Below are 87525 nucleotides of genomic sequence, written 5' to 3'. Positions count from 1 at the left end.
TCACGCAGGTCCGGCGGAGCAGTCATCCGGCGGATCCGCATCCGCGCCCCGGCCTCGTCGATCAGGTCGATCGCCTTGTCCGGCAGATACCGATCGGAGATGTACCGGTCAGCCAGATTCGCCGCCGCCACCAGCGCCGCATCCGTGATCGTCACCCGGTGGTGCGCCTCGTAACGATCCCGCAGACCCTTCAACATCTGTATTGCCACGTCGAGCGACGGTTCGTCGACGCGTACGGGTTGGAAGCGGCGTTCCAGAGCACCGTCCTTCTCGAACGACTTGCGATACTCGTCCAGCGTGGTCGCGCCGATGACCTGCAGTTGCCCGCCGGTCAGCATCGGCTTGAGAATGTTGGCCGCGTCGATCGCGCCCTCGGCCGCGCCCGCCCCGACCAGAGTGTGGATCTCGTCGATGAACAGGATGATGTCGCCGCGCGTGCCGACCTCTTTGACCACCTTCTTCAGGCGCTCCTCGAAGTCACCGCGGTAGCGGGAACCGGCCACCAGAGCACCCAGGTCCAGCGTGTAGAGCTGCTTGTCCTTGAGCGTCTCCGGCACCTCGCCCTTGACGATCTTCTGCGCCAGGCCCTCGACCACGGTCGTCTTGCCGACGCCCGGCTCACCGATCAGCACCGGGTTGTTCTTCGTCCGGCGGGACAACACCTGCATGACCCGCTCGATCTCCCGGTCGCGTCCGATCACCGGATCGAGCTTGCCCGCGCGCGCCGACTGGGTGAGACTGCGGCCGAACTGATCCAGCACGAGGCTGCTCGCCGGACCGGCGTCGGCCGTCCCCGCCGGATGCGTCCCCTCTTCGTAGCCGGACAACAGCTGGATCACCTGCTGGCGTACGCGATTGTGCTCGGCGCCCAGCCGGGCGAGGATCCGCGCGGCGACCCCTTCGCTGTCGCGTACGAGTCCCAGCAGGATGTGCTCGGGGCCGATGTAGGTGTGGCCGAGCTGCAGTGCTTCCCGCAGGCTCAGCTCCAGCACCTTCTTGGCGCGGGGGGTGAACGGGATCTGCCCGCCGACGGCCGGCCGGCCCGGGCCGACGATCTCCTCCACCTGGCGGCGTACTTCGTCCAGCGAGATGCCCAGCTTCTCCAGCGCCTTGGCGCCGACGCTCTCCCCTTCACGCATCAGGCCCAGCAGGACGTGCTCGGTCCCGACGGTGGTGTGGTCGAGCGTCCTGGCCTCTTCCTGGGCCAGCACCATCACCCGACGCGCCCCGTCGGTGAACCTCTCGAACATGCTCATCAACGCCTTTCTGTCGGCTGATCGGACCGGCGCTGAGTCGGAGCCTCTTGGCCCCGCCGAGCGGGGCACGGGCAGGCGCTCTGCCCGAGGTCTAGGTGTCGGTGGTTACTCGGTGCCCTGGCCGGCCAGCACCAACAGCTCGTGTGGCGGGACGACCAGATCCGAGCCCACCAAGCCGTGCGGGCGGACGGCGTACGCGATCGGCGGCCCGGCCAGTCCCCACATCGCCCCGACGATGGTCGCGGGCCGCCCGGACGTCATCGCCACCCGGGTGCCGGGGACATGACCGTCCTCGCTGACGACGAGCAGGGCGTCCATGATCTGCCGGGCGCCGTCGGTCCGGACCTCCACCAGGTGCGGCGACGAGGGCGTGGCGGTGGCGATCCGCTCCCAGCCCTCGTCGAGCAGCAGGCGTACGGCCCGGTCCAGCTGTGCGCACGCGGTGTCGAGCGCCGTCTCCTCGCCGGACTCCGCTTGCCAGGCCAGATCGATCGCGCTGGGTTCGAGGTCGGGCCGCTCGTCGATGACCACCGCGTACGCCAGCCTGAGCAGCTCCTGCCGGGAAGTGCCGCCGTAGAGGGTTCCGACGCCGGGGCCGCCGTCGCGGGGCGGGAAACGCCGGGTCAGGTGGGCGGCCCGGCCATGGGGGAGGTCGGCGGCCAGCCTGGCGTCCGCGACTCGTTCGGCGAGCGTACGCCCAGCGCGGAGCGCGTCGGCCGGGTAGAGGGTGCGACCCAGATCGGCGCTGGTCGTCCCGGCGGCGAGCCGTCGCGCGGCGACGGTGTAGGAGACTCCGGTGCACGCCGCGTGCAACCGGATGGCACGTTTGCGGGCTCGACCGGGGACGGACTGCCGACGGCGCTGATCCCCGCTCGAACGTGAATCGTCCGAATACGAAGCGGTCGTCTCCGAGTCGTCCGAATGCGGGCCGTTCGCCTGCGAGTCATTCGGATGTGGGCCGTTGGGGTGCGGGCCATTCGGGTGCCGGTCGTCGTTACCGGGCTGAGTGTCATCCATGGCAACCTCCGGCGAGGCCTCACGCTCCTCGCCGAACAGCGACGCGGGCAGCATCGACGGCATTCGGCGCGCTGAGTCGGAGCCTCTTGGCCTCGGGTGACGGACGGCGTGAGCATCCCGTCAGGCTCGGGCAGGCGCACTGCCCAAGGCGAGCATAACCCGTGGTCACCATGGCGCCCTCCGGAGTTACGCGCAGGGCGTACAAAGAGTGCCCATAGTATTGTCATTGCCATATGTCAATATGACGATGCTCACCGAACCTGTCACGGTTTGATGGGAACCCGCTGATCGGGCACGCGGTTCTAATCGCCATGAAGTCAAGATTGTCAATGGCCGAGCTCCAGCCCCACGCAGTGGCACTGTTCCGGGTCGTGGTCAGTCTGTTGTTCACGATGCACGGAGCGGCGTCGTTGTTCGGAATCCTCGGCGGCAATCGTGGCACCGGTGCCACGATTCCTGCCGGGCAGTGGCCTGGTTGGTGGGCGGCGGTCATTCAGCTGGCCGGCGGAGTGCTCGTCCTCCTCGGGCTGGGTACGCGGTGGTCCGCCCTGCTGTGCTCCGGCTCGATGGCGTACGCGTACTTCGTCGTGCATCAGCCGACGGCGCTGGTGCCGCTCAAGAACGGCGGCGAATTGGCCGCGCTGTTCTGCTGGTGCTTCTTCCTCGTCGCGGTGCTTGGTCCGGGGGCCTGGTCGCTCGACTCGCTGCTCGGGGTGCTCCGACGCCGGAGCCGTCCGCTGGTGGCGTAGTCGCCTTCCGGCGCTGAGTGGGGTGCCAATGAAGCCGCCCCACCGGCACATCACCGGTGATTCATGGATTGACATGCGAAGCGGTAACCTGGCAACATTCGCGAAATGCTGGGAGCGCTCCCAGCTACTTTGCAGGAAGGACCGCCCCATGTCCCATGCCTTCCGGCGGATCGGCGGTGCGCTCGGCGCCGCTCTGCTCGCCATCACCTCTGCGACGACCTCGGCGGTGCCCGCCCACGCGGCGCCGGTCGAGCACATCACGAACGGCTCGTTCGACACCGGCACCGACCCGTGGTGGGCGACGGCCAACACCGCGCTCACCGTCGACTCTGGACGGATGTGTGCCGACATCCCCTCGGGCAGCGCCAATCCCTGGGACGTCAGCGTCGGCCACAACGGCGTACCCCTGATCGACGGAGCCGACTACACGCTGCGCTTCTCCGCCTCGGCCAGCGTGGCGACCACGGTCAAGGCCAACGTCCAGCTGAACGAGGCGCCGTACACCGCGGCGCTGTCCCGGGACGTCGCGCTCACGCCCACGGCCCAGACGTTCACCTACACCTTCACCGCCGGAATCGACTCGGCCAACGGCACCCTGACCTTCCAGCTCGGCGCCGCCACGGCGTACACCTTCTGCCTGGACGACGTCTCGCTGTCCAGCGAGGACTCCGGTACCGGCGGCGACGGGCCCGAGCAGGTCGACAACGGCGACTTCGGCGACGGAACCTCCGGCTGGTACACCTACGGCACCACGGGGACCGGCGTGGTCGCCGGACGCCTGTGCACGAGCGTGCCGGGTGGGCTGGCCAACCCGTGGGACGCCGGTGTCGGCCAGAACGACGTGGCACTGCTGGCCGGACACGAATACGCGTTCTCCTTCGACGCCGCCGCCGACCCCGGCGCGACCGTGCGGGTCGTCGTCCAGCTCGGCGCCACGCCGTACACCTCCTACTTCGCCCGCGACATCCCGATGACGGCGGCGGGTGGGCACTTCGCGTACACCTTCACCGCGACCGAGGACACCGACGCCGCGCAGGTCGCGTTCCAGGTGGGCGGCAACACCGCCGCGTACAGCCTGTGCATCGACAACGTCTCCCTGCTCGGCGGCGAGGAGGAGCCGCCCTACGTGCCGGACACCGGCCCGCGGGTCCGCGTCAACCAGGTGGGTTACCTGCCGACCGGTCCCAAGCACGCGACGCTGGTCACCGAGGCGACCACCGCGCTGCCGTGGGAACTCCACAACGGCGCCGGCTCCGTCGTCGCCACCGGCCAGACGACGCCACGCGGCATCGACGCCGCCTCCGGGCAGAACGTCCACACCATCGACTTCAGTGGGTACGCCACGGCAGGAACCGGGTACACGCTGGTGGCCGACGGGCAGACCAGTCACCCGTTCGACATCGGCGCGGTGTATCAGCAGCTGCGCTCCGATTCCCTGCAGTTCTTCTACACCCAGCGCAGCGGCATCGCCATCGACGGTTCGCTCGTCGGCGACCAGTACGCCCGCCCGGCCGGGCATCTGGGCGTGGCCCCGAACCAGGGCGACACGGATGTGCCGTGCCAGGCCGGCGTCTGCGACTACCGGCTGGACGTCCGCGGCGGCTGGTACGACGCGGGTGACCACGGCAAGTACGTCGTCAACGGCGGGATCGCGACGGCGCAGCTGCTCGGCGCGTACGAGCGGACGAAGACGGCGGTGACCGGCCGGTTCGGCGCCGGGCTCGGCGACTCGACGCTGCGCGTGCCCGAACGGGGCAACAGCGTGCCGGACGTGCTCGACGAGGCGCGCTGGGAGCTGGAGTTCCTGCTGCGCATGCAGGTCCCCGACGGTCAGGCGCTGGCCGGTATGGCGCACCACAAGGTGCACGACCGCAATTGGACCGGCCTGCCGTTGCAGCCCCAGGACGATCCGCAGCCGCGCGAGCTGCACCCGCCGTCCACGGCGGCCACCCTCAACCTCGCGGCCGTCGCCGCGCAGGGCGCCCGCTTGTTCGCCCCCTACGACAAGGCGTTCGCCGATCGTGCGCTGGCGGCGGCGAAGAAGGCGTACACGGCGGCGAAGGCCCACCCGGCGATCTACGCCGATCCCAATGACGGCAACGGTGGTGGCTCCTACAGCGACAACGACGTCAGCGACGAGTTCTACTGGGCGGCGGCGGAGCTGTACCTGACCACCGGTGCGGCCGCCTACCTCGCCGACGTCACCGCCTCGCGTCACCACACCGGCGACGTGTTCAGCGCGACCGGCTTCAGCTGGGGCAGCACCGCCGCCCTCGGCCGGCTCGACCTGGCCACCGTCCCGAGCGCGTTGCCGGCGGCGGACAAGTCCCGCGTACGCCAGTCGGTGCTGACGGCGGCCGACGCCTACCTCGCCACGCAGGCCGGTCAGCCGTACGGGCTGCCCATGCCCGGCACGGCGGGTGCGTACTTCTGGGGCGGCAACAGCAACATCATCAACAACGCGATCGTCCTCGCGACGGCGTACGACCTGTCCGGCGTGGCCGCGTACCGAGACGGTGCGGTTCAGGCGATGGACTACATCCTCGGCCGCAACGCGCTCAACCAGTCCTATGTGACCGGTTGGGGCGAGCACGCGTCGGAGAACCAGCACACTCGCATCTACAGCCACCAGCTCGACGCGTCGCTGCCGCACCCGCCCGCGGGCTCGCTCGCCGGCGGTGCGAACGCGGGACTGGACGACCCGTTCGCCCAGCAGTTGCTGGCCGGCTGCAAGCCGATGTTCTGCTACGTCGACGACATCAACTCATACGCGACCAACGAGGTGGCGATCAACTGGAACTCGTCGCTGGCGTGGCTGTCGTCCTTCCTCGCCGATCAGGGCACCGCTCAGCCGACGGGGACCCCGACCTGCCGGGTGACCTACGACAACTACGGTCCCTGGGCCGACGGTGCGGGGTTCACCGCACAGCTGGCGGTCACCAACACGGGAACGAGCACGGTCGACGGCTGGACGATCCGGTTCGCCTTCACCGGTGACCAGAAGATCCGTGAGGCGTGGATGGGCCGGGTGACTCAGTCGGGCGCCGTGGTCTCGGCGGTCAACGAGTCCTACAACGCTCGGCTCCAGCCCGGCGCCACCGCGTACGTGGGCTTCAACGCCACGGTCGGTGGTGCGTACGCGAATCCGAAGCCGTCGTTGGTGACCCTCAACGGGACGCCCTGCGCGGGTCCGTGACCGATTGCCCGGTCGCCGCGTGCGGGCGGCGACCGGGCTCCGCACCGGTCAGGTGTTGTTGGCGAGCGCGACCAGGCGGTCGTAGGCGCCGTTGAAGACGGAGCCGTCGGCGCAGCCGGTGATGCCGGAGGTCGTCCGGCAGTTGGTCGACTGCCAGAAGGTGTAGACGCTCCAGCCCGCCGGGAGGGTGCCCGGGCCGGTGTCCCAGCGGATGATCGACAGCGGGCTCTTCGTGGCGAAGCCGGCGTAGTCGCCGGTGCAGATCTTCCAGAAGGACAAGGTGGTGTGGATGACCGCCCACCGGGTCGTGCGGGCCCGGTACTCGGTGAGGAAGGCGTTGATCCAGTTCACCATGGCGGTCTGGGTCAGCCCGTAGCAGTATCCGCCGGAGAACGGATTGGGTTCGATGTCGAGGGCGGCCGGGAGGGTCTTGCCGTCGGCGGACCAGGCGCCGCCGTTCGCGGCCAGGAAGTCGGCCTGCACGGTCCCGGTGGACAGGTTGGGCCGGGCGAGGTGGTACGCGCCGCGGATGACCCCGGCGTAGTAGGCGGCCGGGTAGTTCGAGTTGAAGGCCGAGTCTTTGACACTGGTGCCTTCGGTCGCCTTGATGTACGCCCACTGGACCCCGGAGTTGTGCACGTTGGTCCAGTCGATGGTGCCGTTCCAGCTGTTCACATCGATCCCCGGAGTGCCGGCGACGGCAGCGGCCTGGGCGGCCGGCGGTGCGTCGACCTCGGCGGCGTCGACGGCGGGCCCAGCGACCAGGGCGCACAGGAGGGCGGCGGCGACGGCCAACGGGATGCTGCGTTTCATGCTCTCCTCCCTCAGGCGCTCAGCAGCGCGGCGGTGCGGTCACGGAGTTCGGGCAGCCGCCCGTACAACACGTCGCCGGGGCATTGCGTGGTCGTGACGTAGTCGCGGTGGCCGACGATCGCGGCGTACGGGTCGAGGCCGTAGGCGGAGCACAGCCACGCGCAGGTCTGGACCAGCGAGCTGAACAGCATCGTCGTGGTGTTCTGGGTGACGTACGTGCCCTCGTTCTCGATGCCGATGGTGTGGCTGTTCTGGTTCGCGGTCTGGGCGCCCACGGCGAGCCGGCCGTTGGCGATCGCGGTGAGGCTCTTGTCGCGTCCCTCCAGGACGTAGCCGCCGCGGCTGATGGTCAGCTGCTGACCGGCGTCGGCCCAGCCGTTGGTGTCCATGTGCAGGTCCTGGATCCAGTGGGACAGCCGCCCGGCCTGCAGCAGCGAGTAGTCGGTCGTGTTCCCGCTGGCGGTGTGGTGCACGACGATGTGGTCGGGCGGTGTGGCGAGCACGGTGATCGGCGAGGAGGGCGGCCGGGCGCTCCACTCGGCGCGGGTGTAGACCCGCGGCGGGGTGACCGCGGCGTAGGAGCGGCGCGCGGGCACCAGCCCGGCCGAGCCGCCGAGGAGCAGCCCGCCGCCGGCCAGCACGAGGGCTCGTCGGCTCAGCCGCACGTGGTTCATCGTTCCTCCCGTTGTCTCGGTGGTGACCGTCTTGTCTTGGTGACGACTGTCGCTCCGGCTGTGCGACGCCGCGGCCCGGAAACGAGACCGGGCCGCGGCATCGGTGCGGGTCAGGCGGTGTTGTTGGCCAGAGCGATCAGTCGCGTGCGGTCGCCGTTCCAGTAGTCGCGGTCGACTGCGCCGCTGATGCCGGAGACGCTGCCGCTGCTGGTGTACTGCCAGAAGCTCCACACCGGAGCGCCCGCGGGCAGGGTGCCGGCCGACGACGCCCATCGGGCGACCCAGAGCGGGTGGTTGGCCCACGGTGCCGTCCAGCTGCCGGTGCAGGTGTTCCACCAGCTCGTCGTGGTGTAGATGACGGCGTACCGGGTGGTCCGGGACTTGTACGTGTTGAGGAAGTCCTGGATCCAGCTGCGCATCCCGGAGGTGCTCAGGCCGTAGCAGTAGCCGCCGCTGTAGGGGTTGGCCTCCAGGTCCAAGGCGGCCGGCAGGGTGCGGCTGTCGGCTGACCATGCGCCGCCGTTGCTGGCCAGGTAGTTGGCCTGCGTCGCGCCGGAGGAGATGTTCGGCCGGGCGAAGTGGTACGCCCCGCGGATGACGCCCGCGTAGTAGGCGTTGGTGTAGTTGGCGTTGAAGGCGGAGTCCTTGTAGCTGGTGCCCTCGGTCGCCTTGATGTACGCGAACTGGATGCCGGCGTTGCGGACGCTCGTCCAGTTGATCGTTCCCTGGTAGTGGGAGACGTCGACGCCGGCGACGGTGGCCGCGGCGGCGGGGTTGGCGCTGAGGATCAGCGTGGTGGCGGTCGTCGCGATCGCGGTGAGGGCCGCGACGGCCAGTCGGCGAATGTTGATCGGATGGGACATGTAGACCTCCCCAGGTCACGCGATAGACACACACCAATGTTGGCGATTGTCGCCTCCTTTTGCAAGGCGGCCAAAGAAAATTTTCATTGAAGATTCGGAGTGCATCGATTAAGTGTGGTGAATGAGCAGCTCGGATGTCGAGGATGGAATGACGTCGGCCCGCGACGGCGCGTCGTCAGCGGCCGTCAGTGCCTTGCCTGGCAGTCAAGATGATCTATTGACTGGGGCAAGATCTTCCGATAGTTTTCCGGTAATGCCCAGACCGTGTGTGAAGCCGGGCCGTTGCACACGCGGTCGATCCAGCCATCGCTGATGGAGGAGACATGGTGTTCATGGCCCGGCGAAACTTTCGTGACCGGTGGGCGGTAGCTGATCCGGTCGAAACGATCCCGTGGTGGCGTCTGGGCCTTCTCGCCCAACCGAGTTCCGCCTGCTGATCAATCTCTCGCTGTGCCGAGTTCCGGGCGCTCGGCTCAGTCCCGTTCGTCCAGATAGGAGGACAATTCCGCATGCCCGCGAAACCCAGGCGGCTGCTCGCGCTCAGCGTGGCCGCCTTACTGATTCCGCTGATCACCGGCGGTGCGCCCGCTCAGGCCGCCCCGGTCACCTTCAGCAGCACTCTCGTCAACCAGAACAGCCGCACGTGCGCCGATCTCCCCAACGGCTCGGCGACCAACGGCACCCAGCTGATCCTCTGGACCTGCTGGGGCGGCAGCAACCAGAACTTCACGTTCACGCCGGTCACGGGAACCACCGACCAGTACGCCATCCACACCGTCACCAACGGCAGTTGCGTCGATGTCAACGGCGCCTCCACCGCGGACAACGCGGCCGTCATCCAATGGACCTGCCACACGGCCACCAACCAGCGATTCCGGCTCCAGGCAGTCTCGGGCGGATTCAACGTCGTGGCCGTGCACTCCGGCAAGTGCATCGTGCCCAGCGGCGACGCGACAGCGAACAACACCGGCCTGGTACAGCTGCCCTGCACCTCCGCGACCAGCCGGACCTGGCAGATCCCGGGATACGACCCAGGGAGCAGCGGTTCGATGTACAGCAACCCGGTGGTCTGGCAGGACTTCGCCGACGGCGACATCATCCGTGTCGGCGACACCTACTACTACACCGCGTCCACGATGCACTACTCGCCGGGCGCACCCATTCTGCGCTCCTACGACCTCGTGCACTGGGAGTACGCCGGGCATGCGGTGCCGTCGCTGGACTTCGGTTCCACCGCCTACAACCTCGTCGGCAGCCGGGCATACGTCAAAGGCATCTGGGCGTCGGCGTTCAACTACCGCCGAAGCAACAGCACCTACTACTGGATCGGATGCGTCGAGTTCAACCGTTCCTACGTCTACACCGCGTCGGCGGTGGACGGCACGTGGACCAAGCGTGCCCAGATCAACAATTGCTATTACGACGCCGGGCTGCTCGTCGACGACAACGACACCATGTATGTGGCGTACGGCAGCAGCACGATCAACGTGGCGCAATTGTCGGCCGACGGTCTCAGCCAGGTGCGTTCGCAGGCGGTCTACACCTCGCCGTCCAGCATCGGCTACATCGAGGGATCGCGCTTCTACAAGCGCAACGGCTCCTACTACATCTTCGTGACCAAGCCGGCCAACGGTCAGTACATCCTCAAGTCCAGCAGCCCCTGGGGGCCCTACGAGATTCGCCAAGTCCTGCTGAACATGCCCGGCCCGGTCTCCGGCGGAGGTGTGCCTCACCAAGGCGGGCTGGTTCAGACGCAGAACGGCGACTGGTACTACACGGCGTTCGTCGACGCGTACCCCGGCGGGCGGATTCCGGTGATGGCGCCGATCACGTGGACCTCCGACGGATGGCCGGTCATCACGACCGTGAACGGCACCTGGGGCAGTTCCTACCCGTCGCCGAACCTGCCCGCGCCGCCGCGTGCGGTCACTCCGATGATCGGCAGCGACACGTTCGCAGCGGCCACCCTGGGACCGCAGTACGAGTGGAACCACAACCCCGACAACACGAAGTGGTCCACCGGCAGCGGTCTTCACCTGTCGACCGCCACCGTCACGAACGACTTGTACGCGGCCCGCAACACGCTGACGCATCGCATTCAAGGGCCGACGTCTACCGCCACGGTCGTGCTCAACTACGGGAGTATGCGTGACGGCGATCGAGCCGGGCTGGCCATGCTCAGGGACTCCTCAGCCTGGATCGGCGTGCGGCGGGACAACGGCGCCACCAGGGTCGTCATGACCAGCGGGCTGAGCATGGACGGCAATTGGAACACCACAAGCACGGGGACCGAAGTGGCGGGAGCCGCTGTCTCCGGTGGCCGGATCTGGCTTCGCGTCAGCGCTGACGTCAATCCCGGATCCGGTCGGCAGGCTCGCTTCGCGTACAGCACCGACGGCGTCACCTTCCAGCCGCTCGGCACGGGCTTCACGTTGAACAACGCCTGGCAGTTCTTCATGGGCTACCGCTACGGCGTCTTCAACTACGCCACCCAGGCGCTCGGCGGCGCCGTCACGGTCGAGCGTCTCGACATCACCACTCCCTGACAGGAGATCTCCATGACACGCCTCTTGGGGCGGCTTCGGCCTGCCCGCACATCGATCCGGCTGCTCGTCGCGGCCGCGGCGACGCTGGCGACGGTGGTCGCCGGAATGGCCGCCAGCTCTGTTCTCGGCTCCGCTTCGGCAGCGGAGACACCGGCTCTCGCGGCGGCGACCGCCGGTTGTGGGCGTAACCCGACCCTCGTGAACGGAACCAACACCATCTCCAGCGGCGGCGTCAACCGCAGCTTCATCCTGCGCATCCCAGCCGGCTACAACAACGCCAACCCGTATCGGCTGATCTTCGCCTACCACTGGCGTGGCGGCACCATGAACGACGTCGCCTCCGGTGGATCCAGCGGCTCCGCGTGGGCGTACTACGGCATGCAGGAGCAGTCGAACAACTCGGCGATCCTCGTGGCCCCACAGGGCTTCAACAACGGCTGGGCCAACAACAACGGCGAGGATCTCGCCTTCACCGACGCCATGATCAGCCGCATCGAGGCTGACCTGTGCGTGGACACGACTCAGCTGTACGCCATGGGATTCAGTTACGGCGGCGGCATGAGTTACGCGATCGCCTGCGCGCGGGCGAACGTCTTCCGTGCCGTCGTCGTCTACTCCGGCGCCCAGCTGAGCGGCTGCAACGGCGGTACGCAGCCGATCGCGTACTTCGGCATCCACGGCATCTCCGACAACGTGCTCAACATCTCGCTCGGCCGAGGTCTCCGCGACACGTTCCTGCGGAACAACGGATGTGCTGCACAGAACGCACCTGAGCCGACGGCCGGCAGTGGACGGCACATCACCACGACCTACTCCTGCCGGGCCGGCTACCCGGTGCAGTGGGCAGCCTTCGACGGTGGTCACGGTCCTGGCCCGGTGGACGGCTGCTCCGGTTGCGAGGACGGCGTCCGGACCTGGACCAAGGGCGAGGCCTGGCGGTTCATCTCACAGTTCGGCAGCACGTCGAGCCCGTCGCCGTCGGTGTCGCCTTCGGTGTCGCCGTCGGGCAGTCGGCAGAACGTGATGGTCGTCGGTGGGGCTTCGGGGCGGTGTGTCGATGTGCCGGGTTCGAGCACGGCGAACGGCACGCAGCTGCAGTTGTGGGACTGCCATGGCGGCACGAATCAGCGGTGGACGTATACGGCGGGCCGGCAGTTGACGGTGTACGGCAACAAGTGTCTGGACGCCAACGGTCAAGGGACGTCGAACGGCACGACGGCGATCATCTGGGACTGCAACGGCCAGGCCAATCAGCAGTGGAATCTCAACGTCAACGGCACGATCACCGGCGTGCAGTCCGGGTTGTGCCTGGACGCGGCCGGAACGGCGACCGCCAACGGCACCAAGATCCAACTGTGGGCCTGCACGGGTGGCGGCAACCAGCAGTGGAGCACACGGAGCTGACACCCCTCGCCGGGGACAGGCGGCCTGGGCGGGCCGCCTGTCCCCGAACCCTCACGAAAGGCAACAAAGTGCGACGTAGTATCCGACTGCGACTGGCCGCGAGCTTCTCGGCGGCCCTGGTAGCCGCCGCGGCGACGGTGGCATTCCTGTCTGTGCCAAGCGCACAGGCGCTCGAGAACGGCGTCGGCCGTACCCCGCCGATGGGGTGGAACAGTTGGAACACCTTCGGCTGCAACATCAACGAGTCCCTCATCCATCAAGTCGTCGACGCCATGGCGAGCAACGGCATGCGCGACGCGGGTTACCAATACGTCGTCATCGACGACTGCTGGTTCAACCCGAACCGGGACGGCAGCGGCAACCTGCATGGCGACCCGAACCGGTTCCCGAGCGGCATGAAGGCCCTGGGCGACTACATTCACGGCAAGGGCTTGAAGTTCGGCATCTACGAAGGCCCATTGGCGAAGACCTGTGCGCAGTACTTCAACTCCTGGCCCGGATCGACCGGAAGTCTCGGGCATGAAGCTCAGGACGCCCGGCAGTTCGCCGCCTGGGGCGTCGACTACCTCAAGTACGACTGGTGCTCGCCGACCGGAACGATCGATGACCAGGTGCGAACCTTCTCGATCATGCGGGACGCGCTGGCGGCCGCCGGCCGGCCGATCCTGTACAGCATCAACTCCAACAGCATCCACTCGAAGACCGGCCCGCAGCGCAACTGGGGCGACGTCGCGAACATCTGGCGTACGACCGAGGACATCACGAACGCTTGGGACACGGGCCAGACCAACGGCTACCCCATGGGCATCCAGAACATCATCAACGTCAACGCTCCACTGGCCGGGTACGCCGGACCGGGGCACTTCAACGATCCGGACATGATGGAGGTCGGCCGGGGCGGCATGTCCGACACGGAGATGCGTACGCATTTCGCGATGTGGTCGATGATGGCGTCACCGCTGATCGCGGGGAACGACGTGCGGTCCATGGACGCGGCCACCCGCACCATCCTGCTGAACCAGAACCTCATCGCGATCAATCAGGACACCCTGGGCCAGCAGGCGACCCAGGTCTCCTTCGACGGCACCCGGCGAGTGTTCGCCAAGCGGCTGTCCAACGGTGACGTCGCAGTGGCCCTGCTCAATCAGGGCAGTAGCACGACGACGATCTCCACCAGCGCTGCGGCGGTCGGCAAGTCCGGCAGCTCGTTCACGCTGCGCGACGCCTGGTCGAACTCGACGAGCACGACCACTGGTGCGATCTCGGCGAGCGTGCCGGGACACGGCGCGGTCGTCTACCGGGTCAGCGGTGGCGGCACCTCGTCGCCTTCGCCGAGCGGGACCGTCACCGTGGTCAGCGCGGCTTCCGGACGATGCCTCGACCTTCCCAACGGCACCACGGCCAACGGCACCCAGCCGGTCATCTGGGACTGCAACGGCCAGACGAACCAGCAGTGGACGTTCGACGGGCTGACGATCCGAGGGCTGGGCAAGTGCCTCGACGCCCCGCTCAATGCGACCGCCGGCGCCAAAGCGCAGATCTGGGACTGCAACGGCCAGACGAACCAGCAGTGGAACGTCAACGCCAACGGAACGATCAGCGGCGTCCAGTCCGGACTCTGCCTCGACGTCAACGGCGGCAACACCGGCAACGGGACGACCGTGATCCTTTGGACCTGCCACGGCGGCACGAACCAGATCTGGACCCGCCGGTAGCCCGGACAGGAGCAGTGCATGGGAACCAAGAAGACATGGCGGTCCGCGACCGCCGCATTAGCACTCGCGACAGCGTTCATAGCGATGCCGGCAGGCGCGGCACACGCGGAGTCCAACGGCGGCGTACGCGTCATGCCGCTCGGTGACTCGATCACCGAAGGCACCCAAGTGCCGGGCGGGTACCGGATCGGACTGTGGCAACGGCTCGCCACCGGCCGATACACCGTGGACCTGGTCGGCTCGCAGTACAACGGCCCGTCGAGTCTCGGCGACCACGACCACGAAGGCCATCCGGGCTGGCGGATCGACCAGATCGACGCGAGCATCACCGGCTGGCTGGCCAGCTACCAGCCGCATACGGTGCTGCTGCACATCGGCACCAACGACGTGCTGCAGAACTACAACGTCAGCACTGCGCCGAATCGGCTGTCGACGCTGATCGACCACATCACCACCGCCGCGCCGAGTGCCGAAGTGTTCGTCGCGCAGCTCATCCCGCTGGCCAACAGCGGGCAGGAGGCGGCGGTACGCACCTTCAACGCCGCGATTCCCGGCATCGTCCAGAGCAAGGTCAACGCGGGTAAGCACGTGCACCTGGTGGACATGCACAGCGCGCTGACCACGGCCGATCTCATCGACGGCGTCCACCCGACGGCCACGGGGTACGACAAGATGGCCGCGGTCTGGTACCAGGCGCTGCTTTCGGTGCCCGGAAGCATCGGCACGCCGGGTAGCGGAGACGGCTGGACGAACGTGGAGATCGTCGGTGCGCAGTCCGGCCGGTGCATTGACGTGCCCGGCTACAGCACCACGAACGGTACGCAGGTGCAGCTGTGGGACTGCCACGGCGGCACGAACCAGCGCTATACGTACACGTCAAGCAAGCAATTGACGGTCTATGGCAACAAGTGCTTGGACGCGTCCGGGCGCGGAACGACTAACGGTACCGCTGTCGTGATCTGGGACTGCAACGGTCAGACGAACCAGCAGTGGAACCTCAACGCCAACGGCACGATCACCGGCGTGCAGTCCGGCCTGTGCCTGGACGCGGCCGGTACCGCCACCGCCAACGGCACCAAGATCCAGCTCTGGAGTTGCCACGGCGGCACGAACCAGCAGTGGAGCACTCGCGCCTGATCCGGGGGCGTGATCGGCAACGGGGGGCGTGCCCGGCACGCCCCCCGTTTCATCAGTCGTTCAGCTCACCGGTAATTCAGCGAGGTGTGAAGTCCTGGTTCGTGCCCGGTGCGTTCTTACACTGCCATTGATCGAGCTGCTGACCGAGCGTGCTGTTGGCGCCGTAGACGTCCAAGCACAGTCCGCTGTTCTGATTCTTGAACGAGTACGAACCGTCGGACTGCTGCACGGGCAGCCACAGGCTGTTCGGCGAGCTGGTCGGCGCCTGCTGGACGATGTTCGGCACTCCGGCCGCCGTCGAGCTGTTGGCGACGGCTACGTCGTAGCCCGAGTGCTGCGCCTGCAAGCGGCCATACCCGCCGGACACAGACACGAACTGGAACTGCTGGTTGGCCTGCCCGCCGCACGTCCACTGGGTGACCGCCGCCCCGGCGGCCGTCGATGCCCCGCTGACGTCGAGGCATAGGCCGTTGTTGCCGATCACGAGCGGGTGGTAGCCCGTCGGATACGCTCCGCCGGACGAGCCGGTGGCGAACTGCCACCAGTTCAGGTTGAACAGGTAACCACTGCCGCCCGTGAACCGCAGGTAGAGGTCGTGCGTACCGGTTGCCCCGTTGGTGGCGCAGGTGACCGTGGACCACGTCTGCCAGCCGCCCGTACCGGGGACGGCGCAGGTCCCCGCGATCGTGCCGGTGGCGCTGTCCAGCCGCAGCTCGATGGAGCCACCGCTGGTTCCGGACGCGACGCGAGCGGTGAAGGAGGACGCGCCGGACCCGAACCCGACGCCCTTCACCTTGATCCAGTCACCGTTCTGAATCCACCCGACGTTCATCCCGCCCTCGCTCGCGGGTTCGGTCTCGACACCGGACTCCCACGCGATCGTCTCGGCCTCCTGCCGCACGTACGGGTTCAGCACGCCGACTTGGGGCGCGCCGGTGGTCGTCATGGTGATCGTCGGGATCGTGCCGTCGGCGTTGTAGCTGAACTTCTCCACGGCGACGGAGCGGGTGTATCCGCCGCCGCTTGGTAGCGCGCCATTGTGATAGAAGAAGTACGAACCCCCGTTGAAGTCGACGAGTCCGGGATGGTTGGTGAAGCTGGCGCCCTGCGTCGGCATGATCGTTCCCCGGTAGGTCCACGGCCCGGTCGGGCCCGGCGCGGTGGAGTACGCGATGAACTCCGAGCAGCACTTGGCGGCGAACACCATGTAGTAGAGCCCATTGCGCTTGTAGAACCAGGGGCCTTCTTCATAGAGCGTCGGCCGGTTCGCGTCGCCCGTACGGGTGCCGAAGCCCGCTGTCGTGAGCGGAATCTGCGTCGGGCTGCCCGAGTAGGAGATCATGTCGGCGTTGAGCCGCACGTACCACAAATGCGGGTTGCCGTAGTAGAGGTAGGCCTGGCCGTCATCGTCGATGTAGACCGTCGGATCGATCTCCGCGTTCTGGATCAGCGGGCGGCCGAGGGCGTCCCGGAAGGGTCCGGTGGGGGAGTCGGCGACGCCCACGCCGATGGCCTGCGATCCGTTGGACATCCGTACGGGGACATACCAGTAGAACTTGCCGTTGCGGTAGACCGCCTGACCCGCCCAGGCGTCGGAGCTCGCCCAGCTGAAGGTGGCCAGGCTCATCGGCGAGCCGTGATCGGTCCAGTTCACCATGTCGGCCGACGACCAGACCCGCCATTCGCGCATGGTGAAGTAGGTGGAGTTGTCTTCGTCGTGGCCGGTGTAGAGGTAAACCCGGCCGTTGTAGACCAGCGGCGCCGGGTCTGCCGTGTAGATGGTCTGGACGATGGGATTGTCGGCCCGGGCCGGGCCGGGGAGTAGGGCGATCGCGGCGAGCAGGGCAACCGCGACGGTGAAGAGTTTTCGCATGGAAGCCGCCTTCGGTAGGCCGGAGTGTAGGGGCGAGGGCACGGTGCGCCCCTACACTCGCGGGTCTTTGGGGGAGGGGTCAGTTACGCAGGGTCCATTGCTGGTTGGTGCCACCGGTGCAGGACCAGAGCTGGATCTTCGTGCCGTTCGCGGTGCCGGCCCCGGCCGCGTCCAGGCACAACCCGGACTGCACGCCGGTGATCGTGCCGTTGGCATTGAGGTTCCACTGCTGGTTCGTGCCGCCGTTGCAATCCCAGATGATCGCCGTCGTGCCGTTCGACGTCCCTTGACCGTTGGCGTCCAGACACTTGTTGCCGTACACCGTCAACTGCCGGCTCGACGTGTACGTCCATCGCTGGTTCGTGCCGCCGTTGCAGTCCCACAGCTGCACCTGGGTGCCGTTGGTCGTGCTGGCGCTCGGAACGTCCACACACCGGCTGGACTGCGTACCGACGAGTGTTCCGGCCCGGCTGCCGTCGCTGCCCGGTGGCGGCGGCGTGACCAGGGCGGGTGCGGCCGAGACCACGATTGCCCGGTCGAGCGCGACCGCGCCGTCTCCCACAACACGTACGCGGAGGGTGTGCGTACCTTGTGGAAGGGTTCCGCTGGTGAAAAGTGCGACGTCGGTCCGGCGTGCCGACGCCCGGAAACTCACCGTCTGCTCCGGTCCGGAGTCGACCGATATCGCGGCTGAACCGTGAGCGGGATCCTGAATGCCGTACAGGACGACCCGGTTTCCGGTGAAGGACAGGGTCGCCGTGTTACCGGCGGTGCTGCTCCAGGTGTTGTCCTTGCTGAAGGCCTGGTTGTCCGTGCCGGTCTGCCAAGTGCCGCTGTAACTGAAGCGCTGCCGCTCGTTGACGTCGGTCGGGAAGCCGAAGGCGTAGGAGCCTCCACCTGGGACGACCGGGTCGGTGAACGCGGCGATGTTCACGTTCACATTCGCGGCGGTCAGGCCCGGCGCCGACGCGGTCAGCGTCATCGTGCCGGTTTGTCCGAGCGCGCTCTTGAGGTACACCGCGCCGGTGCCGGCCTCCAGAGTGAGTGGGCTCTCGCCGACGACTGCGCCCGGCCCGGTGAGGGCGAACGTGACGGCGGCGCTGTTCGTGGGTACGACCTGGTTGTTGCTGTCCAGGGCCTTGACCACGACCCGGGTCATGTCGGAGCCGTCGGCCTTGATCGCCGTGTCGTCGGCGGTCAACGTGAGGCGCGTGGCCGCTCCGGGGGTGTAGCGGGTGTCGGTGGCCACGATCTGACCGCCGATCCAGCAGTCCGCCCGCAGCTGTCCTGCCGCGACCGTCAGACCGGTGAACTGGAACAGCGGATGCGGGAGGTTCGTGTATGCGTTGGGGTTGATCCGCCCTCGGGAAACTCCGTTGGCGAACAGCTCCACCTGCTGGCAGTTGCCTGCCACCTGGATGGTGCTGCTGGACACGCCTGGAGTCCAGTAGCTGAGGATCGAGACGTACGGCCCGTACAGCGCCGGATCGCGCTGGGAGGCGAATGCCGCGGCGTCGAGTTTCGGGATCCGATAGATGTCCGAGACGCCGTGGTAACAGGTGTAGTTCTCGCACGACGGGGGTGTGACGAAGGTCGTGTTGTAGTCGAAGGCCGCCCAGCCCATCGCGCCGGAGATGTTCGCCTTGCCGGCCGCGGTGTTCTGCACGTTGAGGTGTACGCGCATGGTCCCCAGCAGCGCCGACTCCGAATCCCAGGAGCGGACCGGGGCAGTGTGCCCGACCGATTCGGTGATCAGCCAGGGTAGGACGGTCGGGTTGTCGGCGGTTCCCGAGAAGTCGTTGTAGGTGTAGACGTCCTCGAGGAACTCGCTGCCCTTGAAGTTGCGTACGCCGCCGGTCGGCCGCGAGGGGTCGAGCTGCCGGGCCAGATCGTTCGTACGCGTATAGAACCCGTGGTTGTCGCCGGATTCGTTGATGCGTACGCCCCACAGCACGATCGACGGGTGATGCCGATCCCGGGTCACCATCTCGCGGACGTTCTCGACCGCGATGTCCTGCCAGGCGGTGTTGCCGATGTACTGCCAGCCCGGGATCTCCTCCATGACGAGCAGACCGATCTCGTCGGCCCGATCGAGGAATTCCGGATCCTGCGGGTAGTGCGACGTACGCACGATGTTGACGCCGAGTTCGTTCTTCAGGATGTCGGCGTCCTTGACCTGCAGACGGTTCGGCGCTGCGCGCCCGATGTACGGGTACGACTCGTGCCGGTCGAGTCCGCGGAGCTTCAACGCCTGCCCGTTGAGGTAGAACTTGCCGTCGCTGCGGCTGAACTGGATCGTACGGATGCCGAGCCGGGTCTTGTGCTCGTCGACGTACGCCGACCCGTCGCGTACCTGGGTGTAGGCCGTGTACAGGTACGGATGATCCGGGTGCCAGGTGTTCGGATTGGCGATGCTGCTCGTGTTGTAGGTGAACTCGGCCGCCGACTGCCCGGCGATGGTCTGGGTCGCGGTGCCGGTCGCGACGACGTTGTTGCCGGCGTCGACGATCTGCGTGACCACGGTGATCGACTTGGCCGTGGAGCTGTCGTTGCGTACGCGGGTGCGGGCGTTGACGGTGTTGAGGGTCGGCGTGGTGAGGAACGCCCAGTCGACGTGCACCGGATCGGTGACGATCATGTTGACGTCCCGGACGATGCCGCCCCACACGTAGTAGTCGATCGCTCCGCCTTCCGGCGGAATGTCGTTGCGGGTCATGGAGTCGACCTTCACCGCGATCACGTTGTCGGCGCCGCCGATGCTCACGTACGGCGTGATGTCGTAGGTGAAGGAGGTGTACGCGCCCTTGTGCTGACCGACGAGGGTGCCGTTGACGTAGACGTCGGCGACCTTGGAGACACCCTGGAACTCGACCGCGATCCGGCGGCCGGCGTACTGGCTGGGCAGCGTGAAGTGGCGCCGGTACCAGGAGGCCGGCACCTCGAAGTCGCCCTTGGGGAAGCCCTTGTGCGGGTGGGTTCGGAAGTAGGGCAGGCTGACTGGGACGAACGTGCTCTCGTCCAGGCTCACGCCCTGGCCGGCGCCGTTGGGCATGTCCCCGGCGAACAGCCATTGGGTGTTGAAGTTCAGCACGGAACGGTTCGAGTTCTGCGGTACGTAGACGGCGGCGGCGGCCGGTCGCGGCATTGCGGCCAGTCCCACCACGACGATGCACAGCGCTGTCAGGGCAGCGGCAAGCCTTCGCATGGTGTCTCCCAATGGAGTGGATCGCGAGGAACGGGGGTGCTCAGCTCCGCAGAGCCCACTTCTGGTTGCTGCCGCCGGTGCACGACCACAGCTGGATCTTCGTGCCGTTGGCGGTGGCGTTTGCGCTGGCGTCAAGGCACTTGCCCGATTGGACGCCGGTGATCGTGCCGTCGGCGTTGACGTTCCACTGCTGATTGGTCTGCCCGTTGCAGTCCCAGATGATGACCGCGGTGCCGTCGGCGGTCCCTTGCCCGTTGGCATCGAGGCACTTGGTGCCGTAGACCGTCAGCTGCTTGCCCGAGGTGTAGGTCCAGCGCTGGTTGGTCCCGCCATGGCAGTCCCACAACGTCACCTGCGTGCCGTTGGTCGTGGAGGAACCAGGCACGTCGACGCACCGGGACGACGCGGTTCCGACGATCATCACGTTCTGCTGACTGCCGCCGCCGTCGGACTGGGCTCCGGCCGAGGTCATGACCGTCCGAGCGGCGGTCGGCCAGGCGCCGTTGGTGACCTGGACGTTACCGGAGACGGTGTTGGCGTGACCGGGGTCGGTGAGGTTGGTGCTGCCGCCGTCATACCAGTTGTTGGTCAGCGTGACGGTGCCGGTGTTGCTGTTGCAGCAGTAGTTCATGGTGGCCCAGTGGTAGCCGACGTTGGTGGAGAAGACGTTGGAGGTGGCCGTGAAATAGCGCGAGCCCTCGTCGAAGTACACCCCGAAGTAGCCGTGCAGACGCAGGCAATAGTTGTCGCGGATCACTCCGTTCGGATTCGCCGACAACGTGTAGATGCAGCCGCCGTCGTTCATCGACTGCATGATGTCGTGAATGTAGTTGCCGGTGACCTGGTAGTTCGACGCTGTGGTGGCGGTGCTGTAGCGGGGCTGGTAGTTGTACAGGCCGCGGTTGGCGTAGTCGTTGCTGCCCCCGGCGTCGTTGGCGCCCCAGCCGTAGCCGACGGTCAGCCCGGAGTAGGGCATGTTGTAGATCTCGTTGTGGGTGATGGTCGCGTTGGTGACGTAGGTGGGCAGGAACGAGGAGATGCCGCGGTAGTCCAGCCCCATGTCGTGCACGACGTTGTTGCTGAAGGTGAGGTCGCGGTTGATCATGCGTGAGTCGCTCGGGTGGTGGGCGTTGGCCTGGACCCCGCCGGCGACGACGCCACCAGCCGCGCCACCGGCGAAGGTCGATCGGGTGACCGAGATCGAAGCCGCTCCGAGACCGACCCCACTGGCATGCGCGTTGGGGTCGTTGCCGATGCCGAGGGCGGTCTGCCCCAGGTTGACGAACTGGTCCTGGCTGAAGGTGATGTTGTTGGCCGCGGACACCTGCACCGCTGCCGGCATCTGCCGCCAGGCCGGCCGGGTCGCCTCGAACTGCGTACAACCTGATGTGCAGGATCCGAAGCCCGGCCAGGCCCAGTTCCCGGCGATGTAAGAGCCGGTCTGCTGGTCGGCATACCCCTGGTTGCTGCTGGCCCCCAGCCAGCTCGTGCCGGTGAAGGTGATGCCCGAGAAGGCGAGGTGGTGGGCCGGCGCGTCGTAGGCGCCGCTCACCTGGATCAGCGAGTCCAAGGTCGGCAGCTCGACGTTTGCACTGCTCATGGTCTCGCCGGGCCGTGGGATGTAGGAGAGGGTGCCGGCGCTGGGGTCGAGGTACCACTCGCCGGCCGTGTCGAGGAACTCGTACGCGTTCTCGATGTAGAGCGGTCCGGCGCGGAACGGGCTCCAGAAGGTGTCGTAGCCGAAGTTGTTGTTGTTCCAGGCCGGTTGCTGCATCGTGATGAAGTTGCCGGTGATGTTCTGCACGGGCACGTATCGGTCGGTGAACGATCCGATGCTTTCCAGCTCGACGCGGCTCTTGTTGGCCAGGTTGTTGAGGTAGGTCAGCGCGCTGCTGCTGAAGCCGAGTCCGCTGCCGTTGGCGGTGAAGTCGGAGCGGTTGAGCGTCGTACGCGCCCGCACTGCGGCGGAGCCGTTCACATAGAGGTGGCGGCTGTCGATGCCGGCGCCGACGTTGGCGCGCCAGATGTTGCGGCCGGAGTCGGCCAACGTCCATCCGGTGACGGCACGCGCGCCGGTGATCACCGGGCGCGCTGACGGTGCGGCCTGCCATTTGACGGTGTGGCCGTTGGTTCCCGAGTCTGCCGCGCTGAACCGTAGGGGAGTGGTCAGCCGGTATACCCCGTCGGCCAGCTGGACGACGATGTCGTCGGCCATGGCGCTGTTCATCGATCTGACCGCCGCTTGCGCGGCTGTCAGCGAACACGGCTGCGCCGACGAGCAACTGCTGCCCGAGCCGGAGGGAGCCACGTAGATGGTGGTGACGGCGGCGGATGCCGGGGCGGCGCCGGCGACTGCGGCGATGATTCCAGCCGCGGTGGCCATGGAGAGGGTGAGGATTCTGGCGATGGAGCGTGCGGGTAGGGACATCTGAAGCTCCTCGATCGCATGGGCGTGCGTCAAGCGACGCGCCCGAGGAGCCGGGCAGAACCCCGGGCACGTCGATGCCCGAAAACATAAGTCGTATGACGTATGCTGTCAATTCAAAGATGTAAAAAGGTATCTTTACCGATGGAAGCGGCTAGCGCTGGATGCGCACGGGGTCGCCAGACGCCGCCCGGCGGACCAGCCACGCTTCGGTGATGTGCCGGAAGACCGCATCGGCGGCTCCGGCCGGGTCATGCGCGGCGATGCGTTCGTAGATGCGGCGATGCCCTTGATTCGACGCCACACACAGCTCGCGTGCGGTCCGGCCGGTGTAGCGGGCGGTGTTGATGACCTGGCTCTCCAGTGACCGCACGACCGCGCGGGCGATCCGGTTGCCCGACGTCTGCATGACCACGTCGTGGAACGCGCGATCGTAGTCGGCGTAGGCGACGGGGTCGTCGACGAGTTCGTCCATCTGATCCACGAGGACGCGCAGCCGCTCGACCGCGTCGGCGTCCGCTAGCTTGGCCGCCACATGGGCCATGTCCGACTCCAGGAGGCGGCGGGTCACCACGACGTCGTCAAGGATCGCCAAGGTGTCGTCGACCGCGATCGTCGCGGCCAGCACCAGCTCGTCGAGCATGTTCCAGCTGGTCTGCGCGGTGATGACGGTGCCGGCGCCCTGGCGGACCTGAACCAGCCCTTTCTCCTGCAGCATCTTGACGGCTTCACGGACGACCGTGCGGCTGACGCCGAACGCCTCGCACAGGGCGGGCTCGGGGGGCAGCGGTGAGCCCGAGGGGTGGCGGCCCTGGACGATGCGTTCCACGAGCTCGGCCGCCAGCGCGTGAGCGAGGTTGGCGGGCCGTTGCACCCAGGTCGGCGGCTGTGGTGTGCTGGCGGTCGGTCGCACTGTCCCCATGCTCTCCTCCGGTCCGGCGCTTCGAGCCGTGCCCAAAGTCGTCGGTAGTCTACTCGCTCTCGCGAGTTGACATCATACATCATACGACTTACGTTTGGGCATCCATCTATGGGGCCGCGATGGCGGTCTATCCGAGAGTGGGGAGCCATGAGTCAGCGAGCAGTGTGGCCCGCGCTGCTGACAGCGCTGTTGGTCATCGCAGGCTGCGGTAGTGCGTCGGGAACAGGTTCTTCCACCGGGCAGACGAGCGGCAAGCTCGTGGTCTGGGACTGGAAGTCCGGCGACAAGGCCGCCGCCGGTTACGTGCAACAGGCGAAGGCCGACTTCGCCAAGAAACACCCTGGCGTGACCGTGGAGTTCGTCGCGCAGCCGTTCGACCAGTACTACACCTTGCTCGGTGCGGCCGTCCAAGCCGGCAAGGGTCCGGACGTCGTCTTGTTCAACGGCGGCGGCCAGATCCGAGATCGCGCCGACTCCCTGCTGCCGCTCGACCAGTACATCGCACCGGACAAGCAGCGGCTGGCCGGCTGGGACGCCTTCCGCAAGGACGACAAGACCCTGGCGGCGCCGGTCACGCTGCAGGGACATCCGATCTACTACAACAAGGCCCTGTACGCCAAGGCCGGGCTCGACGCCGAGCATCCGGCGGCCACCTGGGACGACTTCGTCGCCGGATGCGCGGCCGTCAAGAAGGCGACCGGAGCGCGTTGTCTCAGCCTCGGCAACAAGGAGGGCTACGGCATCCAGTTCTTCCTGTCGGGGCTCGGCTCGGGGATCCTGACCACCAAGGAGTACGACGACTGGATCGCCGGTAGACGAGACTGGCAGTCGCCGAACGTGAAGCGCATCTTCCAGCTTTGGAAGCAGGCCGAGGACGCTGGTCTGAACACCAGTGGCCCGAACTCCACCGCGATGTTCAACGACTCGTTCGCGCTGTTCGAGTCCGGCAAGGCGGCCACCGTCATCGGCCTGATGTCCGACATCGGGCACTGGAAGGACTTCGGCGAATTCCTCAAGCCGGAGAACGTCGGCGTGATGCCGGCTCCGGTGGTCACCCCGGGCGCGGTACCCAGCCTCGCGTACGACGGCGGCATCGGCTACGGGGTGGCGAAGTGGACGAAGGACCCGGCGCTCGCCGCTGACCTGGTCCGCTCCCTGACCTCGACGGAGGCGCTTCGAGCCTTCTACACCGGAGCAGGGGCCATCGTGTCGGACACGACCATCGACACCTCCGCCAGCGGACCCGCCGCCGCCGAGATCGTCGCAGCCATCAAGTCCGGCAAGCCGGCGCTGCACGTGGCTCTGTCCGCCAAGACACTGGATCTCCTGGGACGGCTTTCGCAGCAGCTCCTCGCGGGCTCGATCAGCGTCGACGCCGCGGTCACGCAGCTCGCGGCAGCCGACAAGGCGAACTGAGGTCGTTCGATGACGACCTCGCCGCTGTTGGCCCGCTCGGAAAGCGGGCGGGCCAACAGCCTCCCCTCGGCGAACCGCCGGCGGCGCGTACGCCCGGAGCGGCTCGCGCCCTATGTTCTGATCGCACCGGCAGTCCTGGTCATCGTCGGCCTTCGACTGTGGCCGCTGCTGCTCGGCGTGAACTTCTCGTTCACCGGGGACGGTGAACGCGACGGGACAGCGGTCGGTCTGGACAACTACGCCGAGCTGCTGCACGATCCGGTCTTCCGGATCGCGTTGCGCAATGTCGGGCTGCTGGTGCTGTTACTGCCGATCGCGGTGGCGATTCCCGGCCTGCTCGCGACCTTCATCTATCTACGTGTGCCCGGGGCACGGCTGTTCCGGACCGTCTACTTCTTTCCCGCCGTGCTGTCGCCGGTGATCGTCGGGTCCATCTTCACGCTGCTGCTGGCGTACGACGGGCCGCTCAACGCCGCGCTGGAGGCCGTGGGACTCGGCTCGGTGGATTGGCTCGGGGACCCGGCAGTCGCCATGGTCACCGTGGCGGCGGTGCACATCTGGGCGACCTTCGGCATGGGGTTGGTGGTGTTCCTGTCCGGATTCGCCACCCTGGATCCCACGTTGATGGACGCCGCGAGAACCGATGGCGCGTCGCTGCGTCAGCTGATCTGGCACGTGATCGTGCCGGGCCTGTCGCGCACGATTCAGTTCGTCTTCGTGACCACCATGATCGGCATGCTGACCTCGATGTTCGGTCTGCTCTACGTCATGACCAGCGGTGGCCCCGGAGGCGCGACGTACCTGCCGGAGTACTACATCTGGATCCAGCAGGGCCAGATGAACCGTCCCGCGCTGGCTTCAGCCGCATCCACCGTGCTGTTCCTGGTGATGCTCGTGGTCGGCCTCGCCCAGATCGGCCTGCTTCGCAAAGCCACGAGGGAGGATTGATGCGGGCTTCGCCCAGCACCCGTTGGCTCGCAGCGGTGCCGATGGCCGCCCTTGCGCTGGCGACCGTCTATCCGCTCCTCTTCACGACCAACGTCGCCTTGAAGACCCGTCACGACTACATCCTCGACCGGTTCGCGCCGACTCGAACCGCGCACTGGAGCAACCTGTCGGAGGCTTGGGTCAACGCCGACATCTCGCAGTACTTCGTCAACTCGCTCATCGCCGTCGTCTGCGCCGTGGCTCTGCTGCTCCTGCTCGGATCGATGGCCGGGTTCGCCCTGAGTCATCTGCCGTTCCGTGGCTCGCGATGGTTCTTCCTGGGCTGCCTCGCCGCCCTGTTCATCCCGTTCCAGGTCATCATGGTTCCGCTCGCCCGGACCATGACCGGCATCGGGCTGATCGACACGTATCCGGGGCTGATCCTCGCCTACGTCGCGCAGTTCCTGCCCTTCACGATCTACCTGATGACCAGCTACTACACCGGGATACCCGCCGACATCGTGGACGCCGCCCGGATCGACGGCAGCAGCATCTACGGGGTCTACCGGCGCATCATGCTTCCGCTGGGAGCACCGGCGCTGCTGTCGGTGGGCGTACTCGACGCGTTGTTCTGCTGGAACGACGTGCTGATCGCGTTGCTGCTGATGCCGTCGTCCCAGCACCGGACGCTCATGGTCGGCATCACGTCCCTGCGCGGTCAGTACTCCGACGACATCCCCACGTTCGCCGCGGGCGTCCTCATCGCGGCGATTCCCATCCTGGTCGTCTACCTGGTGTTCCAGCGCCAGATCACCGAGGCCGTCACCGCCGGCGCCACGAAGGGCTGACATGCGCATCACTGGATACCGCACGATGTTCACGATCCAGGACTGGGGCCGCCCCGTCGGCGACGCCAACGGCGTGTTCGACAACGGCCGCACGACGGTGCCGATCATCGTCATCGACACCGATGAGGGTCTCTCGGGTGTCGGGCTCGGCCCCCACACCGCCGTCGACACGATCTTCGCCGCGATCGACGGTGAAGACCCTCGCGCGGTGACCGCGCTCTACGACCGCATGCTGCGCCAGACCTTCAAAGCCGGCCACGCCGGAACGATCTTCGGCACGATCGGGGCGATCGACACCGCACTGTGGGACATCAAGGCGAAGGCGGCCGGCGAGCCACTGTGGCGGCTCCTCGGCGGTCGCGATCGTCGTGTTCCGGCGTACGCGTCCGGCCTCGACATCGGACTGACCGACGACGACCTCGTGACGGCGTATCAGGCCTATGCCGACCGAGGCCTGCGTTCGGCGAAGCTGAAGGGCGGCCTGGACGTCGAGCGCGACCGTGACCGGCTGCTTCTGGTCCGAGAGGTCCTCGCCGGGGCGGGCGGCGGCGCCCGGCCGGGGTTGATGCTCGACGCCAACGAGTCATGGAATCGCAAGCAGGCGGTACGGCACGTCGCTGAGCTGGAAAGCCACGTCGATCTCATCTGGGTCGAGGAGCCGGTACGCCGCTGGGACGCCGACGGGCTCGCGATCGTGGGCCGTGGCATCAGGGCGGCGGTGGCCAGCGGGGAGAATCTGACCGGTCTGGAGCAATTCCGGCCACTGCTCGCGGCGTCGGCGCTGGACGTCGTCCAGACCGCCGCGGTCTGGGGGGTGACCCATTTCCTACGGGTCGCCGCCCTGGCGCACGCCCACGACCTTCCGGTCAGTCCGATCGGCACCACTCCCGTCGGACTCGTGCACGCGGCCGCGTCGGTCCCCAATCACCTCGGTAGCGAGCTGCAAGATCTTCAGCCACCGACCGGTTTGTCGATCGACATCTCCATCGAGGATGGTGCCTTCATCCTCGGCGACTCGCCCGGCCTTGGCGTGGACGTCGACGAGGGCGCGATCGCGGCGCTCGCCTTCCGGCCCGAGACAGTCGGCAGTGGGCCTCATGTGCGGCCCGCACGGGCGGGGCACCGACTCGTCGCCGACGGGCGATGACCGGAGGGACTGGTTGAGGTGTACCCGGTGATCGACAGCTTGGCCGGTGGGGTCCGTGGGTCGTCAGGCCGGCGGCGCGGTGCTGCCCCGCACCATCAATGTCGTGGCGAGTTCTACGCGAGTGCGGCTCGGCGTCTGGCCGGCGACGAGGGCGATGGCGCATTTCGCGGCGGCGGCGCCCATCTCCGCGAACGGCTGGCGCACCGTGGTCAACGGGGGCGCGCACCAGGCGGCCTGCTCCACATCGTCGAAGCCGACCACGCTGAGGTCGTCGGGGATACGCAGCCCGACGATGCGGGCCGCCTCGTAGACGCCCAGCGCCTGCAGATCGTCGCCGCAGACGACCGCAGTGGGCGGCTCGGGCAGGCGCAGCAGTTCGAGCGCGAGGTCTCGGCCCTGCTCGAAGGTGAACAGCCCGCTGCGCAAGAAGTGTTCGTCGAACGGTATGCCCGCGGCGTCCATGGCGGCCCGGAACCCGTCCAGGCGGGCCCGGGAAGACAGGTCCTTGACCGGCCCGGAGAGCACCCCGATCCGCCGGTGCCCGAGGTCGAGCAGGTGCCGCGTGGCATTGAGCGCGCCGCTCCAGTTCGTCGCACCGATGGACGGCGTGCTGTGCAGGTCGCTGGTGGGGTCGAGCGCGACCAGTGGGATGCCGCCCTCCACCAGCGTTTCGCGGTGCTGCCGAGTGACGGCCGAGGACACGGCGATCACCGCGGCGGGCCGGCGACGCAGCAGCGTGTCCACCCACAGTGGTTCGGTCTTGTTTCGCCGGAACACGTCGAGGTATCCGAAGGTCATGTCGTGAACGGCGGCGACCTCCTCGACTCCGCGCATGATCTCCATCGCGATGGAGCTCAGCATGCCGTGGAACACGACCTCGATGCGACGGGTCAGCTGGTTGGGTGTCGCCTTGCGGTAGCCGTGGTCCCGGAGAAGCACTTCCACCCGCCGGCGCGTCTCCTCACTGACGCCAGGTCGGCCGTTGAGGACTTTCGACACGGTGGGCGCCGAGACCCCGGCGAGTTCGGCGATCGCCGTCACCGGCAGGTCACCGAGGCGCCGTCGCCGGTGGGGTCCGGGGCTCTCCGACATGCAGCGAGTGTACGGAGTGCCGGCCGAACTCCACGCTGCGCGGCTCCAACGACCTCAAGGCGGACCCGATCGCGAAATTTCTGGGGACGGCAGCTTCCGCGCCGACCGCGATCCGCGCATCCGGATCGCCTTCGACCTGGGCTGATTCGGTGAACAGCCGCTTGAGGACACGGTCCTCCGGAGAAATCGAGCCAACCTTGCACTTGAATGTTTCGCGGCGGTCTGGCAGCCTCACGGTCCGGATGGGAGCGCTCCCGTCGGTAGTGACTCGCCGGACGTGCGGTTCGGGGAACACGGCGTCGGGATGGCTGGGCCGCTCACGCCACCATAAGAGTGACTTAGTCCGCATAAGACGGTGACAGGGGTTCTGAAATTTCCGGAAACCGTCAGCTAACAAACTTCACAGAAGTCCTCTCTATCGGTTAGGCCGGCGCCCCCGCCTGATCCGTATCTACCTGCCCTTTCTGCTTCGCCGTCGCGGCTCAATATGTTTCCGGAACTTTTCCGAAAACTATTGCTTGCACCGAGGAACCGATGGCAGCATTGGCGCGAATGAATCTCTCGATAGAGACGTCCAGTCGCCCCGCCAAGGGCGGCTTGGGCGCTGGCCAGTAAGGAGGCCAAGGTGGATATCAGCCAATCAGTCCATCGTGGTGAGAGCCGGCGGGACAGATCGCTCATCGTCAGAGCGCTCGCGGTCGGCGCAGCCAGTGTCGTGGCGGTGGCGGTGGCCGCGGTGATGATGCCGTCGGCGGACGCGGCCGAGAGCACGCTGGGCGCGGCGGCCGCCCAGTCGGGCCGGTATTTCGGGACGGCGATCGCGGGTGGCCGGCTCGGCGACTCGACGTATACGACGATCGCCGGGCGCGAGTTCAACATGGTGACGGCCGAGAACGAGATGAAGATCGACGCCACCGAGCCTCAGCGCGGGCAGTTCACGTTCAGCGCGGGCGACAACATCTACAACTGGGCCACCCAGCGGGGGATGAAGGTACGCGGCCACACGCTTGCCTGGCACGGGCAGCAGCCGGGCTGGATGCAGAGCCTGTCGGGTTCGACGCTGCGTCAGGCGATGATCGATCACATCAACGGTGTGATGGCGCATTACAAGGGCAAGCTCGCCGCCTGGGATGTGGTGAACGAGGCGTTCAACGAGGACGGCAGCCGGCGGCAGTCCAACTTGCAGGGCACGGGCAACGACTGGATCGAGGTGGCGTTCCGCACGGCTCGCGCGGCCGATCCGTCGGTGAAGCTGTGCTACAACGACTACAACATCGAGAACTGGTCGTACGGCAAGACGCAGGGCGTCTACCGCATGATTCAGGACTTCAAGTCCCGGGGCGTGCCGATCGACTGCGTGGGGCTGCAGACTCACTTCACCGGCGGCAGTTCGCTGCCGAGCAACTTCCAGACCACGCTGTCGAGCTTCGCGGCGCTGGGCGTCGACGTGGCGCTGACCGAGGTCGACGTCACCAACGCGTCCACGTCGCAGTACGCCGGACTCACCCAGGCCTGCATGAACGTGTCCCGCTGCATCGGCATCACGGTGTGGGGCGTACGCGACAGCGACTCCTGGCGTTCCAGTGAGAGCCCGCTGCTGTTCGACGGCGGTGGCAACAAGAAGCCGGCGTACACGTCGGTGCTCAACGCCCTCAACGCCGTCAACCCGACGACGTCGCCGACCGGCGGCACGACACCGGGTGGGACGAGCACCATCGTCGGGGTGGCATCCAACCGATGCATCGACGTGCCCAACGCGTCGCAGACCAACGGCACCCGGGTGCAGCTCTACGACTGCAACGGGCAGAACAACCAGAAGTGGACCTACACCGCCAGTAAGCAGCTGACCGTGTACGGCAACAAGTGCCTCGACGCGAACGGCGCGGCCACCGCGAATGGCACGGCGATCATCATCTGGGACTGCAACGGACAGACCAACCAGCAGTGGAACATCAACTCCAACGGCACCATCAGCGGCGTACAGTCCGGCCGGTGCCTGGATGTGTGGGGGACCGCCAACGGGCAGCAGATCCAGTTGTACGACTGCCACGGGCAGACCAACCAGCAGTGGCGTACGCAGTTCGGCAGCAGTTCGCCGTCGCCGTCCTCGTCGACGCCGACCGGCTGCACCCTCCCCTCGACGTACCGCTGGACCTCGACGGGCGCGTTGGCGAATCCGCAGAACGGCTGGGTTTCGCTCAAGGACTTCACCAACGTGGTCTACAACGGCAAGCACCTCGTCTACGGATCCGACGTCAACAGCGGCGGTTCGTACGGCTCGATGAACTTCAGCCTCTTCACCAACTGGTCCGACATGGGCTCGGCCACCCAGACCGGGATGAGCCAGGGGACCGTTGCTCCGACGCTGATCTACTTCGCCCCCAAGAACGTCTGGGTGCTGGCGTACCAGTGGGGTCCGAACTCGTTCAACTACAAGACCTCCAGCGACCCGACCAACGCCAACGGCTGGTCCTCGCCGCAGGCGCTGTCCACCGCCACCCTTCCCGACGCCCCGTACGGCGTGATCGACCAGACCCTCATCGGCGACGACCAGAACATGTACCTGTTCTTCGCCGGAGACAACGGCAAGATCTACCGGCAGAGCATGCCGATCGGGAACTTCCCGGGCAGCTTCGGTTCCACCTACACGACGGTCATGACCGACTCCACGAACAACCTGTTCGAGGCGGTCGAGGTCTACAAGGTTCAGGGTCAGAACCAGTACCTGATGATCGTCGAGGCGATCGGCTCGAACGGGCGCTACTTCCGCTCGTTCACGGCCAACAGCCTCAGCGGTTCGTGGACTCCCCAGGCCGCCAGCGAGAGCAACCCGTTCGCCGGCAAGGCCAACAGCGGCGCGACCTGGACCAACGACATCAGCCACGGTGACTTGGTCCGCACCAACCCGGATCAGACCAAGACGATCGATCCCTGCAACCTCCAGTTCCTCTACCAGGGCAAGAACCCCAGCGCGGGCGGCGACTACAACCTGCTCCCGTGGCGGCCGGGTGTGCTCACCCTGCAGCGTTAGGTGAACTGACAGCTCGGTCGGGTCCGGCGCCACGGTGCCGGACCCGACCACTGGCGGACCCTGACGTCAGTACTCCGCCGCCCCTAGGGTTCATCTCGTTCTCGGGGACGAGTGCTCGGCCCGGGGAGCCGCATAGCGTTGCCAGGTGATCTCCGTCAGTCCCGTGATCGGAACCCCGCAAGCGCCTACGCGGCCCGCCGCCGGTGTCATCGTGACCTCTTGGCTGGTCGCGCTGTGCTGTCTCGCCTTCGCAACCGTCAACGTGGTGTTCGAAGCGACCGGCCACTTCGCCGACGGACCCTACGCCGAATACTCCTCCGCGATCAGCGCGATGAACTGGCTGGTCGTCGGGCTCAAGGTCGCCGGAGCCGCCGTGGCGTTGTCGTCCGTCGTGCGCCGCCGGTCTTCGCCCGTAATTCTCGGGCTTCTGGTGTGGGGAGCCTTCGCGTTGCTCGGCGTCTACGCGCTCGGCAGCGTCGTCCAGGCGATCGGCATGGTCTCGGGCCTGGCGGGCTCCGCCGATCAGATCACCGTGGCCAGTATCGGCTATGTGTTGTTCTTCGTGCTGCTCGCCGCCGGGTATGGCATCCTCGCCATCTCCTACTCACGTCGCACCCAGCTTCGGAAAGGTGTCGCGGTCCTCGGCGTACTCGGGGCTCCGGTCGTGCTGGGCTTCATTCTGGTGGCCATGCCGATGCTGCTGACAGCTCTCGGCATGATGCCGTCGGCTTGACCGAACGCACGGTCCAGCGGTGCGGCCGGTCAGGCCGGTTCGTCTCCTGCGACCGAAGCCGCCTGCGCAGCCAGGCGGGGCAGGAAGAACGCCCAGCCGTCTTCGTGGCTCTTGCGTTCTTCGAGGTCCTCCGCCGAGTCGGAGTACGGGCCGTGGGTGATCCGTAGACGGCTGCCGTCCTCGACTTCCTCCGGGGTGACCGCCACCTGGTAGGTGGGGCCGGTGCCGTCCCACTGCCAGGTGAATACCAGGCGTATCGCCGGGTCGTAGTCGACGACGCGCCCGGTCAGCGCGCTGCCGAGCTGACTGAAGTCCACCTGGTAGCGGCCGCCGGGATGGGGCTCGAACGTCAACTGCCCGCGCCACCAGCCGCTGACCGCCGTCGCGTCGGTGAACGTGCGAAGCGCTTCGGCGGGCGTCACGCCGGGCAGCTCGACCGCTGTGTGCAGGTAATCCATGAATCGAGACGGTAGACCGGCACACCGACACTTCCGCTGTCCGGGTGGCGGTTCCGACCATTATGAGCGTACGCTCATGAGCAAGTGTTCATGAGCGTACGCTCATAATGAAGGAGACCAACGATGACCGATATCTCGGTCCGTGGACTGACCAAACGCTTCGGCCCGGTCACCGCCGTCGACGGCCTGACCTTCGACGTCCCGGCCGGGCAGATCACGGGGTTCCTCGGGCCAAACGGCGCGGGGAAGACCACCACGCTGCGGATGGCGCTCGGCTTGATCGCCCCGTCGGCCGGTGAGGCGCTGATCGGCGGCCGCCGGTACGCCGACCTGCCGCATCCGCGCCGATCCGTCGGCGCCCTCCTTGAGGCGACCGGATTCCACCCGGGCCGCTCGGGCCGCGATCACCTGCGCGTCCTGGCACGGGCAGCCGATGCGGACAGCGAGCGGGTGGAGGCAGTCCTGGATCTGGTCGAGCTGAGGTCGGCCGCCGACCGCCGCGTCGGCGGCTACTCGCTGGGCATGCGGCAGCGCCTCGGGCTGGCCGCGGCGCTGCTGGGCGATCCCGGGGTGCTCGTCCTCGACGAGCCGGCCAACGGGCTCGACCCGGCGGGGATGGCGTGGCTACGCCGGCTGCTGCGGGAGCTGGCGGCGGAGGGTCGCACGGTGCTCGTCTCGAGTCACGTCCTCAGCGAGGTCGCGCAGACCGTCGACCAAGTCGTGATCATCAACGAAGGCGTGCTCCGTTACGCCGGAACCCTCGACGGGCTCGGGTCGGACTCGCTCGAAACCGCCTTCCTCGAACTGACCAGCCGATAGGAGACGCCGATGCGTACCGAGATTCTGAAGCTGCGCACCACGCGTACCCCTCTGGTGCTGCTCGCGGCCGCGCAGCTGATCATCCTGGCCGGGGTGAGCGGCCTGTTCGTGAGCGGAACCGCGGACCTGGCCGATCCGCTCACGGCCCGGCGGGCCATCGCGCACGCCGGCCTCGTGTCGATCTTCTCGCTGATCCTCGGCATCCTCGCGGTGGCCGGCGAGTACCGGCACAAGACGATCACGGACACCTATTTGAGTACGCCTCGTCGCGGCCGCGTGGTCGCCGCGAAACTAGGCGTGTACGCGGTCGTGGGGGGACTGTTCGGCGTGATCAGCTCGGTCACGGCGGTGGCCGCGACCGCGATCTGGCTGACGGCCAAGGACGGGTCGCTCGACCTGACCTCGACCGGAGTGTGGAGCACCCTTGTCGGCTGCGTCGCATGGAACGCGTGCTTCGCCGCCGTCGGCGTGGGCATCGGCGCCTTGATCCGCAATGTCATCGCGGCGGTCGCGGCCGCCCTGGCCTGGCTCGCCCTGATCGAGGGTATCGTCGGCCAGCTGGTCGGCGACCTGGGTCGATGGCTGCCGTTCCGCAGCGGGCAGGCCTTGGAGGGTGTGCCGTTCCCCGGCGTCGACCTGCTCCCGCAGTGGGGTGCGGCTGTCGTGCTCGCCACGTACGCGGCGATCTTCGCCCTGGTCGCGGTCTCGACTACCGTTAGGCGCGATGTCTCCTAGACGCGCCAAGGCAACGCAGGGCCGGGTCGGCGACGACCCGGCCACCGCCCTGCGTGGACACCTGATCGACACCGCGGAACGACTCCTGGCCGAGCACCAGGTCGGGCAGATCACGACCCGGCAGATCGCCCGGGCCGCCGGGGTCTCCGACGGTGTGCTCTACAACTACTTCGCCGACAAGAACGACCTGCTCGTCGCAGCCTTGCTGCGCCGGTACGGTCAGCTTCTCGGGCGGTACGACGCCCGGCTGCCCGAGGCGGGCACGGCGACGGTCGAAGCGAACCTGGTCGCGTACGCCGAAGCCGCCCTGGAGCTGGTCGCGCAGGCGCTGCCCATCGCCGCGGGTCTGATGACCGAGCCGCATCTGCTGCACCGGTTCGTCGCCGACATCCACCGGGAACCGTTCGGACCGCAGCGCCTGCGGGAGCCGCTTGCTGCCTATCTGGCTGCCGAGCAGCGTCTCGGGCGGCTGGCCGACGTCCCGCTGGAGGCGGCGATCACGTTGATCCTCGGCCCGGTCATCATGCTCGGCTTCACCGAGTTGGTCGGCGGCCAGCCCCGCGAAGTGGTGTCGACCCAACTGCCCGCGATCGTGCGTACCCTGTTGACGGGCCTCAACCCGTCGTAAGCCGGGTCCGCGTATTCGGGTCGGCCGCTCGATATCTGCCGGACCGGGAGCGGGAACCGCCGACGGCTGGGATGCTGGACCGAAGGGCCGCCGTCGGGCGGCGACGTCCGCCGGAGGAGGAAGCAGCGCATGGGCACGGTCTACACCGGGATGACGATGTCGATCGACGGATACACGGCCGGTCACAACCAGTCCGAGGAGCGCCCCTTCGGCGACGACGGCGGTGACGGCTGGGGCGACAAGCTGCACGCCTGGTACGCCGAAACGCCGGAGGAGAACAAGGCCGAGATCGAAGAGCTCATCTCCGCCAAGGCGTTCATCATGGGGCGCAACATGTTCGGCCCGGTCCGCGGCGAGTGGGACCGGCCGTGGAACGGCTGGTGGGGCGACGATCCGCCGTATCACGCTCCGGTCTTCGTGCTCACCCATCATGCCCGCGACCCGCAGCCGATGGATGGCGGTACCACGTTCCACTTCGTCACCGACGGTATCGAATCGGCGCTGGACCAGGCCCGTGTCGCCGCCGGCGACGGCGACATCGCCATCATCGGCGGCGCGACCACGGTCAACCAGTACCTGGCGGCTGGACTGATCGACGAACTCCGGCTGCACATCTCACCGCTCACGCTCGGCGCGGGTACGCGGCTGTTCGACGGCGTACCCGGGCTGAAGCTCGAGCAGGTGAAGTCCCGATCGGCCGGCCTGGTCACGCACGTGACCTACCGCGTGCTGTCGCGGCCTGGCCCAGCCTGACGGCGGCAGCCGGTTCGAACTTGCGTCAAAGGAAGTTCTTACGGTCTGCGGAAATCGTGTCCGTGAATCTCCTGTCTGGACGACAGCGCGCTTACGGTCGAAGCCGTGAAGGCTTCGAGACTGTTCCTTTCCTTGGTTCTGGCCGCTCAACTCGGCACGCTCAGCGTCGCCACGCCGGCCCTGGCCGGCCGTACGCAGTGCCAGCAGCGGCTCACATCGCTGACGTTGTCCGCCAGTGCGGTGCCGTCTGGTGGCAGCGCGGTGGGCCAAGTCGGCCTGGCGTGCAAGGCTGCTCGTTCCGGTGTGACGGTGACGTTGTCGGCGGGCGATCCGGCTGTCCGGGTGCCCGCTTCCGTCACGGTGCCTTCCGGCTACCGGACTGCGTCGTTCACCCTGACGGCCGCCCAGGTCACAGCAGACGTCGTCGTCACGATCACGGCGGCCTACGGCGCTGACACGGTCAGTGCGTCGGTGACCGTTGTGGCCGGGTCGCCGCCGACCGGCCAAGCGCGCACGCTGACGGTCAATCCGGCTTCGGTGACCGCTGGGAGTCCGGCGACGGCGACGGTGTCGCTGTCGAGCGTTGCCCCGGCCGGCGGCGCCGTCGTGAACATCGTGAGCGACAACCCGATCGCGGTTGTGCCGGCCACCGTCACTGTGCCTGCCGGTGCCACGACGGCGACGTTCAGCATCACGACGGTCGCCGACTCGGCCCAGGCGTACACGCAGACCGTCGGCCTCCGGGCCGGGTACGGCGGCGGCCAGGCGTCGGCGGTGCTGTTCGTCTTCCCGCCCGCGCCGCCGACGGGAATGGCGGTTCGCGCCGTCAGTCTGAGCGCCGCAACCGTGGTCGGCGGCGGAGACCCGGTCACCGCCCTGGTGACGCTGACCTCGCCCGCCCCGGCCGACACCCGGATCTATTTCTACGGCTCGGCCTACAGCCCGGTTCGCATGTCGGCGCAGACGGTGCTCATCGCCGCCGGCCAGCAATCGGGATCGATTCAGCTGTTCCCCGGTTCAGTGGAGACCGACTACACCTACACGCTGACGGCGGAGGTGCAGGGCACCGCTCCCGCCGCGGCGTCGCTTCTGATCACTCCGTAGACGTCCATTGTGGTCATACGCGTCACGGTTGCGTCGGCGGGAAATCCGAACGTACGGTGCATTGCCCCGGACTCTCTGTTAGTTCGGGGCACTTCTATTTTTAGATGCTATGTCGTGACCTTCCCGTCATGTGATCGTCGTCTGTGGACCAAAGACTCGTCTCCGTCATGGCGACCAACTAGTCACGAGGGAGTACGAAGCCATGCGAAATCCCCTCAAACGCCTGCTGTTCGCGGTCATCGCGGTCACGCTGGCAGCCACCGGATCCGTCGTCGCCGCCTCGCCCGCGCAAGCGGCTCCGATCGGCGACCACGTCCTGTACTGGAACAACGTGCTGCTCCGGGCGTACCGGACCGCCGGAGGCGCGCCCGGACCGCTGGCCCGCGCCGGGGCGATGATGCACCTGGCGATGTTCGAGTCGGTGAACACCATCAACTGCTACAAGACCGGCAGCTACGACGTGTTCAACTGCCTGGCGATCGACTACACCGGCAGCAACACCATCACGACCTGGAACAACCCGGACGTCGAGACCGCGATCGACTACGCGGCCTACACCGTGTTGTCGAGCGTGTACCCGGGCCAGAGCTTCTCGGCCGACCTCACCGGGGCCCAGGACGGCATCCCCGTCGACGCCTCGCAGCAGCAGGGCCAGAGCGTCGGTGTCAAGGCCGGGCAGAACATGCTCAGCTACCGGAACAACGACAACTCGACCGACGCCACGCCCTATACGCCGAGCACGGCGCCGGGCTTCTGGCGCCCGACCGGGTCGGGTGACGCGGCCACTCCCAACTGGGGCAAGGTCACCCCGTTCTCCCGGTTCACCGACACCTACCGCACCAGCCAGCTGCGGCCGCAGCTGCCCGGCGGCTACAGCACCATGCCGGCGCTGCTGGCCAGCTCGGCGTACGCGTCACAGGTGAACGAGGTCAAGAGCCTGGGCCGGTCGACCGGATCGACGCGGACCGCCACCCAGACGCAGATCGGCTGGTTCTGGGCCAACGACCTGGACGGCACCTACAAGCCGCCGGGCCAGCTGTTCACCTTCACCCGCATCGTGTCCGCCCAGCGGGGACTGGACCAGCTGGCCAACCTCAAACTGTTCGCGCTCGTCGGTGCCGCGATGGCCGATGCCGGAGTGCTGGCCTGGGACGTGAAGTACCAGACCGCCATCGACCTCTGGCGCCCTGAGTCGGCCATCCAGCTGGCCGACACCGACGGCAACAGCGCCACGACCGCCGACACCGCGTGGCGGCCGCTGTCAGCCGATCGCAACGGGGTGAACTTCAGCCCGCCGTTCCCGGCGTACATCTCCGGCCACGCGACCTTCGGCGGGGCGTGGGCCAAGGCGATGTCGCGCTACTTCGGCACGGACGCCATCACGTTCACCGGCACGACCGAGGATCCGCATGCCGTGGGCGTCACCCGGACGTTCACCAGCTTCAGCGCTGCGGCGACCGAGAATGCGCGCAGCCGCGTGTATCTCGGCGTCCACTACCAGTGGGACGGCGACTACGGCGTGCAGACCGGTACCAAGGTCGGCGACTACGTGTCGAGCAAGTTGCTGCAGCAGGTCGCCAACGGCGGCACCTACAGTACGTTCCAATCCTGCGACGACAGCGGCGCCGAGGAGACGTACCACTATCTCAACTACAGCGCCTTCGACTGCCGCCAGGACTCGCCGACGCAGTGGACGCTGGTCCTGTACCCGTGGTCATGATGCTCGCGTGAGGTCGACGGCTGCCGGCCCAGCTTGCCTGGGCCGGCAGCCCATGCTCAAGCGCAGACGGATCAGTGCTGCGCGGCGGATCAGTGTTTCAAGCGCGGCGACGGGCGGCCGCCCGGCACTTGGGGCACCACGCCGCCCAGAACCACAACACCGCGGGCTTGCCGGCAAGCTGTGCGCCGCTGGTCCCGCGACTGAGGCGGTGGCGTCCCGTTCGCCGTACGCTGACGGCGGAGGTCCGCGATGACGATCCGGGTGGTGCTCGAACGAGGTCCCAAGGCGAAGATGTTCGTCGCGTACGCGGTCGACTGGCCGGGGTGGAGCCGCGGCGCGAAGACGGCCGACGGCGCGCTCGACACATTCGCGGCGTACCAGGACCGGTATCGGCCCGTGGCTGTCGACGCAGGGCGGGGACGCGAGTTCGACGACGCGGAAGCCGTCGAGGTCGTCGAGGAGCGAGTCGGCGCAGGCTCCACCGACTTCTGGGGCATCTCGTTCTCCGCCGGCGCGCTGGAGCAGGATCCGATGGATTCCGCCGACCTCGAACGCAAACTCAGCCTCCTGACGAGCTGCTGGGCGTACTTCGACGACGTGGCGGCACGCGTCTCGCCGGTGATGCGCAAGGGTCCTCGCGGTGGCGGGCGGGACCGGGACGAGATCATCGCGCACACGCTGCGCGTCGAGAGCGAGGATTTCGCCAAGCGGATCGGTGTTCCGGTGCCGGTGGGCGGCGTGGTGGAGCCCGCGGCGCGGGCCGCGCACCGCGCCGCCTTCGTGGCGGCGATGCGGGCCTACCAGCGTGGTGAGCAGGTGCGTCCCATGCGGTCGTGGACGCTGCCGTTCCTGGTGCGGCACACGGCTTTCCACACGATGGATCACGCGTGGGAGATGGAGGACAAGGGAAGCCAGTGAACCGCGGTTACCTAGGGACGGTCCGGTGAATGCCGACAGTTGGGCGAACTCAGCCGCGCAGCGACTCGAGTCCTTCGGCGACCAGCAGTGGCGTGAACTCCGTGACCGTGTGCTCAGCGACGCCGCGCACGAGGTACGGGTCGGTCGCCAGAAGCTGATCCAGCTGGGCGCGAGGCATGTCCGCGACCAGGTACACGCCGCCGGTCAACGGCACCTGACGCCCCGCCATCAGGAGGATCTTGGCCGCGATCGCCTCGGTGAGCCAGGCGCCGTGCGCGGGCCGCAGCGGGTCGATGTCGGGTAGTGGTGCGGTGTAAGTGACCTGGACGACATACATGATCACATCTTCCACCGGTTGCCGATGAAATGATCCACCGCATCGCGGACATGTGTCGGGTGTCGCCGCGATCGCGGCGACACCCGACCGAGGACATTGCCCGGGTGTGCGCCGGGCAGTGGCCGCGAGCGAAGGGAGCCGGTCTTGGCTCGAGCCGCACCCCCGTCGGCCATCGACACCGCCCGTTTCGAGGTGCTCTACCGCGCGCATTACCGGGATCTGCTCGGCTACGCGTTGCGCCGCAGCGACCCGCCGGAGAACGCGGCCGATGTCGTCGCGGAGACCTTTCTGGTGGCCTGGCGGCGCATCGACAACATTCCATTTGGCGAGGCCCGGCTCTGGTTGTTCGGCGTGGCGCGCAAGGTGATGGCCAATCAGTACCGGGCGGACCGGCGGCGCGAAGAGCTCGCCGTCCGGCTTCGGCAGGAACTCGCACTGGTGGAGATCGCCCCGCCCGACGTCCCGGCAGAGGTCGCCGCGGCGTTCGACAGCCTGCCCGAAGCGGACCGAGAGATGCTGCGGCTGGTCGCGTGGGAAGGGCTGTCCGCCGATGAGCTCGCCGTCGTGCTCGACTGCACGGCCAACGCGGCTCGCATCCGTCTGCACCGCGCGCGGCGCCGGTTCACCGAGCTGCTGCGTACGCCGGTGCACAACTCATGATCGAAGGAGTCAGCAGTGAGTGACCTCGACGAGCGGCAGGACCATCTGGTCCGGCTGCTTGCCCCCCGATACCAGGTTCCGCAGTCGGTCGGGGAGCCGACCGGACCGGTCGCGCAAAGCCTCCTGGCGGGCATCATGCGTACCGCCCCGACAGAGGAGGTGCCGTCGGCGGTGCGCCGTCGGCCGCTGTTCACGTGGCGTCGGCTGGCGTTCGGCGTACCAGTCGCCGCTGCCCTGGCGGCGGTGGCCCTCGCGGTCACCGCGGCCCTGCCCCCCTCGGGCCCGGGTGGGCCGACCGCGGCGCAGGCCGGCGCGCTGGAGATCGCCCAGCAGGACGGTTATGTCGTGGTGAAGATCCTCGACCCGGTCGCCGACCCGCAGCGGTACCGCGCGGAGCTGGCCAAGCACGGCCTCGACATCGAGCTGACGCTCGCGCCCGCCGAGCCGGACCAGGTCGGCAAGATCATCTTCCTGGAGGTCGGCGACTCGGGCGCGGGCCCGAAGCTCGAGGTGGTGGAGGCCCCGGGGCGTTGCGCGGCCAACGGCAACTGCGCCGTGGGCCTGCGGGTTCCGACGAATTTCCCCTCGTACGCGCACATCGTGATCGGGCGTACGCCGAGGCCTGGTGAGCAGGTCACCGGAGATGCTCCCGTGCTCAGTCAGGCGGAGAAGGATCGGCTGCGTGCCCTCGTCGGCAAGACCGTCGCCGAGGCGCGTACGGCGTTGGCCGCGCTCGGAATCACCATCGAATACCGGGTGGGCGGGGACTCGCACGCCGCCACCGCCGATCAGGTCCCTGGCACCTGGGTGGTGTTCGATGTGGCCCCGCTGACCACGCACAGTGTCGCGCTGTGGTCGTCGCCGACCGGAACCCCGCCCAGCCCGGCACCGGCGAGCATCGGCCAGTAGATCGCGGATTGCTGCCTCCCGCGCCGGGAGGCAGCAATCCTAATGATCTCGCCGGCGAACCTTACCGCCGGACCGGGACCTCGTTCGCGTCGATGGAAGCGCGATCGTCTTCGCTGAGCCCCGCGGCCGCCAGAATGCGTTGGACTATGGCGTTCTTGCCCGCGCCGTACTCGTAGATGTCCGCTGCTTCGGCACCTACGCGCTTCTTGACGTCGCCGTATTCGTCGCGAAGCTGCGGATCCGCCCGCAGGGCGTCGCGGACTGCCAGGTGGTTTCGCAGAGACAACGAGCCCTCGACGATCACGTAGGTGTTGGTCCTCGCCAGCCGCTGCGGTGCTTCGAACGCCCAGCGCTGTGGAATGCCCAGTTCGCCGAGCGGAGTGAAACCACGAGACACCAGGACGGCCGACGCCGCCGCGACGTGGTCTGCTTCGACGACGATGTCGCAGTCGATGACGGGCTTCGCGGCCAGGCCGGGAACCGAAGTGCTGCCGACATGCTCGATCGCGACGACCGGCACGCCCGCCGCGGACAACGCCGCCGCGTACTCCGAGCGCAACGTCTCGAACCGCTCCGCCCAGATCGGGTCATAGTCGACAACTTCGATCATGACGCGACTGTACCGTGCCCGTGTGGTGCGGCCGGGAGAGCCGCCAGCTTCGCGGCGTTGACCACGGACAGCAGCAGAAGGTCGGCCGCCAACGCCGGCACCGCGCCGAACTGGTTCAGGGTGAACTTGAAGACCTGGCCGACGATCAGGTCGATGTACAGTGCCAGGCCGAACCAGCGCAGCGCGGCGGCCCGGTCACGGCGTAGCTCGACGATGCCCATGATCCCCAACGCCGTCATCGCGAGCGTCACGAGGACTGCGACCACCGTCGGGCCGTCCTCACGGCGTTCACCGTCGATGACGACGCCGATCAGCAGGAACAACAGGGGCTGAGCGACGATCCAGCCCGCCACCGCGTACAGGGGCCAGCGCTGCCGCGCGAGCCGGTCGCGGGTCGTGCGTATCCAGTCGGTGGCCCCACGCCATGACCGGCGAGTGGTCTCCTCGCCCGCAGGCAAGACTTCCAGCAGGTGCAGCACCGCACGGTCCAGTTCACTCTCCGGTACGCCGACAGACCGGATCGCGTCCGCGCGCTGGCGTGCGGTCACGCCGAGAACCATCCCGCCCAAGGCAACGTCGACCGCGTCCGCGCGTCGCTGGTCGCGGGTCGGCGCTGCCCGACGCCGCCACCGGCGGTCAAGCAGCAGCAGAACCGCGAAGACCAGGTAGATGATGCTGGCGGCGGGCCGGTAGAAGTAGTCGTTGTCCTGAGTGAGGAACTTGCCGACCTCGTCGAGGAAGAGCCCGAAACCCACGCCGCCGACGACTGCGGCGGCGAACCGGGCGGAGCGTCCATAGAAGATGGTGGCCGCCCCCACTGCCACGGCCATCAGCAGACCGCCCCACAGCACGTGCGCGATGTGCAGGTTGCCCGAGCCGAGCTTCGGATAGCCGGTCATGCCTAGGTAGACGCGGATCAGCAAGACCGTGCCGATGCCGGCGAGGGCGAAGGCGCGCAGGTACCGTGTCGCGTCGCCGGCGCGTACTGCTCGCCATCGGGCCACCGCTTGACCAAGATCCAATGCCACGTGACCAGCATGTCCGACCTCGGCCGTGCGTACATCGGGAAGTACCCCGGATCACTTCCCCAGGGTTTGGCCTTAGGTATCGCGCGACACCGGCCTCACGCACCGCGCGTTCGGTAGCCGAGCCACGCTGGCGGAGCGAGTCGTCGACAGCTGGCCGGTCCGCTCGACCATGCCGGCGGATGCCGCCTGGGCGTACGAGCGGAACTACGGTGGGATCCGCAGCCAGATGGACGCCGACGTGACGGTTGAGGAGATTGAGCGCATCGCGGTAATGCTCCGCGGGCCGCAGGCGACCGACTGACCCACGCCGGTACTCGGGGCGGAAAGCAGTCCGGGACACCCGATGTAGGTATCAGGTGTCCCGGACGCAGGAAACAGGGACGGCGCGGAAGGCGTCTACTGCAGCACGGCGAGCGCCTTGGCCAAGGCCGGGTCCCGTCCGGCGGAGAGGTCGGCCGATGTCATCGGAGCCTGGTGGTCTGGCGCGACGCCGACCGTGTCGATGATTTCCCGGTTGGCCCCGAGTTCCCGCCGGCTGGGCAGGGTCAGTTCGCTGCCGTCGTCGAGCCGATACGGCAACGTCGGTCCGGAGACGAGACCCGCGGTACGCGTGCCGACGAGGGTCCCGAGGTGGAGGTCCTTGACGGTGCTGGCGAACGAGTCGCAGGCTGAGGCGCAAGTGCGGTCGGTCAGCACGGCCAGGGGAAGGTTCAGCAGCGGCACGGTCGCGTCGGCTTGGTTGGCGGTGCAGTGATCGCGTCCGTCGCACCAGTAGCTGATGGTCTTGCCGTGGACGAACGCTCCCAGCAGCCGGATCAGCTCTGCTCCGGCGCCACCTCCGTTGCCTCGCATGTCGAGGATGAGGCCGCGGAGAGTCGTCGTCTTGCGCAGTTCCGCGATGGCGGCCAGCGCCTCGTCGGCCACGCCCGGGTAGAAGCCCGGGATCGTGACCTGGGCGATGTCGCCTGGCTGCAGCCGAACGCCGACCTTCGGGGCTTGCTGCGGGTAGTCGACCGGGGTCACCGTCGTGGTGAAGGTCTTGCCCGTGGCGGGGCGCCGCAGCGCGAATTCGAGCGTCTGTCCGGTCGGTGGCGCGGTGAGCCAGCTCAGAACGCCGTCGGAGACGACTCCGTTGACGATCAGCGGGACCGAGTTCACGGAGATCAGCTCGTCGCCGGGCTTGATGCCGGAGCCGGCGGCGGCGCTGCCCGGGGCGATAGAGGTGACGAAGATCGGTGCCGTGATCGCCGGATCCGGCCCGTCGGGGCGTAGCCCCGAGAACTTCAGGCCGAGTAGGTTGCGCTGCTGTCCGCGCGACCATCGGGCGTGGTTGTCGGCGAGCGCCGACACCATTCCCTGCAGCGCTGCTCCGGCGATGGCTTGCTGGACAGCGGGGTCGTTCGCCAGCTTCGCGGCGATCTTGTCGTAGGCGCGACGGAAACGGGCCCAGTCCGCGTCCCGCTTGCCGGTCAGCGCCGGCGTCGTGGCCTGGGCCTGATCGAGGCCGCGGCGCTGCAGCTCCTGGGTAAGCGCGGCGAACGCGGGCACGAGCAGGGTCCGGTCGTCCAGTATCGGTCCGCGGTAGTAGTTGTCGAGGATGCAGTTGTACGCCTGACCGACGGTCGTGATCGTGGTCGGTGCGGCCGGGGCCGGTGTGCCGGGTTGCCCGATCGGGCCGGACGGGGCGAGACAGGAGCCCGGCCGGCCGGCCGGCTCAGCGGAGCTGGCTGGGCCGATCAGCACCGTCGCGAGACCGGCGGCGAGCGCCGTCGTGGTCGCCACACCGAGCGTGATCCGGAGTGTCTTGTTCATGCCGCCCACGTTCGCGGCCAGACCGTTGCAGCGGTGTGAACGTGCGAGTTAACGCCGGCGAAGCATCGCCCTTGATAGAGACGGCGCATGAGAATCCTGGTGGTCGAGGACGAGCCGATGCTCGCCGACCTGGTCGCGGAGGGACTGCGCCGGCAGGCGATGGCGGTGGACGTGGCGTACGACGGGTGGGAGGCGTCGCAGCGGATCGGCGTCAACGACTATGACGTCGTCGTGCTCGACCGCGACTTGCCAGGGGTCCACGGCGATGTGCTCTGCGCCGACCTGGTCCGCAGCGGCGCGCGTACGCGGATCTTGTTGCTGACCGCCGCCGCGTCGGTGGCCGAGCGCGTCGCCGGTCTCACCATCGGGGCGGATGACTATCTGCCCAAGCCGTTCGACTTCAGTGAGCTTGTGGCCAGGGTCAAGGCGTTGGGGCGGCGTAGTCAGGCGCCCGTTCCGCCGGTGTTGCGGCGTGCCGGGATCGTGCTGGACTCGTCGGTCCGCCAGGTGGTCCGCGACGGTCGTCACGTCACACTCTCGGTCAAGGAGTACGCCGTACTGGAAGTACTCATGCGGGCGAACGGCGCGATCGTCAGCGCGGAGACTCTGCTGGAGTCGGCGTGGGACGAGAACGTCGACCCGTTCACCACCGTGGTGCGGGTGATCGTTTCCCGGCTGCGGGCCAAGCTCGGCGACCCGCCCTGCATCCACACCGTCGCGGGTGTCGGGTACCACCTGTGAAGCGCCGTACCGTGCGGGTGCGGCTCACCGCCCTCTACAGCGGCCTGTCCCTGCTCACCTCGGTGGCGGTCCTGGTCGTCACCAACTTGCTGCTGAAACTGAAGCTGGAGAAGCGTTTCACGAACTATCGGCTCGACTTGACCACTGACGCAGCGGCCTCGCCGATCGGATCGGCTCCAGCGGCCGGACCTTCGATGCCTTCCGGCCGTGGTGACATCGGCTACCTGCCCGACACTGTGCTCGGATACCAGTGGAACATCGCCGGCGTCACGATCATCGTCCTGACGATCGTGACGGTCGTCGTGGGGTGGTGGCTCGCTGGTCGCGTACTGCGCCCGCTGCACCGCATCACGGCAACGGCCAGGAAGCTGTCGCTGTCCAACCTCAACGAACGCATTGCTCTGGCCGGGCCGCGTGATGAGCTCACAGAGCTGGCCGACACCTTCGACGGCATGCTCGAACGCCTGGAACGCTCGGTCGACAGCCAGCGCAGGTTCATCGCCAACGCGTCACACGAACTGCGTACGCCGCTGGCGATCCAGCGGGCGGCGATCGAGATCGGGCTGACCGACCCGTCGCCGGCCAGGCTGGCCCAGGTTCGCAGGCAACTGCTGGAGGTCAATCGCCGCAGCGAACGTCTGATCGGCAGCCTGCTGGTCCTCGCCCAGGGAGAAAACGGTCTCGAGACCACGGAACGGGTCAACCTCGCCGACCTGGTACGCCAGACCGTCGCCGAGACACCGGCTGGCAGCATCCTGATCCGGCAGAGCCTGCAGCCTGCCACCGTGATCGGCGATCCGATCCTGTTGCACCGGCTGCGGCCAACCTGCTCGACAACGCCGTCCGCTACAACAAGCCGGACGGTGTAGTGGACATACACCTCACGCACACCACCCGCCTGACGATACGCAACACCGGCCCGCAGATACCCGAGAGCCGCTTCGGGGAACTGTTCGAACCGTTCCGCAGGCTGCACGCACCACGAACCGGCCCAGCCGACGGCGTAGGGCTCGGACTGTCCATCGTGGCCGCTATCGCACGCGCACACGGCGCCGAGATCTCCGGGCGGCCCGTTCCCGACGGCGGCCTGGAGCTGACGGTTCAGTTCCTCCATGTCGAAGACGTGCCGTGACTTCATGCAGAACCGCGGTTTCGCCGCCGTCGATGAAACGCTCGACCTGGTTCGCGGACATACCCGCCTCCATGACCTCATCCCAGGTCGTCAGCGTAGATCGATCTGGACTCCGTCCTCGGTGAGGTGTCGGACCAGGTCGTCGAAGGTGACAGCGGGCAGCCAGCTCTTCCTGTCGTAGCCGCGAACCAGGTGGCTACGGGCTACGTCGGAGTGATGCCAGACGAGCCGAAAGCCCGGAGTCGCGCCGCCGTCCCCGGTCGCCGCGTTCTCATGGAGCCAGAACAGGTCGCCGCCGAACCAACCGCCGGGACCGTTGATCGCCTCGCCGATCGCGCAGAAGAACCCGTCGTAGTCGGTGACGTGGCGTCCGTTCAGCTGGTACACCGTGCCTGCGGGCTTGTCCTCGGCGCGACGACGGTGCACCGCGGCGGCACGCACCCACAGATAGCGGTCGCTGCGATCAAGCATCGCCCAAAGGTTCGGCTTCGCCGGGCGGCCGGCCCGCCACATGTCCCACAGCGGGCGTTCGTTGGCGGCCAACGGCTCGGGAATCTGGGCGTTCAGCATGATGTCGACGAGGCCGCCACCGAGGGCGGAGGGACGCGTGGCCACGATGTCGCCGAACACGCGTTGTCCCCACCCCATCGTGTGTGCCGTGCCGTCGACGCTGACGTGGGCCAGCTCCGCTGTGACCGGCCCGTCAAGCTCGGAACGGCAGCCGAGCAAGGTCAGTTCCGGACCCGGTGGCCAGGTTTCGGTGCGGTCATGAAACAGGCCGGTGATGTCGCGGCATTCGCCCGCCGGTGTGTCTTCGCCACGCCCGTCGCTTGTCCAGATGGTCAGTCGATAGCCGAAGACGTCAGGTGCGATGGTGCCATTGCGATTGTTCTCGCTTTCGCGGCGATGACCCTCGAGGTCGATATCCAGGCGGCCCGATCCGTTAGCGGCGGACCGGTGGCCGACGACGCGGACGTCGAGCAGTTCCTCCAAGGTCTCATAGCACTCGCGGCAGCTGTCCTCACACCGTTCGGCCACCGGCCGACCGTCAACGTGGGCGCCCTGGACGAGGAAATTGCCGAACCAGGTCGAACCGGTGCCCTCGATCGCGGCAAGGAGTGGACCGGACGGTGTGCAGCTCGCCAGTGTGTAACGCTCATACGTGGGCTCCACCGGGAATACACGGTCGACGAACAGGCCATCGACGTCCGTGCAGTCGGTGAGGGTAGCGCCGGTCTTGGTGTCCAGCAGGCGCCAGCGCAGGGGGATAGGCATGTCAGGCTGTACTTGCGATCGTCCAGTCGTTGGAACGTCTGGAGTCGGGTCGCCCGCTGGGTGGTAGATCACCGGTCGAGTATCAGAAAGCCGGTAGCCCAGCACCAGCAGATATCGGCTTTGGTGGGGGAGCGGTGAGCACCGACATCTACGGATACATCGAAGTTCGTGATCCCTTGGCGGATCAGGACTGGTTCGATTGGGAGCCATGGTCGGTGGCATGCCCGCTGCATCCGCTGCTCGCGCAGAATGACTACGACGCCTTCGCATGTCTGTTCGGCGTACGCAACTATGCGGGCTGGCGGCCGGTGGCCGCGGGCCGAGGAATCCCGCCGGACGCGTCGACGCAGGTACGCGAGGAATTCGCCGGGTTCCTCGATGATGAGAGCGGCGCGACTTGGGTTGCCTGGTCGGAGTTGAACGGTCTCGACATGACCGTCGGCCCGGACGGCGTACCCGGCCGGCTGACCCTCACCGAAGGTGGCCACGAAATGAGCTGGCCTCGGCGTGACAGGTGGCCGGCCGAGATCCTCGACCGATTCGGGTTACTGCCGTGGGGCCCGACACCGGGTGAGACTTTCGGCGTGATTCAGACCGACGGCGCGACTTTGGCGTATCAGCCGCTCACGCGAGCAAAGGTCTTGGGCCCTGGTTCCGGATGGGAGCACGTTTTCGCAGTGATGCGCGCCTTGGCCGGCCGCTTTGGCGCGGACGGCGTTCGTCTGGTCGTGCACTTCGACTGACCTGCCTGTTCACGCCAGCCGCGCCACGATGTCGATCCACGATTGCAGCTAAGGCGCCGTCGTCACACATCGGCAGCGTCCACCGGGAAATTCCATCCCCTCGGCAACTCGCGGTCGCAGACCTGGCACACATACACCTCGTCTTTGACCAGGTTGCGTTGATGGCAGCCGGCGCAGTGCCGGAAGACGATCTCGTCAGTGAACCGGCCGGGATGGACGAGGCCGACCCGGTCGAGCGCCGACTCCACGGCAGTCTAGGAGTCGAGGTGGGGCAGTACCCGGTGGACAGGTTGCTGACCTGCTCCACCTGCCAGGACCTGATGAAGCAGAAGCCGATTTCGCCCGCTGCCAGGACGTCCTCGCCCTGGGCGCACGCGACGTGCTCTGATCGGCGCGGAGCGAGCCGCAACCATCGGAACGGAGGCATTGCCGACCGACCGGGTCTGGGTCTGCTCCTCGCGGCGGATCACGTCTTCCGGCAATCGTTCCACCTATGCCTACGACCGGATGTGGGTTTGGATGCCGTCGAGGATTCTGGCGAGCCCGAACTCGAAGCCGTCGAGCGAGGGCTCCTCCGCGAGGAACGTGGGGTCCTGTACGACGTCCGCGACGGCGTTGAGGTTGCGGGCACGCAGTTGGCTGTTCAGGAATGCGCGTACGGCGTTTGTCGCCCGTTGATGGTCAGGGTTGCTGCGGCGTAGCTGCGCCGGTGTCGGCGTGTTGCGTCGTAGGCCGGCGCCGTATCGGGCATGGCTGTCGAGGAGATACGCGCAGTTCAGCATCTCCGGTGCGGGCATGCCGGTCGGTTGGAGCACGGTGATGAGCGAGTCCAGCCAGGCCGCGTTGTGCGGGGTCAGCGGAACGGTCGCCGGCACGTCCAGGAGCCAGGGACGCGACAGGAAGTGTTCGAACAGCATGCGCGCCCACAGTTCCGCTGCCGCACGCCAGTCGCCGTCCGGCAGTTCGGGCGGGTCGCCCCAGGCGCGATCGGCCAGCAGGACGATGAGTTCTTCTTTGGAGCTGACGTATCGGTAGAGGGCGTTGGCGGTGACGCCGATCCGGGCGGCGACCCTGGGCAGCGAGGCCGCCGCGATGCCTTCCTCGTCGGCCAGCTCCAGTGCGACCGCGATGATCTCCTCGACGCTGTGGGCCGGCTTGGGCCCGCGACGTCCCCCGGTATCGACGACTCCCCAGGCGGCGGCGAGACCGGGCGGCAGCGCGTCGAGATCGGCGTCCCCGATTTGTGCGCGATCCGGCGGTAGGTCGCGCATTGGAGTCTTGCGTGGGGTCATGGCCGGCATCCTCTCGACGGTCTGGAAGAAATTGTAGACGGCTTGCACAGTTGTTGGTACTGTGCAAGCCATGAACACTTCATCCCTTACACAGATTCAGCTCCCGGGGGCGGCCCGTCGCTGGATCGGCCTGGCCGCCATCCTCGGCGCCGTTTTTGCGATGGCTGAACTGCCGCTCTACTTCGTGGAGCCCGCCTGTGACCCCGCTGTCTGCGGCGTCGAGACCGGCAGCCTCATGTCGGACAACCTGATCCTCACGCGAACCCTCTTCAACTTCCTCGCGCTCACGCTGTTCCTGGTCTTCATGACCGGCATCCGGTTCCTGATCACCCGAGCGGACGCCAGATACGAATGGTTCGGCGCGGTGGCCGGCACCGCCGGCGTGGCGTGGACGATCATCGACATGGCCGCCAAGGGGCTCGAAGGCGGCACGGCGATCAAGACCACCGAGTTGATCGATCCGACCCGAACCGTGCCGACATACCTCCTCTACGGTTCCATCACCCACCTGGTGCTGGTCGTCTTCGGCCTCGCCTTCGGATACGCGGTGCTGCGCTCCCGTGCGCTTGCTCCGTGGGTCGGCTGGTCGTCCTTCGCCATCGCCGTCCTTCACCTGGCCGCGGTGCCGTCGATGTACTTCGGTTTCAACTCGTCAGAGTTCTACGCGGCCAACGGCTGGGGCGCAGTGGCGATGTTCAACGGCACCACCGCCATCTGGCTGGCCGCCGTCGGCGTCGCCGCGCTCAGGAACAGGACGTCGCCGGCGTCGGCGCTCGCCTAGCGCGACCGGCCGAGGGCCACGCCGGTGGCGTGCTGCTGACGCCGGGTTCCGGCAAGCTCGGGGCGGACGCTGAACCGTAGGATCGGGGCCCAGTCGATTCCGGCTGGGTCCCGACCGTCGGTAGAACTCTCTCGCTGATTGGACACACGACCAGATCCAAGGTCGCTCTCAGCGGGCGGCCGCCACACTGAGCTCATGAGTACTGCGACACGGCACCACTTCGGCGTGACCCCCGGCGGTTCGGAGGTCGGCCGTTGGCGGCTGGACAACGGGCGCGGCGTGACGGCCGACATCCTGACCTACGGCGCCACTCTGCACGGCTTCGCGATCGACGGCGCGCCGCTTGTCTTGGCCCTGCCCGATCTGGCCGCGTACGCCGGGCGCCACCCCTATCTGGGCGCAGTAGTCGGCCGGTACGCCAATCGCATCGCTCATGGCCGATTCGAGCTCGACGGCGCGGCGTACGCGTTGGCGGCGAACGAGGGTGACACCACCCTCCACGGCGGCCCGGATGGTTTCGATCGTCGTATCTGGGCGGATGAGGCGCTGGACGGCGGGGCAGTGCGACTGACGTTGATCAGCCCAGACGGCGACCAGGGGTTCCCCGGTACGCTCACCGCCTCGGTCACCTATTCGCTGGACGAGCACGGCGTCCTGAGCCTCGACTACGAGGCGCGGACGGATCTGCCGACCGTGGTGAACCTGACCAACCACGCGTACTTCAACCTGGCCGGTTCCGATTCCGTTCTCGGTCACGAGCTTTGGGTGGACGCGGATGCGTACCTGCCCATCGACGAGGCGGCCATTCCGTTCGGCCCGTCCATCTCGGTCGCCGGTACGCCTTTCGACCTGCGCGTACCGCGGCGTATCGGCGATGCGCTCAAAGCTGACGACGCGCAGCTGGCGGTGGCAGGCGGGTTCGACCACTGTTGGCTGCTGCCCACGACCGGCCGGCAGCCCCGGCGTGCCGCCCGGCTGGCCGATCCGGTCAGCGGTCGCTGGCTGGAAGTATGGACAACCGAGCCTGGCGTCCAGGTCTACACCGGAAATCGGCTCGACGGGGATCCCTATCCGCAGTATGCCGGGATCTGCCTGGAGACGCAGCGGCTGCCGAACTCGCCCAACGAACCCGCGTATCCGAGCTCAACGCTGCGGCCTGGTGAGGTCTACCGCAGCCGGACGGAGCTGCGGGTCGGTTAGCGTCGGATGGATTCGTCGAGGGCGTGTTCGGAAAGTGTCGTAGATGGTCGGGAGGCTGGAGGCCGACCGTACATAATGGACCGCCGAGTCGTCGAGCTGCCTGACTCCAGCCCTTTCGTCGGGCTTCCGTGACCACGCACAGTTGACCGCCGGGATCATTTGAGTGATTGCCGTGTAGACAAAGGCGGATCAACATGCGACGCTTCCTGTCGGCCGAAATTGGGGGGTGCCCGGGGCGAGCCTCGGGGCAGGTGACGTTTATCCCGGCACACCGGCAAGCCCTTCACAGTGGCCCGGTGTGTGAGGTGTTGCCCGCTCCCGCGTCGCCCCAGTGTGGATACGTATCTTCCGCTCGACGGCGGGAGTCGATAGGGGAGACATCGCATGACGGACACGACGGGTAACGGGCAACTCACCGAGTTCGGGTATAGACAGGAGCTACGCCGCGGCGTGGGCCTGGCCGACCTCGTCTTCTACGGTCTCATCTTCATGGTGCCGATCGCGCCCTTCGCGATCTTCGGCCAGGTCTTCCAGGTCTCCAACGGTATGCCTGTCCTGGCGTACGCGGTGGGTCTGGTGGCCTTGCTGTTCACGGCGGCCAGTTACGCCCAGATGGTCAAGGCGTTCCCCCTGTCGGGCAGCGTCTACAACTACGCGGGCCGCGGGATCGGAGCGCCGGTCGGTTTCATCACCGGCTGGGCGATCCTGCTCGACTACATCCTGGTTCCGGGCCTGCTCTATCTGATCGCCTCGCTGACCATGAACGCGGCGATCCCCGAGGTGCCGTTCTGGGCGTGGCTGATCATCTTCGTCGGTGCCAACACGCTCATCAACCTGCGCGGCATCAAGATGACGGCCAACTTCACGAAGATCATGATCATCGCGGAGCTGATCGTGCTGGTCCTGTTCCTCGGCGTCGGCATCACCGCCCTGGTGCAGGGCAAGGGACATGGCTTCAGCTGGGATCCGGTCTTCTCGTCGTCGGCGTTCACCTGGGGCGTCCTCGGCGCTGCCGTTTCCGTGGCGGTGCTGTCGTTCCTCGGCTTCGACGGCATCGCCATGCTCGTCGAGGAGTCGCGTGGCGGCTCGACCGACGTGGCCCGGGCGATGCGCTGGGCGCTCGGCCTGGCCGGTCTGCTGTTCATCGCGCAGGTCTGGGTGGCGGCGTTGCTCGTGCAAGACCCGGCGGGCCTGATCACCAACGGCGACCCCGACGGTGTCGCGTTCTATGACGCGGCCGGTGTGGCCGGCGGCAACTGGCTGGCGAAGACCACCCTCATCGCGACGGGTATCGCGTGGGGCATCGCGGACACCCTTGTGGCCCAGGTGGCCATTTCCCGGCTCCTGTATGCCATGGGCCGCGACAAGCAGCTTCCGACGTTCCTGGCCCGGATCTCGCCTAAGCGCGCCGTGCCGTCGAACGCCATCATCACGGTCGCTGTCATCTCCCTGGCGCTGGTGTTCTACATGCACAGCCGAGAAGACGGCGGCATCGCCCTCATGAGCGGCATGATCAATATGGGGGCCATGGTCGCCTTCGTCATCCTGCATCTGAGCGTGATCGTCCACTACGTCGTCAAGAAGCGCTCCGGCAACTTGTGGGGCCACCTGGTGGTCCCGCTGATCGGCGCCGGCATCCTGATCTACGTCATCATCAACGCCAACATCCTGGCCCAGTGGGTCGGCGGCGTCTGGATCCTTCTTGGCCTGCTGATCCTGGGCGGCCTTTACGCCGTGGGCAACCGCCCGACGCTGGAAGGTCTCGCCACGGACCGCGAGACGGCCACCCCGGAGAGCGCGAACGTATGAGTGAGTTCATCAAGTACCACCCCGCGCCCGACGAGCTGGGCTACACGCTCGGCGGGCGCGGCCCGGTGGCGAGCGTACGCCCCGGCGACGTCCTGCAGGTCTACACCGAAGACTGCTTCGGCGGTCTGGTGCAGTCCAGCAAGGATCTGCCGTCGCAGGTATGCGAGTTGCCGTTCGTCAACCCCGTGACAGGCCCCTTCCATGTGGAGGGCGCCCGCCCGGGCGACACCCTGGCGCTGCACTTCGTCTCCCTGGTGCCGGCCCGGTCCTACGGCGTGTCCGCGACGTTCCCCCACTTCGGGGCGCTGACCGGCAGCCACCAGACGGCGACGCTGCATCCGGCTCTGGAGGAGCGCGTCTGGGTGTACGACATCGACATCGACAGGGGCGTCGTCCGTTACCGGGCGACCGCCAGCGACCATACGGTCGAGCTGCCGTTGGACCCCATGCACGGCACGGTCGGCGTGGCACCCGGCGGTTTCGAGGCGCGCTCATCGATCACGTGCGACGCGCACGGCGGCAACCTGGACACCCCGGAAATTCGGGCCGGTGTCACGCTCTACTTCGGAGTCAACGTCGACGGCGCGCTGTTCGCGCTCGGTGACGGCCACGCGCGGCAGGGCGAGGGGGAAGTCTGCGGCGTCGCGGTCGAAACGGCGATGAACACCACGATGATCGTCGACCTGATCCCTGGCGTCTACACCGCTTGGCCACGGATCGAGACCGATACGCACATCGCTTCGATCGGCGTCACGCGGCCGTTGGAGGACGCGTACCGGATCGCTCACGTCGACATGACGGAGTGGATCGGCCGGCTGACCGGCCTCGAGCAGCTGGACGCGTACCAGCTGCTGTCGCAGGCGGGCACCAGCCCAGCCGGCAACGTGGTCGACCCGAACTACACGATGTTGGCCAAGGTGGCCAAACAGTGGCTGCCGGGCCGCGCGGAGGCGTACGACGGGATTCACGACCGTCTGCGCGCGGCCGCCGCGGCCATGACGTTCTGAAGTAATGCGATGAGAGGGGGCTGGCTGTGGAGCGGCTGACGCTACGCGATGAGCTGTATTTGCTCGCACATGACGATCGGGGCGCGCCCGGTATCCATGCCGGCTCCCTCAGCATCGGGCTGGCCGGAGCCGCTCTGATCGATCTGGTGCTGTCGCGCCGGATGGCCCTTGAGCACGGCCGTCTCATGCGGAGGGACGCGGCCCGGACCAACGACGCCATCGGTGACTGGATCATCGCGCAGTTGTCCACCAGGAACACGGTGCGTGAGCTGCGTTGGTGGATCACGAGCATCGCCAGCGACATCTACGACCGCACCACCGGTGGCCTGTATGCCAAGGGCATCATCACCAAGACGGTGCAGCGCAAGCTGCTCGGCTCGAAGGTGATCTACATGCCGGTCGACGACGCCGTCGTCGGCCCCATCCGGGCGATGGCCTGGTACGCGCTGCAGGGCCGGGAACGTCCGGATGAGCAAGGCGCCGCGTTGTGCAGCCTCATCGGCGTACTACGGCTGGAGGACTCGCTCATCGTGAGCCTGCCGCCGGCCGAGCTGCGGGCGGCGCTGCGCAAGATGCAGGGCTACCACACGCCGGCGGTCCAGGAAATCATCGCGGCCGTCGAGGCGCTCATCGGCGAGGCCGCCATGGCGGTCTACCGATAGCCAGTCCGCCTGTCGCCGCAGCCGTCCTGCGGATCAGCCAGGTCACCTCCTAGCGCGATTTCGGGGCGATCGGTGCGATGCCCGCCTCACCCCCGCGCGGCTGCCGGCGCCGTCACATTCCGGCGGCGTGCCAGCAGGTCCTCGGCGACCAGCAGCCCGGCCGGGATGAAGCCGAGCAGGAAGCCGCTGGGACCGACGAGCAGCGCGCACCCGGCCGCCCAGCCGCCGAGTGCCCAGCCCACGTAAACCGGTGCGCGCTCGCCGCGCCGCCCGAGCCTCGCCACCAGAAGGCCGGACAGGATCAACGGAACGACGAAGCCCCCCGGCAGCGCCCAGAACACCGACAGAGACGCGTCACCGGCATCGCCCGAGCGCAGCCCGCCGGTGAGCCACTCGGCCCAGTAGGGATGCGGCAGGAACACTGCGGAGTGCAGGACGCCGATGGCTGCCATCGACCATCCAGCCGAGACCGTCAACTTCTTCTTGATCATGCTTCCAGCCTGCGCCTTCTGCATGGGTCCGCGCCTCCCCCGCGAGAGCGGCCGCCTTCCCCTACAGGAGGGAGCCCGTGCGCCGGTTCCGGTCGCCGCGGTGGGTTAGAGCAGGTAATAGCCGTATTCGACGACACGTCTCGTGCCGTGCTGCTTGAGCAGGGCACGGAACCGCTCCGCGTCTCCGGGGACCGTGTCGACCAACTCCAGCTTCCGGAGCATCGACCGCCAGTGTGCGTCGTCCTCGTGGGCTGCCTTCCACGCCAGTGACAGCCCGATGCGATCGCGGTCGAACGTGCGGGTCAGGGCGGGAACGAAGGCGGGCCACCGGCAGATGATCTCGGCGAGGGTCATGGCGTCGCAGGCGGCCTGCGAGGTGCTGAGCGCATCCGGCGGCAGCAGCTTACGGAGCAGCCGCATGTAGAAGCCCCACAGGGTCAGCAGGCGCTTGGTCTCGCGCATCGACTGGCTCGGCCGCATGCGCATCAGGTCCTGGAGGTGGGCCTGCACGACGGGGTCGCCTTCGAGGTAGCGCTCATGGCTCCCGGTCGGTTGCCGGCTGGGGACCGTTGGCGGCGGTGTCGTGTCCGGGTCGGTCGTGCCATTGGCCGCCGATGGGGTGCCGACCGGTGTCGCAGGTGCGGAAGGTGCTTGGCCTGGGCTGCTTGGTGTCGGCCGGCTACCGGGCTCCTTGGCTGAGCCGGTAGTGCGCTGGCCTGGCGTGTGCGCGTGCAACAGCCGATACGTGTGCGACGACTGGGTCGCCGGCAGGATCACCGACAACTGGGACACCCGGCGCAGGTGGGCCCAGCCGATGTCGGAGCGGGCGCGCCGCCGATACGGGTCCGGCTCCTCCTTGTCGCCGTCGGGGCTGCGATAGGCGTCGGCCAGCCGGGCGGACACGACGAGCGGATCGAGTCCGAGGACGAACTGCCGCATCCCGGTGCCACCCGACGACCCGTTGCCGGTCGCCCGGTCCTGCCCGGCGGAGAGGAATCCGATGATCGCCTCGAACACCTCGGAGGTCGTGCGGACAGCGCATCGGTCCAAGTCGTCGATGAAGATCACCAGATGCAGCCCACGGTCGATCAGGTGACCTACGGTCCGGTACGCGTCGTCCTGCGTCCAGTACAGCTGCCCGGCGTCGCCTTGGTAGGCCGCGTTCAGCACCGCGAGCCGCCCCGAGTGACTGCCCGGCGGCAGCGGCCTGCTCAGCATTTCCGCCGGCAGGTAGGAGATGGCCCGGCCCATGGTGAAGCGCGCGACGGACCAGCCCAGCATGGCGGCGAAGACGGCGGCCGCGGCGACGAACCAGTAGCCGCTGATCGGTGCGCCCGGCCCGGCCGGGGTCCGGCCGGACAGCAGGTTGACGGCGACGCCGGTGACGATCGGCAGCGCGAGGACTTTGCCGGCGACCGTCAGGGGCCGGAACGTGGCGCGATAGAGGCGTCGCCGCAGCGCCTCCCGGTCGATTCGGTCGAGGTTGCGCCGCAGCCAGTAGCGCTGCCTTCCGGCGCGGGTGGCGGCCACCCAATCGGAGAGCTGTTCGATCATGGTGCCCGCGAGCCCCGACCAGACCTGCGGCGCGGACTGGTGGGTCCACGGGTTGAACCACACGGTCACGGTCCGCCGGTCAGGCTCGTCAACCTTCTGCGACTGCGAGTCATGAAACGACGATCGCAGCATGGCTGCTGCGGCGCGTGGCGTCAGGTCAGGATCGGGGTCGCGCCACAGGTTTCGCCATGACCGCCTGCCGTCCGGCGTCGGCGTGGGCGGCTGCTGGTGTTCGGTCAGCCTGCGCTGGACGTCGCGCATGAAGGAGGTCTTCCCCTCGCCCCACCGCCCTTCGACCGTGATGACCTGCGGGCCGACCGTTCCGTGCAGGGCGAACGACGTGTCGTCGGGACGCATGATCTCGATCAGCGTGTCGGCGACGTCTTCACGGTCGAGCAGGTCCGACGTCGCGGGCCGGTCCGCGAATCCCCGCAGCAGCAACCCCATCCGGTCGGGCACCAGGTCCAGCTTCTCCAGCCGCCAGGAGCGCACCGCACCGTCGTCGCCGCCGCTGATCAGCTCGACCTGAGGACGGCGGAAGGACTGCGTCACGGCGCGTACCCAATTGGTGTGGGCCGCGCGGTCGGACAACAGCGAGTCGTCGCGCAGCGGCTCCCACAGCTTCAGCCGGCCGTCCGCGCCGCCGCTGGCGAGCAGCCACTGCCCGTCCGCGTCGACCGCGGTCAGCGCGCTGACCTGGCCGCGATGGGCATGCTCGATCTCGCGCAGCAGGGTCCACTGAGCCGGCGGCAAGGGTTCGGCGTCGACGGCGTCCGGGTCGGTCGTCTGCCAGACCCGGATGCAGCCGTCATCGGTACCCGCGGCGAGCAGCCGGCCCTCGGCTGACGGCCACGCGGCCAGCGCGCGAGCCTGTGCTGGAAGGGTCAGCCCGGGCAGTTCGAGCGGCGAATCGTGGTCGGTGAGGTCCCAGGCCGCGAGATGTCCGTCGCTGTGCGTGGCCACGATCATCGGAGATCCGGTCCCGGGCGCGCCGGCCATGGCCACCGCCCGCACGAGGGTCTGCTCGCGCCCGTGGGCGGCCAGGATGCCAATCCTGTCCACGGCCTCGATCCAGTCATCGTCCGCGGCGGCCGGCGCGTGCCAGATCGAGACCTTGCCCTGGCCGCCGCCGGCCACGAGGTGCCAATGTTCGCCGACTTGGTACGCCGTGAGCGCGCGGATGCGGCCGTGGCCGCTTTTCCACGGGCCAGACCGCGGCGTGCCGTCCAGACCCCAGATACGCAGATAGCCGCGCTCGTCGCCGGAGGCGAACCTGTTCTCCCCGATCAGGGTGAGTGCCTGTACCTGCGACAGCCGGCCCTGTTCGTCGTAATGGGCACGTTCCACGCCTGGCTTGGTCTCGTGGCCGTTGAGCCGCCACAGTCCGACCAGGCCGTCGTCGGACGCGGCCGCGACCTTCGCCCGGAATCCGTCCGGCTGGCGTCGCAACGGGATGACGGCGTTGACCCAGCCGGCGTGCCGGCCCTCGCCTGCGGTGAATCGGCCAGGTCGTTGCTGCCACAACGCGATGTTGCCGGATTCGTCGCCGGCCGCCAGCAGGGTCGTGCCGTCACCGGCCAGGATTTTGGCCAGCGCGTTGATCCGGCCCGGCAGCTGCTCCGGCAGGGTGGTGGAGCGTGCTGTCGCGGGACTCCAGATCACCACTTTCCGTCCCACGGCTGCCGCGAGACCGGCCTGACCGTGCGGCCCGGGCACCGCGACCATCGCCTTGATGTCCTGCCCGATCCCGAACCGTCGGCCGACTTGGCGGCCGGTCGCCGGGTCCCACAGCTGAATGCCGTGCTCGCAGGCGCTGGCGAGCTGGGAGTTGCCCTTGCCGTCGTAGATGACCGCCAGGGAGCGGTTGTCGCCTTCCCCGAAGTCGATCCGCCGGGCGGCTGGGTCCTCGCTGCGCAGATCCCACACGCTGATGCCGGCGTCGTGCGCGACAGCGAGCCAGCCCTCCTGGCGCAGCACCTTCATCGCCTGAACCCGGGCCAGCTGGTCGACCTCAAGCGACAGCCGCAGGTCGCCGGACGGCCAGTTCCACACGAAGACCTTGCCGGCCTTGGTCCCGGCGGCAACCATGCTCCCTCGTGGACCGAGCAGGGCGTCGACGCACACGGGTCGCTCGTCGCCGGGCGTACGGCACGGCGGCATCAGCTCACCGGTCGCGGGGTCGGCGATCGTCACCAGGTCACTACCGCCGACCATCGCCAGGAACGGCCACCCCTCCGACCGGGGCAGGTACGCGAGCTGGTAAACCGGGATGCTCCCGCCCCCGGCGGAGTTCAGGGAACGCTGCAGGTTCCCGTTCTTGTCATAGAGGTGTACGCCATCCGACGCCTCCACCACCGCGAGCAGTTCCCCGCCTTCGGCCTGACGGACGAAGTCCATGGCGAGGATGCTGCTCCCGCCGGGGCCGAATGTCCTGACGTGCTCGAACTGGTTCACCGAGCGACCTCCGCGCCTCGTACGCACACCGAGCGTGAGCGAACGATAACCACAGTGGTAAGCCGCAGGATCGCCAATCCAGACCGAACCCGCCACCCGGCGGTGCGGCGCGCCATGCCGAACGCGTACCACTCGTGAACCAGACGGTGAATCCACACACGACGTACAGCGAGGCCGACGGTCCAAAACGGACCTATCGTGGTGCTGTCCCGGGCGACGAGCCAAGCCGAGCCGTCGCCCTGCGAGCCGAAATAGAACGCATGCGCCTCGCCGAACTCCGCGCTCAACCGTTCAACGTCTGCTGAACCTCCATGCCGCTCTCATCGAACGCGTCGCAGCGATCGTGCCATCGTGCCCGCTTGCTGCTGGGGTGAGGGGCGTCCCGCCCACGGTCGACGCCCGCCAACAAGCCCAACGCGCTGAAGACTTCGCGGTCATCGCCGCCCGGACGGGTACCGGACGGCGACGACGTGCGAGAGCTTCGGTCAGCCGCGCCACCATTTCTGGTTGGCGCCGCCGGTGCAGTCCCATTGCTGTAGCGGCGTACCGGTGCCACCCCAGCCGGTGACGTCGACGCACTTGTTGGCCTGCGGATTGACCAGGTCGTTAGCGCCGGTGAGGACGAATTGTTGGGCCGGGTTGCCGCTGCAGTACGCGATCTGGATGGCCGCTCCGGCGGCGGTCGATCCCCACGCGACGTCCATGCACAGGTTGTTGACGGTGCGGATCGTGCCGTCGCCGGGGAACGTCCAGTTCTGCGCGTTGGTGCCGTTGCAGTCCCAGAGCTGCAGGCGTTGGCCGTCGGCGAAGTTCGAGTTCGGCACGTCGATGCACTTGTTCTGCCAGCCGATGATGCGGCTGGTGCCGCCGCCGGTCGTGGTCAGGCTCAGCCCGTACGCGCCGAGGATCTCGTTGACAGGCTGGAACACCGTGGTGCCTCCGGTGGTGCAGTTGCCACCGGCGCCGGAGGTGACGCCCTGTGCCTGGTTGCCTGACATCCAGGAGCCGCCCGAGTCGCCGGGTTCGGCGCAGGCATTGGTCTGGGTGAGCCCGTAGACGAGCGAGCCGGAGTAGTTCACTGTCACGTTCTTGGCCTGCACCGTTCCGCACCGCCAGCCGGTGGTGCGTCCGGACCGGCAGATCGAGCTGCCGACGGGTGCTTCGGCTGAGCCGGCGACGGCGACGTTGCCGCCGGCGTAGTCGTTGACCCACGGACGTGGGGTCCAACTGCTGTTGGTGCGGACCCACGCGTAGTCGTTTCCGGGGAACGAGGAACCGGCGAACGTGCCCTGGGCGACGTTGTTGTAGCCCCAGGTCGGGTTGCCGGAGGTGCCGCAGTGCCCGGCGGTGACGAAGCCGCCGTTGTTCACGGAGAAGCCGATCGAGCACAGGGTGGTGCCGTTGATGTTGTACTGGTCGCCGCCGCGGATGTCGTAGACGGGCTGGAACGGCCGGGTGCCGGTGTCCAGGCGGACCGCGTCGCCGGTGAGATGGGCGGCGTCGGCCAGCCGTCGCCCGGATGACGTGCTCGCGGCGGCGATGACGACTTGGTTGGCGGTCGGGTCGACGTACCAGGCGTACACGTCCTTCGTGGCGGTGTTGGCCACGGCGTCGAGTTTCTTCTTCGCCTCGGCCAGGTGCTGTTCGGTGCGGGCGACGGTGACCGGTTTCGCTCCAGCCACCTGGACGAGGGCGGCGTCGGCGGACGTGAGGACGCCGACAGCGAGTTGGGCGTCGTCGGCGGAGTACCACGCGCCGCCGAAGCGGTCGCCCAGAGCCGCCCGTACGCGGGGTTCGACGGCCATGGCGGCTGCTTCGTGGGCCTGGCGGATGCGGGCCTGGGTTGGCGTCAGGTGTAGGTCCCGTTGCAGGGCCTGCTGGAGGGCGGTCGATGGCTGCGGTCCGGTCGGGCGTGCTTGAGCAGGGGCGGGAAAGGTTGACGCTGCGGCGAGGGCGATTGCGCTGGCCGTTGCTACGAGTCTCACGATTGGTCCTAGGGGTTGGGGACGAGGACGTGAGAGCGCTCTCTTGCAGGACACTTTACAGTTACATGTCTGGATGTTCAACGAGTCGGTGCCGCCTGGCGTCACTTCGAACGGGTTGCGGAACCCGGGAAGGCATCGGCACCGGTCCAGGTTGCCTGCCTGTCACGTAAGTGGGGGACCCGAACTTTGACGCCGTCTCCTAGAGTTCGCGGCACCACGAACGAGCGGAGGTGCGGCTTGCCGATTCAGGTCGTGCTTATGATCGTCGTGTTCTTCGGAATCGGAACGCTTGTCCTCCTCACGCCGGTCAGCAGCCGCGCGGTGAAAGACTTCGAGGCGCGTCATCAGGTGAACCTGACGCCGGCTGGGCATGAGCGGCTCACGGCGCACTTGAACGCACGTCGCCGGACGCGCACGATCGGTGTGCTCGCGGCGGGCGCGGCCAGCCTTGCCGTCACAGCCACCTCGCACGGTATCCAGCTCAACCTGATCATGCTGATGGCCGGCTGGTTCGCCGGAGCAGTCGCTGCCGAATTCCGGCAGCGCCACCGCACCAGGCCTAAAGACGTGCAAGGGTCGTCGGCCAGCCGGCTGCCGCTGCCGGTCGCCCTCATTGGTGTGGCCCTCGCGTACGCGGTGTCTGCGGTGATGCTGCGGAGCGAGGGCACCAACGTCGCGGTCATCCTCCGCTGGGCGGTGGCGGCCCTAGCTGCCTGTGCGGTGTCGCTCGCTGCCACGGCCTTCGTCACAGGCCGAGGACTGCGCGATCTCGATCATCCCGACAGCGAGCTGGGACCGGCGACCTCGGCTAGCGCCGTCCGCGGCCTGACCGCCGGCGGAGCATTGCTCACCGTGCTGTGCCTGGCGAAGCTGTGGGAGAACGCCGTTCCCGGGCCCTATGACCAGACACGCTTCCCCCAGCTGGCTACCCTGGCGATTCTGCTCTTGGCCTTCGTCGTGCTCTCGTCCAACAACTTGAAACGCCCTGCTGTCCGTGTCGGTCTGGCCGCGATGTTGATCGTCGTCCCGCTGGCCTGGGCGATACCGGTCCGGCTGGCCCAATCGCCGCCCTTCCAGGCGGACCAGGTCCATGCGGTGGCGACCCTCCGGCTCGTCACACTCGACCGCCTTGCCGAAGCGGCGTCCGATCTCGGCTTGACCGGACGGCTGCAGCCCCAGCCGACCACAGCGTCCATGTCGGAACTCGTCGGCCGGCTCGACATCGACCGGCCCGCCCACGACGGCGACTACTACATGCTCCTCGGCATCGACCGCCGCACCGGCAGACCTGTCGAGTACCTGTACGGGCCGGACGGCGCCGAATGGTACGGCGGCTGGAGCACTGTGCTGTCCCGCCGCTACCCGTGGCTGTCCAGCGTCGCGCCGATCCAGACCGGTGGTGGCTACATGGACACCGTGATGGGGGTATGGCTCGGCAGCGCCGAAGCCAAGCCGCTGTGGTTCAGCACCCCGATCGCCGACAACGGCACGTACTCGGTCGCAGATCTGCAGCTGGTGATCTTCCTCGTCCGCAACGACGACGGATACATCTACTGGGCGCGTCCCGTTCAGACCATCGCCGGATAGCAATGCGTCCCCAGTTATGACCTGGTCCCGGTCATGTGCGCCGCCCTTAGATCTGGGGTTTCCTGCGGCCGGCGCGATCCAACTGCGCTCGGAGTCCCGCACGGCAAAGGACTATGGTGCCGTTCTGCGCCGCCTACGCTGGCGCCGGGCGAGGCGTACGCGTTGAGGGCCTTTCCGCCGGCTTTCGTCGCTGCGGTCGACTCAGCGCTGCAGGCGTACGAGCAGGAGATCGCAGGTCTGGAATCGCGGACGGATGAGGCGGTGTGCGGCGTTGAGGAAGCTGCTGGCGAATGGCGTGAATGGTGACCACCGGGCGGCCGAAAGCCAGGTCGAGTTCTTGGCCGGCCGATGCTGCTTGAGTAGGGTCGTGCGGTGACCTTGAGTGTCGACCCGGCTGAGCGTCAGCAGCGCGAATCCGAATGTTCGTGCTGTAACGCCGCGATCGAACGCACGTGGAATTACGTCTATCGCGACGGAACTGTGTGGGCTGTCTATTTCGCCAACTGCTACCACCACAAGGACCAACCACATGACGCATGGTTCGACGTTGTCATGGGCACGTGGGGCGATGACAGGGCCAGCGACCATGTGACGTTCGGATGCCGGGTGGGTCCGGTGGAGAACAGCGCCTTTCCGGCAGCGACGCTGGTGGATGCGCTGAGCGGGTTCACTCCGGCCGCCGTGCATGGCATCGTGCTGACGCGTGAACAGGGCCTGGAGCACCCGTGGCTGACGCAGTTCTGGGAGATCGTGGATCTCGTCCTGGAGAAGGACCCCACGGTCCGAGGTCATTTGTATTCGGTCTGACACGAGATCGCCGTGAGCGACGTGCCGCCGGTGCAGGTGATGTGCTTGGAACGGCAGCTCGACGCAGGCTGCAGTGACGTGATCAGGCGGGTGCTCGCGAGCTGATTGGGCGGACCGATGGCCGCCTACGGGCTTGACAGCATTCGGGCTGCACCATGATCGGCGCTAGGTGCGGTGCCATCGATCGGAGCGTGACATTGCGCGGGCTCGTGCGCGGGTCGCGTCGATGACGTCTGGCCGCAGCAGGTGGCCGAAGCCTGCGCGGTCCAGCCGAAGCGTCAGCCCTTGGCGGTCGGTACCAAGCGCCATGGCGGTGGCGTCGAGGTCCCAGTCGTGTGCGGCCAGCTGCGAGAGAAGGTGACCGCGCCGGACTTGCGCAGCCGACAACCGGAATGTCTTGAGGTACGCGAGCCGGCCGGACTGATCGGTGATCGTCTCGCCGATGTGGTTTTCCATGTCGGGATCGAATGCGGGCCGGAACCGAGACAGCGTGAATCCGCCGACCTTGTTGATCCGGGTGAACGTCAGGTCCTGGGCAGACAGCAGTCCACCGGCCATCGTGTCGTGGAAGGCCGCCCAGTCGGCCTGTCCCTGGGCCAGTTGTGCGCGTAGGTCGGCGATGCTGTGCACCCGGGTCTCGTCGAGCCGGGCGGCGAAGTCGCGCACCGCCGGGTACAGGTGGGCGTACTGGTAGATCAGCTCGCCATAGAAGTCTTGGAGCAGGCTGGCATGCAGTGCCCGGTAGTCGTCGGGATGGGGCACCACGAACGCCGCGGCCAGGGCGTCGGCGACGTAGAGCACCATCCCGCACTGCCGCGGGTGGATCTCGAAGACGCGCAGGGCGTCGCCCAGCCCTGGGATCTGCCCGCCGAGGTAGCTGGCCTCGATCCGCGGCGACAGTCCTCGAGAAACCGCCTGCTGGGTCCACTCTTCCCAGACGATCGACGGCCCGCCGAAGTGCAGCGCGAGGTAGCCTTCCATGGCCAGGTGCAGTGGCATGAACCGCAACCGCTGCCGATCCTCGCGTCGGGCCATGCGGCGGCGGAACCGCAGCCGGATGCAGTCCGGCGTGGTTGTGCCTGACGGGTCACCCAGCTGCGTGCCGTACGACGCGGCCGGTGTGCCGTCCGTGGCCAGGCTGGCGACGAACGCGTGCGGGATGTAGCTGATGTACGCGGTTCGCCGTGCGACGCGTACGACTGACAGCTCGCCGGTGTCGTGGACCTCGGCGTGCAGACGCAGCTCGCTGATCGGCTCGGCTCGGAGCAGGGGAACCAGGCGCACGGCACCCCAGACCTGGGCGGGCGCTGCTACTAGCCCGGCGAGGTCGATGCCCGTCCCGGTCACGGTGCACCGCCGATGAATCCGTTGACGCGGTCGGCGAAGTGCGCGCGCAGCTCGCTGAACTCGGCGCCGCCCGCTGCGAAGCGGGCCAGCTCCACCAGTGCCGGGACGTCCTCAGCGTCGCGTACGCCCACGGTGGCGACGCCCGGACCCAGCCGCCGGACGTCGAAGGTGTCGCTGTCGTAGACGGGGTTGAGGTGGACGATGTCGGTGGCGTTGATGGGGTCCAGGCGCGTACGCCACACCCGAAGCACCTCGCCGGCCAGCCCCGGCGGCGCGTTGTCCCAGCCGTCGGAGACGATCACGAGCCGGTCCGGCCGCCTCTCCAGACCGTCCAGGATCCGTGCGCCGAGTCCGGTCGGCCCCACTGGATGGACGAATAGCGGATCTCCGTGATGCGTCAGCCACAACCCGGCGTACTCGGTGGCGAGCGCCTCCAGCAGGTAGTGGGTCGCCAGCGCGACGGCGAGCGGACGACGGCGTTTCACTCCTGACCCCGCCGACGAGTAACTGTCGTCGAGCACCGCCACGACCCGTCCCCACGTGCCTGCCTGCCGTCGCGCAGCCCGCCGGGCCGCTGCCCGCATAGCCGCTGACAGCTCCTCGTGACGCCGGGCGCGCTCGGCCCGCGGCAGGGACAGTACGAACAGAGCCAGCCGGGTCAGGGGCACGGTGGCGAGATCCATCGCGACGTCGGAGACGCCGTCCCGCGCGGCAGCGGACTGCAGGCGCAGCCGCTCATGGTCGGTGAGCTTCGGCGCGATGGCAGCGAGAAAGCGGGAGCGGTCGGTCCCGTGTCGCGCGGCCAGCCCCTCGGCCACCGTGTACGGCAGGTCATACAGGGCCCGCTCCTCGTAGTGGGCACGCCGCCACGATTCCAGGATGGGGGTGCTGTAGCGCTTGAGCCGCCGCCACTCGAACAGCGCTGTGCCGACTTCGTCGGGCAGCCGCAGATGGGCGTGCCGTGCCGCGGTCGACATCGAACGGCGGTACTTGACCGCGTCGAACGCCGGGTCGGGGCGCGACGCAACCCAATCCCGCACGATCGCCCGGGTACGCCGGTTGTTGACGCCCAGCCGGCGCAACTCGCTGAAGACGGCGTACGCCCGCTGCGGCGGCAGCATCCGCAGCCGCGCGGCGATCAGCTTCCCCTCCGTCCTGCGCTGCCCGTCGTCGGCAGCCGCCGCGGTCCGCAGCAGGTTGACCACGATCAGCGAGGCGTTAGCGTGATTGATGTCGAGTGCTAACGCCGCCGCGTAAAGGTCGCGGTAGTTGCCCAGGACGTACTCATGGAGAAACTTGAGCGACATCCGCTGCGCCCCGGCCATGTCGCGGAACTCGCGCTGAGCGGTGGAAGCAATCGCGGCGTTGACGAACATGACGACGTCCTCACACGCCACCCGCTGCGACGCGGACATGTTCGCCCCCCATTCGTTTCGCGCCGGCCGGGGAGTGAGGGCACGAACTGCGAAGCATCGCTTCAGAGGCGGGTTCCGGAAGTCGCACCGAAGTCCCGCGGCCGGCCGGGAAACGATATCTTCACGGCCGTTGCCGATGCCACGGGGTATTCGCCGGGCGGGTGTCTCACCTTCTGCGCGGCGCCCGCCGGTCGATCCGGGACTGGTCGTCGGGCAGGTCGCCGTGTCGATCCGAGACTGGTCGTCGGGCAGGTCGCCGCTGTTGAGGAGCGATACCGAACGCTGGTGTCCTTCGCAGGGCGCTCCGCGGCTTACCGGCGTCGTGTTCTCGCCAGTATCGGCATCCACCGCGCCGGTTGATCACGTGTCATAGTCGCCGTCCCATGGGGTGTGGAACCCAAGCCGGTCCGGGTAGAGCTCAACCCAGTCGCCGCCATGACCTTCGTCCGGGTCGTCGCTCGATTCGTCGACCAGCCCGAACAGGACGCCATCGTGGTGGGTCTGGAACAAGCTGACGGCGATGTCGCCGTGGATCAGGTCATCGAGCTGGCTGAGCCACTCGTCGAGCAGCGCCTGGGCTCGTGCAACCACCTGTGCCGGGCCTTCGACGTCGATGCCGGCGAACTCGATGTCAGAGCACAGGTATTTGCCGGCCTCGTCGAAGTGGTGCAGGTAGGCGTACCAGCGCAGATCGTCACGGCTCAGCTCGGTGTGCCAAGGCCCAGGGTAGGCGCCGACCACTCCGCCGAGGAACATGCCCTGGGCATGGTGGCCGATATGCTCGGTGTGATAGCCGGGCTGGTGCTTGATCGGTATCCGGTCCGGTACGGCCACGCGGCGAGCTTAATCCTCGCGAGCCCGGAGCACGTCGCCCACCATCGCCAGGCATTGGGCGTCGCGGCAGACTGGCCATGCGGGCCGCTGTTTGTGCCTGGAAAGGCATCGAGTTGATGGGCGAGGCCGCCTTCCGGACAGGCAGCCTGGTGGGTCGCCCGAATTCGCAGTCAGCATGTGGAACTCTCGCCGAGCTCGACAGACCCGAAGTAGCGGCCGCGATCCGCTCCGATCGGAATGGCGTGCCGAACGTCAGGGAGGTGCGTCAGCCTCCCGGGTATCGTGATCATGCGGCAGGATGTCCGTCGTGACAGACGACCCGATGGGCGACATGATCATCGAGCGGCTGAGCCGATGCACTCACCCCGTCAAGGTCGGCGGCCGCTTCGGGACGGCGTTCCTCTACAACGAGTTGCTCGAATCAACACCCGAGACCGATCGCGTCCGCGAGTGGGTGGTCACCGCCGACCAGTTCACCCGCGATCCGCTCCTGGAGCTGCGGCTGCGCCCCGAGTTGATCGAGCTGGCTCCCTCAGCGGACTATTTGGCCTTGATACATGTCGAGGGCGCTTGGACGCGGCGGGCCGGCGTCGGGGTGCTGAGCAGCTGGGTGCTACACGAGCACGCAGACCGCAAAGGGTGGCGCTGGCGTACGCAAGAAGTCACCGACGGAATCGCCGCCACCAAGCAACAGGTGCAGGCGGTCCTGGCTGATGGCGAACGCCGAGCATGGGCACTTGGCCATTTCGACTACGAGGTCGTCGAGGTGCCGGGCGAACCTCGTCCACAGGGCTTGGTCGGTGCCTCGGTGACTCGTGACCCGGACGGCGTCGTCCGCTGGCGCGGTGAGCTTCCCGAGGGTTTCGCCGGTGCGCCGGTCTTCGTCGCTGATCAGCTTGGGCGTCGGGAGTTCGCGATGCGATGCGTGGGTGTCGTCGCCAGCGCGGATCGGAACCCGACCATCGTCACCTTCGACATCATCCGCGAGCTTGTCGCGCGCGCGAGCAACAGTGCGAGCCGGACGCGGGGCTGGCGAGGACTCCTGGGACGGCGGAGGGGCGACCACACCTGAGGTGTGGGCCCGCCTCCGCCTTGCCGCATGCGGTGAAGCGCGGCCGGCGGACGAGCGGATATTTGGCCGGCGGCTCAATTTCACCGGATCTATCGGCAGCGCGAGGTACGTGCCAGGCGGGCCGGCCACCCCAGCGTCGGATTCGGCGAAGCAGTCGGCCGCCTCTATACGGCGGCGGACCTGTTGATGCGGCTGGGGGCTGTAGACGTAGAGGATCCGCCCTACCACTTCCAGCTCGTCAGACTGCGGCATTGTTGCATGACGTCGTGTCGCTGGGAGTTTGCAGTGATCAACGCTATTCACCGACCGTGCTTAAGGCTACTGGATGGGTCGGCCGCGTCGACGTCTCCACAGTAGTGGAACCTCGCCGAGCTGTCCGCGCTGCTAATGTCGCGATGATGAGAGCACTTCTCACCTCCTCCGGGATCACCAACAACAGCATCCGCGGCGCACTGGTCGACCTGCTGGGCAAACCGATCGAGGAAGCCAGCGCCCTGTTCATTCCGACCGCGCTCTACCCGTTCCCCGGCGGACCCGGCATGGCGTGGCGGGCGATCAGCGGCGCGGGTCCATCGCCGCTGGCCGGGCTAGGTTGGAGGTCATTGGGCGTCCTGGAGCTAACGGCGCTGGCGCACATCGAGGACGGCACCTGGGAGCAGACCATCCGCGACGCCGACGCGCTGCTGGTGGGCGGCGGCGACCCACTGTTCCTCGCCCACTGGATGCGGCGTTCAGGTCTGACCCGGTTGCTGCCGACGCTGCGCGTTGATTCGGTCTACGTTGGCGTCAGCGCCGCTAGCATCGCCGCAGCGCCTACGTTTGTCGAGACCTACACCGAACAGCCGCGCGGCGCTGACGGACCGCTGAAGTCTGAACCAGCCGTGTTCTCCACGCCCGACGGCGACGTTGACCGGCTCCTGGTCACGGGGCAGGGGGCGGGACTGGTCGACTTTGCGATCATCCCGCACCTGGATAACCCGCGTCATCCCGACGCTTCCCTTGCCAACGCGGAGAGGTGGGCGTCGCGGATTCCCTTGCCGACCTATGCGATCGACGATGCGAGCGCTGTCAAGGTGATCGACGGCGTCGCCGAGGTCGTCTCCGAAGGGCAGTGGAAGCTGTTCCAGCCCGCTGGTTCCTAGCGTCGCTGACTTGTAGCACTCGGTTGACGGTCACGGCCGTCCCGAGCCGTTCGCAGGCCGCCTGGCGCTCCGGTGCCCGATGACGGCCTCAAGCGCCTCGAACGGGGGCACAACGCCTGCACCTCGCTGCGCCCGCCCGCTGACTGCAGACACGCTTGTAGCCGGCTGCCGATCCCTGCGTCCTGGAGGGCCTGGGTTGGCCAGGCAGCGATGTGCGAAACCTGTCATCGCGGCCGGCGCGGGCGCGGATGCGCGAACCTGTTTGACAGCAGCCCAGACCGGCACCGTTCCCGATGACGAGCCCCGTGCGCCGGGTCGTTCGTGCCGCAGCTGGAGCTACCGGTTCGTGTGACGAGGTGTATTTCAGTTCCAGCCTTGCGAAGATAGTTTCCTGATACAGCGATTCTGTCGCTGGTCCGATGTGGCGAGTGCTGTCGACCCCGATAGGGTGGAGGGCCAGCCTCGAGGACCTGTTCGACCTGGCTGGATATCGGTGGGGGTGGATCAAGCCCCACCGCAGGCAAGGCATGTCTGCGAGAACTTTGGCGGCGGTCAAGGGCAAGAGTTCGGCTGGTTTCGGTCGTCCCCTTGTGTTTACCTTGAGCGGTGCCGCCGATCCCGAGGACGGCATCGCTGGCGGCATCGTGGTCGTCGCGTTGCGCCTACGCCACGCCGGTCGGCAGGTCGCCCGCGACGTGCTACTCGGCGCGTGGCCCGGCGACCCCCGGCACATCGAACGCCTGCTCGGCGAATCTTCGAACTGACAATCTGGCGTCAGGCGCTCTCCCGCAGCCGGCGACGGTACGCCCGATTCTTGCTTCGCGCACCGCACAGGCTCATCGTGCACCATCTGCTGGAGCCGTTGCGGGACTGGTCGTAGAACACCCACCGGCAGCTGTCGGCCTCGCACGCCTTGAGCCTGCGCGCCGACCCGTCGGCCTGACCGAGGGCGAGGGCGGCCAGCATCGCCGACAACGCTCCGGCCAGCCCGTCTGACGCCGGGCGGAACTCGACGGTCGCCCCGAAACGCACTTGCAGCGGCAGGCCCGCGGCCTCGGCGTCGAGTACGGCGCGGCCGCGCTCGACACACTCGGCCGCATCCTCCGGACGAGCGGAGACGGTGACGAAGTCCCGCAGTGCCTCCCGGAAGCGAATGGCGCGCCGCACGTCGCCCACGGAGATCGGCTGCGCCGGCGGATGCCCTGCGGCGGCCAGCCAATCGGTGAGCCCTTGTGGATCCGCGATGAGGTCGAACCCCGCTTCGAAGTCGGTGCTGTTGCAGAAATCCTGGACCAGGCGCAGCGCGCCCGGGGCCGGACGCCGGGCCGGCGGCTCGTCAGGAGTCACGAACGCCACCTTAGTTAGTTGACGAACAGTCCGCGATGATGTTAACTACCTCGCGATGCCAGTAAACACGTTACACCGGTATCGCAGCCCGATGGCTGCGGACACCCCGCGACTTCCCTCCCGCTTCGCCCTGCTGTGGTTCGGGCAGGGCACCAGCGAACTCGGCTCGGCCGTCAGCGCCCTCGCCCTGCCGCTCGTCGCCGCCCTCGCCCTGAATGCCGGACCGGCCGAACTCGGCTGGCTGGGCGCGGCAGTGATCCTTCCCTGGCTGACCGCCCTGCCGATCGGCGTGTGGATCGACCGCCGGCCGACGCGGCCGGTGCTGATCGCCGCCGACCTCGCCCGGGCGGCTGCCACGTGCCTGATCCCGATCGCCTGGCATTTCGGCTTCCTTACCTTGCCGTTGCTCTATGCGATCGCCGCCGTCCTCGGCCTCGGCCAGGTCTTCTTCGACACCGCCTGGGGCAGCGCCCTGCCCCGGCTCGTCGGCTCCGGCGCGCTCGTGCAGGCCCACAGCCGCCTGGAAGCGACCCGGTCTGCCACCGGCATCGCCGGCCCGGGCCTGGCCGGCCTGCTCATACGCGGGGTCGGCGCCGCACCCGCGCTGTTCCTCGACGCGGCCAGCTTCCTCGTGAGCGCCTTCTCCGTGGCGCGGGCCGTCCCACGGCAGGAAACCGCGCCGGCTGCGTCGCACGAATCGATGGCGACCGCGGTCAAGGCGGGGCTCGCCGTCGTGTGGCGACAACCGGTCCTGCGCGCCCTGGTCAGCCAGGCCGCCATCTGGAACGCGGTCAACGGCGCCACCAATGCGCTCTTCGTGTTGTACGCGTTGCAGGTGTTGGACCTGGACTCCGGCGGCATCGGTGTCCTGTTCATGATCGGCGGAGCCGGGGCAGTCGTCGGCGCCGCCGCGGTCCCCGTACTCTTGCGCCGGTTCGCCTTCGGCCCGCTCTACCTGACCATGGTGACCGCTGCCTGCGCCGGATTCGTCCTGCTCGGCGGGACGCTGCCGCTGGTGGCCGTCGGTCAGCTGCTGATCGGGCTCGGTATCGCCGTCACCCGTGTGCAGGCCGTCAGCCTCCGGCAGACCGTCACGCCGGTTCATCTGCTCGGCCGCACCCTGGCGACCTACCGCCTGCTGGCGTTCGCCGCGATCCCGCTCGGCAGTGTCCTCGGCGGCCTCGCGGGCGCCCGGTTCGGCCTACGGCCCGCCCTGCTCGCCTGCGCCGGGATGGCCTTCACCGCCTTGCTACCCCTGCTGTTCTCCCCAGTCCGCAGCCTCCGTACGCTGCCCAAGATCACCGAAGAAGGAAACTGACTGTGCTGACGATCCGCGCCGCCCGGGCCGACGAACTGCCCGCCCTGACGACCTTTCCGAACGATGACGAACGCAACGCCGCGACCTCGGCGTACCTGGCCGGACTGCTCGAGCACGATTGCACCCGCCCGGAGTGGTGCCTGGTCGCCGAGCGAGACGGCGCGCTGATCGGCAACGTAGTGCTGTGGACGGTGCCGGGCCGCACGGTCCCCATGGACATCGTGCTGTTGGAGCCCGGCGACCCAGCCACTGGCCAGGAGTTGCTTGCCCACGCCGCAGACCTCGCCCGCTCGCTCGGCGCGCAGAACCAGGGCCACGTCCTGGACACCCCGGCGCAGGCGCCGCAGTTCCAGCGTGACCCGCAACTACGCGAGACGCTGCTGGCCGCCACCGGCTTCACGGTCGCGCGCGACGGGTGCCGGTTCCTGTGGACCGCCGGCGATCCGATGCCCGCGCAGGACGCCCGCCTGCGCTGGCGCTCGCTGTCCGACCTGGGCCAGGAGCCGTTCGTGGAGCTGCTCGCGGACTCGTTCGCCGACACCAAGGACTCGATCTGGCAGGCCGAGATCGCCGAGCACGGCCTGCGTGAGGCGGCCGAGCGCAACCTTGCCGACATGCTGGAGATGGACCACGAACCCGGCTGGTTCGAGATCGGCTACGACGAGCGGGACCAGCCCGTCGCGGCCAGCCTCCCCGCGCGTACGCCCAGCTCGGCGGTGATCGGGCTGGTCGCCGTAGCGCGCGCGGGACGAGGCCAGGGCTACGCCACCAGCGTCGTCGCGCGCGGCACGCAGTTGCTGGTCGCAGCCGGTAACACCGAGATCCGCGGCGACTGCGACGCCGGCAACATCGCCATGTTCAAAGCATTCCAGCGCGCCGGATACCGCAACTTCGCCAACCGGAAGATGTTCAGCCGTCCGCTGTGAAAGGCACGGCCGGAAGCGGCCGCGGCCGATGCGACGTCCGGCGATAAGCCTCGAAGATCGCTACGGCCAACGCGTGCACGTGGTTCAGCACGACGTTGCTCAGGCCGAAAGCGGCCTCGAAACCATCGCGACCATCGGTGCCTAGCCAGCCGGGCAGCGCGGCGGTGGCGAATCATCCTCGGGAGCGCAACCGCACCCACACATCAAGAAAGCTCGCTAGAGATTTTCTCTAGCGAGCTTCTGAACTTCGTGAAATGGTGGGCGATACTGGGTTTGAACCAGTGACCTCTTCCGTGTCAACGGTGCGCGCATCCTGCCCCTGACCTGGGGTGATGTTCGATCTTGGGTCCATTGTCCATGCAGTTGCCTGCCGTTGCGCCCCAGTTCAGAGCCGTTGTGTGCAGTTGCGGACGGGGTCTTGCTCCACATCTGCTCCACGCCATCTGTCTTGTCCTACGTACAGAATCCGCCGAGGACCGCCGCGCGTCTAGCCCCGTACGCCCGATTCACCCGATCTAGTAGCTATCGGCGTTGTGCGGTAGTTCGGTCGGCTGACGCAGGCGAAGTTCTCGAGACAGCCGCCGTTTCATGGGTACCGCGCCGACGTTGGTGATGGGCCTTTCCAGGTGGTGAGTCCTATGGCGTGGGTGGAGAAGATCGCGGGGGACAGGTTCCGGGTTCGGCATCGTGTCGATGGCCGGATCGTGACGGACTCGACGCATCATTCGGAGGCTGCCGCGCAGTTGCGGGCGCGGGACCTGAAGGCCGAGACCCGGCTGGCCCGGCTGCTGGCTGAGCGTGGGGTGCCGACTCTAGGCCAGTGGACGCATTCGTGGTTGTTCTCGTATTTGGCGTCGGAGACGGCGCTGGCGTGGAATCCCGACTATCTGCAGGTGGTCATCCTGCCGCGGCTGCGGCAGTTGCCGCTGGATCCGGTCACCCGGCAGGCGATGGAGGACCTCGTCTGGCAGGTGATCAACACGTGGGACCCGGCCACCACAACCGCCAGCAGGGACGCAGGCCCGGTCGCACCCGTGTTCTACCCGCCGCCGGATCGGCCGGGCCGAGCACGCAGAAAGCCTTGGTACGCCCGCCGATAGGCAACACATTCGTGATCCGATTCGGAGAGGAGGAGCGACGATGGCATGGTTTGAACAACATGGTGACGGGTATCGGGTCCGCTACCGGCACGCGGGGAAGGTGATCACCGACTCGACGCATCCGAAGCTGAACACCGCCCGGTTGCGTGTGGCGCAACTGCACGCGATCCAGGCGAAACTCGCGTCGGTGGCGGTCGGGACGGTGCCGACGGTGCAGCAGTGGGCGGACGTGTGGCTGCCGAAGCATTTGTGCAGCCCAGTCACCCGGGACAAATACACGTCGATGGTCAACACACACATCCTGCCCGCCTTCGGCGACGAGCCGCTGACGGCGATCGACAAGCTGCGGGTCGAAGAGTTCGCGGGCGTGTTGTTGACGAAGATGGCACCCACGTCGGCGCGGACGGTCGTCACGCTGCTGGGCACGATGATCCGTGACGCGGTCGACGCCCACTACGCGGTGTCGGATCCGACCGCCCGGCTGCGGATAGCTGGCGGTCCGCTCCCTCAGCGGCCGGTCGCGACGCCGGCGCAGGTGTGGCAGGTCGCCTGCCGGATGCCCACGATGTGCATGCTGGTCCTGGTCGTCACCGCCGCCTACACCGGGATGCGGTTCCAGGAATTGACCGCCCTCGACCGCAGCAACGTCCACCTCGGCGACGCAGTCTTGAAAGTCGACGAGTTCGCCGGCGCGCTGCACTTCTCGAGCGCCGGCACCTGGCTGGGGCCGCCGAAGACCGACGAGTCTGCCCGTACTATCGATCTCCCACCGTTCCTCGTTCACGGACTCGGGCTGGTCCTGGCCGGGCACGACGAGCCGACGGTGTTCTGTACCCCGTCCGGTGGTTGGCTAGATCCGGCCGATTTCCGCAACCGTATGTGGGACCCCGCCTGCAACGGCGACCGCCGCATCGGCTGGGAGCCGATCATCGCCGGAATGCGGCTCGGCGACTTGCGCCACACACATCGCACCTGGATGGACGACGACAACATCCGCGAAGTCCTCGCCGCCAAGCGTCTGGGCCACCTGCTACCCGATATCCGCAAACGCTACGGCAACGTCGTCACCCCACGCATGCGCACCAAACTGATCAAGAAACTGGAGAAGCGGTGGCAGGCGTCGGGGGCTGTCTGGTGACCGTTGGTTATGAGCTGGCGGTGTTGCTTTGCGATGATCGAGGCACTGCCTGGGCGTACGCGTATGGGTCGTTGCCCGGGATGGCGCGGACGATGTCGCCTTCTTGGCCGGCCCGGAATGCTTCAGGGTCCTCGAATCTGGCAGTGCAGATCGTCCGAACGTCGAGCTCAAATTCGTATGTGAATCCGGCGAGCCTCAGGGTGAGCGGACGGGTCAGTATCGGGTGGAACAGCGCGTCGGGGTCGGGGCCGTTGGCGGTGATCGGCCAGTTGATGGCCTGCCAGGTTTGCTGGACTTGTTCGCCGCGAAGCATGCTGGCGGTGAACAGCAGATCATTGATCTCCTGGGCTGGCAGGGTGTCGAAGTCGGGCACGACGACGCGCTGAAAGACATGCTGTTGCACGGTCTGCAGTGCCTCCAGGGCGGCCAGTGGCCGTCGCGCCAACCGTGCCGCTTCTGAGTCGGTTATCGGCCATGGCGAGGTGACAGGTTGCCCTCCGCGGACTGCGAGTATCAGTTGGTTTCCTTCGATCATCTGTGCCGTCATTCGGACGATCGGCAAGACGTCGGCCGGTAGTTTCCCAACGGTGGGGGAAGAGTTGAACCAGAGTTCGTCGCCGTCCTCACCGTGAAGCAGGAACTGCACCTGCAGCGACTTCGAGCGGTCGGTGCCACCGAGCCACGCTCCGTCTCCTCCGTCCACGCCGTGGCTTGCCTTGATGTCGACGAGGGGAATCGTTTCGAGCACTGCACCATCTGGTGAGACGACTCGAAGTTCGAGATCGGGCAGATCGGAGGGTGCTGATTTCACCAGGAAACTGATCAATCCGAGTCCATCGGCGCCCACCCCGGGAGGTCCGGACACCTTGATCAGGTTGCCGGGCATGTTCTCGAACGGCGCGCCGTGGCGGAAGAACGCCTGCATGGCTTCCTGCTCCGCCGACCCAGGCTGGACCTCGATATGCAGCGTGAACTGAATCGGCCGAAGTTGCGCAGATGCGCTTGCCAGCGGATACACCTTGAGCACGGAGTAATGCTCTTCGTCGATCTGATGATACTTCGTGGCCGCCGCGGCCGGGTCGGCGTCGAATGGCAGATCAGCCATCCTGCCGGCGCGCACGTCGATGCTGTACCGGTAGAACGGGTCGACCTCGCTCAACGCGCGTGCGAGGTGACGCTGGCGCAGCACGACTGCTTCGAGGAGGGCATCGGCAGGCAGATCGGATTGGAGCTCTTTGCCGGCGGCGGTGGTAGCGGCCATCAGTTCGAGAATCTGAGCGCCGCCGTCGCCGAAGTAGTAGCCGATCAGTCGGGGGTGCCGCGATGCCATTCCGTCGAGAGCTGCCCGGCCGACCCACCGGCTCGGTACGCCCGCTCCGGCGGTGAGGCCGTCGAGCCATTCCAGGCGTTCGTTGGTCGGATCCCACGGCGTGACCAGGTACCAGGCGCGTACTCGTAGGGCGGGCAAGGTCTGCGTTGCGAACGCCTTCCACGACTTTGTGACCTCCCGGCGCTGAGCGGAGGTCAGCGGCCCGGTGTACCGCTTGATCTGGTAGACGTCGAAGCCATCGGGATGCTCGATGCGCACGTCGACACCACGGTCGCCCTGAGAAGGGGTGATGAGATTTCCGTGCGGATGGTCGAGAAGCAGCATCGCAGCGATGAATTGCTCGATCGTCTCGCCGGGATGACGCTCCCAGTTCACGGCTGTCACTGCTCCAGCTAACCACCAGGGCACGACAGTCCGCACGAACCGAGCGCTGTCCGAACCCGGCCCTATGGTGTCGGGCGATGCGGTCGATATTGGCGCCGATATGTCGCACCGGCGTGGCAGGCTCATCGGCAGCGCGCTCGTACCGCGGAGCGCTGCCTGGAAGGGAAGCGCAATCCTAGGGTGGCTCAAATGAATCCGGACGATCCATCGGGCGTCGCGCGCTTGACAGGATGGACCCAAGACGGCTTACGCCCCGGGTCGTACCTTGAGCGTCTGAGTGTCCTGGCGGACGCACGAGCCCGCCAGTGGAGCGACAATGTCGACATCAGCCAAGGTGTCGGTGCACGTCACCACGTCGTACCAGCGTTCTATCTGCGTCTGTTTGCCTCCCCGAGCGGGCACCTGCTGGTGCGAGATCGAGACAACGGCACGTTCCGCGTCCAGTCATTCAAGGATTTGGCCATCCGCGATTTCTACACGGTCATCAATAACGACGGTGAGAAAGACGCTTCCATGGAACAGGTCCTGTGCATGATAGAGAATCAGACAGCAGAGCTGTTCCAGCGCCTGCTTAGCCCGTTTCGCGCCGCCGTCCCGCTGACCGTCGACGAGCGCATGACGCTGGCGACGTTCATGGCGATGCAGAATGTTCGAGGACTGCGGACGCGTCGCGAAGTCGAACTGCTCGCCAACTATCACGTCCACCTAATGCACGGCGGGACCAAACTTGGCAAGAAGCTTGCGGGGTTGACGGCCGTCCCGCACCCCAACGAGCACATCCGACTGTTCACGGCCTCAGAGGCGTTCGCAGGGGCGCTGATGCGACGCCCGGTTACCCGCGTGACCCTTGACGCGCCGCTACTGATAACCGGGGACGAGCCCGTATTGGTCGTCAACGACGATCATGTGCATCATCTGCCCGAGTGCTTCCGATCGGCGAAGGGTCGCCGCATCAGGCTGCGCAAGAATCGCCAGGCCAAACGCGAGACCCGCGAGCTCGTGCACATCTATCCCACAAAACCGTCGGGCGTTGCGGTCGCCGAGATGATCATGCTGCCGGTCGGGCCGAGGTCTTTACTCGTGTTCGGCCCGGAGGGAAGCGACACCGACCCGCACATCGATCTCGCGGGACAAGACGCCGTCGATGCCGCCGAGGAGGTCAACCGGCTTGTGATCGACCAGGCCTACAGCTGGATCGCCGCCCATGTCGATCATGATTCGGTACGGACGTGCCCCTTGCCGCCGGTGGGTCCAATTGTCAACATCTGCGACGGCGGAACCAGGCTGAGCCGGGAGTTGCAGGCCGCCCCGTCACCGAGGATGCCCAGGATTCTCGGACGTTCATGACCCTCGGCTCACCATCGTTCTGCATCTGAGCGGACGTTACGAGATGATCGCGGCGCTGAACGCACCACCGCCGCTGACCGTGATGGCGGATGTGATGCCGGCGGGATAGTTCAGCTGGCCGACGTAGTTGGCGCCCCAGGCCGAGATCGAACCATCAGACCGGAGGGCAAGGTCGTGATCCTCGCCAGCGGCGATCGCGACGAAACCGCTGCCACTGGGAGGAGTCAAGGGCTCGACATGCTCGACGCCGTTGTAGTAGTAGTCCGCTGCGCCCCATTCGACGATCGTGCCGTCGCGCCGCAGCGCGATGCTGTGATAGTGGCCGGCGGCAATCGCCACGACGTCGCTCAACCCCGACGGGACGATCGATTCATTGTGGTAATTACTGCCCCACGCGATCACGGTGCCATCAGCCCGTAGCGCCAAGGCGTGCTGTGCGTCCGCCGCGACGGCGACGACGTTGCTCAACCCTGGTGGCACGCTCGTTTCTCCCTGGAACTGCGACCCCCACGCCACAACAGTGCCGTCCGACTTCAGCGCGAGGGTGAACCGCGCTCCCGGACCAGTGGCAATCGATGTGACGCCGGTAAGGCCAACCGGAACGTCGATCTCGCCGTAGGGATCAGCGCCCCAGGCGACCACAGTGCCGTCGGCTTTGAGAGCCACGGAATGGACGTCGGCGGCACCGACCGCGACCACATTGTTCAGTCCGGCGGGCACGGACCGCTCGCCGTAATAGTTCGGACCCCACGCGACGACGGTCCGGTCGAGCTTGATCGCGAGAGTGTGGTGCAGGCCCGTGGCGATCGCGCTGACATTGTTCAGTCCGGTCGGCACGTCGGTCTCGCCGTTGCCGTTCCAGCCCCAGGCCGTCACCGCGCCGTGGCGCGGCAGAGCGCTCAATGCGAGCCAGGTGACCCGACGATAATCCTTGTTATAGGAGCTGATCTGCAGAACACCGTCGCTGTAGTTGATCGTGGCTTCGGCGGCAGTCGGAGCAGGACCACTCAGTTTCTGGTTTTGTCCTAGGAACGTGATCATGCCCTTGCCGGGCCGCTTCGCGTCTGGGGTGACCGCGGTGACGATAGCTACGTGTCCGTCAGGGTTGCGAAGGTTGTCAGCAAAGCTAATGACGTCACCGACGGCGGGCAGCCCCGTGCGGTCTCCATTCGTCCGCTGAGCAATATAAGAGTGCTGCTGGGCGTAGCGATCCACCAGCGTTGCACCCGTCAGCCCACTGAGCCCCGGTAACCCATATCGCACATAAAGATAGCGCTCGGCGAACTCGACGCATTGGAACCCCGAGATCGGTCCGGTCGGGATACCCGATGCGGGGTTGGCCGTATCCGTCGGCACCCAGATCGGGGTAGAACCCGTCGGGCCGCATGCTGGCACGCCGCCCGCTTCCCTGAAGACGGCTGCTCCGCCCTCGGCGCAAAAAGCCGCTTTGGTCGACGGGTTGTCGGGATGCGTGTAGTAATCGACCCAAGCGGGGTTGCTGGCGTTCATCGGCGAGCCGACCGCAGCCGCGCTCGCGGAACCGATCGTCATCCAAGATGTCAATGCCGCGAACACCGCTAGGGATACCCAGATGCGTTTCATGCGGTACCTCGCTTACCTCGGCCGCCAACTGGCTTGGACACGTCCGCAATCACCTTCCGAGAGTCACCGTCCAAATGCAATCCGTGAGCTGGTGAGAACCTTGTGTCCGGCAGAAGCCGGTGCGACCCTTTCGGGCTAGCTGGAGAGAGTGGCGGAAGCCCTGACAGCGGCATGGACGAGCTAAGGCGTTGGCCAGTGCGAGTGGACCACCCAGTCGGCGAAGGTGACGACCGGGTTGAATTGGGCGCCGGACACGTGGAGAGTGGCACTTGTCTCGGCCCGCGGACCGCGCACCACGACAACAAGAGCGATCATCGACATCAGCTGCACCCGGACAGGCCTCGCCTCGACGTTCACCGCCCCAGCCGACGGGACTCACACCCTGCTGCGTCGCCGCGCCGGCGACGACACGGACCGCGCGGAGCGGGGCGGGCCATTACCCTGCGCACATGGTCGAGCCAACAATGCCATCGCAGGCCACTGTGCGCCGCCGCTGGCTGGTCACCTTGGCCGCTGGACTGTGCTTGGTGCTGCCGTTGGCCGGTTGGCAGGGCGTCGCTCACGACTATGCACTTGAGTCGCGCGTCGTCGAGAATGCACCCGTTGGCGCGACATTACAGTCCGTCGACGGCGTCAATGAGCACCGGTTCCCGATGGCCGAAGGCGCCGCCTATCGGATCGTGGTTCCGATCGCCAACTCTGGTCCGTTCCTCGTACAGATCACCAGGTTCGGCGCCAACCCGCACGAGTTCCCGCAGTCCCGCTACCCGATAACCTCGATCGAACTCAACGCGGACCCGGTCAGGACCGTGACGGTGAAGCCGCACCAAACCCTGCTCGTCACATTGACCATGCGCTCTGATGCCCCTGGCAGCATCGGATGCGCTCGAGACTTCTTCGACGCCCTGCGGCTACGTTTCACCGTGCTTGGCGTCGAACGGGACCAGGCCCTGCCGTTGACGCCGCCGATCGCCTTCGAGGGTGGCCCCGACTGCGACCGTTCCCAAATTGTCGGCGGGTCTTGACCTCTTCTCTGGTCCAGAAGGGCGCTCCACGAGTCACCTGCCGATAGCCGAATTCGGATAACCGCAGCTTGGGACATCTATCCCTCTGAGTGGGAGGTGAATTATCCTCGGGAGCAGATCGGCACCCACACATCAAGAAAGCTCGCTAGAGAAGATCTCCAGCGAGCCTCTGACCTGCGTAAATGGTGGGCGATACTGGGTTTGAACCAGTGACCTCTTCCGTGTCAAGGAAGCGCGCTCCCACTGCGCCAATCGCCCGTGCTAGTTCGGCTTCGCGGCCGGACCGAGGTGGAGACGGGATTTGAACCCGTGTACACGGCTTTGCAGGCCGTTGCCTCGCCTCTCGGCCACTCCACCGTGGCTTTCCCCTGGGTGGGGATTCTCCGAGCGGACGACGAGACTCGAACTCGCGACCCTCACCTTGGCAAGGTGATGCGCTACCAACTGCGCTACGTCCGCAATCGGCCCGGTTCCGCGTGAGCGGCCCGCGCTGACTCGAAGAACTTTAGCGGGTTCCAGGGGGCGTTGCCAAACCGGATACCCCCTGGGCGCGTCGGACGCGCACGAACTACGCAAACGCGCAGGTCATGATGGTGATGAGCGGAGACCGGAGCAGCGGGCGGCTGCTGCGAGCCGTGATTTCACTGAGGTCAGCCGGGAGCCGGTGGCTGGGGCGGGCTGTCCGGAAGACGTCACGATTCCCGGCAAAACGGTCGTCGAGGTGATGCGGTTGCCGGTCAGGGTGACGTTCAGCACGAGCGTGTCCGAGCTGGGGCGATCGGAGCCGCCGGTGTACCAGACGAAGTTGCCGAGCCCGTAGTGCACGTAGGTCGCGCCGATGTAGCCGCCGGCCAGGGGCACGTGGGCGTGCGTACCGATGATCATCGTGGCGCCGGCGGCGGCGAGGGCGCGAGCCAGGGAGGTCATCTCCGCCTTCGGGCAGTTGCTGCCTTCCACGCCCCAGTGCATGAAGACTACGACGACGTCCGCTTGCGCTTTCGCGTCGCGTACCGCTTGAACTGCGCGGGCCCGGTCGTGCGACATGGCGACGCCGGACCGCGTGGCCGTGGGAGCCCAGGATTCGGCGAGCGTGTGGATCTGCGACATCGCGAGAATCGCGATGCGCACACCCTTGACCGTGGTCACCCACGGCGCGTAGGCCTCGGCCTCGGTGCGGCCCGCGCCGATCACCGGCATGCCGGCCGCGCGCGCCGCGTCCAGGCTGTCGGCCAGGCCGACCCGGCCGTAGTCCAAGGCGTGATTGTTGCCCAGCGAGGCCACGTCGATCCCGGCTGCTTTCAAGGCGTCATACGCCTTGGGCGGCGCACGGAAATGGAACTCCTTCGGCTCCGGAGTGCCACGGGTCGTGATCGCGGTTTCGAGGTTGACGACGGCGATGTCGGCGGCGGACAGCTGCTTGGCGAACGGGCCGACGGCGGTGGCCGGATTGTTGAGCAGGCTCGCCGTCTTCCCCGTGAAGTGGACGTCGCCGGCGAAGGCCATGGTGATGGTCGGTGGGGGGCCGGTCGGGCTGGGCGAGGCCGACGGCGACGGCGCGGCGGAGGTGGCGGCCGTGGTGGGGGAGCCGACTGGGTCCGGGGCGGCGGTGTTGCACGCGGCGAGGGCCAGGCACACGGCGGCGAGTGCGGCGAGGGGGATGCGCGTCACACGAGCAAGATACGCCTCGGTCAACTATTTGAAGGTTCAACAAAGAGGGCTACGATGGGGTCATGAGCTTCCCGTACGACCGCTTTCTCGCCCAGGCCGCGCCGCTGAGCCGGGAGCAGCGCGTCTGGACTCCCGAGGACGGGCCGATGCCCGCCCTGTACCTCGGCCACGGCGCGCCGCCGCTGCTCGACGACGAGCTGTGGATGAGCCAGCTGTTCGGGTGGATGCAGGAGATGCCGAAGCCGAAGGCCGTCCTCATCGTCAGCGCGCACTGGGAGCACGCCCCGCTGAGCATCTCCGGCACGGCCGCCGGCACGCCGCTCGTCTACGACTTCGGCGGCTTCGAGCGCCGGTTCTACGAGATGACGTATCCGACGCCGGACGCGACCGAGCTGGGGCGCAAAGTCGCCGCGCTCCTGCCCGACGGGGAAGACCTGCACGAGCACCGCAGCCGTGGGCTCGACCACGGCGCGTGGGTGCCGCTGAAGGTCATGCTGCCGCTGGCCGATGTGCCGGTTGTGCAGTTGAGCCTGCCAACGCAGGACCCGGCCAAGCTGCTGGACCTCGGGCGGCGGCTTGCTCCGCTGCGGGAGGAAGGCGTACTGGTCATCGGGTCGGGGTTCATGACCCATGGGCTGCCGTTCCTGCGCCGCTCCGACTTCACGCCCGGCAACCCGCCGCCCGGGTGGTCGAAGGACTTCGACGACTGGGCCGCCGACGCGCTCGGCCGCGGTGACGTGGACACCCTGGCGGCGTACGCCTCCAAGGCGCCGGGGATGCCGTACGCCCACCCGACGGTGGACCACTACATCCCGCTGTTCGTGACGATGGGCGCAGCGGCTCGGCCGGATACGCCCGTGGAGACGACGATCGAGGGCTACTTCCTCGGGCTGTCGAAGCGGTCCTTCCAAGTCCGCTGACGCGCTCGCTCCTGGCGGCCGCGTCGCATTGCGGCGCTTTGGCGGCGCCGCTGCGTTGGGTCGCGGTGCGGGGGTTTAGCGGGTGACGGTGACGTCCGCGGTGGCGCTACGCGTGGCGATGAGGCGGGCGTTCGCCTCGTCGCTGCGCAGGACCCAGTCCTCGGCTGCTCTCACTTCGAGGCCCTTGGCGAGCTGGCGCTCGATGAGGCCCTCGACGCGTTCCTCGGCCGACTCGACGTCCACATAGACCGACAGGTCCAGCAGCGCCCGGACACCGGACCACGGTTCCTCGTCGAGCAGCAGGTAGTTGCCCTCGGTGACGATGACGCGGTCGTTGGGCGCGATCGGGATCGACCCGGCGATCGGCTCGTTCAGGACGTGGTCGAACGACGGTGCGTACACCGTGGACTGGGACTGGGTGCACAGCCGCCACAGCAGCGCCAGGTAGCCGTCGGCGTCGAAGGTGTCCGGCGCACCCTTGCGGTCGGCCCGGCCGAGCCGGCGTAGCTCGTCGTTCGCCAGGTGGTAGCCGTCCATCGGGACGATGGCGCTGGTGATGCCGTGCGCGATTAGTGCCTGCCACAGGTCGCGGGCCAGCGTCGTCTTGCCTGCCCCGGGCGGCCCAGCGAGGCCGACGATCACCCGGTTCGGCTTGGTGGCGACAAGCTCCAGTACGCGCGGCAGCAGGTGATCGAGCACGGGCAAAGTCTGCCACGTTCCCGAAGTCGATCACCTGCTGGCGGAGTGGATCAGGGTGGCGGGGACACGCCACGCCGGTCGATCATGGCCGAAGGTTCATGATCGACGGGATAAGGCAGGGGCGGAGGGGGTGGCCAGGCGGTGGAAGGCGGCGCGGTTAGGGGGCCGAGGGGGAGAGGCCGGAGCACGCGACAGCGCGCGACCGGACCCCGAGGATCCGGGAGGCGGCGGAGCCGCCGACAGCCGAGGGAACCCCCGAATCACGGTCGATGTACGCGGGTACGACAGCGGCCGCGGACACCCGCCCGGATCGCACCGTGATCCGGAGTACTTCGGTGTCGTTGGTTGCGGCGTCGTTGCGCCACCACACGAAGTTGCTCATCCCGTAGTGCACGTATGCGTCGTCCAGCCACCCGTCGCCTTGCAGCACGTGGGCGTGCGTACCGACGATGATGTCGGCTCCGGCGTCGGCCAGTCGCCGGGCCAGCGTGCGCTGTTCCTTCGACGGGCATTTCGCGTACTCCGTGCCCCAGTGCAGGTAGACGACCACGACGTCGGCGGCTGCGGCGGCTCGGCGTACCGCGTCGACGGCGCGGGTCGTGTCCCGCGCCATGGCGATGCCCGCGTCGTCGTCGGTCGCTCGCCATCGCTGCCACAGCTCACTGACTTGACTCATCCCGAGCACTGCGATGCGCGTACCCCTGATGGAAAACAGGTGGTGGTCGAACGCCTCGGCCGCCGACGAACCCGCGCCCACCACGGGCATCCGCGCCGTCGCCGCGTCGGCGAGCGTGTCCGCGAGACCGACCCGGCCGTAGTCGAGCGCGTGATTGTTCGCGACCGTGACCACATCGATGCCCGCGGATTTCAGTGCGGCGAAAGCGCCGGGCGGCGAGCGGAACAGGAACGTCTTGCGCTCCGCCGTCCCGCGCGTGGTCACGGCCGTCTCCAGGTTCACCATCGCCAGGTCCGCGTCGGCCATCATTCTGGCCACCGGGTCCAGCTTTCGCACATCATCGAGTACGCCGAGGGTCCTGGCCGTGAAATGCACGTCGCCGGCGAACGCGAGCGTCACCTCCGGGTTCCCGGTCGACGGTGCGGCGGCGGGAGTGGACTGCGCGGTGGGCTCGACGGCGGCGGGGGCGCAGGCCGTCGCCGCGAAACAGGCGATGAGCAGCGCGAATCGGCGGAGTCGCATACCCGGAGCAACGAGCCGTCTTCCGATCCAGATGCGTTACCGTTTCCGGCGTGAGCCGCCGACCCGCCGACGTGCGTTTGGACGAGCTGCTGCGGACGGCGGTCGACGTGATCGTCGAACGCGGGCTGGCGAATACGCGTACGGGGGATGTCGCGCGCGCCGCCGGAGTCAGCCAGGCGCTGGTGTTCTACCACTTCGCGAACAAAGACGCGCTGCTTGCGCAGGCTTTCGCGTACGCGGCCTCCCGAGACCTCGAAGGACTGGACCGGGTCGCCTCGTCCGACCTCCCCTCGCCGGAGAAGGTGCGCCAGATCATCGACCTGTACGCCCCCGCCGGCCGGTCGAAAGCCTGGGCGCTCTGGATCGACGGCTGGTCGGAGGCCCTGCGCAACCCGACGCTGGAAGCGGTGTCGCGGCGGCTCGACCTGCGGTGGAAGGAAGCGCTGGCCGAGGCGATCAGCGCCGGGGCGGCCGACGGGGCGTTCACCTGTGCCGACCCGGTCAAGGCGGCTTGGCGGATCACGTCGCTGATCGACGGGCTGGCCGTCCAGCTCACCGTCCATCCCGACGTCCTCGACCGTTCCACCGTCCTGAACTGGATCGCCGAAGCCGTCGCAACCGAGCTCGGCCTGGGCGCTGGATCAGGGTTCTCGGTCGAATCATGACCCAAGATTCGACCGAGAACCCTGATCCAGCCGGGTGAGGGAGCGGGG

Annotated in this window: 73 protein-coding genes and 3 tRNA genes; 43 read left to right on the top strand and 33 right to left on the bottom strand. The window is 67.6% G+C overall.

The annotated features are described in order from the left end of the window. Together AB0H43_RS37015 and AB0H43_RS37010 are read right to left on the bottom strand one after the other, a co-directional pair. The coding region (locus tag AB0H43_RS37015; protein ID WP_360007759.1) for a Clp protease N-terminal domain-containing protein at positions 1 to 1250 on the bottom strand (1250 nt) is incomplete at its 3' end. A gap of 111 nt (positions 1251 to 1361) precedes the next feature. Beyond that, entirely contained in the window at positions 1362 to 2069 is a 708-nt protein-coding gene (locus AB0H43_RS37010) for a hypothetical protein (protein WP_360007751.1), read from the bottom strand. A gap of 533 nt (positions 2070 to 2602) precedes the next feature. Here AB0H43_RS37010 and AB0H43_RS37005 point away from each other — a divergent pair. Beyond that, complete coding sequence (locus AB0H43_RS37005) at positions 2603 to 3022, top strand: DoxX family protein (RefSeq protein WP_360007748.1); 420 nt, start codon at positions 2603 to 2605, stop codon at positions 3020 to 3022. 148 nt (positions 3023 to 3170) lie between these two features. Next, complete coding sequence (locus AB0H43_RS37000; RefSeq protein WP_360007745.1) at positions 3171 to 6218, top strand: glycoside hydrolase family 9 protein; 3048 nt, start codon at positions 3171 to 3173, stop codon at positions 6216 to 6218. Positions 6219 to 6266: 48 nt separating this feature from the next. On the opposite strand, the gene AB0H43_RS36995 is transcribed toward AB0H43_RS37000, so the two are convergent. The 3 genes from AB0H43_RS36995 to AB0H43_RS36985 all read right to left on the bottom strand — a co-directional run bounded on the left by AB0H43_RS36995 (position 6267) and on the right by AB0H43_RS36985 (position 8568). Continuing rightward, on the bottom strand, positions 6267 to 7031 hold the full coding sequence (locus tag AB0H43_RS36995; protein WP_360007742.1) for a GH25 family lysozyme: 765 nt from the start codon (positions 7029 to 7031) through the stop codon (positions 6267 to 6269). A gap of 11 nt (positions 7032 to 7042) precedes the next feature. Then, the gene (locus tag AB0H43_RS36990; protein WP_360007740.1) at positions 7043 to 7705 is read right to left on the bottom strand and encodes a peptidoglycan recognition family protein; all 663 of its coding nucleotides are present in this window, start codon (positions 7703 to 7705) and stop codon (positions 7043 to 7045) included. A gap of 110 nt (positions 7706 to 7815) precedes the next feature. After that, positions 7816 to 8568 carry a GH25 family lysozyme gene (locus AB0H43_RS36985; RefSeq protein WP_360007737.1) on the bottom strand — a complete coding sequence of 251 codons (753 nt, stop codon included), beginning with the start codon at positions 8566 to 8568 and terminating at the stop codon, positions 7816 to 7818. Between the two features lie 509 nt (positions 8569 to 9077). Between AB0H43_RS36985 and AB0H43_RS36980 the strand changes: the two genes are divergently transcribed. From AB0H43_RS36980 to AB0H43_RS36965, 4 genes are all read left to right on the top strand, one after another. Next, entirely contained in the window at positions 9078 to 11114 is a 2037-nt protein-coding gene (locus tag AB0H43_RS36980; RefSeq protein ID WP_360007735.1) for a family 43 glycosylhydrolase, read from the top strand. Between the two features lie 105 nt (positions 11115 to 11219). Continuing rightward, positions 11220 to 12518 (top strand): ricin-type beta-trefoil lectin domain protein, encoded by a 1299-nt coding sequence (locus tag AB0H43_RS36975; protein WP_360007756.1) that lies wholly within the window; start codon positions 11220 to 11222, stop codon positions 12516 to 12518. Positions 12519 to 12718: 200 nt separating this feature from the next. Beyond that, positions 12719 to 14233, top strand: a complete 1515-nt coding sequence (locus AB0H43_RS36970) for a ricin-type beta-trefoil lectin domain protein (RefSeq protein WP_360007753.1) — start codon at positions 12719 to 12721, stop codon at positions 14231 to 14233. Between the two features lie 18 nt (positions 14234 to 14251). Continuing rightward, complete coding sequence (locus AB0H43_RS36965; RefSeq protein ID WP_360007732.1) at positions 14252 to 15370, top strand: ricin-type beta-trefoil lectin domain protein; 1119 nt, start codon at positions 14252 to 14254, stop codon at positions 15368 to 15370. A 76-nt stretch (positions 15371 to 15446) separates the two neighbouring features. Here AB0H43_RS36965 and AB0H43_RS36960 read toward each other — a convergent pair whose 3' ends face one another. The 4 genes from AB0H43_RS36960 to AB0H43_RS36945 form a co-directional block, all read right to left on the bottom strand. Continuing rightward, positions 15447 to 17243, bottom strand: coding sequence for a family 43 glycosylhydrolase (locus AB0H43_RS36960; RefSeq protein WP_360007729.1), 1797 nt, complete (start codon positions 17241 to 17243; stop codon positions 15447 to 15449). Between the two features lie 79 nt (positions 17244 to 17322). Continuing rightward, positions 17323 to 20448, bottom strand: coding sequence for a ricin-type beta-trefoil lectin domain protein (locus AB0H43_RS36955; RefSeq protein WP_360007726.1), 3126 nt, complete (start codon positions 20446 to 20448; stop codon positions 17323 to 17325). Positions 20449 to 20488: 40 nt separating this feature from the next. Continuing rightward, positions 20489 to 22876, bottom strand: coding sequence for an RICIN domain-containing protein (locus AB0H43_RS36950; RefSeq protein WP_360007723.1), 2388 nt, complete (start codon positions 22874 to 22876; stop codon positions 20489 to 20491). Positions 22877 to 23027: 151 nt separating this feature from the next. Beyond that, positions 23028 to 23795, bottom strand: coding sequence for a FadR/GntR family transcriptional regulator (locus tag AB0H43_RS36945; protein WP_360007720.1), 768 nt, complete (start codon positions 23793 to 23795; stop codon positions 23028 to 23030). Between the two features lie 147 nt (positions 23796 to 23942). Here AB0H43_RS36945 and AB0H43_RS36940 point away from each other — a divergent pair, with 147 nt between their 5' ends. The 4 genes from AB0H43_RS36940 to AB0H43_RS36925 are packed head-to-tail and all read left to right on the top strand — an operon-like array spanning position 23943 to position 28133. Beyond that, on the top strand, positions 23943 to 25211 hold the full coding sequence (locus AB0H43_RS36940; protein WP_360007718.1) for an extracellular solute-binding protein: 1269 nt from the start codon (positions 23943 to 23945) through the stop codon (positions 25209 to 25211). 9 nt (positions 25212 to 25220) lie between these two features. Then, a complete protein-coding gene (locus tag AB0H43_RS36935; protein WP_360007716.1) occupies positions 25221 to 26159 on the top strand; it encodes a sugar ABC transporter permease in 939 nt (312 codons plus the stop codon). Further along, positions 26159 to 26986, top strand: a complete 828-nt coding sequence (locus AB0H43_RS36930; protein WP_360007713.1) for a carbohydrate ABC transporter permease — start codon at positions 26159 to 26161, stop codon at positions 26984 to 26986. The genes AB0H43_RS36935 and AB0H43_RS36930 overlap by 1 nt, the downstream gene beginning before the upstream one ends. A 1-nt stretch (position 26987) precedes the next feature. After that, a complete protein-coding gene (locus tag AB0H43_RS36925; RefSeq protein ID WP_360007711.1) occupies positions 26988 to 28133 on the top strand; it encodes a mandelate racemase/muconate lactonizing enzyme family protein in 1146 nt (381 codons plus the stop codon). Between the two features lie 63 nt (positions 28134 to 28196). Here the strand turns inward: AB0H43_RS36925 and AB0H43_RS36920 are convergent, their stop codons facing one another. Then, positions 28197 to 29225, bottom strand: a complete 1029-nt coding sequence (locus AB0H43_RS36920; protein ID WP_360007708.1) for a LacI family DNA-binding transcriptional regulator — start codon at positions 29223 to 29225, stop codon at positions 28197 to 28199. Positions 29226 to 29946: 721 nt separating this feature from the next. On the opposite strand from AB0H43_RS36920, the gene AB0H43_RS36915 reads away from it, so the two are divergent. Together AB0H43_RS36915 and AB0H43_RS36910 are read left to right on the top strand one after the other, a co-directional pair. Then, on the top strand, positions 29947 to 32256 hold the full coding sequence (locus AB0H43_RS36915; RefSeq protein ID WP_360007705.1) for a non-reducing end alpha-L-arabinofuranosidase family hydrolase: 2310 nt from the start codon (positions 29947 to 29949) through the stop codon (positions 32254 to 32256). 211 nt (positions 32257 to 32467) lie between these two features. Next, positions 32468 to 32989, top strand: a complete 522-nt coding sequence (locus AB0H43_RS36910) for a hypothetical protein (protein WP_360007702.1) — start codon at positions 32468 to 32470, stop codon at positions 32987 to 32989. A 29-nt stretch (positions 32990 to 33018) separates the two neighbouring features. Here AB0H43_RS36910 and AB0H43_RS36905 read toward each other — a convergent pair whose 3' ends face one another. Continuing rightward, positions 33019 to 33447, bottom strand: coding sequence for an SRPBCC domain-containing protein (locus AB0H43_RS36905; protein WP_360007700.1), 429 nt, complete (start codon positions 33445 to 33447; stop codon positions 33019 to 33021). Positions 33448 to 33570: 123 nt separating this feature from the next. On the opposite strand from AB0H43_RS36905, the gene AB0H43_RS36900 reads away from it, so the two are divergent. The 7 genes from AB0H43_RS36900 (at position 33571) to AB0H43_RS36870 (ending at position 40124) form a co-directional block, all read left to right on the top strand. Continuing rightward, complete coding sequence (locus tag AB0H43_RS36900; protein ID WP_360007697.1) at positions 33571 to 34266, top strand: ABC transporter ATP-binding protein; 696 nt, start codon at positions 33571 to 33573, stop codon at positions 34264 to 34266. A 9-nt stretch (positions 34267 to 34275) separates the two neighbouring features. After that, complete coding sequence (locus AB0H43_RS36895; protein ID WP_360007694.1) at positions 34276 to 35001, top strand: hypothetical protein; 726 nt, start codon at positions 34276 to 34278, stop codon at positions 34999 to 35001. Then, positions 34991 to 35629: a TetR/AcrR family transcriptional regulator gene (locus tag AB0H43_RS36890; protein ID WP_360007692.1), complete on the top strand. Its 639-nt coding sequence runs from the start codon at positions 34991 to 34993 to the stop codon at positions 35627 to 35629. Before AB0H43_RS36895 ends, AB0H43_RS36890 begins: the two co-directional genes overlap by 11 nt. A 129-nt stretch (positions 35630 to 35758) precedes the next feature. Then, entirely contained in the window at positions 35759 to 36382 is a 624-nt protein-coding gene (locus tag AB0H43_RS36885) for a dihydrofolate reductase family protein (RefSeq protein WP_360007689.1), read from the top strand. A gap of 105 nt (positions 36383 to 36487) precedes the next feature. After that, positions 36488 to 37486 carry a hypothetical protein gene (locus tag AB0H43_RS36880; protein ID WP_360007686.1) on the top strand — a complete coding sequence of 333 codons (999 nt, stop codon included), beginning with the start codon at positions 36488 to 36490 and terminating at the stop codon, positions 37484 to 37486. A gap of 202 nt (positions 37487 to 37688) precedes the next feature. Beyond that, a complete protein-coding gene (locus AB0H43_RS36875) occupies positions 37689 to 39206 on the top strand; it encodes a phosphatase PAP2 family protein (RefSeq protein WP_360007683.1) in 1518 nt (505 codons plus the stop codon). Positions 39207 to 39455: 249 nt separating this feature from the next. After that, positions 39456 to 40124 carry a hypothetical protein gene (locus AB0H43_RS36870; RefSeq protein WP_360007680.1) on the top strand — a complete coding sequence of 223 codons (669 nt, stop codon included), beginning with the start codon at positions 39456 to 39458 and terminating at the stop codon, positions 40122 to 40124. Positions 40125 to 40173: 49 nt separating this feature from the next. On the opposite strand, the gene AB0H43_RS36865 is transcribed toward AB0H43_RS36870, so the two are convergent. Next, entirely contained in the window at positions 40174 to 40461 is a 288-nt protein-coding gene (locus AB0H43_RS36865) for a YciI family protein (protein WP_360007678.1), read from the bottom strand. 144 nt (positions 40462 to 40605) lie between these two features. Between AB0H43_RS36865 and AB0H43_RS36860 the strand changes: the two genes are divergently transcribed. After that, positions 40606 to 41121: a sigma-70 family RNA polymerase sigma factor gene (locus AB0H43_RS36860; protein WP_360007675.1), complete on the top strand. Its 516-nt coding sequence runs from the start codon at positions 40606 to 40608 to the stop codon at positions 41119 to 41121. 15 nt (positions 41122 to 41136) lie between these two features. Then, entirely contained in the window at positions 41137 to 42030 is an 894-nt protein-coding gene (locus AB0H43_RS36855) for a hypothetical protein (RefSeq protein WP_360007672.1), read from the top strand. Positions 42031 to 42091: 61 nt separating this feature from the next. On the opposite strand, the gene AB0H43_RS36850 is transcribed toward AB0H43_RS36855, so the two are convergent. From AB0H43_RS36850 to AB0H43_RS36840, 3 genes are all read right to left on the bottom strand, one after another. Beyond that, on the bottom strand, positions 42092 to 42640 hold the full coding sequence (locus AB0H43_RS36850; protein WP_360007669.1) for a GrpB family protein: 549 nt from the start codon (positions 42638 to 42640) through the stop codon (positions 42092 to 42094). Then, on the bottom strand, positions 42637 to 43668 hold the full coding sequence (locus AB0H43_RS36845) for a hypothetical protein (protein ID WP_360007667.1): 1032 nt from the start codon (positions 43666 to 43668) through the stop codon (positions 42637 to 42639). The genes AB0H43_RS36850 and AB0H43_RS36845 overlap by 4 nt, the downstream gene beginning before the upstream one ends. A 396-nt stretch (positions 43669 to 44064) precedes the next feature. Then, complete coding sequence (locus tag AB0H43_RS36840; RefSeq protein WP_360007664.1) at positions 44065 to 45480, bottom strand: S41 family peptidase; 1416 nt, start codon at positions 45478 to 45480, stop codon at positions 44065 to 44067. An 87-nt stretch (positions 45481 to 45567) separates the two neighbouring features. Here AB0H43_RS36840 and AB0H43_RS36835 point away from each other — a divergent pair, with 87 nt between their 5' ends. Genes AB0H43_RS36835 through AB0H43_RS36825 form a run of 3 tightly spaced genes read left to right on the top strand, consistent with a single transcriptional unit; the run spans position 45568 to position 47353 of the window. Then, a complete protein-coding gene (locus AB0H43_RS36835; protein WP_360007661.1) occupies positions 45568 to 46221 on the top strand; it encodes a response regulator transcription factor in 654 nt (217 codons plus the stop codon). Beyond that, positions 46218 to 47090 carry a HAMP domain-containing protein gene (locus tag AB0H43_RS36830; RefSeq protein ID WP_360007659.1) on the top strand — a complete coding sequence of 291 codons (873 nt, stop codon included), beginning with the start codon at positions 46218 to 46220 and terminating at the stop codon, positions 47088 to 47090. The genes AB0H43_RS36835 and AB0H43_RS36830 overlap by 4 nt, the downstream gene beginning before the upstream one ends. Further along, a complete protein-coding gene (locus AB0H43_RS36825) occupies positions 47090 to 47353 on the top strand; it encodes an ATP-binding protein (RefSeq protein WP_360007656.1) in 264 nt (87 codons plus the stop codon). The genes AB0H43_RS36830 and AB0H43_RS36825 overlap by 1 nt, the downstream gene beginning before the upstream one ends. Positions 47354 to 47443: 90 nt before the next feature. Here the strand turns inward: AB0H43_RS36825 and AB0H43_RS36820 are convergent, their stop codons facing one another. Next, on the bottom strand, positions 47444 to 48700 hold the full coding sequence (locus AB0H43_RS36820; protein ID WP_360007653.1) for a hypothetical protein: 1257 nt from the start codon (positions 48698 to 48700) through the stop codon (positions 47444 to 47446). Positions 48701 to 48762: 62 nt separating this feature from the next. On the opposite strand from AB0H43_RS36820, the gene AB0H43_RS36815 reads away from it, so the two are divergent. Next, positions 48763 to 49371 (top strand): hypothetical protein, encoded by a 609-nt coding sequence (locus tag AB0H43_RS36815; RefSeq protein ID WP_360007650.1) that lies wholly within the window; start codon positions 48763 to 48765, stop codon positions 49369 to 49371. A gap of 62 nt (positions 49372 to 49433) precedes the next feature. On the opposite strand, the gene AB0H43_RS36810 is transcribed toward AB0H43_RS36815, so the two are convergent. Beyond that, positions 49434 to 49619: a hypothetical protein gene (locus AB0H43_RS36810; RefSeq protein WP_360007648.1), complete on the bottom strand. Its 186-nt coding sequence runs from the start codon at positions 49617 to 49619 to the stop codon at positions 49434 to 49436. Between the two features lie 249 nt (positions 49620 to 49868). Further along, a complete protein-coding gene (locus AB0H43_RS36805) occupies positions 49869 to 50663 on the bottom strand; it encodes a TetR/AcrR family transcriptional regulator (protein WP_360007646.1) in 795 nt (264 codons plus the stop codon). Between the two features lie 70 nt (positions 50664 to 50733). Between AB0H43_RS36805 and AB0H43_RS36800 the strand changes: the two genes are divergently transcribed. The 5 genes from AB0H43_RS36800 (at position 50734) to AB0H43_RS36780 (ending at position 56122) form a co-directional block, all read left to right on the top strand. Further along, positions 50734 to 51444, top strand: a complete 711-nt coding sequence (locus tag AB0H43_RS36800) for a hypothetical protein (RefSeq protein ID WP_360007643.1) — start codon at positions 50734 to 50736, stop codon at positions 51442 to 51444. Positions 51445 to 51639: 195 nt separating this feature from the next. Beyond that, a complete protein-coding gene (locus AB0H43_RS36795) occupies positions 51640 to 52644 on the top strand; it encodes an aldose epimerase family protein (protein WP_360007641.1) in 1005 nt (334 codons plus the stop codon). A gap of 384 nt (positions 52645 to 53028) precedes the next feature. Continuing rightward, positions 53029 to 54453: an APC family permease gene (locus AB0H43_RS36790; protein ID WP_360007639.1), complete on the top strand. Its 1425-nt coding sequence runs from the start codon at positions 53029 to 53031 to the stop codon at positions 54451 to 54453. Continuing rightward, the gene (locus AB0H43_RS36785; RefSeq protein WP_360007636.1) at positions 54450 to 55460 is read left to right on the top strand and encodes an acetamidase/formamidase family protein; all 1011 of its coding nucleotides are present in this window, start codon (positions 54450 to 54452) and stop codon (positions 55458 to 55460) included. Before AB0H43_RS36790 ends, AB0H43_RS36785 begins: the two co-directional genes overlap by 4 nt. Before the next feature lie 26 nt (positions 55461 to 55486). Next, complete coding sequence (locus AB0H43_RS36780; protein ID WP_360007633.1) at positions 55487 to 56122, top strand: GPP34 family phosphoprotein; 636 nt, start codon at positions 55487 to 55489, stop codon at positions 56120 to 56122. Between the two features lie 86 nt (positions 56123 to 56208). On the opposite strand, the gene AB0H43_RS36775 is transcribed toward AB0H43_RS36780, so the two are convergent. From AB0H43_RS36775 to AB0H43_RS36765, 3 genes are all read right to left on the bottom strand, one after another. Continuing rightward, the gene (locus AB0H43_RS36775; protein WP_360007630.1) at positions 56209 to 56613 is read right to left on the bottom strand and encodes a DUF6463 family protein; all 405 of its coding nucleotides are present in this window, start codon (positions 56611 to 56613) and stop codon (positions 56209 to 56211) included. Between the two features lie 105 nt (positions 56614 to 56718). Continuing rightward, positions 56719 to 60564, bottom strand: a complete 3846-nt coding sequence (locus AB0H43_RS36770; protein WP_360007627.1) for a WD40 repeat domain-containing protein — start codon at positions 60562 to 60564, stop codon at positions 56719 to 56721. A 542-nt stretch (positions 60565 to 61106) separates the two neighbouring features. Continuing rightward, entirely contained in the window at positions 61107 to 62426 is a 1320-nt protein-coding gene (locus AB0H43_RS36765; RefSeq protein WP_360007624.1) for a ricin-type beta-trefoil lectin domain protein, read from the bottom strand. Between the two features lie 447 nt (positions 62427 to 62873). Between AB0H43_RS36765 and AB0H43_RS36760 the strand changes: the two genes are divergently transcribed. Then, positions 62874 to 64193 carry a hypothetical protein gene (locus AB0H43_RS36760; protein ID WP_360007621.1) on the top strand — a complete coding sequence of 440 codons (1320 nt, stop codon included), beginning with the start codon at positions 62874 to 62876 and terminating at the stop codon, positions 64191 to 64193. Positions 64194 to 64565: 372 nt separating this feature from the next. Then, positions 64566 to 65000, top strand: a complete 435-nt coding sequence (locus AB0H43_RS36755; protein WP_360007618.1) for a hypothetical protein — start codon at positions 64566 to 64568, stop codon at positions 64998 to 65000. 165 nt (positions 65001 to 65165) lie between these two features. Here AB0H43_RS36755 and AB0H43_RS36750 read toward each other — a convergent pair whose 3' ends face one another. The 3 genes from AB0H43_RS36750 to AB0H43_RS36740 all read right to left on the bottom strand — a co-directional run bounded on the left by AB0H43_RS36750 (position 65166) and on the right by AB0H43_RS36740 (position 68596). After that, a complete protein-coding gene (locus AB0H43_RS36750; RefSeq protein WP_360007615.1) occupies positions 65166 to 66347 on the bottom strand; it encodes a hypothetical protein in 1182 nt (393 codons plus the stop codon). Continuing rightward, entirely contained in the window at positions 66344 to 67762 is a 1419-nt protein-coding gene (locus AB0H43_RS36745) for a hypothetical protein (protein WP_360007612.1), read from the bottom strand. The genes AB0H43_RS36750 and AB0H43_RS36745 overlap by 4 nt, the downstream gene beginning before the upstream one ends. Positions 67763 to 68122: 360 nt before the next feature. After that, a complete protein-coding gene (locus AB0H43_RS36740; RefSeq protein WP_360007609.1) occupies positions 68123 to 68596 on the bottom strand; it encodes a hypothetical protein in 474 nt (157 codons plus the stop codon). 298 nt (positions 68597 to 68894) lie between these two features. Between AB0H43_RS36740 and AB0H43_RS36735 the strand changes: the two genes are divergently transcribed. From AB0H43_RS36735 to AB0H43_RS36725, 3 genes are all read left to right on the top strand, one after another. Next, a complete protein-coding gene (locus tag AB0H43_RS36735) occupies positions 68895 to 69668 on the top strand; it encodes a hypothetical protein (RefSeq protein ID WP_360007607.1) in 774 nt (257 codons plus the stop codon). A 398-nt stretch (positions 69669 to 70066) separates the two neighbouring features. Further along, positions 70067 to 70810 carry a Type 1 glutamine amidotransferase-like domain-containing protein gene (locus AB0H43_RS36730; protein ID WP_360007604.1) on the top strand — a complete coding sequence of 248 codons (744 nt, stop codon included), beginning with the start codon at positions 70067 to 70069 and terminating at the stop codon, positions 70808 to 70810. Between the two features lie 527 nt (positions 70811 to 71337). Continuing rightward, on the top strand, positions 71338 to 71574 hold the full coding sequence (locus AB0H43_RS36725) for a hypothetical protein (protein ID WP_360007601.1): 237 nt from the start codon (positions 71338 to 71340) through the stop codon (positions 71572 to 71574). Between the two features lie 10 nt (positions 71575 to 71584). On the opposite strand, the gene AB0H43_RS36720 is transcribed toward AB0H43_RS36725, so the two are convergent. Continuing rightward, positions 71585 to 72157: a CGNR zinc finger domain-containing protein gene (locus AB0H43_RS36720; RefSeq protein WP_360007599.1), complete on the bottom strand. Its 573-nt coding sequence runs from the start codon at positions 72155 to 72157 to the stop codon at positions 71585 to 71587. Between the two features lie 91 nt (positions 72158 to 72248). Between AB0H43_RS36720 and AB0H43_RS36715 the strand changes: the two genes are divergently transcribed. From AB0H43_RS36715 to AB0H43_RS36700, 4 genes are all read left to right on the top strand, one after another. Continuing rightward, positions 72249 to 73475 (top strand): MFS transporter, encoded by a 1227-nt coding sequence (locus AB0H43_RS36715; protein ID WP_360007597.1) that lies wholly within the window; start codon positions 72249 to 72251, stop codon positions 73473 to 73475. Positions 73476 to 73477: 2 nt separating this feature from the next. After that, a complete protein-coding gene (locus AB0H43_RS36710; protein WP_360007594.1) occupies positions 73478 to 74401 on the top strand; it encodes a mycothiol acetyltransferase in 924 nt (307 codons plus the stop codon). 638 nt (positions 74402 to 75039) lie between these two features. Continuing rightward, positions 75040 to 75501 (top strand): hypothetical protein, encoded by a 462-nt coding sequence (locus AB0H43_RS36705; RefSeq protein WP_360007591.1) that lies wholly within the window; start codon positions 75040 to 75042, stop codon positions 75499 to 75501. 40 nt (positions 75502 to 75541) lie between these two features. Continuing rightward, a complete protein-coding gene (locus AB0H43_RS36700; RefSeq protein WP_360007589.1) occupies positions 75542 to 76639 on the top strand; it encodes a site-specific integrase in 1098 nt (365 codons plus the stop codon). A 7-nt stretch (positions 76640 to 76646) separates the two neighbouring features. On the opposite strand, the gene AB0H43_RS36695 is transcribed toward AB0H43_RS36700, so the two are convergent. After that, the gene (locus AB0H43_RS36695) at positions 76647 to 78353 is read right to left on the bottom strand and encodes a hypothetical protein (protein ID WP_360007586.1); all 1707 of its coding nucleotides are present in this window, start codon (positions 78351 to 78353) and stop codon (positions 76647 to 76649) included. Between the two features lie 189 nt (positions 78354 to 78542). Here AB0H43_RS36695 and AB0H43_RS36690 point away from each other — a divergent pair, with 189 nt between their 5' ends. Next, positions 78543 to 79700: a DUF4238 domain-containing protein gene (locus tag AB0H43_RS36690; RefSeq protein ID WP_360007583.1), complete on the top strand. Its 1158-nt coding sequence runs from the start codon at positions 78543 to 78545 to the stop codon at positions 79698 to 79700. A 36-nt stretch (positions 79701 to 79736) separates the two neighbouring features. On the opposite strand, the gene AB0H43_RS36685 is transcribed toward AB0H43_RS36690, so the two are convergent. Then, positions 79737 to 81302, bottom strand: coding sequence for a CHAP domain-containing protein (locus AB0H43_RS36685; protein WP_360007580.1), 1566 nt, complete (start codon positions 81300 to 81302; stop codon positions 79737 to 79739). Positions 81303 to 81751: 449 nt separating this feature from the next. On the opposite strand from AB0H43_RS36685, the gene AB0H43_RS36680 reads away from it, so the two are divergent. Further along, positions 81752 to 82327: a hypothetical protein gene (locus AB0H43_RS36680; RefSeq protein ID WP_360007578.1), complete on the top strand. Its 576-nt coding sequence runs from the start codon at positions 81752 to 81754 to the stop codon at positions 82325 to 82327. Positions 82328 to 82510: 183 nt separating this feature from the next. Here the strand turns inward: AB0H43_RS36680 and AB0H43_RS36675 are convergent. The 4 genes from AB0H43_RS36675 to AB0H43_RS36660 all read right to left on the bottom strand — a co-directional run bounded on the left by AB0H43_RS36675 (position 82511) and on the right by AB0H43_RS36660 (position 83995). Further along, positions 82511 to 82585: transfer RNA gene (locus AB0H43_RS36675), tRNA-Val, on the bottom strand. Positions 82586 to 82613: 28 nt separating this feature from the next. Further along, a tRNA-Cys gene (locus AB0H43_RS36670) sits at positions 82614 to 82684 on the bottom strand. 29 nt (positions 82685 to 82713) lie between these two features. Beyond that, positions 82714 to 82786, bottom strand: a tRNA-Gly gene (locus AB0H43_RS36665). Between the two features lie 126 nt (positions 82787 to 82912). Beyond that, positions 82913 to 83995, bottom strand: coding sequence for a CapA family protein (locus AB0H43_RS36660; RefSeq protein WP_360007575.1), 1083 nt, complete (start codon positions 83993 to 83995; stop codon positions 82913 to 82915). Between the two features lie 62 nt (positions 83996 to 84057). Between AB0H43_RS36660 and AB0H43_RS36655 the strand changes: the two genes are divergently transcribed. Beyond that, complete coding sequence (locus AB0H43_RS36655) at positions 84058 to 84915, top strand: class III extradiol ring-cleavage dioxygenase (RefSeq protein ID WP_360007572.1); 858 nt, start codon at positions 84058 to 84060, stop codon at positions 84913 to 84915. 75 nt (positions 84916 to 84990) lie between these two features. Here the strand turns inward: AB0H43_RS36655 and AB0H43_RS36650 are convergent, their stop codons facing one another. Both AB0H43_RS36650 and AB0H43_RS36645 read right to left on the bottom strand, forming a co-directional pair. Then, on the bottom strand, positions 84991 to 85614 hold the full coding sequence (locus tag AB0H43_RS36650) for a nucleoside/nucleotide kinase family protein (RefSeq protein ID WP_360007570.1): 624 nt from the start codon (positions 85612 to 85614) through the stop codon (positions 84991 to 84993). A 157-nt stretch (positions 85615 to 85771) separates the two neighbouring features. Then, positions 85772 to 86812, bottom strand: a complete 1041-nt coding sequence (locus AB0H43_RS36645; RefSeq protein WP_360007567.1) for a CapA family protein — start codon at positions 86810 to 86812, stop codon at positions 85772 to 85774. 50 nt (positions 86813 to 86862) lie between these two features. Between AB0H43_RS36645 and AB0H43_RS36640 the strand changes: the two genes are divergently transcribed. Next, entirely contained in the window at positions 86863 to 87477 is a 615-nt protein-coding gene (locus tag AB0H43_RS36640; protein ID WP_360007565.1) for a TetR/AcrR family transcriptional regulator, read from the top strand. Positions 87478 to 87525 lie beyond the last annotated feature (48 nt).

The sequence above is a fragment of the Hamadaea sp. NPDC050747 genome (genome assembly GCF_040654195.1).
Lineage (GTDB): Bacteria > Actinomycetota > Actinomycetes > Mycobacteriales > Micromonosporaceae > Hamadaea.
Note: the sequence above shows the minus strand (reverse complement) of the source record. Positions and strands in the feature narration are given on the sequence as shown.

Excerpts from the sequence above, each read along its gene's own strand:
- AB0H43_RS37005 (WP_360007748.1), top strand. The coding sequence starts at position 2,603 with ATGGCCGAGCTCCAGCCCCACGCAGTGGCACTGTTCCGGGTCGTGGTC.
- AB0H43_RS36980 (WP_360007735.1), top strand. The coding sequence starts at position 9,078 with ATGCCCGCGAAACCCAGGCGGCTGCTCGCGCTCAGCGTGGCCGCCTTA.
- AB0H43_RS36890 (WP_360007692.1), top strand. The coding sequence starts at position 34,991 with ATGTCTCCTAGACGCGCCAAGGCAACGCAGGGCCGGGTCGGCGACGAC.
- AB0H43_RS36870 (WP_360007680.1), top strand. The coding sequence starts at position 39,456 with ATGACGATCCGGGTGGTGCTCGAACGAGGTCCCAAGGCGAAGATGTTC.
- AB0H43_RS36790 (WP_360007639.1), top strand. The coding sequence starts at position 53,029 with ATGACGGACACGACGGGTAACGGGCAACTCACCGAGTTCGGGTATAGA.
- AB0H43_RS36900 (WP_360007697.1), top strand. The coding sequence starts at position 33,571 with ATGACCGATATCTCGGTCCGTGGACTGACCAAACGCTTCGGCCCGGTC.
- AB0H43_RS36885 (WP_360007689.1), top strand. The coding sequence starts at position 35,759 with ATGGGCACGGTCTACACCGGGATGACGATGTCGATCGACGGATACACG.
- AB0H43_RS36655 (WP_360007572.1), top strand. The coding sequence starts at position 84,058 with ATGAGCTTCCCGTACGACCGCTTTCTCGCCCAGGCCGCGCCGCTGAGC.
- AB0H43_RS36690 (WP_360007583.1), top strand. The coding sequence starts at position 78,543 with ATGAATCCGGACGATCCATCGGGCGTCGCGCGCTTGACAGGATGGACC.
- AB0H43_RS36805 (WP_360007646.1), bottom strand. The coding sequence starts at position 50,663 with ATGACCCCACGCAAGACTCCAATGCGCGACCTACCGCCGGATCGCGCA.
- AB0H43_RS36645 (WP_360007567.1), bottom strand. The coding sequence starts at position 86,812 with ATGCGACTCCGCCGATTCGCGCTGCTCATCGCCTGTTTCGCGGCGACG.
- AB0H43_RS36770 (WP_360007627.1), bottom strand. The coding sequence starts at position 60,564 with ATGGACTTCGTCCGTCAGGCCGAAGGCGGGGAACTGCTCGCGGTGGTG.
- AB0H43_RS36735 (WP_360007607.1), top strand. The coding sequence starts at position 68,895 with ATGTCCGTCGTGACAGACGACCCGATGGGCGACATGATCATCGAGCGG.
- AB0H43_RS36975 (WP_360007756.1), top strand. The coding sequence starts at position 11,220 with ATGGCCGCCAGCTCTGTTCTCGGCTCCGCTTCGGCAGCGGAGACACCG.
- AB0H43_RS36840 (WP_360007664.1), bottom strand. The coding sequence starts at position 45,480 with ATGAACAAGACACTCCGGATCACGCTCGGTGTGGCGACCACGACGGCG.
- AB0H43_RS36930 (WP_360007713.1), top strand. The coding sequence starts at position 26,159 with ATGCGGGCTTCGCCCAGCACCCGTTGGCTCGCAGCGGTGCCGATGGCC.
- AB0H43_RS36705 (WP_360007591.1), top strand. The coding sequence starts at position 75,040 with ATGGCGTGGGTGGAGAAGATCGCGGGGGACAGGTTCCGGGTTCGGCAT.
- AB0H43_RS36960 (WP_360007729.1), bottom strand. The coding sequence starts at position 17,243 with ATGCGAAAACTCTTCACCGTCGCGGTTGCCCTGCTCGCCGCGATCGCC.
- AB0H43_RS36775 (WP_360007630.1), bottom strand. The coding sequence starts at position 56,613 with ATGATCAAGAAGAAGTTGACGGTCTCGGCTGGATGGTCGATGGCAGCC.
- AB0H43_RS36995 (WP_360007742.1), bottom strand. The coding sequence starts at position 7,031 with ATGAAACGCAGCATCCCGTTGGCCGTCGCCGCCGCCCTCCTGTGCGCC.
- AB0H43_RS36730 (WP_360007604.1), top strand. The coding sequence starts at position 70,067 with ATGAGAGCACTTCTCACCTCCTCCGGGATCACCAACAACAGCATCCGC.
- AB0H43_RS36950 (WP_360007723.1), bottom strand. The coding sequence starts at position 22,876 with ATGTCCCTACCCGCACGCTCCATCGCCAGAATCCTCACCCTCTCCATG.
- AB0H43_RS36765 (WP_360007624.1), bottom strand. The coding sequence starts at position 62,426 with ATGGCCGTCGAACCCCGCGTACGGGCGGCTCTGGGCGACCGCTTCGGC.
- AB0H43_RS37000 (WP_360007745.1), top strand. The coding sequence starts at position 3,171 with ATGTCCCATGCCTTCCGGCGGATCGGCGGTGCGCTCGGCGCCGCTCTG.
- AB0H43_RS36680 (WP_360007578.1), top strand. The coding sequence starts at position 81,752 with ATGGTCGAGCCAACAATGCCATCGCAGGCCACTGTGCGCCGCCGCTGG.
- AB0H43_RS36795 (WP_360007641.1), top strand. The coding sequence starts at position 51,640 with ATGAGTACTGCGACACGGCACCACTTCGGCGTGACCCCCGGCGGTTCG.
- AB0H43_RS36920 (WP_360007708.1), bottom strand. The coding sequence starts at position 29,225 with ATGTCGGAGAGCCCCGGACCCCACCGGCGACGGCGCCTCGGTGACCTG.
- AB0H43_RS36875 (WP_360007683.1), top strand. The coding sequence starts at position 37,689 with ATGCGAAATCCCCTCAAACGCCTGCTGTTCGCGGTCATCGCGGTCACG.
- AB0H43_RS36850 (WP_360007669.1), bottom strand. The coding sequence starts at position 42,640 with ATGATCGAAGTTGTCGACTATGACCCGATCTGGGCGGAGCGGTTCGAG.
- AB0H43_RS36895 (WP_360007694.1), top strand. The coding sequence starts at position 34,276 with ATGCGTACCGAGATTCTGAAGCTGCGCACCACGCGTACCCCTCTGGTG.
- AB0H43_RS36970 (WP_360007753.1), top strand. The coding sequence starts at position 12,719 with ATGGGGTGGAACAGTTGGAACACCTTCGGCTGCAACATCAACGAGTCC.
- AB0H43_RS36905 (WP_360007700.1), bottom strand. The coding sequence starts at position 33,447 with ATGGATTACCTGCACACAGCGGTCGAGCTGCCCGGCGTGACGCCCGCC.
- AB0H43_RS36685 (WP_360007580.1), bottom strand. The coding sequence starts at position 81,302 with ATGAAACGCATCTGGGTATCCCTAGCGGTGTTCGCGGCATTGACATCT.
- AB0H43_RS36925 (WP_360007711.1), top strand. The coding sequence starts at position 26,988 with ATGCGCATCACTGGATACCGCACGATGTTCACGATCCAGGACTGGGGC.
- AB0H43_RS36785 (WP_360007636.1), top strand. The coding sequence starts at position 54,450 with ATGAGTGAGTTCATCAAGTACCACCCCGCGCCCGACGAGCTGGGCTAC.
- AB0H43_RS36715 (WP_360007597.1), top strand. The coding sequence starts at position 72,249 with ATGGCTGCGGACACCCCGCGACTTCCCTCCCGCTTCGCCCTGCTGTGG.
- AB0H43_RS36835 (WP_360007661.1), top strand. The coding sequence starts at position 45,568 with ATGAGAATCCTGGTGGTCGAGGACGAGCCGATGCTCGCCGACCTGGTC.
- AB0H43_RS36800 (WP_360007643.1), top strand. The coding sequence starts at position 50,734 with ATGAACACTTCATCCCTTACACAGATTCAGCTCCCGGGGGCGGCCCGT.
- AB0H43_RS36725 (WP_360007601.1), top strand. The coding sequence starts at position 71,338 with ATGTCTGCGAGAACTTTGGCGGCGGTCAAGGGCAAGAGTTCGGCTGGT.
- AB0H43_RS36945 (WP_360007720.1), bottom strand. The coding sequence starts at position 23,795 with ATGGGGACAGTGCGACCGACCGCCAGCACACCACAGCCGCCGACCTGG.
- AB0H43_RS36985 (WP_360007737.1), bottom strand. The coding sequence starts at position 8,568 with ATGTCCCATCCGATCAACATTCGCCGACTGGCCGTCGCGGCCCTCACC.
- AB0H43_RS36865 (WP_360007678.1), bottom strand. The coding sequence starts at position 40,461 with ATGTATGTCGTCCAGGTCACTTACACCGCACCACTACCCGACATCGAC.
- AB0H43_RS36940 (WP_360007718.1), top strand. The coding sequence starts at position 23,943 with ATGAGTCAGCGAGCAGTGTGGCCCGCGCTGCTGACAGCGCTGTTGGTC.
- AB0H43_RS36990 (WP_360007740.1), bottom strand. The coding sequence starts at position 7,705 with ATGAACCACGTGCGGCTGAGCCGACGAGCCCTCGTGCTGGCCGGCGGC.
- AB0H43_RS36745 (WP_360007612.1), bottom strand. The coding sequence starts at position 67,762 with ATGTCCGCGTCGCAGCGGGTGGCGTGTGAGGACGTCGTCATGTTCGTC.
- AB0H43_RS36700 (WP_360007589.1), top strand. The coding sequence starts at position 75,542 with ATGGCATGGTTTGAACAACATGGTGACGGGTATCGGGTCCGCTACCGG.
- AB0H43_RS36955 (WP_360007726.1), bottom strand. The coding sequence starts at position 20,448 with ATGCGAAGGCTTGCCGCTGCCCTGACAGCGCTGTGCATCGTCGTGGTG.
- AB0H43_RS36965 (WP_360007732.1), top strand. The coding sequence starts at position 14,252 with ATGGGAACCAAGAAGACATGGCGGTCCGCGACCGCCGCATTAGCACTC.
- AB0H43_RS36935 (WP_360007716.1), top strand. The coding sequence starts at position 25,221 with ATGACGACCTCGCCGCTGTTGGCCCGCTCGGAAAGCGGGCGGGCCAAC.